The following is a 111,075-nucleotide window of genomic DNA, read 5'->3' as shown; positions in this document are numbered from 1 at the left end:
TCTCCGCCGACGACAAGGCGCACGGCGGTGCGTTCGATCCCGTCACCGAGGCGGACCGCGCGGCTGAACTTGCCATGCGCCGTCTGATCCAGACGACCTTCCCGAGCCACGGGATCATTGGCGAGGAATTCGGCTCGACGGACGAAGACGCCGAATATGTCTGGGTGCTCGATCCGATCGACGGCACCAAGAGTTTCATCTGCGGTTTTCCGACCTGGGGCACGCTCATCGGCCTCTCGCATCGCGGCCGGCCCTGCTATGGGCTCATGCACCAGCCCTTCACGCGCGAGCGCTTTCATGGCGACGGCGAGGCGGCTTTCTGGCGCGGTCCGGCGCGTAACGGCAAGGGCGGCGAGGAGCGGCGCAAGCTCTCCGTGCGCCCGTGCCCGAGGCTTTCGCAGGCGACGCTGATGACGACGTCGCCGCTCCTCATCGATCCGGCGCTGCGCGAGAATTTTCATCGCGTCGAGCGGGAGGTGAGACTGTCGCGCTACGGGGGCGACTGCTACGCCTATTGCGCTCTCGCGGCCGGGCATGTCGATCTTGTGATCGAGACGAATCTCAACCCCTACGACATTGTCGCGCTGATCCCGATCATCGAGGGCGCCGGCGGGATTGTCACCACATGGAGCGGGGGGAGCGCCGCGCAGGGCGGCTCGATCATCGCCGCCGGCGATCGGGCGTTGCATGACGCGGCGTTGAAGCTCCTCGCCGGTTAAGCCGCCCGTTCACCGGGAATGAACGCGTCGAATGCGCGCCAGAACTGGTCGCGCAATTCGTCGCGCTCCATCATGATCTCGTGCTTGGCGCCGGGGACCATCACCAGCGCGCCATTGTTGAGATTTTGCACGAAACGCTCGATGGCCGGGTTGGAGACGATGTCCTCGCGGCCGCAGGCGACGGTCAGGATCGGCGTGCGGATTCTGCGCGCATATTCGGGCGCCTCGAAGCGTTTCATCAGCCGGAAGGCGGCGTTGACCCAGCCGATTGTCGGATCGCCGATCGCGAGCCCCGGCGCCTTTCTGAGGATTTCGGCGTTGCGGGCGAAGCGAACCGGGTCCGTGGTCAGCAGATTGTTGTCGAAGGGCTTCTCGATGAAGGAGCGGCCCGTGCCGCCGGGGATGAACATGCCGCCCAGTCCGATCATGTCGAGCGTGTCGGCGAGCCAGCGCGCGCCGCGCGGGAAGCGCAGGTTCGCGAGGTCGATCATGGGCGCGGTCGTGACGAGGCGCTGGAATGGCGGCCGGCTTGAATGCGCGGCGTCGAGCAGGATCGCGCCGCCCATCGAATGCGCAAGAGCGTACCAGGGTTGGGGACGCGAACTGAGAACCTGAGTGACGAAGGCCTCGAGGTCGCGCTGATATTGCGAGAAGTCGTCGATGTGCCCCTTGCGCGGATCGTCAAGTTCACGTTGTGACCCCGCTTGACCGCGCCAGTCCATGGTGACGACGTCGAAGCCGCGTTTGCGAAGATCCTCGATCGTCTCGAAATATTTCTCGATGAATTCGTTATGCCCCTGAAACAGCGCGATCGTACCGCGCGGCTGCGTGGGGCAGGGGAAAATCGCTGCGCGCAGCAATCGACCGTCGCGCGTGCGCAGGCCAAGGACTTCAGCGCGCTCCGGGATGGGGTTGTCGGCGGTCGCGACGAGGTTCAGCATTTTGTCTCCGCGGCGCGAAGGCCGATTCTCTTCCGCCGAAGAATAGAGCATTTTTTCGCGCCGACCGAGAGCGCCGCAGCCAAATCGCTTATGGCGCGCAGAAGGCTGCGAGGCGCTGCGGCTCTGCGAAGTCCATCTTGCCGCTGACGATCGCCTGCACTTCCCCGGCAGGGGTCAGCAAATAGTGCTGCGGTGTGACGACGCCGCCCGAGGCGGTCAGGCCGTAGAAGGCGCGCGCGGCCTTCGCCTTCGCCACGTCGGTCTTTGTGGAGTCTCCCACGCGGTAGAATTTCCAGGGCAGGCCGAACGTCCTGAACTTTGCAAGATCCTTGGGAAAATCGCTCGCCCGCGCGGAAACGAAGACGACGTTCCAGCGATCGCGGCATTTGTCGGCGATGGCCTTGAAACCCGCGATTTCCGCGCGGCAATTGGTGCACCAATGCGCCCAGAGGGTCACGAGCGTGGGCTTGCCGTTCGACATCACCCCGCGAAGGTCGAGCGGCGCCCCTTTTTCGTCGACGAGGTCGATCTCTCTCAGCGAGGCTATCATCTGTTCTTCGGTCACGGCGCGCGGAGTCTGCACGCCGATGATCTCGGCCCGGGCCTGCGCCGTCCATATCGTCGAGAAAAAAAGAAGAGCGAGAAATCGTTTCATGCGTGGCCCCATGAAGAACGGCGGCCCAACGCCGCGCGGCCCTGTCATAGCATAGTCGGCGGCGGCGCGGGTGCGGGTTCCGTTCGTCGCCGGGACGAATCCTTCGCCGCGCCGTTTTCGGCGCCCTTGAACTCCGCCGCGGCGCTTCCCAAATCGGGTTTAGCGCGGGCCAAAACGGACGCGCAACAGGCGCGGCGCGGTCAGGCAAGCGCGCCGCATGTCGCTTCAGACGGAGGATATGTCATGCGTCATTTCGATCTTTCCCCTCTCTATCGCCAAACGGTGGGTTTCGACCGGCTGTTCAATCTGCTTGATCAGGCAAGCGGGATTGACAGCGCCTCCACCTATCCGCCCTACAACATCGAGCGCACGGGCGAAAACGCCTATCGCGTGACACTCGCCGTTGCGGGTTTCTCGCGGGAAGAACTGGCGATCGAAACCAAAGAGAACACGCTGTCGATCAAGGGCTCCAAAGAGCAGGGTCCGCCCGCGCAAGGTCGTGAGCTCCTGCATCAGGGCATCGCCGCCAGAGCGTTCGAGCGTCGCTTCCAGCTTGCCGACCATGTGGTCGTGACTGGCGCAAGCCTCGTGAACGGTCTGCTTCATGTAGACCTCGTGCGCGAGATTCCCGAGGCTCAGAAGCCGCGCCGCATCGAGATCGGCGCCGGCGCGCCGACCGCAACGGTCGTCGAGTCGAAGGCTGCGTAATAGCGAGACGACATCACCTGAAAACGGGAGGGGCGCCGGTTCGGCGCCCCCTTTTTTTATCCGCCCGACTTTGGCTTTGTCGCGCTCTCCGGAGTCTTCGCCGTCTCTGGCTGTTTTGCGGTCGCCGGCGTCGCCGCCGCGGGCGTCACGGCCGACGCTCCCGAGGCCGCGGCAGGGGGCACGATGGCGCGGCGGGAGGAGCCGCCGGTCGAACGTGCCGCAGTCGAGCTCCCTGCCGGCGCCGCAAGTCTTGCAGCCTCCGCGGCGTGCGGGGGCGCGGCCGCCTTGGAGGCTTCAGCGGCGCGAGGCGCGGCCGCCGTTTTGGCGGCTTCGGCCGACGCGGGGGCGGGAGCCGCGGCTTTCTGCGGCTCGGCCGCCACGGGCGCCGGCGGCTTCGTTTCCGCAGCCGGGGCAGGCGTTTGCGCGACCGGCTTGGCGGTTTCGACGGCTGCTGCGGGCTTTGCGGTTTCCGCGGGAGGCGCTTTTGCCGGGGCGGCGGCTGTCGGCGCCGGCGCCGGCGCGGCGCCCGATGGCGGCGTCGGAACAGGCTGCACCGGCGCAGGCTTGCTGCCGGGGCTGCCGTTGGGGGACGGAATATAGGGCGCCGGCCTCGCGGGCGAGGGCATGACAGGACTCGGCCGAGTGTGTTGTGGCCGCGCGTGAGAGGGCGCGACATGCATGGGCGCAACCGGATTCGGCCGCACCGGATTGGGCGCGGCGACCTCCTGCGATCCCGGCCTTTTCTTTTCGGTCGGAGTCGCGCCGCGCGGCTCGCCGCCATAATCGCGCACGACGGGGCGGGAGCCGCCGAGCGGCTCGATGACCCTTCCTCCGTCCGAAGGCTCGCGGCCGATTTGCGGCGGCGGGCCGATCCTCACGGCGCGGATGATCTGGCCCTCGAACGGATCGATGAAGAAGCGCATTTCGCCCTCGCGACGGTTGACGCCGGTCGCGACGACCTGATCGCCGCGCTGGCCGAGAGGCCCGACGAGCTGATAGCCCTCCCGCGCGAGGATGCGCGCAACCGAGCGACGCGAAGCGAAGCGCGGGGCCTCGTCATAGTCGTCCGGCGGAATGTCGTAACGATAGGTGTAGGCGAAGGGCCGGAAGAAGAACTGCGCATTCGCCGCTTGCGGTGTCGCCTCACAGGCCAAAACGACGCCGAGCGTGAGCGCCACGCGCCAGCTCTTCCATGAAAATGCGGTCATTGTGAGTAATCCCGTCGTCGCCCGGACGGTCGATCCGGGCGCCTCCATGCTCGGCCGCGAATGCGGCAAGCGTAGGACGCCGCGCTGTCCCTCTGCCGAATCCGGGAGCGGTTGCTTGTCACCCGTGCATAAATCTGGCAGAAATATGCGGCGTCGATATGTCAGCGCTACTGACCTTTCGGCGCGGTTCGCCCTCGCAAGTCGCTCATATTCCTGTCCGGTCGCCGATCCAATGCAGGCGCGGGGAAGGAGGGATCGACCTTCGAGCGGTTTGGCGCGCCTCTTGCCTTCAGGGCGCGGCGCTCGGATGGAAGCGCGAGGCGCACGGAATTTGGCCGGCGAAAAGTCGGCCGGGATCGGAGCGAGGACGGGACGGGCGCGCGGGCGCTTCTAACAGTCCTGGTCTTGCTCTAAGCAGTTTTGGATCGAGAGGAGAGACGGGACGACGGCGCGGGAGGACGCGTCGCGTAACGTCGAGGAGACGCCGCCATGACGAAGGTCGCGAAGACGAAGGCCGCAGAGCAAGTCGCCGCCGCGCAGGAAATCGCGATCGGGCGCGATCCTGCGCTGCCGCTGGCGCAGGGCATGTACGACCCCTCGCAGGAGCATGATTCCTGCGGCGTTGGCTTCGTCGCCAATATGCGCAACGAGAAATCGCACGCCATCGTCGAGATGGGTCTTCGCATCCTGCTCAACCTCGATCATCGCGGCGCCGTCGGCGCGGACCCGAAGCTCGGCGACGGCTGCGGCATCCTCGTCCAGATTCCGCACGACTTCTTCAAGGCGGAATGCGCGAAGCTCGGCTTCGATCTGCCGGCGGCCGGCGACTACGCCATCGGCCAGTTCTTCCTCCCGCGCGACCCGGACACTCGCGCCAAGGCGCGCGAAATCATCGACGCCTCGATCAAGGAAGAGGGGCTGACGGTTCTCGGCTGGCGCGATCTGCCGGTCGATTCGAGCGACCTCGGCGAGGCGGTGAAGGCCGTCGAGCCGCATCACGCGCAGATTTTCGTCGGCCACGGCCCAGACATCAAGGACGGCGACGAATTCGAGCGCCGCATCTATCTGGCGCGCAAGGCCGCCTCCAACGAAATCTACAAGCTCGGCAACGGCGGCCGCGAGTTCTATGCGGTATCGGTGTCGACGCGCACCATCGTCTACAAGGGCATGGTGCTCGTCTCGCAGCTCGGCGAATATTTCCTCGACCTCAAGGACGAGCGCTTCGTGTCGGCGTTGGCGCTGGTGCATCAGCGCTTCGCAACCAACACTTTCCCGTCCTGGCGCCTCGCTCACCCTTATCGCTTCGTTGCGCACAACGGCGAGATCAACACGCTGCGCGGCAATCTGAACTGGATGGCCGCGCGTCAGGCGTCGGTGGCGTCGCCGCTCTTCGGAGACGGCATCAGCAAGCTCTGGCCGATCTCCTATGAAGGCCAGTCGGACACGGCGTGCTTCGACAATGCGCTCGAATTCCTCGTGCGCGGCGGATATTCGCTCGCTCATGCGGTGATGATGCTGATACCGGAAGCCTGGGCCGGCAATCCCCTCATGGATGAAGACCGCAAGGCCTTCTATGAATATCACGCGGCCCTGATGGAGCCGTGGGATGGTCCCGCCGCCATGGCCTTCACCGACGGCCGCCAGATCGGCGCGACGCTCGACCGCAACGGCCTGCGCCCCGCGCGCTATCTCGTCACCGACGACGGGCTGGTGGTGATGGCGTCCGAAATGGGCGTGCTGCCGATCCCGGAAGAGAAGATCGTCACCAAATGGCGCCTGCAGCCGGGCAAGATGCTGCTCGTCGATCTGGAGCAGGGCCGCATCGTCTCCGACGACGAGATCAAGAAGGAGCTGTCGAACTCCCATCCCTACAAGGAATGGCTGGCTCGCACCCAGATTCAGCTCGAGGACCTCAAGCCCGTCGAGCCGCGTCCCGCGCGCGCCGATGTCTCGCTGCTCGATCGTCAGCAGGCCTTCGGCTACACTCAGGAAGACCTCGATCTCCTCGTCTTCCCGATGGCCGTCACGGGTCAGGAAGCCGTCGGCTCCATGGGCACCGACACGCCCGTGTCGCCGCTCTCCGACAAGGAGAAACTGCTCTACACCTATTTCAAGCAGAACTTCGCGCAGGTGACCAATCCACCGATCGACCCGATCCGCGAAGAACTGGTCATGAGCCTCGTCTCCTTCATCGGTCCGCGTCCGAACATTCTGGATCACGAGGGCTCGGCGAAGAAGAAGCGCCTCGAAGTTCGCCAGCCGATCCTGACGAGTGAAGACCTCGAAAAGATCCGCTGGATCGGGATGGTCGAGGACAGCTTCGACACCAAGACGATCGACATCACCTATGACGCCGCCAAGGGCGCGGAAGGTCTGCGCGGCGCGATCCAGCGTCTGTGCGACCGCGCCGAGGAGGCGGTCACGGGACGTTACAACATCATCATCCTGTCCGACCGCATGGTCGGGCCGGACCGCATTCCGATCCCCGCGCTGCTCGCGACGGCGGCGGTGCATCACCACCTGATCCGCAAGGGTCTGCGCACGTCTGTCGGCCTCGTCGTCGAGACCGGCGAAGCGCGGGAAGTGCATCACTTCGCGTGCCTTGCGGGTTACGGCGCCGAAGCGATCAACCCCTATCTCGCCTTCGAGACGCTCGCGGCCTCGGCCGACGATTTCCCGAAGGACGTTGATGCCGCGACCGCGATCAAGCGTTACATCAAGGCCGTCGACAAGGGGCTTCTGAAGGTGATGTCCAAGATGGGCATCTCCACCTATCAGTCCTATTGCGGCGCGCAGATTTTCGACGCGGTCGGTCTGGCGCAGGCGTTCGTCGACGAATATTTCACGGGCACCACGACGCGCGTCGAAGGCGTCGGGCTCGACGAGATCGCCAGGGAGACGGTGCGCCGTCATCGACTCGCCTTCGGCGACGCGCCAGTCTATCGCGACGCCCTGGACGTCGGCGGCGACTACGCCTTCCGCATCCGCGGCGAGGCGCATAGCTGGACGCCGCAAACGATATCGCTGCTTCAGCATGCGGTGCGCGGCAACGCCCGCGACCAGTATCGCGCCTTCGCCCGGGAGTTGAACGAGCAGGACGAGCGTCTGCTCAATCTGCGCGGCCTGTTCCGCATCAAGAACGCCGAGGAAGACGGCCGCAAGCCCGTGCCGCTCGATGAAGTCGAACCGGCGAGCGAAATCGTGAAGCGCTTCTCGACGGGCGCCATGTCGTTCGGCTCGATCTCGCGCGAGGCGCACACCACGCTCGCCATCGCGATGAACCGCATCGGCGGCAAGTCGAACACGGGTGAGGGCGGCGAGGAGCCGGATCGCTTCAAGCCGCTGGCCAATGGCGACTCGATGCGTTCCGCGATCAAGCAGGTCGCTTCCGGCCGCTTTGGCGTGACGACGGAATATCTCGTCAACGCCGACATGATCCAGATCAAGATGGCGCAGGGCGCGAAGCCCGGCGAGGGCGGCCAGTTGCCGGGCGACAAGGTCGATGCGGTCATCGCCAAGGTGCGTCATTCGACGCCGGGCGTGGGCCTCATCTCGCCGCCGCCGCATCACGACATCTACTCGATCGAGGATCTTGCGCAGCTCATCTTCGACCTGAAGAACGTCAATCCGAAAGCCAATGTCTCCGTGAAGCTCGTCTCCGAGGTCGGCGTCGGCACCGTGGCCGCCGGCGTCTCGAAGGGCCGGGCCGATCACGTGACTATTTCCGGTTACGACGGCGGAACGGGCGCGTCTCCGCTCACCTCGATCAAACATGCGGGATCGCCGTGGGAGATCGGCCTTGCCGAGACTCATCAGACGCTGGTGCTGAACAATCTGCGGTCGCGCATCGCCGTGCAGGTCGACGGCGGTCTGCGCACGGGCCGCGACGTCATCGTCGGCGCGCTGCTGGGCGCCGATGAATTCGGCTTCTCGACGGCGCCGCTCATCGCAGCGGGCTGCATCATGATGCGCAAGTGCCACCTCAACACTTGCCCGGTCGGCGTCGCGACTCAGGACCCGGTGCTGCGCAAGCGCTTCGTCGGCCAGCCGGAGCATGTCATCAACTACTTCTTCTTCGTGGCCGAGGAAGTGCGCGAGCTGATGGCGCAAATGGGCTACCGCAAGTTCGAGGATCTCGTCGGCCAGATGCAGATGCTCGACAAGCAGAAGGCGTTTGCGCATTGGAAGGCGCAGGGTCTCGACTTCTCGAAGCTGTTCCACAAGCCGACGGGCGAGGGTCCCGAGGTGCGCCACAGCGCGACGCAGGACCACGGTCTCGACAAGGTCCTCGATAACAAGCTTATCGAGCAGGCGCGTCCGGCGCTCGACCGCGGCGCAAAGGTCTCGATCGAGACGCCGATCCGAAACGTCAATCGCACGACGGGGGCGATGCTCTCGGGCGAAGTGGCGCGCATCTATGGACACGCCGGCCTGCCGGAAGACACGATCGACATTCGCGCCACCGGCACGGCGGGACAGAGTTTCGGCGCCTTCCTCGCGCGCGGCGTGACGCTGCGTCTCGAGGGCGAGGCCAACGACTATGTCGGCAAGGGCCTCTCGGGCGGCAAGGTGATCGTCTATCCGTCGCGCCAAGCGCAGAAGATAGAGCCGTCGAACTCGATCATCGTCGGCAATACGGTGCTCTACGGCGCCATCGCGGGCGAGTGCTATTTCCGCGGCGTCGCGGGCGAGCGCTTCGCGGTGCGCAACTCGGGCGCCATTGCGGTCGTCGAGGGCGTGGGCGACCACGGCTGCGAATATATGACCGGCGGCGTAGTGGTGGTGCTTGGCCAGACCGGCCGCAACTTCGCGGCGGGCATGTCCGGCGGCGTCGCCTATGTGCTCGACGAGGACGACACGTTCTCGACGCGCTGCAACCTGGCGATGGTCGACCTGGAGCCGGTGCGCGACGAAGAGACCGCCATGACCGACGCCTATCACCAGTCGGGCGATCTCGAGACGCATGGCCGCGTGGACATCATGGGCGACATGACGCGCTTCGACGCCGAACGCCTGCGCCAGCTCATCGCCAATCATCTACGCCATACGGGCTCGACCCGCGCGCGCCAGATCCTGGACGACTGGGCGGTCTACAAGGGGAAGTTCCGCAAGGTGATGCCGGTCGAGTATCGCCGTGCGCTGAATGAGATGGCTGCGAAAAAGCAGAAGCCGGAGCGACTTGCCGCCGCCGGAGAGTAAGCAATTTCCGCGATATGCGGCCAGCGCGGGGAACACCTCGACGCTGGCGCATATCGGGCGGCTTCGCCTAGCGGCACATCCAATGGCCGTGCTTGTTGCGGCAGGGGTGGTGGGGGTGAACATGATGGCCCCAGTCCCGGTGCATATAGCGGTGATGTCCGCCAATGTTCTGGTGGCGGCTCAGCTCACGTCTGTGATGCCGATGCGCGTCATGGTCGTGGTGATCGAAAGCGAGAGCCGGACCGGAAATGGCCAGCATGACCGCGCCGGCCGTGGCGAGAAACAGTGATCTACGCATGATATCCTCCCGGTAAAACAGCTCCTCCGGCCGCTTTTCACCGTAATGCGAACCTGGGAGCCACGACGTGAATTGTTCACGCTCAAGGCTCTTTGCAAGCCTGGCAGTTTCAATCGTTGGATCCGCTCATGCCAGGGGGGAGAGCAGGCCGTCTCAGGGATCGTCGACCCGTCGTCGACAGCGGCTAGCAGGAGAGACGCTGCGCTTTCGTGGTTTGGCGGGGCGTGGCGGGTAAGCGTAGCGATTGCGTGGCCTCACGTCGGGGCCTTGGAAAAGTGAGGGGTCGTTCGCGCCGGCTTGACGCGGCGCGAGCGAAAGCGTTTAGAACTTTTGCGAAATTGCGCAGTGGCGGCGGCTGTCGGCAAGCTGGCGGATTTCGCCTTTGTGTCCGGTCGCTCGGCCGGGGCAAACTAAAGCCCCGGTCGCGGCTGGAGCCCGATGCGAAAGGTTTGGAAGCAATATGGGCAAGGTCACGGGCTTTCTCGAAATCGATCGGCAGGATCGCAAATACAAGCCGGCGGCCGATCGCATTCGCCACTATGACGAATTCGTCATCCCGCTGTCGGAAGAGGCGACCCGCAATCAGGCGTCGCGCTGCATGGATTGCGGCATCCCGTTCTGCCACAACGGTTGCCCGGTCAATAACCAGATCCCCGACTGGAACGATCTCGTCTATCACGGCGAATGGAAGCGTGCGCTCGCGAACCTCCATTCCACCAACAACTTTCCGGAATTCACCGGCCGCATCTGCCCCGCGCCCTGCGAGGCCTCCTGCACGCTGAACCTTCAGGACCAGCCGGTCACGATCAAGACGATCGAATGCGCGATCATCGACCGCGGCTTCAAGGAAGGCTGGGTCGTTCCCGAACCGCCGAAGCGCAAGACCGGCAAGCGCATCGCCATCGTCGGCTCCGGGCCGGCGGGCCTCGCCGCCGCCCAGCAGCTGGCGCGCGCCGGCCATGAGGTCCATGTCTACGAGAAGTTCGCCAAAGCCGGCGGCCTGCTGCGCTACGGCATCCCGGACTTCAAGATGGAGAAGCACCTCATCGACCGTCGCATCGCGCAGATGGAGGCGGAAGGGGTGGTGTTCCACTACAACGTCAATGTCGGCTTCGACACGAAAGTGCAGGACCTCGTCGAACTGCATGACGCCGTGATTCTCGCCGGCGGCGCCGAGAAGCCGCGCGATCTGCCGATTCCGGGGCGCGAGCTGCGCGGCGTGCATTTCGCCATGGATTTTCTGCCGCAACAAAATCGCCGCGTCTCTGGAGAGCCGCTTACGACCAATGAGCCGATCCTCGCGACCGGCAAGCATGTGGTCGTCATCGGCGGCGGCGACACCGGCTCCGACTGCATCGGCACTTCGGTGCGTCACGGCGCGCTGTCGGTGACGCAGCTCGAAATCATGCCGGAGCCGCCGGCGAAGGAAAACAAGCTCCTTACCTGGCCCGACTGGCCCCTCAAGCTGCGCACGTCTTCCTCTCACGAAGAGGGGTCGAAACGTGAGTTCTCCGTTCTGACCAAGGAATTCGTCGGGGAAGGCGGCGCGGTGAAGGGCCTGCGTTGCGTCCATGTCGACGGCAAGATGCAGGAAGCGCCCGACAGCTCATTTATGCTGAAGGCCGATCTTGTGCTGCTCGCCATGGGTTTCGTCTCTCCCGTGCATGAGGGAATGCTGGAGCAACTTGGCGTCGATCTCGACAACCGCGGCAACGTCGTGGCGGATACGCGCGCCTATAAATCGTCGCGCGAGAAGGTTTTCGCGTGCGGAGACATGCGGCGCGGCCAATCTCTCGTCGTATGGGCAATCCGCGAGGGGCGCCAGTGCGCTCACGCAGTGGACGCCCATCTGATGGGCGAAACAAATCTGCCAAGGTGAGGAAACATGGTCAGCGAGAAATTGAATCTCTGGTATTGCGATACTTTCGTCAGCCAGCCATGGCAGTTCTTCTTCCTGCTGCTGCCGCTTGCGGGCGCGTTCCTTTACGGGCGCGAGCAGAAGAAGCTGGGCTGGACGCTGATCGGCATTTGGGTCGCGATCCAGGTGACCTTCTCCGCGCTGACCAATTTCGTCTTCAGCTGCAATCTTGAGTAAGAGCCGCGCAGCGCAATAAAAAAGCCCCGGCGAAAACCGGGGCTTTTCTTTTGCGGGGAGAGGTCTGTCAGAGCACCACGACGGCAGTGCCCACCTTCACGCGGCTGAAAAGATCCGTGACGTCATCATTCGTCATGCGGATGCAGCCCGAAGAGACGGCCTGACCGATCGTCCAGGGCTCGTTGGAGCCGTGAATACGGAACATCGTGTCGCGGTTGCCCGAGTAGAGATACATGGCGCGGGCGCCGAGTGGATTGTCTTCGCCGCCGGCCATGTGCCGGGGCAGGTCGGGGCGGCGCTTCAGCATTTCCTTCGGGGGCGTCCAGTCCGGCCAGCTTTCCTTGCGGCCGATGCGGACGCGGCCTTTCCAGGTGAAGCCTTCGCGGCCCACGCCGATGCCGTAACGCACCGCCTGTCCATTCGGCAGCGAGAGATAGAGATAGCGGTTCTGCGTGTCGACCGTGATCGTGCCGGGCTTTTCCTCGGTCGGATCTGGCATGATTTCGCGGGTCGAAGACGGATATTCCCGGCCGAGGCGTGTCTCGTCCTGACCGCGGTTATAAGCGGCGGCCGGTTGCTGCTGGTCGTTGTAATAGGCCGTCATTTCCTGTTGCGCCGGCGGCTCGTCCTCGAAGAGCGCCATGAAGCCGCGATCGTCAGCCTGTGCGCCGCTCGCGCCAAGGCCCGCCACCAAGGCGAACGCCGCGACGGAAAGAACACGCTGCGCCCTTGTTTTGATCTGCGACGACGGAACGAACGACATGACCCCTGCTCCTCAATTCCCCTGTGGCTTGGAGAATGCGCGAGGCGGGCAAATCGTTCCGTGCGCTGACGCACAATCGTAAATGAATTGCAAACGAAAATTGTAAACATGCGCCGATCCCCGGTTTGCTCCGGGATGTGCGCGGCGCGCTTACGGCTTCCAGGAATAATCGTCGGCGCGATTTGGCCGCGGCGCCTGGTCGCCGCCTTCCACGAACACATGTCGCGTCAGCGCCTGCGCCCCTGCGTCGGCGGCCGGCGCGGCCTGGGTCCGACGCGCGAGTTCGCCGCCGGCTGTCGCCGGGACCGCATTCAGCGGCTGCGTCGGACCAATAGCGGGGCGATCGGGAAGCGTTGGCGCGGAAGAAACAGGCGCCTCGACAGGGGAGCGGAAGACCACCGGCGCCCCATTCGGCGCGCCATGGCCCGCCGTCTGGGAGGCGGGCTGTCCGTCCTGTCCGGCGGGCGCCGTTGCTGTCGGCTGTCCCGACGCGGGCGCGGGCTCCGCCGGCTTGCGCGCGTCGTAGAGCTTCTTCACTTCGCTGGCGACGAAATGCGCGACGCTGCGCGCGCCGGCCTCGGTGAAATGCACGCCGTCGCCGGAGCGCAGCTTGACGATCTGGCCGTTGATGTCCGGACCGAAGGCGCTGTATTGGCCGCGCTCGTCCGCGAGCGCCTCCCACAGGTCGACGAAGACCGCGCCATTCGCGGAGGCGCGGTCGCGGAAGATTTCATTTAGCTTGGCCATGTCGGCCGAATAGCTTTCGTTTTTCATCACCGGCAGGCCCACCCAAACCACCGGGATTTTCTTTTCTTTGAAGGCGGCGATTATGGCGTCGACGCGGGCGGCGTAGATTTCTCGCCATTTCGGCGACAGCGGATCTAGGGCGTCCGCCCCCTGACGCAGCGTCTGGCGGTCGTTGCTGCCGATCATCATGACGGCGACGTCGATTTTCTGCGATCCGCCCGCCAGCTCTCGCGCGGCCTTGGGCCAATCGTAGAAGTCGTCGCGCACAAGGCCGGAGCTCTCCTTGCCCTTGCGCAGAACGGCGATGTCGGGCTTGTCGCTGAACGCTTCCTGAAGTCCGTTGGAAAGCAGAATGCCCAGCGTATCGCCCATCACGGCGACGAAATAGGACGGCGGGACCGCGGGCGCCGTAGTCGTCTGCTCCGCGCCCGGCGTCGCCGCGGAGCCCTCTGTCCGTTTGGCCGCGCGGCGGGGCGCGCGCGCTTCTCCGCCGCGCCAATAGGTGGGCGCGCGATTTTCCTGATGCGGCATCATGCGCCGCACACGCGGCTGGCTGGGCGGGCGTGAAGGGGCCGAACGCTGTCCGCCGCCGCCGCCGCCGAACAGACCGCCGAAGAAATCCGAGAACGGATCCTGCGCAAAAGACTCCGGCGCGCTCATCACCAGCGCGGCCATGACGAGTAGGAACGCCGCAAGCGCGCGGCGCGGGGAGAAGGATTTGCGGGTTCGTTCAGCGCTCATGAAGGGAATATAGGGACCGATCGTCGCCTCGTGCAAATGCGGCTTGACGCAGGAGGGGCTTTTCGCCTCAATCGCGCTGACTCATGCATCGCCGGGAGATAGGAATGCGACGCCGCGATCCAGCAATCGGAACCTTGTCGAGGGGACTGACCGCGGCGGCGCTCATGGCGTTGGGCGCGACGCCGGGTTTCGCCGGCCCCACGCTACGCGATCCCAATCCCCCCGCCGAGCAGCGCGTCCTGCCATATCCGGGCAATCTTCCGCCCTGCGCGGATTCACTGGTTTTCGGGGACATCGCGGCGACTTTCGCGCATCGCGAAAGCGAATATTGGGGCTCCACGCTCGCCATCGTCAGCTTCGATCGCGTGTCGGAGACCGGCTACCGCACGCATGGGCGGAGCTATATCCCGCGCCGCTACTGCGAGGGCGAGGCCCTGTTCAACGACGGCCAGCGCCGCCATGTCGTCTACAACATCGGCGAGTCGCTGGGCATGTTCGGCATCGGCTTCGGCGTGACCTGGTGCGTCGAGGGGCTTGACCGTAACCATGCGTTCAGTCCGAATTGCCGGGTCGCCGGCCCCTGACCGGCGGCTTCCGTTTCGTCCTTCCGAAAGTCGTTCGTCAAATGCCAGTCCGTAAAGCGTCTGTCTCCGCGCTGCGTGAATGCGCCGCGCAAGTCCTTTTTATGTCCGCTGTCGCCGTGTTTCTGGCGGCGCTCGGGAACGCCGCCGTCGCCCGCGACGATTGCATCCTCGACAATTGCGCCGATCAACGGCCGCCTGTCGAGCAGGCCCGCCCGCAGGGGGAGCGCTCGGGCGGCGGCGAATTCCGCAGCGGCGCGCCCTCGCGCGATTTCGATTTCTATGTTCTGGCGCTGAGCTGGTCGCCCGGCTTCTGCGAATATGTCGAAGGCGCGCGCGACCAGTGCGAGCCGGGGAAGGGCCTCGGCTTCGTCGTCCATGGCCTCTGGCCGCAATATGAGCGCGGTTTCCCGAGCGATTGCGCCGGGCCGCGCAGCCCCTCTCGCATCGCCCTGGAGCGCGCCAACGGCGTTTTTCCGGACGAGCGTCTGGCGCGTTACGAATGGCGAAAGCACGGGACATGCAGCGGCAAGAGCCCGAGCGATTATTTCGCCGACGTCGCCCGCGCGAGGGAAGCGGTGACGATTCCGCCGCTGTTCGTGAAGCCGAAACAGGCGCAGACCTTTACGCCGATCGACATCGAGCGCGCCTTCTACGACGCCAATCCGCGCCTCCGGCCCGGCATGATGGCGGTCGCCTGCCGGCGCGGCGTGTTCGAGGAAGTGCGCATCTGTCTCTCGAAAGACCTGCGCGAATTCCGCGCCTGTCCAGAGGTCGTGCAGCGCGGTTGCCACAATCGCGAGATCTCCGTCCCGGCGCCGATGTGATAGCTGGAGTAATTATTGGGCCGAGGGCCGCAAGGCTCGCGGCCCAAGACGGCGCCATCAACGGAATCCGTTTCGCATGAATTACCGCCATGCTTTCCACGCCGGCAATTTCGCCGACGTGTTCAAGCACGCGCTACTCGCTCGCTTGCTCGTTTATCTCACGCGCAAGGACGCGCCATTTCGCGTCATCGACACCCATGCGGGGGAGGGCGCCTACGACCTCGCCGCCGAGGAGGCCGAGCGCACGCTCGAATGGCGCGGCGGCGTCGGCCGGCTTGCGGACATGAGCGAGGCGAGCGACCAGACGCGCGCGCTGCTCGCGCCTTATCTCGATTGCGTAGGGCCGTTCGGCGAGGACGGGCGCCCTTTCGTCTATCCCGGCTCGCCAGCCATCGCCGCGCGGCTGATGCGCGCGCAGGACCGCGCCATCTTCTGTGAATTGCGCCCGGACGCTCATGAAGCGCTGCGCTATCGCTTCGGACGCGACGAGCGGATCAAGACGATCCACATCGACGGCTATACCGGGCTTGGCGCCTATGTGCCGCCAAAAGAGCGGCGCGGGCTCGTGCTCATCGATCCGCCTTTCGAGCGCACGGACGAGTTCGAGGCGATGTTTTCCGCCTTCCGTAGCGCCTACAGAAAATGGCCGACGGGCATATACGCCTTATGGCATCCGTCAAAAGACCCTTATGCGGAACGTAATTTCAACGACGCATTCGGGAAAAATGACATCAAGCGCGCGTTGCGCCTGTCGCTCGCGGTCGCGAAAGGCGGCGAAGGGCTACGCCGCACCGGGCTGGTTGTCATCAACCCGCCTTTCGTTTTCGAGGAGGAGGCGCGCGACATCCTCACATTTCTTGCCCCGCGCCTTGCGCAGGACGAAGGCGCGGGTTTCGAGATCGAGTGGCTGACGGGCGAATGAATCAGCCGCCCATCGCCGGATAATCGGTGTACCCTTCCGCGCCGGGCGTGTAGAAGGTCGCAGCTTTCGGCGCATTCAGCGTCGCCCCCGCCTTGATCCGCGCGGGGAGGTCGGGATTGGCGAGGAACGCTGCGCCGAAGGCCACGGCGTCGACCTTGCCGTCGCGGATCGCCGCGTCGGCCTCGTCGGCGCGATAGCCCATGTTCCCGATCAGCACGCCCTTGAACGCCTCCCGCGCGGGCGTCATCACGTCGCCCTGTTGCTTGCTGTAAAAGTCGCCGCGCATCACATGCAGATAGGCGAGGCCGAACTTGTCGAGCTCTTTCGCCAGCCACGCCGTCAGCCCGACGGGGTCGCTGTCCGACATGCCGTTGTAGCTGTTGAGCGGCGAGATGCGCAGGCCGACGCGATCCGCGCCCCAGACCGCGATCACCGCTTCCAGCGCCTCGAATATAAGCCGTGCGCGATTCTCGATCGGGCCGCCATACGGGCCGCTGCGCTTGTTGGCGCCGTCGCGCAGAAACTCGTCGAGGAGGTAGCCGTTGGCGCCATGCAACTCGACCATGTCGAAGCCGGCGGCTTTCGCGTTGCGCGCCGCCGCCTCGAAGCCCTTGACGATCCCCGGTATTTCGTCGTCGCGCAATTCGCGCGGCGTCACATAGGGCTGAGCGCCATGTGGCGTGTTGACCGCGCCATTGGCGATCGCAATGGCGGACGGCGCGACGGGCATGGCGCCGTCATTCAATAGCGGATGACAGGCGCGGCCGCCGTGCCAGATTTGCAGCGCGATCAACCCGCCCTTGTCGTGGACGGCGTCCGTCACGCGCCGCCATCCCTCGATCTGCGCTTGCGAATATATGCCGGGCTCGCGCCAGAAGGCGGAATTATTGGCCATGGCCATCGTCGCCTCGGCGATGACGAGGCCGGCGGAGGCGCGTTGCGCGTAATATTCCGCCATTAGCGCGCCGGGTATGTGATCGTCCTCCGCGCGGCAGCGGGTCAGCGGCGCCATCAAAATGCGATTGGGCAGGGTCAGCGCACCGACTTTCAAAGGCGCAAAAAGCGCGTCATGAGACATGATGATTTTCCCCGATGCGGCTCGATTCGCGCCGCGCTTCAGCTGTTTTATACAGGCCGCGAAGACGAAAGAAGACCGACATGATGATCCTCCGCTATTCCGCCGCCTCGCCTTATGCGCGCAAAATCCGCATCGCCGCCGATCTGCTGGGACTCTCCGACCGCATCGAAATCGTCGCCGCGAGCACCGCCGATCCCAACGACACTTTGCGGACGCAAAACCCCCTGGGGAAGATTCCGACGCTTATTCTGGAGGACGGCGTCGCGCTCTATGACAGTCGCGTAATCGCGGATTATCTCGATCATGTCGCTGGCGGCGGCAAACTCATCCCGGCGGAACCGTCGCGCCGTTTCGAGGCGTTGCGACTGCAAGCGCTGGGTGACGGAATCAACGACGCCGCGCTGCTCATCCGTTACGAGACGGCGACGCGCCCCGCGGCGTTGCGCGATCCCGCCGCGATCGAATTGCAACAGGGCAAGATCGACAGGGCGCTTGCTTCTCTCGAAGCCTCGCCGCTGTCCGGCGCGCCGGACATCGGTCACATCGCCGTGGCCTGCGCGCTCGGCTATCTCGATCTGCGGTTCGAGGGCGCGTGGCGCGCGACGCACCCACGACTCGTCGACTGGCTTGCCGAGTTCGCTAAGAAAGTGACCGCCTTCGACGCGACGAAGGCGTAAGGCCAATCGATAAAGTTGCCCGTCATTGCGAGGCGCCGGGCGCCAGAGCGGTCCGGACCCGAGGGGAGGCGTCAGGATCGTCCTTTCAAAATCGCAATGACGGGCGTCTCGTTATCCCTGCTTCACCTTCCCGGCGATTTCGGCCGGAGGCGCCCAGCCGCTCGCACTCGCGACTGCGACCTTGCCGCTCACGCCCGGAATGCGAAGGCGCTGACCCGGATAGATCTTGTCGGGATCCTTCAGCATGGGTTTGTTGGCTTCGAAAATCTCTTCATAACGCGCGCCCTGACCGGCGCCGTAATAGGTTTCCGCGATCTTCCAGAGCGTGTCGCCCGCCACGACCACATGCACGCCTGACGGCGCCTCGGGGTCCGCGTCGGGCGCAATGAGATTGTTCTCGACCTGCGCGACGCCCTTGGTGTTGCCGACCGCCAGGACGATCTTTTCCAGTTCCGCCCGCGAGTTCACCGCGCCATTGAGCGTGACTTTTCCGCCGTCGACCTCGATGTCGATTCCCGACGTGTCAAAGCCGTGGCTCGCGAGTTCCGCCATTAGCGCGTCGGCCGGCGCCGCGCTCGTGTCGGTCGCGCCCGCCGGAGCCGGCGCCGCCTTGCTCTTGCCCGTGAAAAAATCGAAAATTCCCATCGCAAAAATCTCCTGATCAAGACGCCCTCGGCGTGACGCTTCAGCCCGCCAAAGCCTAATCTAGCGCCTCGGTCGCCGGATGCGACATTCGCGCGGGCATAATCTCTCAGTTGCTCCCGATTTTTTAGAAATGGAAGTTCAGTCCGCCCTTGATCGACGAAGTATTCACCACGGAAGTCAGTGCGTTAGGCGAAAAATCGAAATAGCTGTCCGATCCCGTCGAGGTGAAAATATATTCGCCCTTCGCCGACAGATTTGAGGTGATCATATATTCGACGCCCGCGCCGAGGGCCCAGCCGGGCTGGAACGTCGCCTGATAGCCGTAAAAGCCCGTGAAGGGCGTCGTAAGGCCGATGGCGTTCTTGCTCGCCGCAAAGCCGCCGGTCACATAAAGCAGGGCGCGGTCGATCGAGTAGCCGGCGCGCCCGCGAAGCGTAAACATATCGTCGACTTCGCCGCGCGCGATGACGCCGAAAAAGGGCGCATTCGACTTGCTGACGCCCGTGAAGGCGAAATCGGCTTCCACGCCAAGCAGAAATTGCGGCGTGACCATATAGTTGTAACCGCCGGTGACGCCGATGAGACCGCCGTCCGCGCCGCCGATGAGAGTATTGGCGTCGTCTTCGAAAGAGCTGAAGGCGTATCCGCCATGCACGCCGACGTAGAAGCCGCTCCAGACAAAAGCCGGCGGCGGGGCGACATAGTCGCCTGGCGGTGGAGCGGCGCCGCGCGGCAGGTCTGCGGATAGGGCGGGGCCCGCCGCAAGGACGAAGGGGGCGAGCAGGGCGGCGACTTTGTTTTTCATAACAACGACTCCCACGGCCGCGCTGGATGAGCGGCGACGTATCGAGCTGCGGCGGATGTCTTGTGCGTGTAATTCCGCAGATCGAATGTTCTCAATTGCGAACATTCAGCTTAATGAATTATTGTTCCGCCCTGGCTTCCGATGATGGCAAAAGCATTCGTGCAAGAATTGTTTTTGTCAGAATTTGGATTGTTTGAGTTCAACATCATGTGAGCTTGCCGCAATCGTTAAAGGCGTTTCTAAAATTGTCTGGAGAGCCAGTCCATATTAGCTAATGTTTGGTGAATCGGTCCAAATTTACAAATGCGCGGACAGCGTTGACCTCGCGTCCGCGTCATGGGAAGCCCCGCCGGAAAGGGGGCGAGGCGACGATGAGCGAAGCAGGGAACAATGACGCCGGACCGGTTCTCGTGACTGGCGCGTCGCGGCGCATCGGCCTCGCGATCGCCGGAAGATTTGCGATCGAGGGGCGGTCGGTCGTGCTGCACGCGTCGCCCCGCTCGGAGAAAGACGCGGAGCTTGCCGCGCACGCTATCCGTGCACAGGGCGGCCGCGCGGCAGTCGCGGTCGCGGACTTTGCCGACGCCGCCTCGACCGGGCGCCTGATCGATGCCGCGGCGAACGCCTTCGGGCCGCTGACGCTTCTCGTCAACAACGCTTCGATCTTCGAGGTCGACTCCGCCGGGGATTTTTCGCTCGACCTTTATGAGCGGCACATGGCGATCAATCTACGCGCGCCGCTTTTGCTTGCGCGCGACTTCGCCGCAGCTTTGCCGCCCGGCGTCGGGGGCGTCATCGTCAACATCATCGATCAGCGCGTATGGCGCCTGACGCCGCGCTACTTCAGCTACACTTTGGCCAAGTCCGCGCTGTGGACGGCCACGCGCACCATGGCGCAGGCATATGCGCCGCGCATCCGAGTGAACGCCGTGGGGCCGGGGCCGGTTTTTCCCAATGAGGCGCTGGGCGAGAAGGAATTCGAGCTGGAATCGCGCGGCGTGCCGCTCGGCCATGCCGCGGATGTGACAGGCGTGGTCGACGCCGTCGTCTTTCTTGCCAAGGCGAAGAGCGTTACGGGCCAGATGATCGCGGTGGACAGCGGCCAGCATCTCGCATGGCGGACGCCCGACGTTGCGCCGGAGTGAGGGAATAGCTTGGAGCGGCGAGCCTGCCTTGACCGTGGCGAGAATGAAGGGAAATTTCCCCTGTTGTTTCGGTAAGTAGTTTCTGAAAATGTAATTTCGCGCATCAAATGTAATTTGGCGCCGTCACGCGAGGGCGGATGATGACTTCATTCATTTCAGCTTCACCAACGACGGGAAGTGGAAGTCTCGATGACTTCTCGCTGCTCGGCGGCCCCTTGCATCGGCTCGGCGCGCGCTTCGGCCTCGTGCGCGGACAAGACAACACGATAGCTTTGGGGTTGGCGCTCGGCTGGCTGCCATGGCTCGTCATGATCGCGCTGGCGATGGTCGAGGGCGTCGGCGACAAATTGTTTTCGCTCTCGGTGATTGCCGGCCATGTGCGCCTGCTGATCGTCATTCCGCTTTTCTTCCTTTGCGAAACCTCGGTCGATGCGAAGCTGCGGGAATTTATCGGCCTCATCGTGCGATCCGGCGTCGTGCCTGCGGACCAGTCGCCGTTGCTGGAAAATGAAATCGCGCGCACCGTCAGATGGAAGGACTCGTGGTTTTCCGACGCCGTTTGCGTGCTTGCCGCCGTGGCTTTGTCAATCTTTGCCGGGCAGCTTCATATTTCGGGTAGGACGTCATCCTTCGATCCGGGGCGCGTGATCGGCGACGCGCCGCTGGCGGGGCTTTGGTACTGGATCGTGTGTTTGCCGCTCTTTCGTTTCCTGATGTTTCGCTGGCTGTGGCGGATAGCCCTGTGGTGGGGCTTCGTCTGGCGCCTGTCACGGATGGACCTGCGCCTTGTCCCCGCGCATCCCGACGGCGCGGGCGGGCTCGGCTATCTTGAAGTCGTGCAAATGCATTTCGCGGCGCTGGTTTTTTCCATCTCGATCGTCGTCGCCGCGTCATTCGCCGAGGAAATCTCTACCGGCAGGACGGTGTTCGAGGTGATCTATCCGGCCCTGGCCATCACGATATTCGTGGATCTGGTTCTCTTTCTCGGCCCGCCCTGCCTCTTCGCCTTCAAGCTGCGGACGGCGCAGGAAAAGGCCCTGAGCGACTATTCGGAACTCGCGGCGCGATATGTGAATGCTTTCGAGAAGAAATGGTTGAACACGACGCCCGACGAGCCCTTGCTCGGAACGCCCGATTTACAATCGCTAGCGGATCTCGGGAACAGCATGGCGGTCGTACGCAATATGCGCTGGGCGCCGTTCAGCACGCGTCTGGTGATCTCGATCCTCGGCGCCTCGCTGGCGCCGATGCTTCCGCTCTTCCTGTTCAAATATCCGGCGGCGGCGCTGGTTGAGGCGCTCTTCAAGAAGCTCGCGGGGCTGTGAGGGCGATTGCGCTCAAATGTATACAGGGATTCAGTAGTTTCGCGTAAACCAATCGCAAACCATAATCTCCTAAAGTTGCGGCAATGCGGGGGTTGTCCGCACGGCGCGAGCCCTGGCTTTCGCCGGCGTCAAAAAGGCGTGTTTCGCGCCTAAGGAGTGTGCATGCGCGTTCTGGGCATCGAAACCACCTGTGACGAAACGGCGGTGGCCGTCGTGTCGGATCGTCTCGGCGGCGACGGCGGTGAAATTCTCTCCAACGAAGTTCTGAGCCAGATCGCCCAGCACGCGGCCTATGGCGGCGTCGTGCCGGAAATCGCCGCGCGCGCCCATATCGACGTGCTGGAAAGACTTATCGTCCGCGCGCTGGCCAACGCGAAGATCGAGCTTGCCGAGGTCGACGCCATTGCGGCGGCGGCGGGGCCGGGGCTGATCGGCGGCGTGCTGGTGGGGCTCACGGCGGCGAAGGCGCTCGCGCTCGCCTCCGGCAAGCCCTTCATTGCGGTCAATCACCTGGAAGCTCATGCGCTCACCGCGCGGCTGACGGACCATCTCGAATTTCCATTTCTCGCGCTGCTCGTCTCCGGCGGGCATACGCAACTCGTCGCCGTGAAGGGCGTCGGCGAATATCGCCGCCTTGGCTCGACCGTGGACGACGCGGCGGGCGAGGCCTTCGACAAGGTCGCGAAGATGCTCGGCCTGCCTTACCCGGGCGGACCGCAGATCGAGAAGCTGGCGCTCGAAGGCGATCCTCACCGCTTCGACCTGCCGCGCCCGATGCTCGGCCGCGGCGGCGCGGATTTCTCGCTGTCCGGCCTGAAAACCGCCGTGCGCCATGAAATCCTGAAAATTGGCTCGCCGAGCGAGACCGACGTGAAAGACCTGGCGGCGTCCTTTCAGGCGGCAATCGTCGACGTCATCGTCGATCGCGTGCGCGCCGGCATCCGCCTCTTCACGGAGAGCGAGGGGCGTCCGCATGGTCTCGTGATCGGAGGCGGAGTCGCCGCCAATGGCGCCATCCGCCGCGCGCTGACGCGGCTTTGCGCGGAAAGCGGCGTCCGCTTCGTCTCGCCGCCCGCCAATCTCTGTTCGGACAATGGCGCGATCATCGCTTGGGCGGGGCTCGAGCGCTTCAAGCGCGGCTTCACCGACGATCTCGCCTTTGCGCCGCGGCCGCGCTGGCCGCTCGACGCCGCCGCGAGCGAGGCGCACCACGGCAAGGCGTAGCGGGTGCGCGGATTGTTCATGCCGGCGTTGGCGGCCTTCCTGCTCGCGCCGGAGCCGCAACGGGCCGGACCCCTCTCACAGGAGCCGACATACGCCGGCGTGCGCGTGTTTTACGGACCCGGCGCGGATTTCGAGTCTGTGGACGCCCGGCTGATCGGCGGCGCGCGTCATTCAATCGACATGGCCGCCTATGTATTGACGGACCGTGCGCTGACCAGCGAACTTGGCCGCGCCGCCATGCGCGGCGTGAAAGTGCGCGTCTATCTCGACGGAGAGGAAATGGGCCGCAATGCGCCGATCGAAACCATCGCCGGCGCGCCCAATCTCGAGGTGCGGAAAAAGGGCCGCTCGCGCGACCTCATGCATCTGAAATCCTATCAGGTCGATGGTCGCGTGTTGCGCAGCGGTTCGGCGAATTTTTCCGTGTCCGGCGAAGTCTATCAGGACAACGACCTTATCGTTATAGACAGCCCGCAAGCGGCGGCGCGCTTCCGCGAGATGTTCGAGTCTCTCTGGGCGCGCCCCGACAATCAGCGGATCGGGATGAGATGACGCGGGAAACAGTCGCAGTTCTCGGCGCCGGCGCGTGGGGCGTCGCGCTCGCAAATGTCGCCGCGCAGGGACGCGAGCGGGCGCCATTGTGGGCGCGCGATCCCGCGCATGCGGAATCGCTCGCGCGCCATCGCGAGAACCGGCGTCATCTTCCCGGCCTGCCGCTTGCCGCAGCCGTTGCGCCCACCCCGGATCTTTCGTGCGTCAGGGAAGCGCAAATCGTTCTCGCCGTGGTTCCCGCGCAAGCCATGCGCGAAACAGCGCGCGCGGTTCGGACGCATCTGCGCGACGGCGCGGCTTTCGTGATCTGCGCAAAGGGCATTGAGCGCGACCGCCGCAAGTTCATGAGCGAGGTCGTCGCCGAGGAATTGCCGCGCGCGCGCATCGCCGTGCTGTCGGGGCCGAGTTTCGCCGCCGACGTCTGCAAGGGGTTGCCGACTGCGGTGACGCTCGCCGCCGGGGAAGACGCGTTGGCGCAGCGGCTTTGCGAGGAACTTTCCACCCGCATGTTCAGGCTGTATCGCTCGACTGACGTGCGAGGCGTCGAGATCGGCGGCGCGGCGAAGAATGTGCTCGCCATCGCCGCCGGCATGGCCGCTGGGCGCGCGCTCGGCGCCAGCGCCCATGCGGCGCTGATCGCGCGCGGCTTCGCGGAACTGACGCGGCTCGGGCGCGCGTTGGGCGCGAGGCAGGAAACGCTGATGGGCCTTTCGGGTCTCGGCGATCTCGTGCTGACCTGCGGTTCAGCGCAGTCGCGAAATTTCGCGCTCGGGCAGGCGTTGGGGCAGGGCGAGGCGCCGAAGGACGCTTCGCATGGCAAGCTAGCGGAAGGCGCCTTCACGGCGCATGTTCTCGTGGAACTTGCGCAGGCGGCGGGCGTCGAAATGCCGATCGCGGAAGCGGTGGACGCCATTCTCGTTTCGCGTCTCAGCGTCGATGCCGCGATCGAGTCCTTGCTGATGCGGCCGCTCAAGGCGGAGGGCGAGTCGTGAGACGCTTGCGCCTCCCCGTCAGACCGCGTCGATCGTCTCGCGAATCCTGCGCGCGATCTGCTCCAGCGTGAATGGCTTGGACAACAGATTGATGTCCTTGTTCAGCAGACCGTCATTCCCGAGTGTGTTGGGCATGTAGCCGGATATGTGGAGAACGCGAAGTTTCGGTCGGCGCTTGAGCGCTTCCTTTGCGAGAGCGACGCCATCCATCCCCGACATGGTGACGTCGGTGATCATCAGCGTCACATCCGGCCGCGTCTCGAGAATGTCCAGAGCCGCCTGGCCGCTGCCTGCTTCTATTGCCGTATAGCCGAGTTCGCGCATGCCCTCGACGGTGACGCGCCGCGCAGTCTCGTCGTCCTCGACGACGAGGATGACTTCCGACGGCTGACCGAGGAGGAAGTCGATCGGGTCGCCATTGACCTGCGCCGGGATCGCGGAAGGCCTCTCCGCTGCGGCGTCGCCAAGATGGCGCGGGAAATAGAGCTTGATCGTCGTGCCCCGTTCGGGCTCGGACACGATCTTGATGTGCCCGCCGGACTGCTTCACGAATCCATGCACCTGCGAAAGGCCGAGCCCTGTGCCCTTGCCAGGGGGCTTGGTCGTGAAGAAAGGGTCGAAGACTTTCGAAACGATCTCCGGCGACATGCCTTCGCCAGTGTCGGTCACGGACACGAGCACATAATCGCCGGTTTTCACGTCAACATTCTCGGCGGCGTAGGCGTCGTCGAGGGTGCGGTTGGCGGTCTCGATGGTGAGCGTTCCGCCGTTCGGCATGGCGTCGCGCGCGTTCACCGCGAGATTGAGCAGCGCGCTTTCCAGTTCATTGGCGTCGATACGGGTCGACCATAATCCGTCGGCGAGGACGGTTTCGAGCCTGATGTTCTCGCCGAGCGTACGCTTCAACATTTTCGACATGTCCGAGACGAATTTGTTGGCGTCGAGCGGCGTAGGCGCGAGTGGCTGGATGCGGGAAAACGCCAGCAGGCGCCGCACGAGACCGGCCGCGCTGTCGGCGCTCTGCAGCGCGGAATCGATCATCTGCTCGCCGCCATCCTCCTTGCGATCGAGCTTCCGGCGGAGAATATTCAGGCTCGCCACGATCACGGCGAGCATATTGTTGAAGTCGTGCGCGATGCCGCCCGTAAGTTGGCCCAGCGCCTCCAGTTTCTGAGACTGGCGCAATTGCGCTTCGAGCGTCTCCCGGCGCGTCGATTCCTCGAGCAGCCTGTTGTAGGCGGACTTCAGGGACTCGCTCGATGTGCGGAGGGCGTTCATCTGCTTGTGCGTGAGAAAGATCGCGAATCCCGCAACGGCCGCGACGCCGAAGGTCATGAACACGATTGCGTTCTGCAGTGTGTCATTCGCCCGCTTCAGAGCGTCGTCTCGCTCCCGATAGCGGGTTTCCTCATGCTTGATCATGGCTGCGATCAGGCCGTCGATCTGATCCATCAGCGCCTTGCCTCGCCCGCTTCGCACGATTTCCGCCGCTTCGTCGAATCGGCCGGCCTTCATCAGGTCGAGCTTTCTTTTCAGAAGCCCCAGACGGTCCTCGAGGATCGGCCGTATCTGATCGACTCGTCTGACCTGCTCGGGATTGTCCGAAACGAGGTGGGCGAGGCCGGTAAGTTCCTGCTCGGCGACTCGTGAAATGTCTCCATTGGCGTTGATGAATTTCTCGTCCCGCGTCAGCAGGTAGCCGCGCTCGTCGCTTTCCTCGCGAAGGATCGTCGCATAGAGGCGCTGCAGGGCGCTCTCGACGAACAGCGTATGGCGTACCAATGCGCCTGCATTGCGCCGGTATTCGTCGGTGCGGATGGTGACGAGCCCCGCCATCGCCAGAATGGCGAAGGCCATGATCAGGCTGACCATCTCGAGGGAAAGAAACTTTTTCAGCGCCGCCACAAGCAAACCAGTCCAAAAAAAGCGATTTCGGCGCAGTCTATGCGTCATCAATGCGTTAACGCTAGTTCTAAATCACCGATGTGGCGGCGCCGTGGCGTGGGTGGGTGGCGGTCCCGAATATGGAAGGCGTCTGTCCCGCCGGGGGATGCAATCGCCCCGGCGGACTTGCGTGACTGGCGGAGATTGGTCCGCGATTACGGCAGTTCGCGCACCGCGCCCCGAGACGCGCTTGTCGTCATTGCCGCATAGGCGCGCAGCGCCTTGGAGACCTTGCGCTGGCGGGGCTTGGCCGGCTGGAAGCCTTTGGCCGCCTGTGCGGCGCGGCGCGCGGCGAGCTCCGTATCGCTTACGGCAAGCGTAATTCTGCGTTCCGGAATGTCTATTTCGATACGGTCGCCGTCCTGCACGAGCGCGATGGTTCCGCCTTCCGCCGCCTCGGGCGAAACATGGCCGATCGACAGTCCCGAAGTGCCGCCCGAAAAACGGCCGTCGGTGATGAGCGCGCAGGCTTTGCCGAGGCCCTTCGATTTCAGATAGCTCGTCGGATAAAGCATTTCCTGCATGCCGGGCCCGCCGCGCGGCCCCTCGTAGCGGATCACCACCACGTCGCCAGCCTTTACGTCGCCCGTAAGAATGGCGGAAACCGCAGCGTCCTGACTTTCATAGACGCGGGCCGGGCCGGCGAATTTCAGGATTGATTCATCGACGCCGGCCGTCTTCACGATGCAGCCGTCCGCCGCCAGATTGCCGGTGAGCACCGCAAGGCCGCCATCCTTGGAGAAGGCGTGCGCCGCGTCGCGGATCGCGCCCTTTTCGCGATCCGTGTCGAGCGCGTCGAAACGGCGTTCCTGACTGAAGGCGACCTGCGTCGGCACGCCGCCGGGCGCGGCGCGGAAGAAGGTTCTGGCCGTTTCGCTCGTCGTTCGCGTCACGTCCCAGCGCGCGACGGCGTCCTTCACCGAGGTGCTGTGAACCGTCGGCAGGTCGCCATGCAGGAGGCCTGCGCGCATCAATTCACCCAGAATGGCGATGATGCCGCCGGCGCGATGCACGTCTTCGAGGTGCACGTCGGGAACGGAGGGCGCGACCTTGCACAGCACCGGCACGCGGCGCGACAGGCGGTCGATGTCCGCCATGGTGAAATTCACCTCGGCCTCATGCGCCGCCGCCAAAAGATGCAGGACGGTGTTGGTCGAGCCGCCCATGGCGATGTCGAGCATCATGGCGTTCTCGAACGCCTTGAAACTCGCAATGGAACGCGGCAGCACGCTCTCGTCGTTCTGCTCGTAGTAGCGGCGCGCGAGATCGACGATGAGGTGGCCGGCCTCGACGAAGAGCCGCTTGCGGTCGGCGTGGGTCGCCAGCGTGGTGCCGTTGCCGGGCAGCGAGAGGCCGAGCGCCTCGGTGAGGCAATTCATGCTGTTCGCCGTGAACATGCCGGAGCACGAGCCGCAGGTGGGGCAGGCCGAGCGCTCGATCGTCGCCACATCGGCGTCGGAGACCTTGTCGTCGCCGGCCGCGACCATGGCGTCGACGAGATCGAGCGCGTGCTCCTTGCCGCCGAGCACGACCTTTCCGGCCTCCATCGGGCCGCCGGAGACGAAGACCGTCGGGATGTTGAGGCGTAGCGACGCCATCAGCATGCCGGGGGTGATCTTGTCGCAGTTGGAAATGCACACGAGCGCGTCGGCGCAATGGGCGTTGACCATATATTCGACGCTGTCCGCAATCAGGTCGCGCGAGGGCAGGGAGTAGAGCATCCCGTCGTGGCCCATGGCGATGCCGTCGTCGATGGCGATCGTGTCGAATTCCTTGGCGACGCCGCCCGCCTTCTCGATCTCGCGCGCGACGAGCTGGCCGAGATCCTTCAGATGCACATGGCCGGGAACGAATTGCGTGAAGGAGTTCGCGACGGCGATGATCGGCTTGCCGAAATCCTCGTCCTTCATGCCCGTGGCGCGCCAGAGGCCGCGCGCGCCCGCCATGTTGCGGCCGTGGGTGGTGGTGCGGGAGCGATAGGGAGGCATGGCGATGTCTTTCTTTTTGCGGACTGCGGCCTTCAGGCTCGCGTCGGCGCTCGCGGGCCTCGAGACCCGCCGTCCTGCCCAGACGAACTATCGCAGCACGCGCCGCCCGGCAACCGGAACTCGGCCGATGTGAACGGATTCGACGAATGGCGGCAAGCGGACCGGACGTCCGTTCCTTCGCCATATCCCGGGCCGGCCCCGGCGCCCGAGGCTTCGGGGCAGGGCGTTACATTGCCGGGGATTTACCGGGCGGATCGAAGGCGCCAGAGCCAGCCTGTTTCGACGCCGCCGTCGCAAAATGACAAGCCCGAAAGCGCGGTCCATGACGAGGACCGGACACTTTCGGGCTGGCAGGATTGTCTGGCGCCACGCTGATGTCGCGGCGCTCATCTCCGAGGGTCAGGCTGCGCGGCGCGACTGATCCGCCGGCTTCAATTCGTTCAGACATTCGACGATCGCGTTGATCGAGGAAAAGGACTGCCGGCGCAGCATGGCCACCGGGAACTCCACGTCGAAGGCCTCTTCGATCGCCAGCATGGTGCGGATCGCCGCGAATGGGGTCAAGCCCGCCTGGTAAAGGTCCGCACTGTCGGAGAGCGACTCGACAGGGGTATGCAACCGACCGTTTTCTGCCAGAAGACGGCGAAGGGTCTCGATCATCAGTCCAACTCCACAAGCTCCGCGGGCGGATTGCGCGCGGGCCGCAAAATCTGCGTCATGTGATAATTCCGATTGTTTCAGGCAATCGTGAACATCAAGGAAAGAAATGGTGCTCCTTGCCTGAACTGAAAATGAATTTGGTAAAATTTGCTGCGAATTTTGGCTTACAAATAGTTAACTCGCCTGTGGTGCAAATAGTTGATCCGCCAGTGGTGCGATTACATGCCCGATAAGGCGGCGCCATTGGCGCTTCGTCAGATTTTGCTATAGAGTTAGGCGATGCGAAAGTTTAGCCGCGCCTCCTTGTTTGCATTCCCCATGGCGCTCGCGCTCGTCGCGGCGGGCGCAAGCGCGCAGGAGGATGAGCATCCCGCTCTCGAGCCATATGGCGGCGAGGGCGGCGGCAATTTCATTGTCATCCCCGGCATCGGCAAAATTCCGCTGCCGCCGGGGGCGAGGGGATTCGGTCCGGGCAATCCGCCGTTAGGCGCTCCGCCAGGTCTCGGACCTCGGGATTATGGTCCAAGGAGCGCGGCGCCCCGGCCGGAGCCGCCGAAAAGCCCCGAGCAGCGGCAGGCCGAGGAGATGAACAAGCTGTTCTCGCGCCTCGCAGAGGCCGAGGACGACCGCGAAGCGCAATCCGCCGCCGCGGCGATCCTGCGGCGGTGGGGGCGTTCCGGCTCGGACACGATCGATTTGCTCGCCGCGCGCGCTGCGGCGGCGGAAGCGGCCGGCGCGCCGCCGCTCGCCAAGGCGCTGCTGGATTACGTGGTCGCCTTGTCGCCGGACTGGCCCGAGGGCTTCGTGCGCCGCGCCCGGGTTCTCTCGGCGCAAGGGGACGAGGCGGGCGCTATCGCCGATCTGGAAACCGCCGCGCGTCTCGAGCCGAGGCGGTTCGACGCTTTGCAGGCGCTCGGCGCCCTTGCCGAAAAAACAGGCGACAAAAAACGCGCGCTCGACGCCTATCGCAAGGCGCTGGCCATCTCTCCGCGCAACGACGCCCTACATAAGGTCGAGGAGCGCCTCAAAATCGAGGTCGAGGGGCGCGACATCTGACGTAAACGGTAGGTCCGGTCGCAAGGCGGTAGTGCTTCTCCGTGAAAAGCGGCGGTGGCGCAAATCATGCAAAGCAATTGCAAGTAGTGGGTTCTGGTTTTGCGCTCCTCCGGCGGTCGCGGGCAGGATGAAGGCGCTTGAGGCGCCGGGGCCGGGCCAGAATGAATGAGCAACGAGTTGATCGCAGACGAATGGACCTCAACGCAGCGCCATGCGCGCCAGAAAACGAGGTAATGTCATGTCGGGACATGCATTGGATGACGTAAAAGACAAGGTCGCAGCTTTCGGTATGAAGCTTGTGGACATAATCTATAACGCGTCAGTTTTCACCGTGATCGGATATGGAGCGATCCTGCTGTTTTTGCTGGTCATCGGGATTGCAGTCGGGTTCAATATCGTCAACATTCCCGAATTTCACCCGAGGTGAGCGCCGGCTCTCGCCACCGGCGGCGATATCTCGGCGCCACCGCCAGAAGGTGAGGCCATCGACGGCGGGTGGCGCGATTTTAAGTCCGGGCGGACGTGTCGACTGATTCGCACAGGCACGGCCGAATATCTGTGAGACTTCGTCGGGAGCTTTCCGATCCGGCGCGGGTCGCTTATTTCAGCGATAGAGCCGACTCACCCACCACCCCAGGGCCCGCCGATGATGGAACGTAAACCGCTGCCGCCCGAGGCGATGGAGCAGCTTTTCACCGCCGCGCGCACGCACAATGGCTGGCAGGACAGGGAAGTTCCCGACGCGCTGCTGGAACACGCAGTCGATTACGCCAAATGGGGGCCGACGAGCGCCAATTGCTCGCCCATGCGCATCGTTTTCATTCGCTCGAAGGAGGCGAAAGCGCGGCTTACGCCGGCGATGTCTCCGAATAATCTCGCAAAGACCGTGGCGGCGCCGGCCACGGCGATCATGGCCTATGATCTCGATTTCGCCGAACATCTGCCGCATCTCTATCCGGCGACCGACGCGCGCGCCTGGTTCGCGGGCAATGAGCCGCTGATTCAGGAGACGGCCTTCCGCAACGGCACGCTTCAGGCGGGCTATTTTCTGCTCGCCCTGCGCGCGGTCGGGCTCGACGCCGGGCCGATGAGCGGTTTCGACAAAGAGAAAGTCGATGCGGAATTTTTCGCGGGAACGCGCATAAAGTCGAATTTCCTGATCAACATCGGCTACGGCGATCCAGCGAAGCTCTACCCGCGCGGCCCGCGCTTTGCGTTCGAGGAAATCGCCCGGATCATCTGACGGAGGCCGATCGTGACGTTGCGAATCATCCCCGAGCGCTTTCTGCCGCATGTGCAGGGCGTTCTCCGTATTGCGACGGCGCTGCTGTTTTTGCAGCACGGAACGGCGAAAATCTTCGGTTATCCCCATGTCGCGATGTTCGACGGGCTGAAGCTCATGTCGCTACTCGGCGTCGGCGGCCTGCTGGAGCTATTCGGCGGCCTGCTGATGCTCGTCGGCCTCTTCACGCGCCCCGTGGCCTTCGTCCTTTCAGGCGAAATGGCCGTCGCCTATTTCATGTTTCATGGCGGGGAGCAGTTCTGGCCGATTCTCAACAAGGGCGAACTGGCGGCGCTCTACTGCTTCGTCTTTCTGTTTTTCGCGGTCGCGGGACCGGGAAAATTCTCGCTCGACAAGGAGTAAGGCGTTGTGCGGCGCACTCGGAGGCGTTGCATGAGGCGAGAGTTCCCGGCGACTTGCGCCCTCTCTATTGACAATGGGGGCCGGCGACATATTCCCTAGCTGTCATGAGCGAAACGGCCGTCACCACGAAGCGACGTTCTCAGGCGCTGGCGCTTCCGAACCTTCTGACCTACGGGCGGTGTCTCGCCGTGCCGGTCGTGGCCGGCCTTTTGTTATCTTCCACCGACCATTGGGCGCGGTGGGCGGCGCTGGGCGTCTATACCGCCGCCGCGGTCACAGACTTTTTCGACGGCTATCTCGCGCGCGCCTGGCAGCAGCAGTCGCCGATCGGCCGGATGCTCGACCCTATCGCCGACAAGCTTCTCGTCGCGGCGACGCTTCTGGCCGTGGTCGCGGACCAGACGCTCGCCGGCTGGACGATCTGGGCCGCGATCATCATCCTTTGCCGGGAGATCCTCGTCTCCGGCCTGCGTGAATATCTGGCCGAGCTGAAAGTTCGCCTGCCGGTGTCGGCGATCGCCAAATGGAAGACAGTGGCGCAACTCATCGCGCTCGGTTTCTTCATCGCCGGGCCGGCCGGGGAGGCGGTTCTGCCCGGGACGATAAAGATCGGCTCGGCGCTGCTCTGGATCGCCGCCGTGCTGACGCTCTATACGGGCTTCGACTATCTCCAGTCAGCGTTCACGCATTTCGGGGACGACGACGCGTCATGAAGGCTGTCTATTTCGCATGGGTTCGCGAGCGGATCGGTCTGGCGGAGGAGGAAATCTCTCCGCCGCAGGACGTCAAGACCGTGCGCCAGCTCGTGGAGTGGCTCGCCGCCCGGGGCGAGGGCTATGCTCTCGCCTTCGCCAATCCCAAGACTGTCCGCGCCGCAATCGACAAGGCCCATGCCGCGCCCGACTCGCCGATCGGCGCCGCGCGCGAAGTAGCTTTTTTCCCCCCGATGACGGGCGGCTGAAATGGTTGCGCCCACGGTGCGCGTGCAGCGGGAAGACTTCGACGTTGCACGCGAGGAAGGCCTGCTGACGGAAGGGCGCCGCGATATCGGCGCGGTCGTCGCCTTCACGGGTCTGTGCCGCGACGAGAACGGTTCGCTCACGGCGCTGGAGCTTGAGCATTATCCGGGCATGGCGGAGGAAGAAATCGGCCGCGTCGCCAACGAGGCGCTGTCGCGCTGGCCGCTGGCCGGGCTGACGGTCATCCACCGTTACGGCGTCATCCGACCCGGAGAACGGATCGTGCTGGTCGTTTCGGCCGGCCGCCATCGCTCCGAGGCCTTCGCGGCTGCGGAGTTCATGATGGACTATCTCAAGACCCGCGCGCCCTTCTGGAAGAAGGAGCGCCGGGTGGATGGCGCCGACGGCGGCTGGGTCGAGGCCAGGACCGAGGACGACGCGGCCGCCGCGCGGTGGGAGAAGCCCTAGATCATCTGCGCCGGCGCGATGGCGTGGACGATCCAGGCGTGCAACGCCCCCGTCGCCACCGTGACGACCAGGGCGACCAGCGTGAAGACGTCCAGATTCTCCTTCGGCACCCGCATCATGCGCGAGAGACCCAGCGAGAACACGTAAATCCCGTAGAAGCCCAGCACATCGAGCCATCGCAGCCCCGGAACGAGGCCGAAAAGCGAGGCCAGCCAGGCGGGCGTGTAGGAATAGGCGGCAAGCGCCAGCGCGCGCTTGTCGTCGCTCTTGCCGTCGAAATGGGGTGCGGCCATCGAAATCACGAAGGCCACCAGAAACAGGGCCGGCAGGCTCAACGCATATTGGATGACCGCGCGAAACAGGCCGGCCGCGAAGGTCGGATGCAGCCCGTGCGAACCGAACAGCCATGCGCCGAGGAAGCTCGCAAAAGGCGGAAACGCGGCGAGAATCGCGATGTAGTTGCGATAGAGGTCGACGATCGAGCGGTCTTCAGCGTCGATTTCGTCCCACTCTTTCCGCGGTGTAAGGATCAGGCCTTTAATCCGTGAAATCAGCGACATCTGGCGTCCTCATGTGCTTCGAGCGCGGGCGGCGGCGGCGAATGGGGGGGTGGCACTTGCCCGCCGCCTGCCTACGTGCAAGGTAGTCGCGGGCCTTCTGCGGCCTCATTCGAAGATCGACGAATCTAGCGCGACGGGCCGCATGAGAAAACTGGCTGAATATTTCTGGCCGATCGTCGGCCTGGCCGCGGTTGTAGGCTCCTTCTACCTTCTCTACCACGAGTTCCAGGGCGAATCGGTCGGGACGGAGGTCTGGGCCAATCTCAAGGCGATTCCCCTCAGCGACTATCTGCTCGCCGCCCTCTCGACGCTGCTGGCTTACGCCGCGCTCGCCTGGTACGACCGGATTGCGCTGCTGCATCTTGGCGTGAAGCACATATCGTGGATTTTCATCTCGATGTGCTCCTTCACCACCTACGCGCTTTCGCACAACATCGGCGCGAGCGTCTTTTCGGGCGCCATGGTGCGTTACCGCGCCTATTCCTCCAAGGGGCTCACCGCCACGCAGGTGGCGGCGCTGGTTGTGCTGTGCTCCTATACTTTCGCTTTCGGCAATATTCTGCTCGGCGGCCTGCTGCTCACCTATGATCCCGCGATGTTGCAGCGCCTGTCCGGTTTTCTGCCGGATATTTTCACGCACCCGCATACAGCGCGCACCGTGGGCCTGATTTGCCTCGGCTTCGTCGCGCTCTACGTCGCCGGCTCGCTGATGCATATGAAGCCGTTCCGCTTCGGAAGCTTCACCATCATGTATCCGCGCCCGGACATCATGGTCCGCCAGCTTTTCGCGGCTCCCGCCGAGCTGATCGGCGCCGCCGGCATCATTTATTTCGCGCTGCCGGAGCAGGGGAACCCCGGCTACATCGTCGTGCTCGGAGCCTTCTTGCTTTCCTTCTCCGCAGCGCTGGTGTCGCATGCGCCGGGCGGCCTCGGCATTTTCGAGCTTCTCTTCATCAATCTGATGCCGGATGTCCCGCGCCTGCAGGTTCTGGCGGCGTTGCTCGTCTGGCGTCTCTTCTACCTCATTATCCCGCTGCTCGCGGCGCTGGTTGTCGTCGCCCTTTTCGAGCGCAAGAAGCTTATTGACCGACTGCGCGGCGAAACACGGGAAGCGCCAAAATGAAAAGGCCGGCGCAAAGGCCGGCCGTTTCCTGAAGGGCGCAGCGAGAGCGTCCCGTCACATGCGATATTGTTGAAGGCGAGTGGTGCGCAAGCCCGCGAGACCGTGCTGGTCGATCGACATCTGCCAGCTCAGGAACTCGTCAACCGTCAGCGTATAACGGCTACAGGCTTCATCGAGCGAAAGGAGCCCGCCGCGCACTGCGGCGACGACTTCCGCCTTGCGGCGGATGACCCATCGCTTGGTCGAAGGCGGGGGAAGGTCCGCTATTGTGAGCGGGCTGCCGTCAGGGCCGATGACATATTTGACACGCGGACGATGCGTCTCGGTCATATTGCTTACTCGCATACTCGTACGACCACACTGTGCCGAAAGATATAGACGCGAGCCGTTTAAGATTTACCTAAACGCGCTTGTCTCATAAGCAATTAAAAATATACCGTTTTTTAGGAGAAATTTCTGGATGCGGGTTTTTCGCGAATAATAACTTGGTCTTGGCCATATAAAAGATCGTCCAAAAAGTATTATTAGCGCGCGGCGGCGCTAGTTGTCGTTAATAACGTCTAAACAACAATCTAAGAATTGCTTAATTCTATGAGCCTGTCGGGGCGCGGCATTAAAACCTCGTCGTCAGTTGCGTCAGCCATTCGGGCGAGGCGGAGACGAGCCAGGCTTCGAGAGTCTTGTCGGCGCCGGTGACGATCATCACGCCCAACCCCAGCAGCAGCGCGCCGAGGGCCTGTTTCGCGCGCTTGCCGGCGGAGAGCAGACGGTCGCGCCATCGCGCCATCGTTTGCCGGGACAGCATGCCCAGGACCAGGAGCGGGAGGGCTGCGCCGACGCCAAACACTCCCATTGTGGCGGCCACGGCGCCGAGATCCTCGCCACGCGCGGCGAGCACGGAGGCGGCGCCGAGCGTGGGGCCAACGCAGGGACTCCAGACGGCGCCCAGCAGCAGCCCCAATCCGAATTGTCCGAACAGCCCGTTGGACGGACGGTCGCCGAAGGCGCTGTTGAGGCGGTCGCTAAGCGGTCCGCCGGCTGCCGCGATACGGATCTGCAACGCGGGCGCGAGCAGGACGGCGCCGAAAGCAATCATCAAAACCGCCGCGGCCTGACGAAAGGCGTCGCCGTCGAGGCCGATGCTGAAGCCGATTGTCGCCACGAAAAGCCCGATGACGACGAAGGACAAAGCGACGCCAAAGGCCAGAAGCGCCGGCGCAAGTCGATGCTCGGCCGCGGCGGCGCCGAGAACCAGGGGTAGCAGCGGCAGCACGCAGGGCGAGAGAACCGAGAGAAGTCCCGCGAGAAATGCGAGCCCGAGCGCGCCGGCGGCCATGGTCAGAGCGCCTTGTCGACGAGGGCGCCGATCGAGCCAGGGTCGGTCTCGCCGACCGAGCGGCCGATTTCCTTGACGCCCTTGAAGACGATGATCGTGCTCTGCTGCGTCGCCCTCAGCGCTCTTACGGCGTCCTTCTGTCCGTCGAAATCGACACGGAAGGCGGCGACATTGGAGAATTTCGGATCGCTTTCGAGCTTGCGAAGGATCGGCTCCTGCGCGCGGCAGGTGGGGCACCAGGGGGCGTAGACATGCACGACAATCGATTTGCCGGCCGCCTGCGCGGCGGCGAAGGTCTTGGCGTCGAACGCCTGCTCGGCGGCTGCGGCGATTCCCGGCGCGGCGAGAACAGCGAAAAGGGCAAGCAGGCTGCGGCGTGAGAACATGCTGGGCTCCGATTGAGAATTGGGGCTATCGACGACTTGTCGCCCCAATTAGATGGGGTCGTGATCAAACGATGCAAATTCGGAAGGCGCAATGACGCAATGTGTCGGAATTCTTCTCGCTGGAGGTCTCGCCCGGCGCATGGGCGGCGGCGACAAGCCGCTGGCGGAAATCGGGGGGCGGGCGATCCTCGCCCATGTCATCGAGCGGCTCGCGCCCCAATGCGCCGGCCTGGCGCTGAACGCCAATGGCGATCCCGCGCGCTTCGCCGCCTTCGGCCTGCCGGTCGTGGCCGATAGCGTCGAGGGTTTCGTCGGCCCGCTCGCCGGCGTCCTGGCGGGGATGGATTACGCAGCCGGACATTACCCGGAGGCGACGGACGTCATCAGCGCGCCGGCCGACACGCCCTTTCTGCCGGCAGACCTCGTCACGCGCCTCTCGGCCGAACGCCGGAGAGCAGGCGCGCAAATCGCCGTCGCCGCGTCAGGCGGGCGCGTGCATCATGCGGTGGCGCTCTGGCCGGTCGCGCTGCGCGAACCCCTGCGCCGCGCGCTGATCGAGGAGGGCGAGCGCAAGGTCTCGGCCTTCATCGCGCGCTATCCCGACGTGACGGTGGACTGGCCGGCCGAGCCTGTGGACCCGTTCTTCAATGTGAACCGTCCGGAGGATTTGGCGCTGGCGGCCTCTATGGCGGAAAAGGCGTAAGCTAGGACCGCCGGGAGGGCCATCCCGCCCCCTCAGACGAAACCCGGATCCATCTGCGTCTTCTTCTCCAGCCAGCCCGGCGTCGGCAGATGCTGGCTGCGCAGAAATTCGGGATTGAAAAGTTTGGACGCGTAGCGCGCTCCGCCGTCGCAGAGGATCGTCACGATCGTGTGTCCCGGCCCGAGTTCGCGGGCGAGGCGCATGGCGCCGGCGACATTGATTCCCGACGAGCCGCCGAGCAGCAGGCCCTCGTCCTGCGCCAGCGCGAAGACGATGTCGAGCGCCTCGGCGTCGGGGATGCGATAGGCGACGTCGATGGGCGCGCCCTCTAGATTGGCGGTGATGCGCCCCTGGCCGATGCCCTCGGTGATCGAGGAGCCCTCGGCCTTCAGTTCGCCGGTCGTATAGTAGGAGTAGAGAGCGGCCCCGTGCGGATCGGCGAGGCCGATGCGGATGTCCGGATTGCGCTCCTTGAGCGCCATGCCGACTCCCGCGAGCGTGCCGCCCGTGCCGCAGGCGCAGATGAAGGCGTCAACTTCGCCGCCGAGTTCGTCGTAAATCTCGGGTCCGGTTGTCCGTATATGCGCCTCGCGGTTGGCGACGTTGTCGAACTGGTTGGCCCAGACCGCGCCGTTCGGCTCCTCCTTCGCCAGCCGCTCCGCAAGACGGCCCGAGATCTTCACGTAATTGTTGGGGTTGGCGTAGGGAACGGCCGGCACCTCGACGAGCTGCGCGCCCTGAAGGCGCAGCATGTCCTTCTTCTCCTGGCTCTGTGTCTCGGGGATCACGATCACTGTGCGGAAGCCGAGCGCATTCGCGACCAGCGCGAGGCCAATGCCCGTATTTCCCGCCGTGCCCTCGACGATCACGCCGCCGGGCTTCAGCGCGCCGCGGGCGATGGCGTCCTTGACTATATAGAGAGCCGCGCGGTCCTTCACCGAGCCGCCGGGGTTCATGAACTCCGCCTTGCCGAGGATGCGGCAGCCGGTGGCTTTGGACGCGGCCCGCAATTCGATGAGCGGGGTGCGGCCAATGGCCTCGATGACGCTGGGGGCGATGGTCATGAATGTTTCCTGCAGGAGGGGAATGTTCCGTTCCTAGCCGACAGAGCCGTTTTGCTCAAAGGCAAAAGTCGCGCCGTGCCGCGCGCTGGCGCCGGGGGCGAGGATGCGCATCGATGGTTTTTCATAGAGTTCCCCATGAAAATCGTCGGGATCGCCATGGCCGGTCCATGGCTCGATGCAGAGATAGGGGGCGGGCGGCAGCGTCCAGAAACCGACATGTGGGAAGTCGTCGAGCGTCACGGACAGTCTCGCTCCGGCGCCATTGTCGAAGGCGAGGCTGCGGCTGGCGATGTCCAGAAAGCAGATTGCGTCGTGCGCGAAGATTTCCGGCGCGAGCGGAAGCCGGGCGCCGGTGAGTGGCGTTCTTTTCGTCAGCGTCGAGAAAAGACCGCCGGGGGCGATGATCGGAACGTCCGCGCGCTCCTCCTTCTCGAAGACGATGGCGTGTTCCGCGGCCGATCGGGCCAGCGGCCAGCGGAAGGCCGGATGTAGGCCGCAGGCATAGGGCAGCGGCCGGTCCCCCGTGTTCGTCACGATGAGATTATTGTCGAGCGCGCCGGCGCGCAGCCGGAACTCGACCTCGAAACGGAAGGCGAAGGGATAAAGCGCGCGGGTCTCCGCGTCATCGACGAGGGCGAGGCGGAGATAATCCTCGCGCCTTTCGGCGATCTCGAAGCGCTTCTTCCACGCGAAGCCATGCAGCGCGAGGGGATAGGTCTGACCGTCAACCCTGACGCTACCGTCGCGGGTCCAGCCGACCACGGGGAACAATACCGGCGCGGTCTGGTCCCAGATTTCCGGATCCTTCGCCCAGATCAGATCGACGCCGCCGGCGCGCCAGGCGGCGAGTTCCGCGCCGAAGGTCAGGATTTCGGCCGTGTCGCCGTTCGCATGGGTGAGGAGAATCTTGTCGCTCATGCTTTAACTTATACATCCACTTGAACTTGTCGCGCGCCACGACGGGAGCACATCTGCAAATGGTTGAAGTTAAAACGGCTTTTCTTGGCGTCGAACGATCCGTCCTCGGCCGGCCATGGCGGGCGCGGCTGGACGCGTCCGGCGAGGCGCTGGCTTTGGCGCTCGCCCAGACCCACGGGCTCGACGACATGCTGGCCCGCGTCCTCGCGGGGCGGGGCGTGAGCGTGGCCGAGGTTGAGCGCTATCTCGACCCGACGATCCGGACGCTGATGCCCGACCCGTCGACCGTGCGGGACATGGACGCCGCCGTGGACCGGCTCGCGAGAGCGATCGAGACCGGAGAGCAGATCGCCATTTTCGGCGACTACGACGTCGATGGCGCCTGCTCCTCGGCCCTGCTGATCGACTATTGGCGGGTGGCCGGGGCGCCGGAGCCCTTGCTGCATATCCCCGACCGGATCTTCGAGGGCTATGGGCCAAACGCCGAAGCGATCCGCAATCTTGCCGGGCGGGGAGCCACGCTCCTCGTGACCGTCGACTGCGGGACGACAAGCCATGAGCCTTTCGCCGTGGCGCGGGAGCTGGGCCTCGACGTTATCGTGCTCGACCACCATCAGGCGCCCGAGCATCTTCCCCACGCGATTGTCGTGAACCCGAACCGGCAGGACGACCTCTCGGGGCAGGGCGGGCTTTGCGCCGCCGGGGTCGTTTTTTTGGCGCTCGTGGGGCTGTCGCGGATGCTGCGGACCCGGGACTGGTGGGGCGACCATCGCCCGGCGCCCGACCTGCTTTCCTCCCTCGACCTCGTTGCGCTGGCCACGGTGGCGGATGTCGCGCCCCTCTCAGGGCTCAATCGCGCCTTCGTCGCCAAGGGACTCTCGGTAATGCGCAACCGGTCACGCACCGGTCTGGCGGCTCTGATGGACGCTGCCCGAATGGATGGGCCTCCGCGCGCCTACCATCTTGGCTTCGCGCTCGGTCCCAGAATCAACGCGGGCGGCCGGATCGGCGACGCGGGCCTGGGAGCGCGCCTGTTGACCCTCTCCGATCCGGTCGAAGCCAGCCGGATCGCGCGTGAGCTGGATCGCCTGAACGCCGAGCGTCAGGTGATCGAACGGGAGGCGCTGGAAGCCGCGGTTGCGCTGGCCGAGGAGCAATTCGTTAAAACGAACAGGCTATCCTGTCTCGTGGTCGAAGGCTCGGACTGGCATCCCGGCGTTGTCGGCCTGATCGCCGCGAGGTTGAAAGAGAAGTTTAACTTACCATCGTTTGCTATTGCTTTTAATGGAGAAACTGGTTCAGGTTCAGGTAGAAGTTTAAGTGGAGTCGATATCGGAAAGACCGTGCGTCGGGCGGTTGAACTTGGGCTGGCGGTAAAAGGCGGCGGTCACGCCATGGCGGCCGGGATCACGGTCCTCGCCGACCGCGTCGCCGCCCTGCGCGAATTTCTCAACGACGCCCTCGCCGAACAGGTGGAGGCCGCCCGAGGCGCAGACGCCCTGGTCATTGACGCCGCGCTCAGCGGTCGCGGCGTGAATCTGGATCTTCTTCGCCGGGTGGAGAAGGCTGGGCCATTCGGGCAGGGCAACCCGGAGCCGCTTTTCGTTCTGCCGGAGCAGCGGATCGTCGACGCCGCGGTCGTCGGAACGGGTCATGTCCGCGCCCGGCTGCGTTCCGGGGACGGCGCCTCGGTGGACGCCATCGCCTTCCGGGCTGGCGGCTCGCCGCTCGGCGAGGCGTTGCTCGGCGGGCGGGGGGAGCGCTTTCATGTGGCGGCGCGATTGTCGGCCAATCAGTTCCGTGGCGTCGAGCGGGTCGAGACCCGGATCGCCGATCTGGCGCGGGCCGACTGAAGCCGGTGTGGCCGCAGCGCCACAGCTCGTCGAAATCGCGCCGGCCGCAGCCTCGACAATGCGCATTGCCGCATTTCTGACCAAATCGAGCCGCCTTTTCGCCTCGGCGACATCCTGTCGTTAACGACAAGTTTGCAATTCGGCGAGAAACTCCAAGGCCCAAGGTGAGCGCAAGACAAATCAGGGTCATGCGCGGAGCCCGGCGCTCTTCCCGAGCGGGCATCGAGGTTTTGGCCGGTTAGGACGGGCTTCAGCGCTTCGGGCTGAAGCCTCTTTCTCGACAAGGACGATCTCGATGCGATCTGTCGTGTCCCGGAACCAGATGTGCTTGTTAATGAAGAATTTTGCGCCGGATATCGGTCGTCTACGCGGATCGCTCCTTATCCTTTCCCTCGGCGCTCTGGCCGGATGTTCCTCGACGACGCAATACCCCCGCTATGCCAGCCTTGGCGGAAGCGGAGCCATTGACCCGCGTTATGGCGTTCGGGCGAGCCCTCGCGTCATCGCCGACGGCGAGGAAGTGCCGAAGGGCGGCGGCTCCTTCATGGTCGGCAAGCCCTACAAGATTGCGGGCCGCACCTATTATCCCAGCGAGAAGCCCTACGCCGCGACCGGGACCGCGTCATGGTACGGCGCGGATTTTCATGGCCGCCGCACGGCCAATGGCGAGATTTTCGATCGCCAGTCGATCAGCGCCGCTCATCCGACGATGCCGCTTCCGAGCTACGCGCGCGTCACCAATCTGAACAACGCGCGTTCGATGGTCGTGCGCGTCAATGATCGCGGCCCCTACCACGGCGGCCGGGTCATGGACGTTTCCCAGCGCGTCGCAGAAGCCCTCGACTTCCACAGGGCGGGAACCGCCAAGGTGCGGGTCGAGTGGATCGGCCGCGCCGATCTCGCCGGCGACGACGACGCGAAGCTTCTGGCCACGCTTCGCGACGACGGTCCCGCGACTCTCGACAGCGGCGCCTCGATCATGACCGCGGCCCGGCAGGGCGCGCCAGCCGCCATACGGGCCGCGACGGCCGAACTGCGTGAGGCGCAGCCGGTCGCTGGCGCTTCGACGGAAGAGGTGGTCCGTCCGAACGAAAGCGAGATGATGGCCTACGCGGGCGACAACGCCCGAGCCGACCCGCAGGGCGGAGAGACGATCGCGGACAAGGCGGGCGCCGCCGTCTCCAATGTCGATAATGTCGACGCCGAGCCCGTCGCTTCACACCGCCACAAGGAGGCGAAGGAGGCCGCCGTGCCTCTGCCGCCGACGCGTCCGGCGTCCTTCGGCCGTCAGGCCTCGGGCAAGCCCGCGATCCGTCAGGCGATGAATTGAGGGGCATGTTGTAAACACGCGGTTCTGCATTGCAATTTCCGGCGCCGCGGGTCATCTTCCGAGGCGCGTCGCCAATGGCGCGGCGCGGCCAAGCGGAGCGCGCCCCTTGTCCATGCTTTCTTTTCGCTACCTTATCGCGGCGGTTTTCGTCGCTGTCTCGTCGCTGTTTTCCGGTTCCGCGCTGGCGCAGGCATTCCAGACCAGCGTTCCCAACGCCATTCTGATCGACGCCGGCACCAACACGGTTCTCTTCGAGAAGGGCGCCGACGATCTCGTCACGCCGGCTTCGACCGTGAAGATCCTCACGGCCGAAATGATCTTTCGCGAATTGACGGAAGGCCGCCTGAAGCTCGGGGACGTGTTCACCGTCTCCGAATACGCCTGGCGCAATGGCGGCGCGCCTGCGGGCGGCTCGGCGATGTTCCTGAAGGTGAACAGTCAGGCGACGGTCGAGGATTTGTTGCGTGGCCTCCTGATCGACTCGGGCAACGACGCCGCGCTCGTGCTTGCGGAGGGCGTCGCCGGGTCGGAAGAGGCCTTCGTCATGCGCATGAACAAGCGCGCCTCCGAGCTCGGCCTCGTCAAGTCGCGCTTCGGCAATCCCTGGGGCAAGGCGAGCGACGACCAGAAGGTGACGCCACGCGAGATGGCGAAGCTCGCCCTGCATGTCATCCGGACCTATCCGGATTTCTATAAATATTTCGGGGAGAAGGAATTCACCTGGAACAACATCCGGCAGCAGAACCGTAATCCGCTGTTGACGATGAGCATCGGCGCGGACGGGCTAAAGACCGGCAATATCGAGAAGGGCGACTTCGGCATCGTCGGCTCGGCGAACCAGGAGGGACGTCGGCTGATCGTCGCCGTTTACGGGGCTAAGACGGCCAAGGAGCGGGCCGAGGAAGCGCGCAAGCTTCTCCAATGGGGGTTCCGTAACTTCGAGGAAAAGGATCTGTTCAAGGTGGGCGAGCCGATCGGCCCGGCGCAGATTTATGGAGGGGTGCAGGGCTCGGTCGATCTCGTCTCGAAGACCGACGTCAAGGTGCTGCTCCCTCGGGGCGGGACGGAGAAGCTCACGGGCAAGATCGTCTATGAGGGGCCGGTGATTGCGCCGGTCGAGGCGGGCGCGGGCATCGGGCGTCTGGAGGTGAAGCGCGGAAACGCCGTCGTGCTGGAGCAGCCGCTCGAGGCGGCCGAATCCGTCGCCGAGGGTTCGCTGTCGAGCCGCGCTTTCGACGCCGTTTACGAATACGCCGCCGCGAAGATCCACGAAAAGCTCAACAAGAAGAAATGAACGCGGCCGCGCCGGCTGAAAGAGGCCGGTTCATCACTTTCGAGGGCGGCGAGGGCGCCGGGAAGTCGACGCAGCTAGCGAGGCTCGCGGAACATTTGCGCCGGCGGGGGATCGAAGTGGTGGCGACGCGCGAGCCCGGCGGCACGCCCAAGGCCGAAAAGCTGCGCGAGGTTCTCCTCTCGGGCCGCATTGCTCCGCTCGGGCCGCTCGCCGAGGCCGCGCTTTTCGCCGCCGCGCGGATCGACCATGTAGAAAGCCTGATCGCGCCGGCGCTGGCGCGCGGGGCCTGGGTGCTCAGCGATCGTTTCGCGGACTCGACCCGCGCCTATCAGGGGGCGCGCGGCGGCGTGGACGATGCGTCGATCTCGCTGCTGGAGCGGGCGGCGATCGGAAATGTCCGGCCGGATCTCACCATCATCCTCGATCTGCCGCCTCAGGAGGGTCTCGCGCGGGCCGCCAGCCGAAGGGCGGCGGGCGTGGCGCCCGACCGTTTCGAGGCGGAGGAGGAGCTTTTCCACGAAGAGCTGCGGCGCGCCTTTCTCGATATCGCCGAGCAGGAGCCCGAGCGCTGCTGCGTCGTGAACGGCGCGCTGGCGGCGGATGAAGTCGCTCAGGCGATCCGCCAGCTCGTCGACGCCCGCTTTCTCTCGCGCCTCGGCGAAGCAGCCGCCGAATGAGCAAGGAAGTCTCCGGACCACCCGAGAGCGATCGCTATGACGACGCGCCGCATCCGCGCGAGACGCTGGCATTTTTCGGCAATGCGGCGGCCGAGCGCGAATTGCTGGACGCCTACCGCCGCAACCGGATGGCGCAGGCCTGGATCATCGGCGGGCCGGAGGGGATCGGAAAGGCGACGCTCGCCTGGCGCCTCGCGCGCTTCCTCCTCGCGCATCCCGAGCCCCACGCGCCGGCGGTGCAGGGGGCGGAGAGCCTCGCTGTGCCGGCGGATCATCCGGCCGCGCGCCGCATCTCGACCATGGCGCTGGCCGACATCTTCCTGCTGCGTCGCGAGTGGAACGAAAAGACCAAAAAGCACTTCACCGAGATTCGCGTGGACGATGTGCGCGAGATCGCCCGCTCTTTCCATCAGGGCTCGGGGACGGGCGGCTGGCGCATCGCCATCGTCGATTGCGCCGATGATCTCAACCGCAGCGCGGCGAATGCTCTGTTGAAGCTGGTCGAGGAGCCACCAGAGCGTTCCCTCTTCCTTTTCATCGCGCATCAGCCGGGGCGAATCCTTCCGACGATCCGCTCACGCTGCCGCAAGCTCATGCTCGGCGCCTTGACCGAAGCGGAGACCGTTGCGGCCGTCGAGGCGCTGGGCGCGCCATGGTCGGATCGATCGAAAAGTGAGATCGAGGCCGCAGCCGCGCGCGCCGAAGGCTCTGTGCGCGAGACACTGCGCCTTTTGAGCGGCGACGCCATGGCTTTCGACGCCGGCGTCGCGCGGCTGTTCGACCGCCTGCCGCAAGTAGACTGGCTCGGGGTGCACATGCTCGCCGACAAGATCACCGGCCGCGACAATGAGGACGCTTACGAGACATTCATGCGCGCATTGCAACGGCACCTCGACTCGCGCGTCCGCGCGCTGGCGCAGGCCGGAGCGGCGCCTGCCCGGCTCGTCGGCTATGCGCGCGCATGGGAAGAGATCCGCGAAATCGCCCGCGAAACAGAAGTCTTCAACTTCGACAAGCGCGCGATGGTGCTGGGCGTATTCGAGCGATTAATGCGTCTGTAAACATATCTGAAAAATAAGGTTCAAGATAACTTTAGCTTGAGCATTGCCTGCCAATTTCAGCTCCGACCAGATCGGGGCTGCATAATGAAGCGACCAGTCAACGAATTCGTTTCCGACCATCGCGGCAATGTCGTGATGCTCTTCGGGCTGTCGGTCATCCCTGTCATGATGATGGCCGGCGCAGCCGTCGACTATGCGCGCGGCGTCACGACGCACAAGGTTCTCCAACAGGGAGCCGACACGGCCGCGCTCGCGGTCGCGTCGAGAATCACCGCCGCCACTTCAACCGCAGACGCCATCAAGCAGGCCCAGAACGTCTTGCGCTCCGCCAGCCAACGCCTCGCCGCCGCGACGATCAGCAACGCCACGATCTCGGCGGACAGAAAGACGTTTTGCATCGACGCGCAGGTCAGCATTCCGACCATGATCATGAAGATTGCGCGCATCGACTCGATGTCGCCTGCCGTGACGTCCTGCGCCGAAATCGGCGGCGGCTCGACCAATTACGAGATTGCGCTCGCGCTCGACAATTCCGGCTCGATGAATGAAAGCGCCGGAGGAGCGACGAAAATTCAATCCCTGAAAACGGCCGCGACGAATTTCGTCAACTCGATGTTCGCGAAGTCGCCCGGAAAGGTGAAGATCGCGATCACGCCCTTCGCGGGTCTCGTCATTCCGGTAGACCCGACCGTTGCGGCGAACAGGGCGCTGCCGTGGATCGACGTCAATGGGCTGTCCTCCCAGCACTGGATCACTTTCGGCGGCAAGGCGAACGCCAACGCCGCGGGCTTCACGAGCCGTTTCAATGTGTTCTCTAATCTGAAATCCCAGCGCGCCGACTGGGATTTCGGCGGCTGCTACGAGCCGCAGCCCTATCCGATGAATGTTACCGAGACGGCGCCGACGGCCGGCAATGCGGAAACGCTCTTCGTGCCCTATCTGGCCCCGGACGAGCCGGACTCATCGGCCTATGAAAACAATTACCTGAACGACGACGGCGGGGGCTGCAGCCTGTGGACCTTCGGCGGCTGGACTGATCTGACTCGCACATGCAAATACAAACCCGCGACCGGCTGGACCAGCGGGATCTGGAGCTGGTTCGGCGCCACCGCCGGGAATGGCTGGACCGGCGGCGTCTTCGCTTCGAGAGGCGGCGCCTTCAACGGGCCGAACGGGATGTGTCCCAACGCCGCGACACAAACGGCGCTCCAGCTCACGCCAACGCAATCGACCATAACGGCAAAAATCGCGCAACTCACTGCCGCGGGCGACACAAATCTGCATGAAGGGGTAATGTGGGCGTGGCGCTCGATTTCGCCAAATCCGCCATTCAGCGCGGGCAGCGCCTACAACACCGCGGGCGTCCGAAAAATTCTCGTGCTGATGACCGACGGCTACAACAACTGGACCAGCAACACCAACACGGTCGGCGGCTCCTATTACGAAGCGCTTGGCTATTACAGCTACAATGGCGCAAAGAACAGACGGCTCCCCGACGGCACGCAGGGAAATGGCGTCGACTATCAGTCGCAATTAGACGGGGCGGCGAATAGCTGGACGGATTACAAGTCCGTGTCCCGGCAGGCGCAGGACGAGCTGACGCGCCAATCGTGCGAGAACGCCAAGGCGAAGGGGATCGAAATCTATTCGATCGCCTTCTCGGTCTCGACCAACCCGATCGACGCCGCCGGCATCAATCTGCTCAAGAGTTGCGCCACGAATGCGGATCATTATTTGCTGGCGACCGACTCCACGCAGATCGACCGCGCCTTTTCGCAGATAGCCATGAATCTCTCGAAACTGCGGCTGTCGCGTTGAGTCGAGGCGAAGGCGCTATTTGCACGCCTTCGGCTTCTCGTGGGATAGGATGAAGGTCTTGTGCGCGGCGTCGGAGAACGACTTCCGATCCAGATCGCCGTTCTTCGCATCCGCTTCGAAGCCGATGTAGTCGATAACCTCCAGCCGAAGCTTGTCGCCGTCAGGGGTCGCGCGAACATGCCCGCTGTCGCCGTCGAGGTCACAACGTAGGGAGGCGCCCTCCGGTTTACAGGGGCCTCCGGCGTCCCATGGACGCTTGTCGCTCTTGAGATGGACACGGACCCCGTACTGCGGGGGATCGTAATCGCCTTCCATCCGCTCGAACTGGATTCGCCGGATGATCTGGCGCGGGTTTTTCGCCAGATGGTCGGCGTCGTAGACGCGGACGTAGCATCCTTGCAATTGCGCGGCCTCCGCCCGCGCCGCCAGGGCGGCGGTAATGGCAAGAATCGCGACGGCCAGTTTCTTCCGCGTCATTCCTTGATCCCCACCGCCTCTTCCAGCAGTTGCATCACTGCCTGCGGGTCGCGGGGAAATCCTGCGCGAATCCATTGAGCCTGCAAAGACTTCAGCACCGCGCCAAGCTCGCGTCCCGGCGCCACGCCCCGCGCGATGAGATCCGCGCCCCGGATCGGGAAGGCGGGGGCAGGGGTCTCGTCGAGATATTTTGCCGCCTCGAGCCACTGCGGATCATCCGGCGCGGCTGCGCTCTCGGCGAAAGCCAGCGCCAGAGCGTCGGCCGCGGCGCGCGCGCCGCAGATGAACAGCATCTCCCGCAGATGCGAGACCGGCGGCGGGCGCTCGATCCCATGAAGGGCCGCAAGCGTGCGTGCGGCGGAGGAAAGCCGCGACCATTCGTCGTTGGAAAGGCGCAGCCGATCCCGCAGCCGCTCCGCGTCCTCGACCGTCAGCACGGCGAAGGCGGCAAGGCGCAGGACCGCGTCGGGTTTCTTTCCCTGCGCGGCCTCGAAAGCGGCGAGCCGCTCAAGTCGCGCCGGATAGCCCATGCCGAGAATGACCTCGATCACCCCGGCCTGCGACATGGCCCGCATCACCTCCGGCGCGCGGCGGGCCGGGAGCAGTTTCACCAGTTCGGCCCGAACGCGCTCGCGCGACAGCCGGGCGAGATTCTCGCGCGCGATGATCGATTCGTGCAACCCTTCGCGGTCGAAGGCGCCTTCGCCGTGGGAGGCGTTGAAGCGGAAGAAACGCAGGACGCGCAGATAATCCTCGCGGATTCGCGTCGCCGCGTCGCCGATGAAGCGGATGCGCCGGGCTTCCAGATCCGCAATCCCGCCCGTGGGGTCGTGCAGTTCGCCGTCGGGCGTCAGCGACAGGGCGTTGACCGTAAAGTCGCGGCGCCTTGCGTCCTGGTCGAAATCGCCGCCGAAGCGGACCTTGGCGAAGCGGCCGTCGGTCTCGACGTCTTCCCGCAATGTCGTGACTTCGAAGGGCGTTCCGGCGACGACGATCGTCACCGTGCCATGCTCGATGCCCGTCGGGACGCCCTTCAGTCCCGCATCCCGCGCCGCCGCGAGCACGTCCTCGGGCAGGGCGGTCGTCGCCAGATCGATCTCATGCGGCGGAAGCCCGAAAAGGGCGTCCCGCACGGCCCCGCCGACGACGCGGGTCTCGCCGCCCGTTTTCGCCAGAGCGGCGAAAAGCGTCGCGAGGCGCGGATCATCGAGCAGCCTTTGCGCGAGGTTCATTGAAAGCGGCCCGGCACAAGCTTGCCGTTCTCGACATGGGCGGGGACATAGACGCCCTGATTGCGCTCGGTCAGGCCGAGCGCCAGCATCCCCCCGATGGCGACGACGAGCCCCGCGATCGTGAGCAGCGAAACGATCCTGCCGTGCCAGAGTTCGCGCACGAATGGCCAGCGCCGCTGCAGCAGATGAAACAGCGCATAGGCGACGAAGGGAGTCAGAAAGAGAAGGGCGGTTTCGACAACTGCGCGCCACATGGGCGATGGGGCCTTTCCGGCGATTGAAACGACGGTCCTCTTATACATGTTTGGCGCGCATGGCGGCCATCAATCGCGCCGCCGCCACAATTCGCGCGCCTTCGCTGTTAAGTATGGCCGCCGAAGCTGAAGGCGCGTTCGCTTTCCTGATCGACAAAGCTCCCCGGCGAACTAAGTTGGAAACGACTGCGGCCCGCCGCGACTTAGCAGAGAATCCCCGACACATGACCTCACCCGAACTTGCGCCGACCTCGCTCGAGACCGCCGTCGTCGAATCCGCCGAACGCGCGCTGGACCATATCGGCCGCGCCCGGGCCGCCATCGGCGCCGTCATCTTCGGACAGGACGAGGTGGTGGAGCAGGCGCTGGTGACGATCCTCGCTGGCGGCCACGGCCTGCTCGTCGGCGTGCCGGGTCTCGCCAAGACCAAGCTTGTCGAGACGCTCGGCAAGGTCCTGGGGCTCGCCGAGCAGCGCGTGCAGTTCACGCCCGACCTTTTGCCCGCCGACATCATCGGCTCGGAAGTGCTGGAGGAGGGCGCCGATCGCTCGCGCGCCTTCCGCTTCATCAAGGGGCCGATCTTCGCGCAGCTCCTGATGGCGGACGAAATCAACCGCGCCTCGCCGCGCACGCAGTCCGCCCTGTTGCAGGCGATGCAGGAGCACCATGTCAGCGTCGCCGGCAAGCGCTACGACCTGCCGCGCCCCTTTCATGTGCTCGCGACGCAAAATCCGCTGGAGCAGGAAGGCACCTATCCGCTGCCGGAGGCGCAGCTCGACCGCTTCCTGATGCAGATCGACGTGCATTATCCCGACCGGGCCAGCGAGCGCCGCGTGCTTCTGGAGACGACCGGCGAGAAATCCGTCGATCCGGCTCAGGCTCTCGACGCCGAGGAGTTGATGGCGACGCAGCGCCTCGTGCGGCGGCTGCCGGTCGGCGACAAGGTGGTGGACGCGATCCTTGATCTCGTGCGCGCCGCCCGTCCCGACGACGGCGATCCGGCCATCGCTCCGCATGTCGCCTGGGGGCCGGGGCCGCGCGCCGCACAGGCGCTGATGCTCGCCACCCGCGCCCGCGCGCTCGCCACGGGTCGCCTCGCGCCTTCGCTCGACGACGTGGCCGCGCTCGCCGCGCCGGTGCTGCGTCACCGCATGGCCCTGAATTTCGCCGCCCGGCGCGAGATGAGCGTCTCCGACCTCATCGACAAGCTCGTCGCGCGGATCGGGTGACATGAGCCTTTTCGGCAGTGTCGAGACGCGCTCGTACGACTCTGCGACGCGCGGGGTGGCGGACGCAGCCGCGGCGGCGGATCTCGCCGCGCGCCTTCCGCGCCTCGTCGCCCGCGCGCATGAGATCGCGGCGAGCGTCGCCTATGGCGTTCACGGCCGCAAGCGCGCCGGGGTTGGCGAGACCTTCTGGCAATATCGCCCCTTCATGTCCGGCGAGGCGGCCCATCGCATCGACTGGCGCCGCTCCGCGCGCGGCGACCAGCTTTACGTGCGCGAGCGTGAATGGGAGGCTGCGCATGACTATTTCATCTGGATGGACTGCTCGCCTTCCATGGCCTTCGCCTCGTCGCTCGCATCAGACGACAAGCTGGCGAGAGGCGTGACGCTCGGGCTGGCGCTCGCCGATGTTCTTGTCCGTGGGGGCGAGCGGGTCGCTGCGCTCGGCCTCACCGCGCCTGTTTCTGCGCGCGACGTGATCGACCGGCTGGCCCGCGCTCTCTATGAGCGCGCTGGAGAGACGGCGCGGGACGAACTGCCGCCGCAGGCGCCGCTGCGGCCCCGCGCCCGTGTGGTGTTGATTTCGGACTTTCTCACCGAGCCGGAAGCGCTCGCCGTGAGGCTGCGCCAGTTTGCGGACGCCGGCGCCTCCGGCGCGCTGCTGATGATCATCGACCCGAGCGAGGAAAGCTTCCCCTTCGCCGGAGAAACCATGTTCCTCGACACGGACGGCGGCCCGACTTTCCACGCCGGCGACGCCCGGAGCCTGCGAGTGGCCTATGCTCAACGGTTCGACGCCCATCGTGAGGCGGTTCGCGCCGCGGCGCGGGGGGCAGGTTTCCTTTGCCTTCAGCATCATACCGACCGGCCGGCTGCGGAAGCGGCGCTGACGCTCGCCATGGGCCTGCTTGGAGCGGGCTCCTCCGGTCTGGAGGAGCGGCGCTGATGGGCGGCCTTTCCTTTGCCGCGCCGCTGGCGCTGGTCGGGCTTGCGAGCCTGCCGCTGATCTACTGGCTGCTGCGGATTACGCCGCCACGCCCGCGGGAGATCATCTTTCCGCCGACGAAAATCCTGCGCGAGCTGAAGCCGGACGAAGAAACCCCCTCCAGGACGCCGTGGTGGCTCACGGCCCTGCGACTCGCGCTCGCCGCCGCGCTGATTCTCGCCATGTCCGGCCCGGTGTGGAGCCCCACCGGAGCGATGGTCATATCCTCCGCGCCGACACTCGTCGTGCTCGACGATGGGTGGCCCGCGGCGCCGACATGGGATCGGCGGATCAGCGCCGCCGCCGCCATCATCGAGAGCGCGGCGAGATCGGGCGCGCCCGTCGCTATTGCGGCCGTCTCCGAACCCGCGGCGCTGACGCTTACAGACGGCGCGCGCGCGCTGGAGAAGTTACGGTCGGCGCGCCCAAAGCCCTTTCTCGCGGATCGTCGCGCGGCGGCGGCGCAGGTTTCGGCGTTCGCAAAGTCACATGCAGGCGTGCGAATCGTGTGGCTCAGCGATGGACTCGCGCAGGGCGAGGCGGGGGCCTTCGCGAAAGCGTTGAAAGACGCCGCCGACGCCGGCGCGCGCGTAGAGGCGCTGACGGATGAACATGTTCCGAAGGCTCTCGCGGCGCCATCCAATGACGCGAGCGCGCTCAGCGTAGATGTGCTTCGCGCCAGCGTCTCGGACGGCGGCGCTTCCGTCATCGCCATTGACGCCAAGAGTCAGACTATTGGTCGGGCCGCCGTCGACTTCGGCTCGTCGCTGCGCGCCAAGGCGCAGCTCGATCTGCCGGTCGAGCTGCGCAACGACGTGAGCCAGCTACGCATCGAAGGTGAAAACTCCGCCGGCGCCGTGGCGCTTCTCGACGCGCGCTCGAAAGTCAAACGCATCGCACTCGTCGGCGGCGCAGGTCTCGACGAGGCGCAGCCCCTGCTTTCGCCACTCTACTATCTCGAAAAGGCGCTCGCGCCCTTCGCGCAATTGCGCCAAGCCCGTCCGGGCGCGGTCGAGCCGGTGCAGACGCTGCTCGCCGAGCGGCCAAATGTGATGGTTCTGGCCGACGTGGGCCTTGCGCCCGGGGAGACCTATGACGCGCTCGCGAAATTCGTCGACGACGGCGGGACGCTGGTGCGCTTCGCCGGTCCGCGTCTCGCCAACGCCGCCGATGATCTGCTGCCCGTGCGACTGCGCCGCAACGGCCGCGTGCTCGGCGGCGCCATGTCGTGGGAGACGCCAAAGGCGCTGAGCGATTTCGATGCGACGAGCCCCTTCGTCGGCCTGCCGGCGTCGAAGGACGTCAGCGTGCAGCGGCAGGTGCTGGCTGAGCCGGACCCCGGTCTTGTCCAGAAGACATGGGCGCGCCTTTCCGACGGAACGCCGCTCGTCACGGCCGAAAAACGCGGCAAGGGGCTCATCGTGCTCTTCCACGTCAACGCCGACACGAGTTGGTCGAACCTGCCGATTTCCGGCCTTTTCGTCGACATGCTGAAGCGCATCTCCGCGATGGCGGGCGAGTCGACCCGGCTTTCCGATGAAGACGAGTCCGCGCCGATGGAAGACCGTCGGATGCTGCCGCCGCTACGCGCGCTCGACGGTTTCGGCGCGCTCGGCGCTCCCGGGCCGGCCGCGCGGCCGATCCCGGCCGATTTCGCCGGCCCCGCCAGCGCCGAACACCCGCCGGGTCTTTACGGCGCCGGCGACGCCTTTGTGGCCGTGCAGGCGCTGAGGGCGGGAGATGAGTTGCAGCAATTCGACTTTGCCGGCGCCGGCCTGACGACCAGCGCTTTGAAATCGGGAGCGCCGGTCGATTTCCGCGGGCCACTCCTTGCCGGCGCGCTCGCCGCCTTCGTCGCCGACGCGCTGATCGTGCTCGTTCTCTCCGGAAAGTTGCGACTGCGGTCTCTCGCGACGGCCGCGGGGGCCGTGTTTATGCTCTCCGTATCGGCTCATATGGATTACGTAAGAGCGGAGACGCCGGCGAAGCCGGTCGTTACGCAGCGCGACAGGGAGGCGGCGCTGAACGCGCGTCTCGCCTATGTCGTCTCGGGCGACGCACGGGTCGATGAAGTCTCGCATCTGGGGCTCGAAGCGCTGTCGAAGGCGTTGTCGCTTCGCACCTCCTTCTCGCCGGGCGATCCGGTGGGTGTCGATCCGGCGAAGGATGAGCTGGCTTTTTATCCCATGCTCTACTGGCCGATCGTCGCCTCGGCCCCGCAGCCTGCGGCCCGGACCGTGGCGAAGATCGCGGCCTACATGCGACAGGGCGGCACCGTCATATTCGATACGCGCGACGCGCTCGCGCAACGTCCCGGCGACGCGGCGACGCCGGAAACGTTGTGGCTGCGCGAACTGACCAAGGGGCTCGACGTCCCCGAACTGGAAGTCGTGCCGCGTGACCATGTGATCACCAAGACATTCTATCTGCTCGACGGCTTCGTGGGTCGTTACGCCAACGGCGAGACATGGGTCGAGGCGCTTCCTCCCGAGCCCAAAGACTCGGCCGCGCGGCCGGTACGCGCCACCGACAGCGTCTCGGCGATCGTCATCACCTCGAACGACCTTGCGGGCGCCTGGGCGCAGGACAAGCGTGGCCAGCCGCTCTTTCCACTCACGCCGGGCGGCGCCCGCCAGCGCGAGATGGCGCTGCGCGGCGGCGTGAATCTCGTGATGTACACGCTCACCGGCAACTATAAATCCGACCAGGTGCATGTGCGCGACCTGCTGGAGAGGCTGGGGCAGTGACCGACCTCACTTTCGCCTTTTCGCCGCTTCTGCCGTGGCCCGCGCTCGCGGCCGCGGGCGTCATCGGCGCTCTCGTTCTCATTTTCGCCGCCGCCAAAGGGCAGCGCGGAGCGGCTTTGCGCGCGCTCGCGCTGGCGCTGATCCTCACGGCCCTTGCGGACCCTTCGCTCGTGCGAGAAAAGCGCGATCCGCAGAAGACCGTTGTCGCCGTGGCGCTCGACAAGAGCGAGAGCCAGAACTTTGGCGGGCGGACAGCGCAGACGGAGGAGGCGCGCAAGGCGCTCGACGCGGCGCTCGCCAAATTCGGCGACGTTGAAACGCGCGTCATAACCGCGACCAATGACGCCAGCGGAAATGACGGCACAAAGCTTTTCGGCGCCCTTTCCGAGGCGCTGAAGGATGTGCCCCCCGAGCGCGTCGGCGCCGCGATACTCGTTACGGATGGCGTCATCCACGACATCCCGGCAAAAGCTGAGGCGCTCGGGTTCAAGGCGCCGGTGCATGCGCTCATTACCGGCAGGGAGGGCGAGCGCGACAGGCGCATCGAACTCGTCGAGGCGCCGCGCTTCGGCATCGTCGGCAAGGACCAGACGATCCGCGTCCGCGTGATCGACACTGGCGGAGACGGCGCGCGCGCGCCGATCACTGTGCGCCGCGACGGCGAGTTGCTGCCGACCTACAGCCCCGTGCCGGGCGACATCGTCAACATTCCCGTGCGCATCGCCCACGGCGGGCCGAACATCGTGGAGCTGGAAGTTCCGGCCGCGCCGGGCGAACTGACGCTCGTCGACAACAAGGCGGTTGTCGCGATCGAGGGCGTGCGCGACCGGCTGAAGGTCTTGCTCGTGTCCGGTGAGCCGCATCCGGGCGAGCGAAGCTGGCGCAACCTGCTGCGCGCCGACGCCAATGTCGAGCTGGTGCATTTCACCATTTTACGCCCGCCGGAAAAGCTCGACATCACGCCGGCGAGCGAACTGTCGCTGATCGCTTTTCCGACGGCCGATCTCTTCGGGCGCAAGATCAACGAGTTCGATCTCATCATCTTCGACCGCTACTCGAACCAGACATTGCTGCCCTCGATCTATTTCGAGAATATCGCGCGCTATGTCGAGAAGGGCGGCGCCTTCCTCGCCGCTGTGGGGCCGGATTACGCGACGCTGCGCGGCCTCTATTACTCGCCGCTCGAAAACATCCTGCCCGCCCGCCCGGACGGCGCGCTGTTCGAACAGGCGTTCAAGGCGCGCGTCAGCAAGGACGGCGAGAAACATCCCGTTACGCGCGGGCTTGCAGGCGCCAGATCCGATCCTCCGGCCTGGGGCGAGTGGTTCCGGCAGGTCGACGCCAATGTGCTGAAGGGAACGTCGATTCTCTCGGGCGCGCGCGACAAACCGCTGCTGGTGCTGTCACACGAGGGCAAGGGCCGCGTCGCTCTCCTGCTGTCGGATCAGATCTGGCTGTGGGCGAGGGGTTATGACGGCGGCGGACCGAACGCCGATCTCACGCGCCGCCTCGCGCATTGGCTGATGAAGGAGCCCGATCTCGAGGAGGAGGCGCTGCGCGCGAGCGCCCGCGGCCGCGAGGTGACCGTGGAGCGCCAGAGCCTGAAGGACGTGGCTGCGCCCGTCATGGCGACGGCGCCTTCCGGCGCCCGGGAGGAGATTGCGGTGACGCAGAGCGAGCCGGGCCTGTGGCGCGCGCATTTCGACGCGAAGGAAATGGGCCTGTGGCGCTTCGAGAGCGACGGCCTTACGGCCCTCGTAAATGTCGGGCCGGCGAACCCGCGCGAATTCCGCGAGGTCGCGTCCACCACCGAGAAGCTGCAGCCCCTCGCCGAAGCGACGGGCGGCACGGTGCGGCGCCTGAGCAAGAACAGCGACGCCGTGACCATGCCCCGCGTCGTCGAGATGCGCGACGCCAACCGCTATGGCGGCGCGGACTGGATCGGCGTTCGCCAGACGGGCGCCTCGACGCTCGTTGGCGTGGAAGTGACGCCGCTGGGCCTCGGGCTGTGGGCGATGCTGGCGCTGCTGGGCGTGGTCGTGGCGGCGTGGGGCTGGGAGGGGAGGAGGGGGTGATCCCTTCCTGTTTTGCGTTCGGAAAAAAGTGGCGGCTCCCGGAAATTGAAGCCGGTGAGGGCCATGATAAGGTGCTCCCATGACTCAGACCGCCGCTTCCTTCATTCCCGACCCGGGAGAACTGGTTGGAACCTTTCGCCGGTTCGGCTCCTTCGGCCCGGCTTATGAAATCATCGGCGTTGGCGCGGAAGAGCCGCTCGGCGACCGCTGGATGAAGGTTCGCGTCGTCGAGTCGGGCGAAGTTCTCGATTACAAATTCAGCGACATTCTGGACGACCCGAAGGAGCGCTGATGTTCGCCATTGCGTTCGATCTGGTTGTCGCCGAGACTCAACTGCGCCATCCGAAAGGCGTCGCTCAGGCCTATTCGGATATTCGAGACACCCTCTCCGAATATGAATTCGATTGGGTGCAAGGCAGCCTCTATGTCAGCAAGAATGAGGACATGGCGAAGTTGTTCTCGGCAATTATGGCATTGCGGACCCTGCCGTGGTTCCCGCACTCCGTACGGGACATTCGCGCTTTCCGCGTCGAGCAATGGTCCGACTTCACGCAACTGGTGAAGGCGAGCAAGAGGTGACCTCGACGCCGGAAGCCGCCCGCTCAACGGCCGTCGTTGAAATAGCCGTTGGCGTAGCCCTGACGGAAAAGCATTTCATTGCGGCCGTCGAATTCGCCCTGATGGCGCCGGTATTCGGCGCTCTGACCCGCGGCCTTGTCGGCCTTTCCCGCGGCGATTCCCGCCTTGTAGGAATCGCACCCGCCCTGGTCCGCGGCTCCCGGACAGCCTGAGAGGTTGCCGGAAGGGGGCATGGCGGCGGGCGTAGCGAGCGGCTGTCGCGCAGGCTGATTGCAGGCGGCGAGGGCGAGCAGGGCGGCGCAAATGAGGAAATAACGCGTCAAGTCAGAACTCCATTGCCGTGGTTTTTTCCCAATGACGCGCTGATTTGGCCAAAATTTGATCGCCGGGGGCGTCGGCGTCGCTCGCGGTTGGGCAAATCGCGTAATCTGTTGCGGTCGCACTGGGAGATTCGCCTTTGCCCCTCTACCGCTCAATCGGCCTCATGTCCGGCACTTCCATGGACGGCGTCGACGTCGCGCTCATCGAGACGGACGGCGACGCGGCCATAACGCTCGGGCCGACGGGGCATTATCCCTATACCGATCCCGACCGCGCGCTGTTGCGCAATGCGCTGGCCGAGGCTGCGACCCTGGAGGACCGCGACGCGCGGCCGGGCGTGCTGGCTTTCGCGGAAAAGATGGTGACAGACCGCCATGCGGAGGCGGTCGAGACCTTCCTGCGCGATAATGCGATCGAGGCCGGCGGCGTCAATATCGTCGGCTTCCACGGCCAGACCGTGCTGCATCGGCCCAAGCAGACGCTCACCATCCAGATCGGCGACGGGCAGGCGCTCGCGAACCGCCTCGGCATTGACGTGGCTTACGATTTCCGCGCCGCCGACATCGCCGCAGGCGGGGAGGGCGCGCCGATCGTGCCGGTGTTTCACCGGGCGCTCGTCATGGCCGGCGGCATGAAGGGCGAGGTGGCGCTGCTCAATATCGGCGGCGTCGCCAATGTGACCTATGTGGCCGACGGCGAGGAGCCCATCGCCTGCGACACCGGCCCCGGCAATGCGCTGATCGACGATCTGATGCTCCAGCGCACCGGCGCGCCGATCGACCGCCATGGCCATATGGCGGCGCGGGGGCGGGTGAACGAGGCGGCGCTGTTGCGCATGCTCGCGCATCCGTTCTTCGACCAGCCGCCGCCGAAGTCTCTGGACCGCAACGCCTTTGCGCTTGACGCCGTGAGCAAGCTCTCGACCGAGGACGCCGCCGCGACGCTCACCGCCTTCACGGCGGCTTCCGTGCTGAGGCTTTTTCCGCATTTGCCGAACCAGCCGCAACTGCTCATCGTCTGCGGCGGCGGCGCGCGCAATCCGATACTCGTGCGCGAACTGGTGATGCGCCTGCCATGCAAGGTCACGACGGCCGACGCCGTCGGCTGGTCCGCCGACTCCATGGAGGCGCAAGCCTTCGCCTATCTCGCCGCGCGGGTTCTGGAGGGATTGCCGCTCACATTCCCGACAACGACCGGCGCGCCATCGGCCTTGCCCGGCGGCGTGCTGGCGCGGGCGCCGGACGACTGATGGAAAAGCTGCGCGTCTGAGATTTCGCCAACGATAAATTCATCATTCTCGGCAATGAGTGATCGAAGCGGAGCCGGAGCCGTTTCGATGCCGACGCATAGCCCACCGCAGAACCGCCCCCGCGAATGGTTCGCCACGCGACGCAGCCTCTTGCTCGGCGCGATGGGCGTCGCGGGTCTGGGCGCCGGCGGCGCGGTCGTCGAGCATGTCTGGAAGAAGAAGGATATTTCGGCGCGGCTCTTCAATCCCTTCTCGATCGGGAAGTTCGAGCTTGCGGCCGTACCGGGCCTGCTCGACGCCGAGGGCAAGCCCGTGCCGGGTTTCTCCAGCGCCGATCTCGCGGGGAAGCGCTCGCTTTTGAATGTCTGGGCGTCCTGGTGCCCGAGCTGCCGGGCGGAGCATCCGCTGTTGATGGCGCTGGCGAAGCGCAATCTCGCGCCGATTTACGGCGCGGATGTAAAGGATCCGCCCGAGCGCGCCAGATATTTTCTGGCGAGGCATGGAAATCCCTTCGTCGCCGTCGGAGCCGACGAGCGGACCTATCTGCAGCGCGCGCTCGGCGCCCGGGGTGTGCCGGCGACTTTTGTCGTGGGACCGGGACCCGTCGTCGAGTGGTCGACCTATGACCCGCTCGACGAGGAAACGATCGAGAAAGAGATCGTTCCGAGGCTTCTGGCGAAGGTGGGGTGATCGCGAGCCCGAAGGCTCGCGACATCTTCAGTCGCCGCGCGCGGGAATGGCGATGCGCGGCGGATTGCCCAGCCGCTTGTCGAGATAGGCGTCGACATGGGCGATCAGCGGCTCGACCTTGTTCTCGAAGAAGTGGTTGGCGCCCTCGACCACCGCGTGCTCGATGACGATGCCCTTCTGGGTCTTGAGCTTCTCGATCAGCCCCGTCACTTCCTTCAGAGGCGCCACGCGGTCCTGGTCGCCGTGGATGAAGAGGCCCGAGGACGGGCAGGGCGCGAGGAAGGAGAAATCGAATCTGTTCGCCGGCGGGGCGACCGAGACGAAACCCTCGATCTCCGGCCGGCGCATGAGCAACTGCATGCCGATCCATGACCCGAAAGAGACGCCGGCGATCCAGCAGGCGCGCGCCTCGGGGTTGACGGCTTGCGCCCAGTCAAGCGCGGCGGCGGCGTCGGAGAGTTCGCCCGAGCCGTGGTCGAAAGAGCCCTGCGAGCGGCCAACGCCCCGGAAATTGAACCGCAGCACGGAAAAGCCTCGTTCCGCGAAGGCGTAATAGAGATGGTAGACGATCTGGTTGTTCATCGTCCCGCCGAACTGGGGATGCGGATGCAGCACGATCGCGATCGGCGCCCCGCGGGTGGCGGACTGATGGAACCGGCCTTCCAGCCGGCCGGCCGGACCGGTGAAGATGACTTCGGGCATTTGGAAATCCCTGTGGAAAAAGGGCAGGCGCGCGTTCTAGCACGCGGGGGCGTGTGAATTGCAAGGAATTTCGTCATCGGCAGATCAGTAAGCGAGCCGCATCGGGGGCCACTTTAAAGCGTAGCTGGGGTGTGGCAGACTCCGGGAGCGCGTGGGCCTTGGGACCGAGCCGAGTCGGCTTTTTCCGCTTTTGGGCCCCGCCTTGGTGACCGCAACAGAAATATTTTCAAATTGAGGGGGCTTGTGATGAAAATGCGCTTTGTCGTCGTGTCTGGCTTGCTGCTGATGACCTGCGCCGCGCAGGCGGCAGGCGTGAGAAAGACGAAACTCTTTGCCGCAAATGACTCGGCGCTTGCAGGTTACGTCGCCACTCCGCCTGCCGGCTGGGCTCTGAACTACACTTTTGGCCCCGCGTCACCAGCGACGGCCGCAACGCAGCAATTTTATGCGATAACCAACGCTTCTTCCCTGACTTCCCCGACAACGCTCCCGCCAAAGGCCGCGATAACAATCCTGGGCCCCACGGGCGCCATCGTTTCGAAAGAGTTGCTCCCGGCTGCCGGGCAGACGGTCCTCGCTGACTGCAAGATTTTGAATCCGGCCACCGGGCTAAACAATGTTTGCCCGGCGCCGACCGTCGCAATGGTGGGCCTTCCGCAGTCGCTTCCCGGAAGAATGCTGGTTTCAATGATGAAAACGACATACACGATGAATTTCCCCACTGGGTTCAAGGTATGGACGTTTGCGTTCGACCCGGCTGCGCCGATCGGGAGCGTCGACCGCTGGACACAGATCGACCTCCGGACGATTTCGACCGCGAATGTCGCCTCGCTGGGGTCCGGCTTTGCGAATGTGTTTCTGAACTATCTGTCGGTAAACACGAATGTTTATGTGTTTACGAGAGAAAACGCGACGTCTACGAGCGTGTTTAGGGTGACGAACAAGTAAAGCGCTCGGGCCGCCTGCGTAACAGCCGAAACAGGACAGCCGTCGCCTGACGTGAGCAGGCGGCGGCTTTTTTCGGGACGCCGGCCAATGATGGCTGAACTGACCTTTCAATCGAACGCCTGTCCGACCGGATCTGTCGGGGGACTACCGCGGCTCCCGCGCGGCCCCCACATCTTACGCATGGCCCGGAAACTCATCCTCGTTTCGTTGAGCTTTCTCACCGTCGCGCTCCTTGTGCTGACGACGATCAATTTCAGCCCCGCCCTTGATGGCTGGCGGATGATTCGTTCGGCCGACGATCCCGCGGCCCTGACTGACGCGCAGCTCGACAAGTCCCTGACGCCCGCACGCTTTTCCGAGGAACTCGATGCGGCGCTTGCATCGCGAGACGAGGATCTGGCGGCGAGTTTCATCGATCTCGGCTCCGAGCGCGGGCTTGCCCCAAGCCCTGCCCAAAAAGCGCGGCTCGAGGAATTGCGCGCGGGCGCCGGCGACAAAGCTCTCGAGGAATTTGCAGAGGGCTTCGTCCATGGCGATCGCGACAGCGGCGCCGCTTTCGCCGGCGCGCTGGCGGGTGATCTTACAGGCTACGGCGACGCCCGCGACCTTTGGAACGAGGCGGCGAAGCTCGCGCGGGGCGAGAAGGCGGACGAGCTGGTGATCGGCCTCGCCGCCACGGGTCTCGTGCTAAGCGCGGCCGCCTGGAGCAGCATCGGCGCGGTGTTGCCGGCGCGTGGGGGATTGACCCTGGTCAAGACCGCTCAGAAGACGGGGCGCCTGACGCGCCCTTTGGCGTTGGCCCTGACCCGAACGGCCGCCAGGGCGATCGACCGCGAAGCGCTCACAGCCGGGCTTGCCGCTGCGGCGAAGCTCGATCTTGCCGCAAGCCGCGCTGCGGCTGCGCGCGTCGTGCGGCCGGGCGCTCTGGCGACGTTCCGCGCGCTTGGCGAAGACGCGGCGGTTCTCTACCGTCAGGCCGGGGCGCGTGGCGCAAAGCAGGTTCTCGCCCTCGCGGAAGACGGCGCGCAAGTGCGGAAGGCGGCCCGCCTCGCGGCCGTGAAGGGGGGCAAGACCCGCGCCATCCTCGCTACGCTCGGGCGTTCGGCGCTCGGGCTGGGAGCGCTCGCCGTCACGGCGGCCAATGCGATTTTCGCCTCGCTGGCCGGCCTGCTCGGGCTCGCGATGCTGGCGCAGCGCCTCGGGTTCTGGCTGGGGCGGCGCCTGCGTTTTTCCTGATGGGGCGAGGGCGGCCTCTCCCATATTGCGGCGCCAGCGGCTAAATCTCCCGCATGATGCGCATCTATCTCGACCACAACGCCACATCACCCCTTCGTCCCGAGGCGCGGGAGGCGGCGCTTGCGGCGATGGAGACGCTCGGCAATCCGTCCTCTGTCCACGCCGAGGGTCGGGCGGCCAAGGCGCTGCTGGAGAGCGCCCGGAGCCGAATCGCGCAGGGAATCGGGACGGCGCCGCGCAATGTCACCTTCACCAGCGGCGCGACCGAGGCCGCCAATCTGGCGCTGACGCCAATGCTCCAGCGGGGGAAGGAGACCGCGCCGTTCGACCTGTTGCTCGTGGGCGCGGGTGAGCACGTGGCGGTGCTGCAGGGCCATCGTTTCCCCTCCTCGGCGGTGGAATCGGTCCCACTCACGCCCCGGGGTCAGCTTTCGCTGGACGCACTCGACGCCGCGCTCGCCCGCCACTCCGGCAAGCGCCTGATGCTTGCGTTGCAACTCGTCAATAATGAAACCGGAGTCATCCAGCCGGTCCGGGAGGCGGCCGAGCGTGTCCATGCGGCGGGCGGCGTGCTGATTTGCGATGCGACGCAGGCGATCAGTCGGATCGAGACGACATTTGCGACAACTGGCGCTGATCTTTTGTTCTTTTCCTCTCACAAGCTCGGCGGGCCTGCGGGGGCCGGGGCGCTTGCCGTCGCGCGCGACGAACTCCACATATCCGACAAGCTCTTACGCGGCGGCGGGCAGGAGTTCGGCCGCCGTGCAGGAACAGAGAATGTCGCCGCGATCGCCGGCTTTGCGGCGGCTTTCGAGGCGGCGCTCTCGGCGACGGGCAAGGAAAATCCGCGACTCGGCGAATTGCGCGGCCTGATCGAATCGCAGATCGCGCAAATCGCGCCGGAAACGCGGTTTTTCGGGGCGGAAGCCCCCCGGACGGCGAACACGAGCGCTTTCGCGATTCCCGGCCTCAGCGCCCAGACGCTGCTGATGTCGCTGGATCTCGAAGGGGTTGCGGTGTCGAGCGGTTCGGCCTGTTCGTCGGGGAAAGTGCGGGAATCCCACGTCCTTGCGGCGATGGGGGCGACAGAAAAAGTAGCTTTGCGCGTCAGTCTGGGTTGGTCTTCGCGCAAAGAGGATGTAGAACAGTTTGGAATGGTTCTTGCGAAAGTCGTGCACCGATTGAGGTCGCGGCGATCCATCGCCTAGAACGGCGGACCGATCGGCCGGCGGGCCTTGAACCCGTCGTGACGAGGAGAAAGAGAAATGGCGGCTCGTCAGGAGACCGTTGCGCGCGTCGAGTCCATCGACGTCGACGCCTATAAGTACGGGTTTACGACCGACATCGAGTCGGAGAAGGCCCCAAAAGGCCTCAGCGAAGACATCGTTCGCTTCATCTCCGCCAAGAAAAACGAACCGGAATGGCTGACCGAATGGCGGCTTGAAGCCTATCGCCGCTGGCTCACCATGAGCGAGCCGAACTGGGCGCGGGTTCATTACCCATCGATCGACTATCAGGACCTCTATTACTACTCGGCGCCGAAATCGACGCCGGGGCCGAAGTCGCTCGACGAGGTCGATCCCGAACTGCTGCGCACCTATGAGAAGCTCGGCATTCCGCTGCGCGAGCAGGAAATTCTCGCCGGCGTCGAGACGCGCAAGGTCGCCGTGGACGCCGTGTTCGATTCGGTCTCCGTCGCGACGACCTTCAAGGAAGAGCTGGCCAAGGCCGGCGTGATCTTCTGCCCGATCTCCGAGGCCGTGCAGACTCATCCCGAACTGGTGCGAAAATATCTCGGCTCCGTCGTGCCGGTGACGGACAATTTCTACGCGACGCTGAACAGCGCCGTCTTCTCGGACGGCTCCTTCGTCTATGTGCCGAAGGGCGTGCGCTGCCCGATGGAGCTTTCCACCTATTTCCGCATCAACGAGCAGAAGACGGGGCAGTTCGAGCGCACGCTGATCATTGCGGACGAGGGCTCATACGTGAGCTATCTCGAAGGCTGCACGGCGCCCAAGCGCGACGAAAACCAGCTTCATGCGGCGGTGGTGGAGCTGATCGCGCTGGATGACGCGGAGATCAAATATTCCACCGTGCAGAACTGGTATCCCGGCGACAGCGAGGGCAGGGGCGGCATTTACAATTTCGTAACCAAGCGCGGCGATTGCCGCGGCCGCAACTCGCACATCTCGTGGACGCAGGTGGAGACCGGTTCGGCGATCACCTGGAAATATCCGTCCTGCATCCTGCGCGGCGACAATTCGCAAGGCGAGTTCTATTCGATCGCCGTGTCGAATGGTCATCAACAGGTCGACAGCGGCACGAAGATGATCCATCTCGGCAAGAACACGAAGAGCCGCATCGTCTCGAAGGGCATTTCCGCCGGCAAGTCGCAGAACACCTATCGTGGGCAAGTCTCCGCGCATCGCAAGGCGGAAGGGGCGCGCAATTTCACCCAATGCGACAGTCTGCTGATCGGCCATGACTGCGGCGCGCATACGGTTCCCTACATCGAGTCGAAAAACCCGAGCGCGCAATTCGAGCACGAGGCGACGACGTCGAAGATTTCGGATGATCAGCTTTTCTACGCCATGCAACGCGGCCTCTCGGCGGAGGAAGCGACGGCGCTGATCGTCAACGGCTTCGTGCGCGAGGTGCTGCAGCAGTTGCCGATGGAATTCGCTGTCGAGGCCCAGAAACTGATCTCGATTTCGCTCGAGGGGAGCGTGGGGTGATGACAAGCGGCGCGGCTATGAAAGGCTACTGGTTCGATAGAACCGTCACGATGCGGAGCACGCAATGAGCGGGCATCTGGTTCAACTTTCTCTCCCGGACGACCTTGCGGCGGAAGTATCGGCCGCCGTTGAACGCGGCGAATACGCGACTGAAAGTGATGCGCTTCTCGGCGCCGTCGAGCAGTGGCGGGCCCAGAGACAGGCCGATGCGATCGGCGTGGAAGAGTTGCGGCGCCTCGTCAAAGAAGGGATCGAAAGCGGTCCCGGACGTTTCGAGAGTTTCGAAGACATTCGCGCGGAGGCGCGCCGTCGTTTTCATGGCGCGTAAGCGGTGATGCAGCTTCGCCGCTCCGCGCGCGCCGAGCAGGACCTGATCGAGATATGGAACTTCATCGCAAAGGACAACGAGACTGCCGCGGATCGGATCTTCGATCTGCTCGTGGCAAAATCGGAACTTGTGGCCAGGAGCCCCGCGATCGGGCGTCTACGAAAGGAGCTCGGAGACGACGTTCGCAGCACTCTGGCGGGCTCTTGGGCGGTCTTCTATCGCGTGCATCCCGACTACGTGGAAATTCTTCGCTACCTGCATACGCGTCGCCGCATACCGGAAGTTCTCTAGCGCGCCTGCGCCCATCTCCCATCTGGCTAGGACTCGCATAATGCTCGAAATCAAGAATCTCCACGTCTCGGTCGGCGACAGGAAAATCCTGAAGGGTCTTACGCTGACCATAAAATCCGGCGAGGTCGCGGCCGTCATGGGGCCGAACGGCACCGGCAAGTCGACGCTCTCCTATGTGATCGCGGGCCGCGAAGGCTATGAAATCACCGAGGGCGAGGTGTTGCTCAACGGCGAGAACATTCTCGAACTCGAGCCGCATGAGCGCGCCGCGCGCGGCCTGTTTCTCGCCTTCCAATATCCGGTCGAAATTCCCGGCGTCGCGACCATGACCTTTCTCAAGGCGGCGATGAACGCCCAGCGCCGGTCGCGCGGCGAGCCGGAATTGCAGACGCCCGACTTCATGAAGCGCGTGCGCGAGGCTTCCGCCAGGCTCGGCGTCTCTCAGGAAATGCTTCGCCGTCCGTTGAACTCCGGCTTCTCTGGCGGCGAGAAGAAGCGCATGGAAGTGTTGCAGATGGCCCTGCTCGAACCGCGCGTCGGCATCCTCGACGAGACCGACTCGGGGCTCGACATCGACGCGCTTCGCGTCGTGTCGGAGGGCGTCAACGCGCTGCGCTCGCCGGAGCGCTCCTTCCTCGTCATCACGCATTATCAGCGGCTGCTCGATTACATCAAGCCGGATACGGTGCATGTGATGGCGCAAGGCCGCATCCAGCGCAGCGGCGGGCCGGAGCTGGCGCTCGAACTCGAAGAGCGCGGCTATCAGGACTACATTGCGGAAGAGGCGGCGTAGCCCGATGGTGAAGCTCGCGACAGAAGCCGAGGCGGCGCTCTCCTCCTTCTACGAGGAAATGCGCGAAAAGGGCGCGCCGCGTCTGCGCGAAGCGGCGTGGGACGACTTCTCGCGCAAAGGCCTGCCGAACCGCCGCGTAGAGGCGTGGCATTACACCGATATCAAGGCCGCGTTGGCGAAGCCCGCGCCCATCGCCGCCGCCTCCCGCGCCGCGCCGTCGCTGGAGCGGGCGCACGACTCGCTGCGTCTGGTAATCCTCGACGGCGTGTTTCGTCCCGATCTTTCCGACGTCGCCCGCCTGCCGGAAGGCGTCGTCGCCCAGTCGCTGCGCGACGCGCTCGCGCAAAGCGATCCACAGGTCATGGACGCGCTGGCGAGCGCCGACGTCGGCGCCGACGACGCGATGGTGTCGCTCAACGCTGCCCTGATGCAGGACGGCGTGGTGCTGCGCATTGCGCCCGGCGCCGTGATCGAGCGTGCGATCGAGCTCGCAAGTTTCGTCTCTACGGACGCTGCGCAATCGACATTTTCGCGTTCGCTCGCGCTCGTCGGCAAGGGCGCGCGCGCGACGCTCATCGAGACAGTCGGGGCGCTCGCAAATGCGCCCGCGCAGGACAATCAAACATTGATCTTGCGGCTGGCGGCCGGCGCCGCGCTCGATCTCGTCAGCCACGTCTCGGGGGCCGCCGAGCAGGCCGTGCGCGTGCTGAGCCTCCTCGCGCATCTCGACGAAGGCGCGACAGTAAAATCTTACGCGCTCATCGAGGGCGCCGGGCTGCTGCGTCGCCAAATTTTCGCGCGGCTCGACGGAGAACGGGCGCATATCGCGTTGAATGGCGCGACGCTCGCACGGGGCCGGCAACATGCGGACACGACTCTCGTCGTCGATCACGCCAAACCGAATGGCGAGAGCCGCGAGCGCTTCCGCAACATTCTCGACGAACAGAGCGTCGGCGTGTTTCAGGGCAGGATCGTCGTGCGTCCCGGCGCGCAGAAGACCGACGGCGCCATGCAGTCGAAGGGCTTGCTCCTCTCCGACGGCTCGACGATGAACAACAAGCCCGAGCTGGAAATCTTTGCGGACGACGTGCAATGCAGCCATGGCGCGACGTGCGGCCGGCTCGACAAGGATCAGCTGTTCTATCTCATGGCGCGCGGGCTGCCTCGCCGCGAGGCCGAGGCGCTCCTGATCGAGGCCTTCGCCAATGAGGCGATGGAGGGACTCGACGACGACGCGCTGCAAGCGTTTTTCGCGGAGAGAATATCGGCGTGGCTGTCGCGGAGGATTACGCGATGAACCAGATCGCTCACGCAGTGCGTCCTCCCGAAACAGCCTATGACGTGGAGGCGATCCGCCCGGATTTCCCAATTCTCGCGGAGCATCCCTATGGCAAGCCGCTCGCCTATCTCGACAATGCCGCCTCGGCGCAGAAGCCGCGCGCGGTGATCGAGCGGCTGACGCATTTCTACGAGCACGAATACGCCAACGTCCATCGCGGCCTGCATTACCTCGCCAACGCGGCGACGGACGCCTATGAGGGCGCGCGCGAGACCATGCGGCGCTTTCTCAACGCCGAGTCGACGGACGAGATCATCTTCACGCGCGGCGCCACCGAGGCGCTGAATCTCGTCGCCGCATCCTACGGGCTCGCGCACATAGGCGAGGGCGACGAGATCATCCTCTCGCTCACGGAGCATCACTCAAACATCGTTCCCTGGCATTTCCTGCGCGAACGCAAGGGCGCCGTGCTGAAATGGATCGAGGTGGACGAGGACGGGCGCTTCGATCTCGACGCCTTCCGGAACATGTTCACCGAGCGAACGAAGATCGTCACGATGACGCATATGTCCAATGTGGTTGCGTGGCCGACGCCGATTGCGGAGGTCGCGCGCATCGCCCATGCGCATGGCGTTCCGCTGGTCGTCGACGGTTCGCAGGGCGCGGTGCATCTCGATGTCGACGTTCGCGCGCTGGATGTCGATTTCTACATCGTCACGGGACACAAGCTTTACGGGCCCACGGGCATTGGCGCGCTTTACGGCAAACGGAAGTGGCTCGAAAATCTGCCGCCCTTTGCCGGCGGCGGCGAGATGATCGAGACCGTCACGCGCGACACCGTGACCTACAACGCGCCGCCGCATCGCTTCGAGGCCGGCACGCCCCCGATCGCGCAGGCGGTCGGACTGGCTGCGGCGCTGGATTATATGGAAAGAATCGGCCGCGGCGCGATCCGCGCCTATGAGGCGGGCCTCACGGCCTATGCGCATCAGCGTCTCTCGGAGATCGAGGGGCTCCGCATTTTCGGCCGCGCGCCGGACAAGGGGCCGATCCTTTCTTTCGACATGGCGGCTGCGCACGCGCACGACATTGCGACGATCATCGACCGTTCGGGCGTCGCGGTGCGCGCCGGCACGCATTGCGCCATGCCGCTGCTGTCGCATTTCGGCGTGACCTCGACCTGCCGCGCCTCCTTTGCGCTTTACAACACGCGCGAGGAGGTCGATCGGCTGGCCGAGGCTTTGCTTAAGGCTCAGAAACTTTTCTCGTGAGGAGACTGGCGTGCTCATGATGGAAGAGGCTCTCAACACCGGCGAGACCGCTACGGCGACGGCGGCGCCGGCCGTTTCCGAAGACTCCGAGCGCCTGACGGCCGACATCGTCAAGGCGCTCAAGACGGTCTACGACCCGGAGATTCCCGCCGACATCTACGAACTCGGACTCATCTACCGGGTCGATATTTCCGATGACGGCGTGGTTGAAATCGACATGACGCTGACCGCTCCGGGCTGTCCTGTCGCGGGCGAAATGCCCATATGGGTCAAGAACGCGGTGAGCGCCGTCCCCGGCGTCAGCGACGTGAAAGTCAATATGGTGTTCGATCCCCCGTGGGATCAAAGCCGGATGTCGGACGAGGCGAGAGTCGCGCTCGACATGTGGTGAGAGGAGGGCGCGATGACCGCGCCGCGACTGAAGCCGAAAGGCGTGCTGGAAACGTCACTCTACGTCGAGGACATGGCGCGAGCGGGGCGCTTCTACGCCGAGACGCTCGGCCTCGCGCCGATGGTGCAGGACAAGCGCATGTGGGCGCTAGATTGTGGGCCGGGAAGCGTGCTGCTTCTCTTTCAGCGCGGCGAGACGCTGGAGACGATCGATCTCCCCGGCGGGCGAATACCGTCGCATGACGGGAACGGGCGCTTGCATGTCGCCTTTGCGATCGGCGCGGATGAGCTTGCCGCGTGGGAGGCGCGTTTGTCGGCCGCAGGCGTCGAGATCGAAGCGCGGATGAAATGGCCGGCGGGCGGAGAGAGCATCTATTTCCGCGATCCCGACGCCAACCTGGTCGAACTGGCGACGCCGGGCTTGTGGGCGAATTACTGAGAGAGAGGCCAAAATGGCTTTGCCGAAACTGAGCGTTATGACCGTGAGCCCCGCCGCCGCCGAGCGCGTGCGCGGATTATTGGCGAATGCGGCCGCCGGCGCCGGTCTGCGCGTGTCGGTGGAAAAGGGGGGCTGCGCCGGCATGTCCTACAAGATGGAGATCGCCGAGCCGCAGAAGGGCGACGAGGTCATAGAGACCGACGGCGCCCGCGTCATCGTCGATGCGAAGGCGGTGCTTTATCTTCTCGGCACGACAATGGATGTGAAGACGACGCAGTTCTCCTCGACCTTCGTCTTCGAGAACCCGAACCAGACCTCAGCTTGCGGCTGCGGCGAAAGCGTCGAGTTGAAGCCGGCGGACCCCAGTCGCGTCGGGCTCGCGAGCGTCTGACCAAAATCTCGACTTAAAAAGAAATCCCCCCGCGGGCGGGGGGACCGTTTAGCGATATTTGCTTACCCGAGGTAAATCCCGGTCATTATTTCCAGTGCACGCAACGACGGTGGCCAAACCCGTGAGACGGATTGAAGCGACGGGTCCACTTCAGGCACTTCTTTCCACCCGGCGGATTGTAATGAGCAACCTTCTGGATCAGCGACGACGATAACCCCTCGTCCTGCGGATTGGCGACGCTCAAGGGACCGGCCGAACTCGCCGATGTCGCAGCAAACAAAAATCCTCCGGTAAGCGCGGCTAACAAAGCGGACTTCATGAATTTCGACATGACAAACGTCCTCCCGTCTCAGTCTTGACAATTGCGTGCCCGTTCCCCGCACCTCCGTGCGAGCAACACGCGCAAAGTATGTAAATGTCACCAAGGGTTGTAAAGTAAAGACCGCGTCCGTTTCCGTCCGCGATTTGCGCCCGCGACACGATAACGCAAGCCAGGCGGCGACGCGTAAAGCCGGCGTTAACCCTGATGATTGGTTTCATCAGCCAAACCGTCGCCATATAGCTTTTTCTTCAACATCAATAGTCAAGCTTCCGGCGAGCGTTGGTTCATGCGCCGTGGAGTCGTTCGATGTTGTTTCCAAAACCGCCCGTTGCCGCGTCGAGTCTCGCCTTGATTGCAGCTCTTTCCCTTGTCCCATCCGAAGGGTGGACGCGGGATGGCAGGCGCGTCCGTGGAGAGGTGGTTCAGGAGATCACGCCGCCGTCCCAGGAGGAGACGCAAGAGATCATCTACGAAATGCCGCCGATGCGGCCGGTGAAAAAGAGCGTTTACCTTACGGAACCCGGCGTGTCGCCGGGCGCCGACGTCGTCAGGGGCGGCGAGCCGGCGAGGCGGGTCGGTCCTGTAAAGGTCGTGGAGCCCGCCAAGATGTCGGCGCCCGTCAAAATGCGGGAAGCCGCAAAGACGGTCGAGCCTCCCAAGACCGTGGAGCCGGTCCGGCCGGCGGCGACAACGCCTATGGCGGCGCCGGCTCCGTCGCCGGAGCAACCCATCGCGCAGGCCGCGCCCGAGCCCGAGGCGGAGACGGCCCCAGGCGGGCAGCCTTTGACCGACGCCCCGCCGCCCGCCGAAGCGGCAGTCGCGAGCGAGACGCCCATCAACCCGCCGGCTCCCGAGAACAAGGAAGCGTCCAAGGCAGGAGGCGAGACGCCCGAGCCCCTGCAGGCGCAGGCGGAGGCGGAGGCCGCGGCTCCCGAGCCCATTGCGGCGACCATGCGGCCGCCATTGATGACCGAGCACCCGACACAGAAATCGCTCGTCGGCGCCGGGCAGCCTTCGGCGAAGCTTCAGTTGCAGAGCGCGTCAACCGAGGACCCCGCTCTGGTTCCCGGTCTGAAGCCGGCCCTGCAAGCTGGCGCGACGCCGGTCGCGAGCGCTGCGCAGGCCTCTGAGCAGCCGCCCGCGGCTGAATCTCCGACGTCCGCCGCCGAACAGGCCACGATCGAGCCGAAAGTCGCGCCGCCCGCTGCGAACGACAATGCGACGGCGGCTCAGGCGCCAGCGCCGGGCGAGCCCGCGCAGGATCAGACTGCCGCGGCGGAAGCCCGTATTGCCGCGCTGTTCGCGGAAGGAGTCAAGGGGCCGGCCGAAGTCCGTATCGCCGATCGCGCCACCATGTGGTTGCCTGCGGGCCGTGTCTTCATCCCGCTGGAGCCGGCGCGCAAGATCGCCAGGGAGGCGGGGCTCGACCTGCGTTCGGGCGCGCAGGGGCTTGTTGCGCCGGGTGTGGACAAGCTGGATTGGCTCGCGACCGTCGAGCTTCTCGATGACGGCTACATCAAGGCAAGCGAGCCCGAGGCGTTGCAGCCCGAGAAGCTCCTCGCCGCCTTCGAAGCGAGCCTCCCGGAAGTGAATGCGCAGCGCGGCGGCGTGGGTCAGCCGCCAGTGACGCTCGGCGGCTGGCTGACTCCGCCGGCGCTCGACGCCCGCAAGCGGCTCTCGGCCTGCGTGAGCATCGAGACGCAGACCGAGCCGGGCGGCGCCGATCGCTTCTTCAATTGCGAGGCTTGGGCGCTAGGCCGGCAGGGCGCGATCAAGGTCAGTCTCGCCGATGGCGGGGAGCAGGCCGAACGCCTGAAGGGCGAAGCCGCCGCGCTCGTCGAGACAATCGTATACGACCGCGGCAAGGCCTATGAGGAGGTCGATCTCGCTGCCGACAAGGTTGCGCCTTACGCCGCCGCCGATCTCCTGACTCGCGACGTCTCCGCAAAATCGATCGCGCCCATCGCCCCGGTAGAGGCGGAGGCCCCGAAAGCGCCAGTCGCGGTGACGATTCTGATCCTCATCGCCAAGCTCTGGAAGGTGGGCCTGTTTGCGGTCGCCGCGATCGGCAGCGTCCTGGTCTGGATGAGACGCAAGCGGTCCGCGGCCGAGGCGGCGTCTGCTCCGGCGAAAACCGCCCGGGTCGAGACGCCTGCGCCGGAGAAGGAAGCGCCCGCGATGTCCGCGGAAGCGAGGCCTTCGCTCTTCGCCCGCCTGCTGCCGACGCTGCACGCGCGGTTCGCCGCCAAAGAGGATAAATCGGTTGCCGCGCCGACGCAGGCGGCCGGAGATTTGGCGGCGTCCAAGGTCGAGTCGGGCGTCACACCGAAATCGAGGGCGCCTCGGGAAAAATCGGCGGTCAGCGTCCTGCTCGGCAAGTTCACCAGCCTGCGGTCGGCGGGCAAGGGCTCAGACGATAAGGCGTCGCCCGCGCCGATCGTCAAAAAGGTCGAGGGCAAACCGGCCGCCGTGGAGGGCGCCGACGAACCGGTTTCCGCTCTCAAGAAGCTCGCGATGAAGATGCGTCGTTCGGGTCCCGAGCCGGAAACGCCGTCGGTCGACCTGTCGAGGGCGATGCGCACGACGCGCACCCTGCCGGGCGCCGCTTCCGAAGGGGTCGCGGCGGGGGAACCGAAGGCCGAAATGGGCGAGCCCGGCGTTGAAAACGCGCCGCCGGCGCCGGTAAATGAAGCGACTGCCGAAGCTGACGTCTTTGGCCTCATCGAGCCGGGCGACGAAGCGGCGACCTCCGCCGCGATCAACGCCGGCAGGGCGCTGCGCGCAGCCGGAGGCTGATCAAATGGACCGCGACCGGATCGAGGAGCTTTTCGCGCCCCTTGGTCCGGTCAAGGTCAAACGCATGTTCGGCGGCCACGGAATTTACGCCGACGGGCTTTTCTTCGCGATCGAAACCGACGGCGAAATTTATTTGAAGGCGGACAAGGAAACGACGCCGCAATTCGAGGCGGCCGGCTCCAGTCCTTTCGTCTATCAGGGCAAAAACGGGCCCGTGACAATTTCCTACTGGCGCCTGCCGCACGAGGCGCTGGAGGACGAACGCGAGTTTCGCCGCTGGGCGGCGCTGGCGCTCGACGCCGCGCGAGTGGCGGACGCGAAGAAATCCCGGACGAAAAGGAAGTAGGCGCGCATTGTGCTCATGCGCACAAGCTCGCAGAGGCGTACGCGCCTACAATCGCCCAGTTTCGTTCAGTTCGAAGGGCAGGCGAATGAAGAAGGCGGCAACGATTCTTTTTCTGGCGAACTGCTGTCTCGCCAATTCTGGCGAGGCCTGGAGCGCTCCTTTCGACGACGCCTTCACGCCGCTAAAGGGCGAGGCGCCCTGTTACGCTCGCGCCTATGACAGCGCGCATCTGAAGGCGCATCCCGCCCAGCAGATCACGCGCATGACTTTGGCGATGTCCAAGACCGGCGAAGACGGCAAGCCGGCCAGCGCCAGCCGCTTCGAGCTGGGCGTGGGCGTAAAGCGCAAGGCTTCGCAGGAGTGGTACGGCGGTCACGCCTATTGCGAAGAGCGGGCGGGCGGATTCCACTGCTTTCTCGAAGCCGACGGCGGAGAACTCGAACTGACGCCGCTCCCCGACGGACGGCTCAAAGTCGAGGCGAAACGCCTGGTTTTCGAAGGCGAGAAAGATTTTTTCAGCGTGGAAGACGGCGCCTTCGCGATCGAAAAAGAGGGCAAAGTCGTCCAGGGCAAAAGCGACGACAGCGTCTTTCTGCTGGACCGCGCGCCGCTGGCGAAATGCAGGGAATCAGACCGCTGAAGCGAAATCGCGCGGGTCTTTGGCGCATCTATCCCCAGAATTGCGTAAACAGCGGCATAAATATCTGTTTTTAAATAGTGATCATATGCCAGTCTTGCTGGCGCGGGCGGGCCGAATCGCCTATACCCCTGTGAGGTAAAAAAGCTCCTTTCGGATTGGCGCGCCCTTGGCCGAAGACGACACGAAAAAAGACGACCCCGAGAAGCACGGTTCGGACATCAGGCCGGTCTCGATCGCCGATGAAATGAAGCGCAGCTATCTCGATTACGCCATGAGCGTAATCGTGAGCCGCGCGCTTCCCGATGTGCGCGATGGCCTGAAGCCGGTGCACCGGCGCATCCTTTTTTCGATGAACGAAAACGGGCACACGCCCGACAAGCCCTACGTGAAGTCGGCGCGCATCGTCGGCGACGTGATGGGTAAATATCACCCGCATGGCGACGCGGCGATTTACGATGCGCTCGTGCGCATGGCGCAGCTCTTCTCGATGCGGCTCATGCTCGTCGACGGGCAGGGCAACTTCGGCTCGGTGGACAACGACCCGCCGGCGGCGATGCGCTACACCGAGTCGCGTCTCGCCAAGCCGGCGCTGGCGCTGCTCGAGGACATCGACGAAGGCACGGTCGACTTCCAGCCCAACTATGACGGAAAGGAAAGCGAGCCGACGGTCCTCCCGGCGCGCTTCCCGAACCTCCTCGTCAACGGCGCCGGCGGTATCGCCGTCGGCATGGCGACGAATATTCCGCCGCACAATCTCGGCGAGGTGATCGACGCCGCCATCGCGCTGATCGACAAGCCGGACATGACCGTCGCGGAGCTGATGGAGATCGTGCCGGGGCCGGACTTCCCGACCGCGGCGACGATCCTCGGCCGCGGGGGCATCCGCAACGCCTACGCCACCGGCCGCGGTTCGATCATCATGCGCGCGAAAGCCGAGATCGAGACGCTGCGCAAGGAGCGCGAGGCGATCATCTTCACCGAAATTCCCTATCAGGTGAACAAGGCCGCGCTGATCGAGCGCATCGCCGAACTTGTGAAGGAAAAGCGGGTCGAGGGCATCGCGGATCTGCGCGACGAGTCCGACCGCGACGGCATGCGCATCGTTGTCGAGCTGAAGCGCGAGGCGGTGGCCGATGTCGTGCTGAACCAGCTCTGGCGCCATACTGCGCTACAGTCGAGCTTCGCGGTCAACATGATCGCGCTGAACGGCGGCCGGCCGGAACTGATGACACTCCATGACGTGCTGCGCGCTTTCGTCGATTTCCGCGAGACGGTGGTCACGCGGCGCACCAAGTTCCGCCTGGCCAAGGCGCGGGACAACGCGCATCTGCAGGTCGGCCTTGCGATCGCCGTCGCCAATATCGACGAGGTGATCCGCCTCATCCGCAATTCGCCCGACGCCGCCGCCGCGCGCGAAGCCCTGATGGCCCGCGACTGGCCGGCGAAGGACATGGCGCCGCTCGTCGAGCTCATCGCCGACCCGCGCCACAAGCTCAGTCACGATGGCACGATCCGCCTGTCGGAAGCGCAGGCCCGCGCCATTCTCGACCTGCGCCTGCAGCGCCTCACCGCGCTGGGCCGCGAGGAAATCGCCGAGGCCCTGAACAAGCTCGCCGCCGAGATCGCGGAATATCTCGAAATCCTGCGCTCGCGGGAAAAGCTGTTCGGCATCATTAAGGACGAGATGCTGGCGGTGAAGGAGGCCTACGCCACCCCGCGCCGCACGCAGATCAGCGACGCGGAAGGCGATGTCGAGGACGAAGACCTCATCGCCCGCGAGGACATGGTCGTCACGGTCTCGCACGCGGGATACATCAAGCGCGTGCCGCTCTCGACCTATCGGGCGCAGCGGCGCGGCGGCAAGGGCCGCTCCGGCATGCAGATGAAGGAGGAGGATTTCGTCCACCGCCTCTTCGTCGCCAATACGCATACGCCGGTATTGTTTTTCTCCTCGCGCGGCAAGGCGTATAAAGAGAAGGTCTGGCGGCTGCCGCTCGCGGCGCCGCAGGCTCGGGGCAAGGCGCTCGTCAACATGCTGCCGCTGGAGCCCGGCGAGCGGATCACCACGATCATGCCGCTGCCCGAGGACGAGTCGAGCTGGGCCACGCTCGACGTGATCTTCGCCACGACCGGCGGCACGGTGAGGCGCAACAAGCTCTCCGATTTCGTCGATGTGCGCCGCAATGGCCTCATCGCCATGAAGCTCGACGACGGCGAAGCGATCGTCGACGTCGCCACGGCGACCGAGCATGACGACATTCTGCTGACGACGAGCGACGGCCAGTGCATCCGCTTCGCCGTGCCGGAGGTTCGCGTGTTCCAGGGCCGCACGTCCATGGGCGTGCGCGGCGTGTCGCTGGGGCAGGGCGACCGGGTGATCTCGCTCTCGATCCTCAATCATTTCGAGGCGACGGGCGAAGAGCGCACGGCCTACCTGAAGCGCGCCAACGCGCTTCGCCGCCGCATGGGCGAGGACGTGTCGCCCGACGCGGGCGCCGAGGCCGAGGAGGCGGCGACGGGCGCCGTGGAGCTCACTGACGAGCGTTTCGCAGCCATGCAGGTCGCGGAGCAGATCATCCTGACCGTCTCCGAAAACGGCTACGGCAAGCGCACGTCATCTTATGAATACCGCACGACCGGACGCGGCGGCAAAGGCATCGTCGCCATGGCGGTCAACGCCCGCAACGGCAAGCTCGTCGCCTCATTCCCGGTGGGGCAGGGCGACGAGATCATGCTCGTCACCAATGGCGGCCAGCTCATCCGTTGCCCGGTCGACGGCATCCGCATCGCCGGCCGCAGCACGCAGGGCGTGATCGTGTTCAACACCGCCGAGGACGAGCGCGTCGTGTCGGTCGAGCATATTGGCGATGTGGGCGAGGGTGAGGAGGGGGCTGCGGAGGAATAGGCGGCCGGCCCCCGCGCGTGCCCCCACTTTTGCCGCGTGCGGGGAGAGGGGGCGAGCGTCTCGCGCAACCTTCCAAAATCCCCTATACCGCTCTGATGACCGCGCACACCGCCCTCTATTCCGGCACTTTCGATCCGCTGACCTACGGGCATCTCGACGTGATTCGGCAGGGCGCTGCGATGTTCGACCGGATCGTCGTCGCCATCGGGGTGCATCCGGGCAAGGCGCCGTGGCTGACCTTCGAGGAGCGCGCGGCGGTCATCGCCGAGGCTTGCGAGGATTTCGAGCTTTCGCGGCCCTGCGCGATAGAGGTGACGAGCTTCGACGGCCTCGTGGTCGAAGCCGCCCGCGCCTGCGGGGCCTGCGCCATCCTGCGCGGCCTGCGCGATGGAACGGATTTCGATTACGAAATGCAGATGGCCGGGACGAACGGAACGCTCGCGCCGGAGGTTCACACGCTTTTCCTGCCCGCCGCGCCGGGGCTGCGCCACATCAGCGGCACGCTCGTGCGCCAGATCGCGTCGCTTGGCGGCGACGTCTCGGCCTTCGCGCCGCCCGCGTCGGTCGAGGCCCTCAAACGCGCCCTTGCGCGGCGCGGCTGAAGGGGCCGATCGGCAACATTCCGCCCGCCGAGTTGGAAAGCGCGCTGCTTTGCTTGAGACGAGGAACGCCCCACTGACGGCGCGCCTCAAATGAAATCGCCGCCGGCAAGCCGGCGGCGTTTCAACAGTCCATCCAGTGCGGGAAATTACCCTAAGTAATTTCCGGCGCCGAACCCGAAGATTACGCCTTCGGGTTCGGGTCCGTCTTTACGGGACGCAGGTGATCACGTTGACGGCGCTCGAAGGGTCCCCAAGAACATTGGACGCGTTAGAGCATCTCGGAAATGGCCTAGCGTCGCTCGTAGCGGCTTGTACGGTTCCAACTCCCCCGACCGTTCCACAGGCGGGAGGCTGTACATTCTGAGTACACGAACTCCACCCGGCGACAGAAGCGATATTCCATCCGGTGTGGCCGGAGGTAATCGCATTATCGATGGTGCCGGTTGGCTTCGTCACGGTAACAGTGCACTCCGGCGAGGAACCTGTGAAAGTTTGATTTCCGCCAACCCAGTTCTGCAGCGTGGCGCTAACAGTGATGCCAACGCTCGGGTTGAACGTCGCTCGAGCGCATCCACCGCCCGTTCCGCCTTGGCAAATGGGTTCGCCGGCGGCGCTAAACCCGACAATCGGATTGGGCGAGCAAGTTTTACCGGCCAGAGCGAGGTTCCCCGCGATGCCCTGCGGGCCCTGATCACCTTTCGGGCCTTGTGCGCCGGTGGCGCCGGGAGCGCCGGGAGTGCCAGGAACGCCCTGCGCTCCGGGATCGCCCTTGTCACCCTTGTCACCCTTTTCACCCTTGGCGCCGGTGTCACCCTTCGGACCCGGAGGCCCCTGAAGGCCGATCGGGCCTTGCTTGCCGGGAGGACCGGGAGGACCAGCGACACATCCGTCGTCATACTGGGTCATTCCGCGTTCCTTGTCGCGACGACCTTTATCCCGGCAAGGAACCGTCACCTCGAAGACAGTCTCCTTAACCCCGGTCCTGACGACAAGACGGTAATCGCCGGCGGCAAGCCCCGGATTCTTCAAGGAGCATGTAATGAACGTCGTACCTTTGAATCGACACGCTTTTGTAATGTCCGAGCCAGCGATAAAAACTCTGCTCATGGGGCTGAAGCCAGTGCCCCACAGATCCATAACCTGAAAGTCCTGATCTTCCCCATGTTTGACTTTTTGAACGATTACCGGTGTGACGACAGGCGTAGCCACGGAAGCCGATTGCTCGGCGCTTTCTTGAGCCGAAGCCGAAAAAGCCGACGCGACAAGCGAAGCGCATAGGGTTGTTAACAGTTTTGGAAGATGTCTTTTCATAGCATTCCCCGCCCGGAGAGTTGAAAAAGAACGACACGATATTACATAATACGTGTAATTGTTACATAGTATGGACGCGCTTGCGGAGTCAAGCGCGCCGGAAGCTTGTTTTAAGGGTACGGTTAAGATTTTCGGGGGGCGACGCCGCGACAGTCGCAATCATCCGGATTTGCGCGCGCAGGCGAAAGACATCGAGGTCGGTCTGTCCGGCAACGCGCGGCTATGAGGCCGAAAAAAAACCTCCGCTCAGACGGGCGTCTGAGCGGAGGCTAGTGATGAGTCAGTTGCAGTGACTAGGCTATCTGAGGCGCGGCGGAGAGGGTGTCCTCAGCCGCCGCGCAACGTGTCAGAAAGCGTCAGTCAGCAGCAGGGAAAGCACAGAACACATGCACAACCATTGTATTCTGGCCAAGACCGGTTCCCTGCCCCGCCCATCCATTAAACGTGGCCCCGTTTGCTACGTTGGGGTTAGGCCGCGACAATTTGACATCGCCCCCGGGGACGTCTGTCCACGGTTGTGTTGGGCATCCACCACCCGTAGGCATTGCCTGACCAATTATAGTTACATTGCCGCCGACGGCCACTTGGCCAGTCGGACACTCAGCAACAACGGTCGTATTGTTTGCGCCCGAGCACACAAAATAGTCCCGAGCGCCTCCACTGGCCGGACCGGGCAGACCCGTCGGACCGGTATCACCCTTGTCACCCTTGTCACCCTTGTCACCCTTGTCACCCTTCGCCCCAGGTTCCCCATCCTTGCCGGGCTTCCCCATAGGGCCCATAGGACCCATGGGGCCGCGAGGGCCGGGAGGACCAGCGACGCACCCGTCGTCATACTGGGTCATTCCGCGTTCCTTGTAGTGATGCCCTTTATCCCGGCAAGGAACGGTCACCTCGAAGACAGTCTCCTTGACCCCGGTCCTGACGACAAGACGGTAATCGCCGGCGGCAAGCCCCGGATTCTTCAACGAACATGTAATGAACGTCGTACCTCTGAATCGACAGGCTTTCGTAATGTCCGCGCCAGCGATAAAGACTTTGCTCATGGGGCTGAAGCCAGTGCCCCACAGATCCATGACTTGAAAGTCCTGATCTTCCCCATGTTTAACTTTTTGAACGATTACAGGTGTGACGACAGGCGTAGCCACGGAAGCCGATTGCTCGGCGCTCTCTTGAGCTGAAACCGAAACAGTCGACGCGACAAGCGAAGCGCCTAACATTGCCAGTAGAGTTGGATTCATTCTTTTCATCATATTCCCCGCCCTGAGGAGACCACTAAGATTAACACGCATTACACATCACATGTAATTCGTTCATAAGGCGAATCTGTTCACGCCGTCAAGAGCGCAAGGAGCCTGTTTTTCAGGGGGATACAGTCAAGGTTTTCGGGGCGACGCGACCTGCGAGAAAGGCGCCGATTCAATCGACGGTCGTTCAATTGATACGCCGGAATTACTTGCCCGGCGTCTCTCGTATCAGATTGCTGTCAATACAAATGGGCGGCGCGAAATTCGCGCCGCCCGCGTCGGTCGAGGCCCTCAAACGCGCACCGCGCGCCTGAAGGACGGGGGTAACGGCGTTTCTTACGGCGCCAACAGCACTCCCCACATGAAATCAAATGTTTTGGAGCCTGCAAGAACCGCGGGGATCGGGGTTCCGGTCGGATTATAGGGAAGCATCGCCTCCGCGCGCGCCGTCGTCGCGCCGTCACGTCCGAAGGACGCATAGGCGTGGCAACCGATGCAGGAGGAGGCCGCAATGGCTCCATTCGCCACGAGCCGCTCCGTCACCGAATTGCCGAGAACGGTGGGCGTTCCGTCAGCGGTGGTGAAAGTCACCTGGCTCGATTTCAGGCAATAGTTTCCCCAGACCGGCGACAGACGGGCGTGCAACATCATAGATGTCAGTCGCGGCGTCTTGACGCATTCGCCATATTGCGTGTTCGGCGCAGACTTGTTTGGCAGGACGACGGGGGTCGCGCTCCCGAAGCTGTCGTAGCAGCCCATGGTGTCGCAGCGGCCCGGATTGAATTCATGCTCGAAAGTTCCCCAGACCCAGAGGGGATTCTGCTTGCTGGCGACATGAATCGCCACGAGCGCATATTCGACCGAATCGGAAACCGTCGTGAAATAGAGACGCCGGATGTTTTCAACGCTTCCGAGCCGGGGAATCCATCGCAGCATCGTGCGCACGGGAACCCAGTCGCCCTTCATCGAGATCGACGACCTCGGCATGTTCACGACGAAGTTCCGGGAGAATGCGGCGGCCAATCCCGCCTTGGTGTTCAGCCCGTTGTTGACGATGTAGTCGAACTCCGGCCGATTGCGCAAAACCTCCTCCGCAACGCAGGGCTTCGGGTTGCCGGCGATCGGAAAGCCCGCGACCGGCGCGTTGCCGGGCGGCGAACAGGGAACATCCAGCTCGAAGCCATGCGCGCTCTTTGTCGCCGCGAGGACGCTGCCGTGGAATTTCCGCGGTTCGTTCGGGCCGGGCCAATGCGGCGTGGCGGTGAAAGTGTCGGCGTCCGACGCCCAGGTTTCGAAAACGACCGGCCGCGGCTGGCCAAGGGTGACAGGGGCGGCCATCTGGGTGAGCAGCCGCCAGATGAACTGATCGGAGTTTTCCGGAACGCCAAGCACGGCGCCGGCTCTGGCCGGCTCCGTTATCGCGGCCGGGTCCGTGGCGAAAGCAGACGTTGACCCAGACAGGACCAACATCATCGCGCCGACGGCGCTGATGATCGACTTTTTCAATGGAAGCCCCCCTTTTTAAAGTTTCCGCAGTCAGGATAGGTTCGAATGATGAATTCGGCTAGACAAAAATCAAATTTAGAAGCTGAAGATCTTTGTGTGCTTGTAGAGAAGCAAGCAAGTTTACCTTCAACTGAGCCTCTTCAGGAAAGTCTTTGTCTAAATTTGGTTACATTATTACATATTTGATGTTTATTTTCTTTGTTCATTACTGGAGACGGCTCGGGAAAGGCGAAGACACGGCGACCCATATCGGACCCGCCTCCCGCCGAAACGTCGTGGCGCTCATGCGCCCGGCGGCGTATAAGGCCGGGGCGATTTTTCGCCGCAAGGATAAAATCGCCCACCGAAGACCGGATCGACGCAATTTTGTTCTCGTCTCAACGCATTGAAAACGAGAAATAAAATTCGGCCGGGCAAGCAAAGAACAACCGTTAGGGAGGCTATATGAAACTCAGCCGCCGTCTGCTTCTCGCCGCCGTCGCCATGGCTGCGCTCGGAAGCGCCCACATTGCTCGCGCGGCCGACGAGCACACCCTTTACCTCGACACCAAGGACGGGCGCGTCACCATAAAGCTGCGGCCCGATCTTGCGCCGAAACATGTCGAGCGGATCGAGAAGCTCGCCAAGGAGCATTTCTACGACGGCATCGTCTTCCATCGCGTGATCGACGGCTTCATGGCGCAGGCGGGCGATCCCACCGGCACCGGACTGAGCGGCTCCCGCTATCTCGACCTGAAGGCCGAGTTCAGCCAGGAGCCTTTCAAGCGCGGCACGCTTGGCATGGCGCGCCAGCCGGGCGATCCGGATTCCGCCAATTCCCAGTTCTTCATCTGCTTCGCCGATGCGCCGCAGCTCAACGGCAAATATACGGTGTTCGGCGAGGTCGTGTCGGGCATGGATGTCGTCGACAAGATCAAGAAGGGATCGAAGTCCGACAACGGCATGGTCACGGACCCGGACAAGATCATCAAGCTGCGCCTCGCCGGCGACGAAAGCTGAGAAAAAAGGCGCGCTCCAGCTCTCCATTGAACGGCAGCCGGAGCGCGCGCGCTATTTCACACAGGAGCAAAAATGACCGAAACCGCCGACACCATGACCCTCGAGACGACCAAGGGACCCGTCGTCATCAAGTTCCGCCCCGATCTCGCTCCCAACCATGTCGCGCATATCAAAAAGCTCGTTTCCGAGGGCTTCTATGACGGCATCGTCTTTCACCGCGTGATCGACGGCTTCATGGCGCAGACCGGCTGCCCGCGCGGCACCGGCACCGGCGGCTCGAAATATCCGAATCTGAAGCAGGAGTTCAACGACGCGCCGCATGTGCGCGGCACTTGCTCCATGGCGCGCGCGCAGGATCCGGACAGCGCGAACTCGCAGTTCTTCATCTGCTTCGACGACGCCCGCTTCCTCGACAAGCAGTATACGGTTTGGGGCGAGGTCGTCTCGGGCATGGAGAACGTCGACAAGATCAAGCGCGGCGAACCGGTGCGCGATCCCGACAAGATCATCAAGGCGACGCTTGGCTGAGCGGTCCGCATTTGTGAAATGCGTCATGGCCGGGCTTGTCCCGGCCATCTTTATGTAGAGCGTAAATGCGCGTCGATCTCTTCGATTTTGAACTACCGCAGGATCGCATCGCTCTGCGACCGGCGAACCCGCGCGACAGCGCGCGCATGCTCGTCGTGCCCGGCAAGGGCGCCTTCGAGGACAAGTCGGTGCGGGATCTTCCCGCCTGTCTTCGCGAAGGCGACGCGCTCGTCGTCAACGATACGCGCGTCATACATGCGCGGCTTTCCGGCAGACGCCTTCGGGGCGAATTGAGCGCGGGCGTCGAGGCGACGCTGATCGAGCGGCTCGACGCCTCGCGCTGGCGCGCGCTGATGCGCCCCGCGAAGAAACTCGCGATTGGCGATCTCATCCGTTTCGGCCGTGAAAGCGGAGGGGCGTGTCTTCAGGGCGCTCTCGACGCCCGTGTCGAAGGCAGGGGCGACGCCGGCGAGGTCACGCTCGCCTTCGATCTCTCGGGCCCGTCGCTCGATGAGGCGATCGAGATCGCCGGCAAGATGCCGCTGCCGCCCTATATCGCCGGAAAGCGCGCCGCCGACGCCAGCGACGAAACAGATTATCAGACCGTCTTCGCCCGGGAGGCGGGCGCTGTCGCGGCGCCGACGGCGGGACTGCATTTCACGCCGAACCTTCTCGCCGCCGTCGAAGCGCGCGGCGTGCAGCTCCATCGCGTGACGCTGCATGTAGGCGCAGGCACATTCCTGCCGGTGAAGGCCGACGACACCGGATCACACAGGATGCATGAGGAGTTCGCGCGAATCGACTCCGAGACCGCCGCCGAGCTGAACGAGGCGCGTGCGCGGGGAGGCCGCATCGTCGCCGTCGGCACGACGGCGCTGCGCGTGCTGGAAAGCGCCGCCGCGCCGGATGGTAGGCTCGCTCCTTACGCGCAACGTACGGGCATCTTCATCACGCCCGGTTACCGTTTCCGTGCGACGGACATGCTGCTCACCAATTTCCATCTGCCGCGCTCGACGCTGTTCATGCTCGTCTCCGCCTTTTCCGGTCTCGAACGCATGAAGGCGGCCTATGCGCACGCCATTGAAGACGGCTATCGCTTCTACTCATATGGCGACGCCTGTCTGCTGCATCGCGCAGAGCCATGAGCAATTCGCGTGACGTTAGACTGGTTGCGCTGTGGCGCGACGATCCGACCGAGGCGCCGATGACGGTCGATTTGCGCATGGAAGAAACGCGTCTCGTATCCACATGGGACGTCTTCGGCGCGTTCGATCTCGATGGCGAGGCTCCGCGTCCTTTCATCCTGCGCCGGGATGGCCGCATCGACTTCGGCGCCGCCGAGACAGCGATCTGGAGAACGGATTTACGCAACGCAGAACTGAAGGTCGGCTCGACTTTCACCGTATGTTTCAACGAGACCGACAGCGGTCAATATAAAATCGTGAAGATCGCCGCGCTCGGCGCCAAGGACAGGAAATGAACCAAGGCTTCTCCTTCACTCTCCACGCGACTGACGGCGCGGCGCGCAGGGGCGAGATATTTACGCCGCGCGGAACGATCCGCACGCCGGCCTTCATGCCGGTCGGAACAGCGGCGACGGTGAAGGCGATGTTTGTGAAGGACGTGCGCGCGGCGGGCGCCGACATCGTGCTCGGCAACGTCTACCACCTGATGCTGCGTCCGGGCGCCGAGCGGGTCGCGCGGCTCGGCGGCCTGCATCGTTTCATGAACTGGCCTTATCCGATCCTGACCGACTCCGGTGGTTTTCAGGTCATGTCACTTGCCAAGCTTCGCAAGCTCGACGAGAGCGGCGTCACCTTTCAGTCGCATATCGACGGTTCGCGCCACCATTTGTCGCCCGAGCGCTCGATGGAGATCCAACATCTGCTGGGCTCCGACATCCAGATGCAGTTCGACGAATGCGTGCGCCTCCCATGCTCCGACGCCGAGGCCGAGCGCGCGATGCGGCTTTCGCTGCGCTGGGCGGAGCGCTCACGCAAGGCCTTCAGGGAGGAAGCGGGCAGGGCGGTATTCGGGATCGTGCAGGGCGGCGCCTGCAAGCCGCTACGCATCGAGAGCGCGAAAGCGCTCGCGGAGATGGACTTCCATGGCCTCGCTGTTGGCGGCCTCGCCGTTGGCGAGCCGCAGGAGGTCATGCTGGACATGCTGGAGACGACTTTACCGCATCTTCCTGTGGAAAAGCCCCGCTATCTGATGGGCGTTGGCACGCCCGACGATATCATTCAGGCGGTCGCCCGCGGCGTCGACATGTTCGACTGCGTGATGCCGACCCGCGCCGGGCGTCACGGCCTCGCCTATACGCGCTTCGGAAAGGTCAATCTGCGCAACTCCCGCCACGCGGAGGACATGCGCCCGCTCGACCCGGAATCCACATGCCCGGCGACGCGGGATTACTCGCGCGCCTATCTGCATCATCTCGTAAAAGCAGGGGAAATCCTGGGAATGATGCTGCTGACACAGGCCAATGTGGCTTACTATCAGGACCTGATGGCCGGCCTGCGGACGGCAATTTCGGAGGGCCGCCTCAACGACTTCATCGCCGAGACGCGCGAGGGCTGGACGAGGGGCGAGGGGATGAATTCAACCCTTGGTTAGCATTTACGGAAAGCATAATATGGTTTACGTATTTCATCTTGAGCGGAGCCTTTCATGGGCGCTTATCGCGAGGCGCTCACGCGTCTTTTCCTGAAGGGCGAATTTCCGCATGCGTCCGCGCCGGCCGCAAAGCCGGCGCGGCGGGAAGCCGCCTTGCGCAAGGACGCGCCCAGGCGCGCCCCACGCAAGGACGGATCGAAAAAGGCCTCGGCGCCCGTGGAGAAGGGTATGACGCATCCGGGAGAAATTCTTTCGCGCTATTTGAGTGAATTGGGACTGACCGCGTCCGATCTCGCCCGCGACATCGATGTGCCCGTAAATCGGGTGACCGCCATCATCAATGGCCAGCGTGGCGTCACCGCCGACACCGCCTTGCGGCTTGGCCACTGGTTCGGCGTCGATCCCGAGGATTGGCTGAACCTGCAGCTGCAATACGAACTCGCGTCGGCGCGGCGAGCGATGGGCGCGAAAATCAGGAAATTGGCGTGTCTCGCGGATCGAACCGACTGATGCTCCCGGAGCGCCGGCGGCCAAACGACGCATTCCTCGAAGATCTGCGCGCCTTCGACCAATTCGGGGCGCCGACGCAGGTCGTCGTCGAAGACGGCGTTACGTATTACGTAAATGAGTTCTGGACCGCGGGCCAGCGCCAGGGCCATTCCCTGCATGAAGTGAGCTACCGCGCCTGCTTCAAACCGCAGCTGCCGGCCTTTTTCATCGACCGGTTCACGCAGCCCGGCGACAGCGTTTGCGATCCCTTCATGGGTCGCGGCACGACGCCGCTGCAGGCGGCGCTTCAGGGCCGGCGCGCGTTCGGTTCGGACGCCAATCCCCTGTCGGTCTTGCTGGCGCGCCCGCGCTTGCGGCCGCCCTCGCTTGAGGCCATCGCCGCGCGACTCGCCGAGGCGCCTTTAACAGACGAGGCGACCGAATTCGACCGCGACGATCTGCTCGCATTCTATCATCCGGACACGCTGCGCCAGATTTGCGCCCTGCGCGCCTGGCTTATCTCACGCGCCCATCCGGACGAGGCGCCCGATCCCGTCGATGACTGGATCAGGATGGTCGCGCTCAACCGCCTTACCGGTCATTCGCCGGGTTTCTTCTCCGTCTATACGCTGCCGCCAAATCAGGCCGTGACGGTGAAGGCGCAATTGAAGATCAACGAGCGACGCAGCCAGTCGCCGCCGCCGCGCGACGTCGCGGCGATCATCCTGAAGAAATCTCGGGCGCTGCTGGCCGATGGCGCGCCGCCACCGGTTTCCGGCGCCCGTCTGACCGTCGCCGACGCCGCGCGCCTCGTTCATCTGGGCGACGCCAGCGTAGATCTCGTGGTTACGTCGCCGCCCTTCCTCGATGTCGTGAACTATCGCGCCGATAACTGGCTGCGAAACTGGTTTGCGGGCGTAGATGCGGAGAAGATCGACATTTCCCAGCTTCGTGACATCGGCGCATGGACGCGGATGACCCGCGCCGTGTTCGAGGAGCTTGCCCGCGTCGTGCGGCCCGGCGGCCATGTGGCCTATGAAGTCGGTGAGGTCAGACGCGGCGGCGTGCTGCTCGAACGTCTGGTCTGGAAGGCGATGGAAGGATTGCCGTTCGAGCGTATGTGCGTGATGATCAACCGCCAGCGCTTTACGAAAACCAGCAATTGCTGGGGAGTAGCCAACAATGCGAAAGGCGTCAACAGCAATCGTGTGGTCATCGCACGCCGGCTGAAATAGAAAGGATAGCGTTTACATTATTTTTACGCTATATTGTTGACGAAGCATTCCTACACCAATGATTCATAACGACAAAATAGAAGCAACGAGGCGCGCTTTTCGACAGGCGCGCAAAATCACGATTAGACGAATTGAGGACCGACGTCATGAAGGCGAGCGCTGACCAGAATTGTGATCTCGACGAGATTTTCGCGTCGAGGCTCGTGGAATCCCATGAATTTCGGTCCTGGTTGCTCAGCCGCACCAAGTTCGCCCGCCTGTGGCCTCTCGCACGCCTGCTTCACAAGGAGCAGGAGGAGGCGCGGCCGGGGCTTCCGTGGTGGCGCAACTGGCGTTCCGATGTCGAGGGCGGGCTCGCGACCAAAATGCTGCTGATCTTCGAGGTCGAGCAGACGAAATTGCGCTTCGCGCTGCACGTCGAAAGCGTGACGCGGGGTGAAGCGCTCGAAGCTTCCGAAAACGCCTCATACAGGACGCTTGCTCAGGCCCTGATGAACCAGGATTACTTCCACAATTACATGGATTTCGAGACGGTGCTGCTTGCGCCACAGGCGTTGATCGTGAGCGACGCGCGCACGCTGAATTTCGACCGGCGCATTCCCTTCGAGACCGTCGCCGGTTTTGTCCCGCAGTTCGGGCAGTCGCGGGCTCAGGCGGCGTAACGCTCAACCTGCGCGCAAGAGCCGTATCGCCTCGTCGCGCTCGAAGAGATAGAGCAGGACACGCAACGCCTTGCCGCGTTCGCTGGAAAGTTCGGGATCACGGCGCAGGATCAGCTCTGCGTCATCCCGAGCGATGGCGAGCAGGCGGGCATGGGCCGTCAGATCCGCGAGGCGGAAGCCGGGCATGCCAGCCTGCCGCGTGCCGAGGATCTCACCCTCTCCGCGTAGACGCAGGTCTTCTTCCGCGATACGGAAGCCGTCTTCCGTCTGGCGTATGATCGTCAGGCGGGCTTTGGCCGTCTCGCTGAGCGGACCCTTGTAAAGCAGCAGGCAACTCGACTGGCCGGTCCCGCGCCCGACGCGTCCGCGCAGCTGGTGAAGCTGGGCAAGGCCGAAGCGCTCGGCATGCTCGATCACCATGATCGTCGCCTCCGGCACGTCGACGCCGACCTCGATCACCGTGGTCGCGACGAGGAGGCGAGCATCGCCGCGTTGAAAGGCTTCCATCACCGCGTCCTTCTCGGAACCCTTCATGCGGCCGTGGAGAAGTCCGACGGCGTCTCCGAAATAGCGCCTCAGATCGGCGGCGCGCTCCTCCGCCGCGGCGAGGTCGAGGTCCTCGTTCTCCTCCACCAGCGGACAGACCCAATAGGCGCGCGCGCCCTGCGCCAGTGCGCGTTGCAGACCGGCCACGACCTCCCCGATGCGAGAGGCGGGCAGCGCGCGGGTGGAGATCGGCGTGCGTCCCGGCGGCTTCTCGTCGAGCGCGGACGAGTCCATGTCGCCGAAGGCCGTGAGCGCGAGCGTGCGCGGAATAGGCGTCGCTGTCATGACGAGCACATCGACCGCCTCGCCCTTGGAGCCGAGCGCAAGGCGCTGCTGCACGCCGAAACGATGTTGCTCGTCGACGACGGCGAGGCCCAGGTCGTGAAAGGCGAGATCGGTCTGCACCAGCGCATGAGTGCCGACGACAACGTCAATTTCCCCGGCGCCGATCGCGGCGTGGAGCGCAGCGCGCTCGCTCGCTTTCAGGCGCCCCGTGAGCAGCGCGACGCGCAGGCCGACGGGCTCGAGCAAGGGCGCGAGACGTTCATAATGCTGGCGCGCAAGGATTTCGGTCGGCGCCATCAGCGCAGACTGGCGGCCGCACTCCGCAACGCTCGCCATCGCCAGAGCGGCGACGATCGTCTTGCCGGAGCCGACGTCGCCCTGCACGAGACGCAGCATGCGCTTGTCCGATCCGAGATCGGCGCGGATGTCGGCAAGCGCGCGCTGCTGCGCGCTGGTCAGGCTGTATGGCAGCGCGGACTCGATCGCGTGCGACAGGCGGCCGTCGCCCCTGTTTTCCCGGCCCGGCAGACGGCGCATCTTCGCGCGCACGAGACGCAAGGCGAGCTGGCTCGCCAGCAATTCGTCGAGCGCGAGCCGCTGCCGCGCGGGGTGTTGCGGAGAAAGCGCGCTCGCGCTCTCGGGACGATGCGCACCGCGCAGCGCCTCGGCGAAAGCCGGGAGCTTGTTGGCTGCGAGCACGCTCGGCTCCTGCCACTCGGGGAGGGCGGGCAGTCGCGTCATCGCCTCTTCCGTCGCGCGTAAAACGTAACGGGTTTGCAGACCCTCGGTTAGACCGTACACCGCCTCGAAGGGCGGCAATCTGGCGAGCCCCGCCTCGTCGAGGACGCGGTCCGGATGCACCATTTGACGGCGGCCGTCGTAAAGCTCGATACGCCCTGAAATCCAGCGCGTGCCGCCGATCGGCAGGCTGCGCTCGATCCAGTCGGGGTTGGCGAGGAAAAAGACGAGTTCAATGTCGCCCGTCTCGTCCTCCACCAGCACGCGGAAGGGCGCTCTGGCGAAGCGGCCCTGGGGACGGCGATGTTCAACGACCGTGGCTTTGATCACCACCATCGTGTCCATCGGCGCTTCGGCGATTTTTGGGCGCTGGCTGCGATCGACGACATTGGTCGGCAGATGAAAGAGCAGGTCGACGACGCGCGCCTCGGCGCCGGGGCGGGCGAGCAGCCGGTCGAAAAGTTTGGCGGTCTTCGGGCCGACGCCGGGCAGGGCGGCGACGCGACCGAACAGGGGAGCGAGTATGTCGGGGCGCATGTCGTCGGCAGTTTAGCCATGCGCGGCCGTTTGTCATGTTGCACAGGACGGTTAACAGTTATAACATAAGTTATAACTGTTAAGGTTAATACAGGTGTAATAACAGATGATGGATGAACCCGAAACCGGCGACGCCTTCGGCTCCCTCAAGATCACGCGCATCGGCAATTCGCTCGGCGTGGTGCTGCCGCGCGAAATCATCGCCGACCTCAATGTCGAGAAGGGCGACCGGCTCTACCTCACGAAATCCCCCGAGGGTTATCGCATCACCAAGAGCGATCCCGATTTCGAACGGCGCATGGCGCTCGCCCGCCGGATCATGAGTCGGCGGCACAATGCGCTGCGCGAATTGTCCAAATGACGCGCTGGCGTTTCCTCGATCGCGCCATCGTGCTGGCGATCCATGAAGAAGCGCTTGCCGCGCATGGCGGCGCGGTAGGCGTCATTGGCGAGCCGGCGCTCGAAGCTGCAATTTTGCGCCCCCGGGAAGTCGCGAAAGCCGAACCGCGCGCCGACGCGGCGCGTCTTGCGGCTGCCTGCGCCATGGGATTCCTGCGCAGCCATCCCTTCGTCAATGGCAAGAAGCGCGTCGCGCTCATCGCCATGGAGCTGTTTCTCGCCGACAATGGTTATGAGCTCATGGCGAATGACGTGGATTGCGTCATCCAGATCGATTTGCTCGCGTCGCGCGAAATTGACGATGCAGGGCTCGCCGAGTGGTTACGGGCCAACATCATTCCGCGCGGTCAATCGACTTCGACGTCGTAACCCTGCGCGTCGCCCGCGCCCTTGAAAGTGTAGTGCCACCACTCGCGCGGATAGTTCTCGAATCCATGACGTCGCATCAAGGCGACGAGCGTGTCGCGATGGGCGCGCGCGTCGCCACGGGCCTCCGAATTCGTCCAGGAGCGCTTGTCGAAAAAATCGAAGGGCGTGCCGAAATTCCAGCCTTGCACGCCGAGATCGACCGCGAGGCCGGTGGAGTGGGTGGAGCGCTCGGCAATATAGCCGCGCGCGAACAGCGTGCTCTTGTCGAGGCGCGGATAATATTCGGCCTTGGTCGCCTGATCCGCGTTGCGTGACCACTCGACGAAAGCCGAAACAGCGCGGCGCGGGCGGTAACAGTCATAGACGACGAGCGAGAAGCCGTGCGCTCGTGCATCCGCCTGCGCCGCGGCGAGCGCCCGGGCGGCGTCTGCGCGCAGCCAGCATTGCGGCGAGCGATAGCCGGGAACCGGGCGGCCGGTGAAATTGTTCGGCCCGGCATAACGCATGTCCTGCGCAACATCCGGCGCGACGTCGGAAAGGCGCGCGAAGCCCGGCGGCGGCTCTGCGAGGGCATGCGTCGGCAGAAGCATGAGAAGGGCCAAAAGGGAGCGTGCGTTCATGTCGCAATCTCGTGTGCGTCGGCGTACATTCTTTGCGTGACGAGCAATTTATAAACGATCCTACATTGCAGGGAGGCAATCATGTCGCAGAAACTTTCGCCTTTAACAGGTTTGACGCTCGCCGCTTTCGCCGCCGTATTGGCTTGGGGCGCCCCCGCGCTCGCCGGCGACCGCTGCAAGGTCACTGACCCGACTGGCACGCCACTCAACATTCGCGACATCCATAAAAACATCATCGGCAAAATCGAGAATGGCCGCATCGTGATGGTGCAGCGTTACGGCGAAGATGACGCCGGAAAGCCCTGGGCCTATGTGACGACGCAGGGCGGCAAGCGACTGGGCTGGGTCTATCGCGAATTCATAAGCTGTTATTGAAGAAAGACCCCGGCCAGAATCGATTGCCGCTATAGAAAGCGTTCGCCCAGTTCTTCCGAACGCGACCGGGAAAACTTACATCTGGCAATTAGGAATCCTGGGGAAAATCCCCTTGTTTCTTCTTCGAGGAATTTGCGGTGCAACGAAATTGCTCCGGCGGCGATCACCGCCGGAGCCTCATTGTGACAATTCCGGGATTGGTCGCCCGCACGCGGAATGCGCGGTTTAACGCCTGACTCAGCTCTTCGCCCTGTCCGCGCCGCCATGGGCCGCCGACCACGCTATCGGGTCGGCGATGAAGGCTTCGACCTCGTTCAACGCATCGTCCGGAAAATAGCGGTGGGCGCGGGCGACGGTCAGCACGTCGCGCCATGTCGCGAGATAGTGCATGTTTATGCCAAGCTTCGCGAGGTCGTCGCGGGCGCCTGCAAAGATGTCATAGAAAAAGAACACGAACACGTCGTCGCAGCGCTGGCCGGAGTCGCGCAGCGCCTGCACGAAGTCCTTTTTGGAACCGCCGTCGGTCGCGAGATCCTCGACGAGCAGCGCGCGGCCGTTCTCGATCAGCTGACCCTCGATGCGCGCATTGCGGCCGAAGCCCTTCGGCTTTTTCCGCACATATTGCATCGGCAGCATCAGGCTGTCGGAAATCCACGCCGCGAAGGGAATGCCCGCGGTCTCGCCGCCGGCCACCACGTCCAGCGATTCATAGCCGATGTCGCGTTCGATCATGCGCGTGGCGAAATCGATCAGCCGGCGGCGCAGGCGCGGGAAGCTGATGATCTTGCGCATGTCGATGTAGACCGGCGACGCCCAGCCCGCCGTGGTGATGAATGGCTTTTGCGTATTGACGAGCACCGCCTCGACTTCGATCAGAGCCTTGGCTGTTTCCTGCGCGGCGAATAGACGGTCGTTGGACATGGATGGGGCATACCTTTCCGGGCGTTTCTCCGCGCAGCCATAGCCTATTTTTCGCCGCCGCGCGCGGCCGTCTGGCCGAAGAGGATTTCCCGCTCCAGCGCCGTGAAATCCAGCCGCTTTCGCTCATAGGGAGCGCCGGCGGCATAGGCGCGCGTCACCGCTGGGCGAGACCTGATCGACTCGAACCAGCGCTTCAGATGGGGGAAATCGTCGAGGTCCTGGCCCTGGTCCTCGTGCGGCACGATCCAGGGGTAGCAGGCGATGTCGGCGATCGAATAATCGCCGGCAATATAGGGCGATTTGGCCAGTTCGCGGTCGAGCACGCCATAGAGTCGGTTCGTCTCGTTACGGTAGCGCTCGATGGCGTAAGGGATGCGGGCAGGGGCGTATTTGGCGAAATGGTGGTTCTGCCCGGCCATCGGTCCGAGTCCTCCGACCTGCCAGAACAACCATTCGATGACACGCGCGCGGCCGCGCAGATCGGCCGGCAACAGGCGCCCGGTCTTTTCGGCGAGATAGAGGAGGATGGCGCCGGATTCGAAAATCGAGACCTCTGCGCCGCCGTCGGCCGGCGCCTTGTCGACAATCGCCGGCATGCGATTGTTGGGCGAAATCGCGAGAAATTCGGGTTTGAACTGGTCGCCGCGGCTGATGTCCACCGGCTTGATGCGATAGGCGAGCCCGGTCTCCTCGAGGAAGATCGTGATCTTGTGGCCATTGGGCGTGGGCCAGTAATAGAGGTCGATCATTTCAAACGCCTTCCCGCTGTCCACATTTTATTTCCCATTTTCCTCCTACCATGTCAGCCGACTGGAGTTGCGTAGATTGTAAACATGAACAGCTTTCTTACCAAATGGCCGTCGGGAGAGGCGCGGGAATTTGGCCAGCGCCCGTTGCGGTTGCGCCATGGCGTGGCTGAGGACGAGCTGTTCTCCGACTCCGCGCTGGAGCGTCTGATCGAAGCGACGCCTCGCGAAAGGCTTCACGTCAACACGATCCCGCGTGACGAGACAGATCCGCGCAAATGGCGCGAGGGCGACATGACCGGGGTGAGCGGCCGCGACGTCATGGCGGCGGTGGCGCGCGGAAATCTCTGGGTTCATCTGCAGCGCGTGCATGAGACCTCCGGCGTCTATCAGGCGCTTCTCGACGCGCTTTTTGCGGATATCGAACGCAACGTGCCTGGCTTCCGCAGCTACCGGCGCTCAATGAGCGTGCTGATTTCTTCCCCGAACATGAATGTGGCGTTGCACGCGGATGTTCCGGGCCAAAGTCTTTGGCAGGTGCGGGGACGCAAGCGTGTCTGGGTTTATCCGCCGCGCCCGCCCTATCTCCCGCAACGCACGATCGAGAACATCGTGCTCCAGCGCAGTTACGACACCGAACTTCCCTATGACGCGTCCTACGACGCGGCGGCCGAGAGTTTCGAGATGACGCCGGGCGACTGGGCGACCTGGCCGCGCAATGCGCCGCATCGCGTCCGCAATGCCGACTGTGTTAACGTCTCGTTCACCACCGAACATTGGACGGACGAACTTCGCGCAGGATATGCGGTCGACTACGCGAACGGCCTTCTGCGGCCGCTATATGGCTGCCGTGATCTGTCGCGCGAAACTCAGGGACCGGCCTTCTGGGCCAAATTCGCCGTAGCCGCCGCGCACAAAAGCTGGCGCAAGCTCAAGGCTCAGCGGTTGGCGCTGACGATCGACTTTCGCGTCGATCCCAATACGGCCGAGGGCTTCAGCGACGTCGCGCCTTATCAGATCATGAAGTAAAGTGACTTCGGAACGCGCCGCCTGTCGGGTTGAACGGGTCGAGACGATCGCCGCCATCGAAGCGCTTGCGGCCGAATGGACCGCTCTGGAGCGGCTGACGCGCGAGGCGACTGGCTTTCAGAGCTATCGCTGGTGCCGCGCGTGGCTTTCGACGGCGCGCGAGAACGGCGCGTCGCTCCGCCCCCGTATCCTCTGTATCCGGGAGGACGAGCGCCTTGTCATGCTGTGGCCGTTGCAGATCGAACATCGCTTCGGCGTGGGCGTCGCTCGTTGGATCGGCGAGCCAATGACGCAATATGGCGATGCGCTCGCCGCGCCGGGCGAGGGCAGCGAGCGATGGCACAAAACCGCCGAGGATGAAATGTCCCGTTGGCGGGACGTGGATCTCTTTGCCTTTACGCGACTGCGCGCCGACAGCGTTGTCGCAGCTAGCAACGCGCGGACGCCGGCTGCCGGCGAATGTCTCGCCGCTCCCTTCGTCGATTTGCGCGCCATGCAAAGGCGCCGTCGCAAGAGTCTGGAGCGGCGCGCGCGACGTCTCGCCGAATTGGGGCCCACGACCCTTGCTGAGGCGCAAACGCCGGCCGAGCGCGAAGAACTGACGCGCCGCGCCTTGACGCTCAAGCGCGAATGGCTTCGGCGCAACGGTCTCGTCAGCGCCGGCCTTTCCAGCCCGATAACCGAGGAATTCCTGTCCGCGCTCGCGCGCGAAGGCTTTATGCGAGTTTTTTCTCTGCGGGTCGCGAAGGACGTGGCCGCGCTCGAACTCGGCTTCGTCTCCAGTGACGCCTATCGCTCGCTGCTCGGCTGTTACGACCCACGTTTCGCCGAGGGATCGCCGGGCCAGGCGCTGACTGGCAGCTTGATCGAGCGCTGTGCGGAGGAGGGGCTTGCGACCTATGATCTGCTTCTGCCGGCCGACGCCTACAAGTTGACATGGGCGACGGGCGAGACGCCGGTGCGGGCGCAGTTTCGCGCCATGACGTTCAAGGGACGCCTCGCCGCCTTCGCGCTGGCGCGGTTGCGGCCCATGGCGAAGCGCGCGCTCCGCAGGATGGCGGATCTTCGCGCGCGGTTGAATTCAGGCAAGTTCTCATTTGCGGCGGCATCCGCTAGTGTGACGACATCGACGCGGAAGGAGAAAATTTCATGATGGCCCGTATCGCCAAGATCGCGCTCGTCGCCTCGACCGGCCTTCTGGTCCTTTTGGTCGCGATCAACAATGTCTTTGACTACGAGACGAATTTCGACGTCGTGAAACATATTCTGTCGATGGACATGATCCCGCCGAGTCCTCTCGCGTGGCGGGCGATCACCAGTCCGGCGCTGCATCATCTCTGCTACGGCTTCATCATCGTCGCGGAGTTCGTCAGCGCACTGCTGACGCTCTACGGCGCATGGCTGCTGTGGCGAGCGCAGGCGGAGGAGGCGACGCGCTTCAACGCCGCAAAGGAAATCGCCGTGGCGGGGCTTGCCGTCGGCTTTTTGCTCTACTTCTTTGGCTTTATGGCGATTGGCGGCGAGTGGTTCCAGATGTGGCGCGCGGGCGTCTACAACATGCAGGAGCCGGCGTTCCGTTTCATCGGCAGCGTGGGGCTGGTGATGATATTTCTGGGTCAGCGCGACGTGGATTAGACCCGAGGCGCGCTCTAGTTGAGTTGATGGCGCGATGACGCTGCGCCGGCGACGCGGCAGTGAGGCGAAACGCCATGAGCGACGCGAGAACGGCTTTTGTGCTTGCGGGCGGCGGAAGTCTGGGGGCCGTGCAGGTCGGAATGTTGCGGGCGCTGCTGGCCTCCGGCGTTCGTCCCGATTTCATCGTCGGTTCGTCCGTGGGCGCAATGAACGCTTGCTATTTCGCCGGGCGGCCAGATGCGGATGGCGTTGAAACCCTCGCCGGGATATGGAACGGCTTGCGGCGCAGCGACGTGTTTCCTTTCACCTTCTCGACGGCTCTCGCATTGTTGCGCCGGTCGGATTACCTCGTCGATCCATCCGCGCTGCGGCGCCTGATCGAGACATGGCTTCCCTTCGATCGTCTGGAGGAAGCGACGATTCCCGTTTATCTCGTCGCGACGGACATGCAGGGAATAGCGGCGCAACTGTCGCAGGGGCCTGCGGCCGAAGCAATCCTCGCCAGCGCCGCCGTTCCGGGGATTTTTCCGACTGTCGAAATCGATGGCGTTGCGCTCATGGATGGCGCAGTCGCCGCGAATACGCCACTCTCGCTCGCGACCAAACTCGGCGCGACGCGGGTTATCATCCTTCCGACGGGTTACGCCTGCGCGCTGGAAAAGCCGCCGTCGGGCGCCGTCGCGCGAGGGCTGCATGCGATCACGCTGCTCATCGCGTGGCAATTGATCCGCGATCTCGAACATTTGCCGGAGACGGTGAACGCGCATCTGGCGCCCGCGCTCTGTCCGTTGAATGTGTCGCCCTACGATTTTACTCAATCTCGTTTGCTTATTTCGCGTGCGACGGCGGCGACGCAGAAGTGGATCGAGAGCGGCGGACTCACCCGGCGCGCCTCGCCGCTCGATCTGAGGCCGCATCGCCATCACTGACACCGGCGCGGGTGGTCTGAGAACCAGATGGTTAACCGGAAGCGACTTGAAATTTGGTCCCGTAGTTATGATCCGGTCGGCCAATTTACAGTTTTTGGCGATGTGACAGTAAGTTACATAATAGTAAATGCGCGCGCCCCTTTGGTCGACAACAGGGTGTCGCCGAGTTGTAAACTTCACGCTTCGATTGTCGACCAAATCCAGTTTGCCATGGCAGGCTAAAAGGGCTTATTCCAGCTTAGCTTAGAAGCGAACCCCGAGCGGTTCGCGGCCTCGATTCTTCTATAGGAAGACAAGTGAGATCGCGCATGGACAGCGCCGAGCTGCGCCTCTTCATCGAATTTACGCCCATCGCGGCGGCGATGTTCGACCGCGAGATGCGTTATCTCGCTGTCAGTCCGCGCTGGATGACCGATTTCGGCCTCGAAGGGTCGATTTTGGGCCGGTCGGATTACGATGTATTTCCCGGTCTCCCGGAACAATGGAAGCAATTGCATCAGCGCGCGCTCGCGGGCGAGATCGAGCATCCTTCCGAAGATAAATTTACATGCTCCGATGGAACCATCCGATGGAAGCGGTGGGAACGGCGTCCGTGGCGCCATGGCGATGGCGAGATCGGGGGAATAATCATTTTCGCGGAAGACATCACGGAACGGAAGGAGGCGGAAGAGGAGGCGCGCCGAACGGCAGAGCGACTGAGTCTGGCGCAGTCGGCGGCGCAAGTCGGAATCTTCGAGTGGGATTTCACCTCAAACCGAACCACTGTCGACAAGCAGTATTGCGACATCTTCGGCCTGCCGCCGGGAACGCCGCTCACTTACGCCGGTTATCTGTCGATGGTGCACCCGGAGGACCGCGCTTGCATCGACGCGCAAAATGTCGCGGCTTTTGTTGCTGGCGGACACATCGAGAATGAATGCCGGATCATCCGCGCGAACGACGGGGCCGTGTGCTGGATTGTCGCCAAGGGTGAGGTCACACTCGACGAAGGAGGTCGCCCGACGCGCCTCCTGGGCGCCGTTTGGGACATAACCGAGCGCAAGCGGAACGAGGCGGCGGCGCGGGAAACCGCCGAGCGACTGAGCCTCGTTCAATCAGCGGCCAGGATCGGCGTTTGGGAATGGAATATGAAGACGGGCGAATCCGTCGCCAGCGAGGTTCTGCTCGATTTGTATGGCTTGCCGCGTGATGCGTCGTTCTCGCACGCCGATTTCATGGCGGTTGTCCATCCGGAAGATCGACATATTGTCGAGGAGAGCGCCCGGGCGGCCATGAGTGGCAAAGATGTGGCCATCGCCGATCAATACCGCATTGTGCGCGCGAACGACGGCGCAATTCGATGGATGACTGCGAGCGGCGGTTTTCAATTCGACAAAGACGGCCGCCCGATATTCGCGATGGGCGTCGTCTACGACATTACGGAACGAAAGCAGGTTGAAATAGCGCTGCGGGAAACGTCCGAGCGACTGAGGCTCGCGCAGTCAGCGGCGCATATCGGCACCTGGAATTGGGACGTTTAGGCGGACATCGCGTGGTTCGACGATGTGGGTATGGAATATCTCGGGTTGCCGCAGGGCGTTCCAATCCATTACTCGGATTATGTGGGGCGCGTGCCCGAGGAGGAGCGCCATATTGTCAATTCTGCGGTGCAGGCGGCTTTCGCAGGAGACGGCCGCGTCCTGCTGGAGCATCGGCTGGTGAACGCGCAGACCGGCGTCGCCCGCTGGGTTTCGTGCCGCGGTGTGTTCACATTCGATGACGAGAGCCGTCCCGTCTATGGAGCGGGCGCGGTTTACGACATCACGGAACGGAAGTTGGCGGAGGAGGCGTTAAGACAAAGCGAGTTCGACGCGCGCCAGCAACGCGACGAACTGGACCGGATCTATCGGAACGCGCCGATCGGACTGGCGTATCTCGACCTCGATTTGCGGTATCGCCGCATAAATGACTGGCTTGCGAATCTCAGTCAGCAGCCAGTCGAGGATCATATCGGCCGCAGCGTGTTCGATGTCGTCCCGCAATTCGCCCGCGGCGCGAAGATGATCAAGGATTGGATACTTGCGACCGGCGAACCGGTGAGAAACCTCGAGTTTTCGGGAGAAATGCCGCCGAAATCCGGCGTTGTCCGTCACATCAATAGCAGCTGGTATCCGGCATTCAGCGAAGAGGGAGCGCTTGCCGGTTTCAGTGTGGTCGTGGAGGAGATCACCGAGCGCAAAAGGGCGGAAGAAGCCTTGCGGCGAAGCGAAGCCAAGACGCGTAAACAGCGCGACGAACTGAAGTGGATCTACGAGAATTCGCCGATCGGATTGGCGTCTCTCGACAAGAATTTGCGTTTTCATAGCATCAATCGTCAGCTTGCCGAAATGAACGGCCTGCCGATCGAGGCGCATATCGGCCGGACGGTGCATGAAGTCGTTCCCGCTCTGTCGTCGAAGGTCGAGCAATTAGCCAAGAGGATCATCGCTACTGGCGAACCTGTCAGAAACATCGAGCTCGAGGGTGAGACGGCCGCAAACCCCGGCGTCGCGCGATATTGGGATGAAAGCTGGTATCCGACGTTCGACTCCAATGGCGAGATTGCCGGCTTCAGCGTCGTGGTGGAGGAAATCACCGAGAGCAAGCATTTGCAGGCGCTTCGTGAGGCCGATCGCCGCAAGGACGAGTTTCTTGCGACGCTGGCGCATGAGCTGCGCAATCCGCTTGCGCCGATCAAGAACGCGATCCATCTGCTGCAGATGCTGAATCATGACGATCCGACCGCCGACCAGAAAAGACGCGTGGCGCTCTCGCGCGCGGAGCGGCAGGTCACTCATCTCGTGAGACTGGTCGACGACCTGCTGGAGGTCACGCGCATCAACCACGGCAAGATCGAGCTGAGAAAGGAACCCGTCGAACTCGCGGCGATCCTGTCGCAGGCGATCGATCTCAGCCATTCGCAGATCGAAGCCGGTCCCCACCAGCTTATTGTAGAGCTTCGTTCACATTCCTTGCCGGTCGAAGCCGATCCCGTCCGGCTCGCGCAGGTCTTCGCGAATCTTCTCAATAACGCCGCAAAGTTTACGGAGGCTGGCGGTCGTATCGATGTGATTGCGGACCGGGAAGAGGGGGAGGCGATCGTCAGGGTGCGCGACAATGGCGTAGGCATCCCGCCCGAGATGGCGTCGTCCATCTTCGATATGTTCACGCAAATCAAAACCGGAGTGCGAAGCGGGAGAGGCGGCATCGGCATCGGCCTTGCGCTCGCTCGCGGCATCGTTCAACTGCACGGCGGCCGCATCGAGGCGCGCAGCGCGGGTCTCGGCCATGGCAGCGAATTCATCGTCCGTCTGCCTTTGGTGGTGCGCCAATGAGCGGCCAAAAGGATAATGTGAATTTCATGCAATCTCCCGCAACGTCCCTTCCGCGCGTCCTCGTCGTCGACGACGATCAGGATTGCGCCGACAGCCTCGCCGAGCTGTTGCAATGTCTCGGGGCCGAGACCCGCGTGGTATACGGCGGCGCGCAGGCGCTGGACGAATTGGCGGGCTTCCAGCCCCGGCTGGTGTTGCTGGATATCGGCATGCCGGGCATGGATGGTTTTGAAGCGGCGCGGCGGATTCGCGAGCGCCCGGAGGGACGCGATGCCTTTCTTGTGGCCTTGACCGGCTGGGGGCGGGCAGGGGATCGACAGCGCGGCCGCGACGCCGGCTTCGACCTTCACATGGTGAAGCCCGGAGAAATAGAGGCGCTGAAAAAGCTGCTCGCTGATTTGCCGCGTTGAGGCTGCGCCTGTCAGGGCCTAATCCGTAAGGGACCAGCTTTGCAGCAGCGTCTCCGTCGGCGTTTCGCCGAACATGCGGAAATAGCAGTGTGCGAAGCTGAAAGGCGTTGAAAAGCCGAGGTCGCGGGAGAGTTGCCGGAGATCGATTTCTCCGCCGCTTTTCATGAGGGTCCGGCGCGCGGCCTGAAGCTTCTCGCGTTGCTGCCAATCCATCGGCGAGCAGCCAAACCTTTTCTGAAAGGCGTAATGAAGGCTGCGAGCGGACAGGCCGCTGATCTGCTCCATCTGCGTGTACGTAAGCCGACGTGCGCTATTGTCTTGTATAGCCGAGCACACGGCGTCAATCGCGTTTGCCGACGCGGGCCGAACCTTCTGCCCCGGCGCGTCGGCGCTCAGCAATTCAGGTTTCAGCAGGCATACTACGTGGCGATAAAACATGTCGTCGACGGCCAGCCTTTCGAGGGCCGTGCGGTTCAGATACAGATTGTCGATCTGCTGGCAGATTTGGCTGAATAATGCCGCGAAGTCGACGCCGCCTAGCTTCAGGTCGATGAGCCGCATCACCCCGTCCTCAAGGCGAAGTTGCTGATTTTGGTCCTCGCCCAGCATCGCGTGCGCCGTTGCGATCAGTCGCTCGCGCGAAAGTCGCGCGAGCAGACAGGAACGAATTTCCGCCTCACCCGCCCGGTGCGTGTGCCTCGTGTAAAGCACAGCCTGAGCGCCTGGATTCCATTCAATTGTCTTTCCACCGACGACTACTTGCATCCTGCCGCGGAAGGAAAAGCAAAAATGGAGCTCTTCGTTTGACCCCGCGTCCATCCTGACGGGAGTCATCGCATTCGCTTGCAGGACGAGCCCGTTGATATCGATCGTGGCGACCTTTTGATGAAACTTTTCCTCGCCCGCGATCGGCGCGAGGTAATTGAATGAGGAAATCATTCGCGCGGTTCGATCCGCCGCCTCTTTTACGCTGGTCGTGTGGATGGCCTGCGCTTCGCCGAAGGCCAGTCGCGGGAGCCCATCCTGCCTCTTTTGGGTCATCTGCATCTTACGACGGGCTCCAGCAGCGTCTGCCGTCACGCCAAGCTTGATTCGAAACTCGTCTTTTTTCAACCGATCAACGTCCCGACGGAAAAACGGTTCCGCGCCATCCACTTCAGTTGCATTTTACGCAATTTGCTGCACCACAGCAACATTTTAGATGTTATCAGCTCGTGGAGCCGGCGCCGTCGCGGACGGGGGCGTTCGGATCGCAAGCCGGTCATTTCTCACGCTGCGCGCGGGAGAGCGTGGCTGTCGGCGTCTCGCCGAACATGCGGCGATAATAGGCCGTGAAAGCGGAAGGCGAGGAAAAGCCCAGCTCATAGGCGAGTTGCGTGACTGTCAGCGCCTCGGCGCCCCTGATGAGCCTTTCGCGCGCGAGATGCAGCCGTTCCTGTTGCTGCCAGGCCATCGGGGAGCAACCGAATCTTTTCCGGAAGGCGTATTGCAGGCTGCGGCGGGAAAGGCCGCTGATCTGCTCCATTTCCGTCAGCGTCAGCGGCCGATGGCCTCTGGTCCTGACTGCGTCGCAAACGGCGTCCACCGGGCTGCGAGACGGCCACCCGGCAATATCGCGATCACGCTGTCGGCCCAGGATCAACCCGGGTTCGAGGAGGCAGGCCGCGTGGCGATAGACCCAATCGTCCACGCCGAGCAGCTCCAGCGCTGATTTCCTGTCATAAAGAGCATCGATATGGACGCAAATCTGCCGGAAGACGTTTGTGAAACTCACAGGGCCATATTGTAGCGGCAGCGTGCGCGTAAATTCGACGCCGAGCGAGAACTCCTGCCGGAAATCTTCTCCCAGCATGGCGCAGGCTGTGTCGATCAGCCTTGCCTTGTCGAGCTCGGCGACGAAAAGCGACCGCGTTTCGGATAACCCCTGTCTCGGCCCGCATTCGGTGAAAAATGCGGCGTTCTCGTTTGCGTTCCATTCAAACTGGCGTTGCCCCACCGTGGTGCTGCATCTGCCGAAAAAGGGGATGAAGAGGTGAAAGTCGGTGGAGGACTTCACGCCGAGTCGCAGGGAGGTTGAAGCGGTCGCCGTCAGGTTGAGGCCGTTTATGGAGACCGCCGCAACCTTGTGATGCAATTGCTCGCGTTTGTCGGCCGCCTCGTAAAATTCGAGGGCGTTAACCGTCCGCGCCGCGCGCGCGGCCGCGACCTTCGTGTTCGTTGTCGATAACGCATGCGCCTCGCCGAAGGCGAGCGGCGGCAGGAGGGGCGACCTTTTTGCCGAGGGCATTCAACAACGAGCTCCATCCAGCATTTCTGCGACAGGCGCGGCGTCAGACCGCCGTCGGGCGGTCAATTACCCGTAAAGACCGGGCCCGCGCCATCGAAATCTGCCTCATTGCTGCTTCGAGGAGGCGCGCGACCGCAATATGGTCTCCGACGGCCGTTCTCCGAACATGCGGCGATAGAAGGACGCGAAGCTGGAAGGGTTGGAAAAGCCCAGCTCATAGGCCAATCCGGTGACATTTACGCCCTCGGCGCCAGCGGCGAGCCTTTCGCGCGCGATGTGCAGCCGTTCCTGCTGCTGCCAAGCCATGGGGGAGCAACCGAACCGCTTCTGGAACGCATATTGAAGGCTGCGGCGTGAAAGCCCGCTGATCTGCTCCATCTCCGTCAGCCTTAGCGGTCGATGACGCCTGTTCCGGACCGCTTCGCAAACGGCGTCGAGCGGATTGTTGGAGCCCGGCTGAAGAGTCCTCTTATCGCCCCCGTCGCCGAGGAACAATTCGGGCTTCAGCAGGCAAACGGCGTGGCGATAGAACATGTCGTCCAGACCGAGCCGCTCCATCGCCGCCTCATCGAGCATGAGGCTGTCGATGTGCAGGCAGAGCTGACGAAAGACAGACGTAAAGCTGACGCGCCCGAAATTGAGAGGCGGCGTTCGCGTTTCGTCAGTGGCCAGCGACACTTTCTCCGGATCGTCCACCCCGAGCATCGCGGAAGCGGTGGCGATCAGCCTCTTTCGGTCCAGTTCCGCGAACAACACCGACCTCGTCCCTGAAATGGCGCGTCGGGGTCCGGACTCGGTGGCGAGGATCGCGTTTTCATTCGCGTTCCACTGCACATGGCGCCCGCCGCTTTCGGTTTCGGTCTGGCCGAAGAAAGGAACGAGCAGGTGAAATCCGTCTGTCGGCCCCACGCTCAACCGAATGGGGCTGGATGCGCTCGCCTCGAGCCTCAATCCGTTGATGCTGACAGCCGCGCTCTTGAATCTGAAGGCGTCTTCGCTGCATGCGGGCGCGATATACTCGAGCGTCTGTATCGCCTTGGCCGCCTGGTCTTCGGCGATTCTCGCGTCGGTCGTGGTCACGGCCTGCGCTTCGCCGAAAGCGAGCGGCGGAAGGATATCGGCCCTGACCGCGGTTTTCATCTAATAGCGAACTCCTCAAAAATCGGGCGCCACATGTCCTTGCTGTAGTCGAAAGAGAAGCCGCAGGTCGATCAGCGGCGCATTTTGATTATACGGGTTTTATCACGAGCCCAGACTATCTCCGGGCGACGCGCGACGCGATCGCAAAATCGTCGCAGTCGGCGTTTCGCCGAAAATGCGACCGTAATAGGCCGTGAAGTTGGAGGGCGTCGAAAAGCCCATCTCATACGACAATTGCGTAATGTTGAAGTCCTCCGCGCCCTTCAGTAGTCGCTCGCGCGCGACATGCAGCCGCTCCTGCTGCTGCCATGCCATCGGCGAGAGCCCGAACCGCTTCTGAAACGCATATTGGAGGCTGCGGCGCGACAGGCCGCTGATCTGTTCCATCTCCGTCAGCGTCAACGCACGGTGGCGACTGTTCCTGACCGCCTCGCAAACGGAGTCGATCGGTCCCCCGCCTCGCTCGACCACATTCTCGTTTTGCGCGTCGCCGACAAGCAACTGCGGCTTCAGGAGAAAGACCGCCTGACGATAGAACATATCATCGAGGCCAAGCGCTTCGAGCGCCGCCTGGTTTCCGCCAAGGCTGTCGATGTGTTGACAGGTCTGTCGGAAGATCGTGGTGAAATTTATGGGTCCGTGATTGAGCGCGAGAGTGCGCGTCTGGTCCACATCGAGCGACAATTTTTGCGCGGCGTCGTCTCCAAGCATAGCGCAGGCCGTGTCGATCAATCTCTGCCTGTCGAGATGCGCAAACAGCGCAGACCGCCTCTCGGAAAAACCGAGCCGTCGTTCGCATTCCGTGAAGAGAACGGCCCGGTCGTTTTGACCCCAGTCGTATCGGCGCCCCCCCGTGATCGCGTGACTTCTGCCGAAGAAATTGACAATCAGGTGGAAGTCCCTGGTCGCTCCGAGCTCGAGTTTGACTGGTTCCACCGCATTCGCGACGAGGTCGAGGCCATTGATTCTGATCGTTGAGACCTTGCTTTGAAAAGTCTCCGGGCGATCCGCTGGCTCCATGGCGTTCAGGGAAGTCAACGCTTTGGCGGTGTGCTCGGCCAGCACCTTTACGTTCGCGGTCGTGGTCGCCCGCGCCTCGCCGAAGGGGAGGGGCGGCAGCGGGTTGGCTTTCCTTAGTGGCGGCATTCGTTCAGAACTCAGCACTGTGAATGTTGCAATTCATAATATCTGTAATGCCGAATTTGATGAAGGAAAATCCGTACTTATACGGTTTCGCCCAAGAATCCCGCATTATCGGGTTTTGCGCGCGGATGGCGTGTCACAATTTTCGATCCCATGTGCATCGAGCTGTTGCGGAATGGGCTGGAATGTCGAGTTCGTCGACATTGCTGATGTTCACAATGGGCGGCGCAGAATGTGCGTCGGGCGAGTGAAGACGCCGGAACTTATAAAAAAACCGGCGCGAGGAGACCTCGCGCCGGAGCTTTGCGCCAATTCTGGCGGCGGCTTTAGTTGCAGTATCCGGCCTGAGCGTAGGTCACGCCGCCGGGCGTGACGCGCAGATTGCAAACCTGCTGCAGCAGCGCGCCGATATTGCCCGCGCCATAAACGCCGTAGGCGGCGTTCGGATATTGCGGGTTCTGTCCAAAGCGCGAGGAATAATTGTCCTTGATCGCGTTGGGATCGGCCGAACCCCAGGAGGTGACGCCGACCACGGCCCTGTTTGGCGCCGCGCCGATCGCAGCGCCGCCCGAGAGCACGGGGTTGAAGGACACAAAGTTCACGATCCACGGACCGCCGCTGGAGCCGCCGGTGAAATTGTTGCCCTGCCAGATCTGCGCCGCAGCGCCGACCGTCGTCAGATAGGATGGGCCGTCCGCACGCTGCATGATCTGACCGAAGTCCATCAGGCCCGGATAGCCAAGCGTCGATGTCGCGGCGACCTTGAGATTTCCCGTCTTCGGCGAGGAGACGAAGGAATAGTTGTTCCAGCCATAGCCGAGCCAGCCCGTGAGATCACCGATGAACTGGTTCGAGGCGTTCTTGTTGAGAATGATGACTGCGACGTCGTTGTTGCGCGCCGCGCCCGAGCCCGGATCAGTGCCGTTCATCCAGGTGACGGGGCGATTGAGCGCGCGCCAGGTCCAGCGGCCGTAGGGCTCGCGCTGCGGCAAGGTCGCGCCGGCGGGGCCGTAATGGCCCGGAACGAACACCCAGCCGCCGAAGAGGCCGCCGGTCCCGGAGCCGAAATTCTGAATGCAATGCGCAGCCGTCACGATCACGCTTCGGCGAATTAGGCTCGCCGAGCAATGGCCGCCGTTGATGAACAGCTTGCCGATGGCGCGATAGGGGTAGGTCGAGCTCAGATAGCTGGCGCCGACAGCTGAAGTCTGATTCGAGCCGCCGAGTTGTACGCGCGTTGACGTGTAGGGAATTCCGAAGCTGCCGAAAGCGCGCGTATTGACGCCGCTCGCGACAGGGTCGGAGCCGGGCGAGAAGCCGGGCGTCACATTGCTGACGGCGTTCGACGTCTGGGCCTGTACCCGCGTCGTGTCGGGCGCGGGGAGGGGATTGACGATCTCCCGGGTGTTGGCCTTCACGGAATCGTAGTTCGCGTGAGCGCTGGTGTTTTGCACGACGCCGGTGGCGGATTGCGCCCATGTGGGGGAGGTCAGCCCCGCCGCCGCCATGGCGAGCGAGAGCGCCGCATAACGCTGTCGTTTCATGAATTGCCCCTCGATAAAAGTCAGCCGGAACCCTGTTGCTCCGCCCAAGCGAGATGGACCCATGGCGGGGCGTTGCAATCTCTCCTCGCACCGTCGAATGAAGTCCACCAACCGGAGGTTGCGCCTTAGCTCCTACCATGCGCTAAGGTATTGGCAAAGCTAAAACTATTGGCAACGAATGGCGACAGGCCGCTCGTGTCTGTCGACAAGCCGTCCGACGATTGTATGTCGCGACGCGCAGGAATGTCGCCCGCGGGCGAAAGGTGAGCAGATTTTCGGCGATGGTGCCCCTGGCCGGAGTCGAACCAGCACTCCTTGCGGAACTCGATTTTGAGTCGAGCGCGTCTACCAATTCCGCCACAGGGGCTTGCGCCGGCGGGATGTCCGGCGAGCGGCGCGGATATTAGCGACGCGCGGGGCGCCGTCAACCCGCCGTCCGCCATCTTTAGGTTAATCTTTTCGTGCTAAGCGCCTAAATTGGGAAACGCCCAGGCGCCGGAATGATCGACGAGGCACGATGAAAAAGCTCTATGACTGGACCATGTCGCTCGCGCAGAGCCGCCACGCGCCCTTCGCGCTCGGCGCCATCGCCTTCGCGGAGAGCTCTTTCTTCCCCGTGCCGCCGGACGTGATTCTCGTGCCGATGACGCTCGCCGAACCGAAAAAGGCCTGGTATTTCGCGGCGCTCTGCACCATTGCGTCGGTCGCGGGCGGGGCGCTCGGCTATGCTTTCGGCGCGCTGTTCTACGACACGATCGGCCTCTGGCTGATCAATCTTTACGGCTACGCCGAGAAAATGGACGCGCTCCGCGCCTTCTATGCGCAATGGGGCGCGATCTTCATTCTGGTGAAGGGCCTCACGCCCATTCCCTACAAGCTCGTCACTATCGTCTCGGGACTGCTCGCCTATAATTTTCCGCTGTTCATCGCGCTCTCGCTCATCACGCGGGGCGCGCGATTCTTCCTGCTCGCGGCGGCGATCAATCATTTCGGCGACACGATCCGCCTGAAGCTCGAGCGCCATTTCGGCCTGTTCATCGGGTCGCTGGCGGTGATCGTCGTCGCGGGCTTCGCTTTCGCGGCGAAGATGTTCTGAGATGGCGGCGGCGCTCTTGCGGTTTGCAACTCCGCGCAATCTCGCGCTGCTGATTTCGGCCGTCTCGCTGGCGGCTATTGGCGGCGCGTGGACCTACGAGTCGCTGGGCTATCTGCCCTGCGAGCTCTGCTACAAGGAGCGGGTTCCCTATTACGCCGCCTTCGCGCTGGCGCCGCTAGCCGCGTTTGCCGCGCAGACCGGGAGAGAGGGGCTGGCGCGCGGCGCCTTCCTGCTGATGGCGCTGCTCTTCGCCGGCAACGCCGCGCTGTCGATCTATCATTCGGGCGTCGAGTGGAAGATCTTCGCGGGGCCTTCCGACTGCTCCGGCCCGCTGACCACGGCCGGGTCGGTCGCGGACTTCATGAAGCAGCTTCAGACCGTGAAGGTCGTGCGCTGCGACGAGCCGACGCTATGGGTGCTCGGGCTGACGCTCGCGAACTGGAATGTCGTGGTTGCGGCGGTTCTGGCTGGGGTGGCCTTCGCCGGAGCGAGACGAGCGAGGCTCTAGCGACGCTCGTCTCCGAGACATTCATCGGACCAGTTTCGGAAAGCCTTCGTACCATTCCGAATGGTCGCCCGAGTGGTTTTGCATGCCGGGTTTTGTGAGACAGCCGGCCGGTTTTATGTAGCTATCGATCCGTCTTTCGGGCTCTTCGCGCCAGCAGATATTGAACGCGCATAGCTTTGGAAAAAAGTAGAGTGTCGAGTATGGGAGATGGTCGTGAATCCACCACGCCAGCGAGCGCCAATCGGCGCCCGCCTCAAAGCGATCCATAAACCACGGAACAACTATGCATGCGGTGGCGCCCATGCGGCCATTACTGTCGAGACGATCCCATATATGTCCGGCGTAATTGGCCTCGTTTTTTGCGCAGTTCAATCTGTTCTCGTTCCCAAACGAGTTCACCGCGCAGGATCGAAACGCCGAACGGATCGCTATGCGTCCAAACGTCGCCTGAAGCGGCTCGAGCAATTCCTCGCATAGCCGCGAGCCCGCCTTGATGGCGAGGTCTGGATTGTCCGGGATATTGGAGATGCCGCTTATCGCGGAAATTTCCGAATAGAGAAAATCCCGCATGAAAAAATTGCGCGACAGACGCGCTCGTCCAAACTGCTCGAGCGCGCCCACCGATTCAGGTTTGCGCATGAAGTCCCACCGTAAAACGTCGTGACCATGCGCTGAATAACAGTGAATGATTACCGTTTAGCTTATGCTATCGGCTCACCCCGCCGCCAGCCGCGCCCGCGCGCGCAGTTTCTCCGTCTCGCTCTTCAACTGTCCGCAGGCGGCGAGGATGTCTCGGCCGCGCGGTGTGCGCACCGGGCTGGCGTAGCCTGCGTTGAAGACGATGTCCGAGAAGCGCTCGATCGTCTCCCAATCCGAACATTCGTAAGGGGCGCCGGGCCACGGGTTGAACGGGATCAGATTGATCTTGGCCGGCACGCCCTTGAGCAGCCGCACGAGTTCGCGGGCCTCGGCGGGGCTGTCGTTGACGCCCTTCAGCATCACATATTCGAAGGTGATGCGCCGGGCGTTGCTCGCGCCCGGATAGTCACGGCAGGCCTGCAGCAGCTCCTTGATCGGGTATTTCCTGTTGAGCGGCACGAGCTCGTTGCGCAGATCGTCGCGCACGGCGTGAAGCGAAATAGCGAGGGCAGGGCCGCATTCGGCGCCCAGCCGCTCGATCTGCGGCACGACGCCGGAGGTCGAGACGGTGATGCGGCGCTTGCTGAGGGAGAGGCCGTCGCCGTCGGCCATGACCTCGATCGCGGCCATTACGTTGTCGATGTTGTAGAGCGGCTCGCCCATGCCCATGAACACGATGTTGGACACGGCGCGCACGCCTTCGCCCGACGGCACGAGCCCGTCGGTTGGCCGCTCGCGGTCCGGGAAGTCGCCGAGTCTCTGGCGCGCGACGAGCAACTGCCCGATGATTTCCGCGCTCGTGAGATTGCGCACGAGCTTCTGCGTCCCCGTGTGGCAGAAGCTGCAATTCAGCGTGCAGCCGACCTGCGAGGAGACGCAAAGCGTGCCGCGGTCGCTTTCCGGAATATAGACGCACTCGACTTCCGCGCCCTTGTCTTGCGCATCGACAGGCGCGAGGCGCAGCAGCCATTTACGCGTTCCGTCAACCGAAACCTGCTCCTCGACGATTTCCGGAAGGCGTAAACCGAAAGCCCCGTCGAGCGTAAGACGCAGCGATTTGGAGATGTTCAGCATCTCGCCGAAATCGCGCGCTCCGCGGAAATAGATCCAATGCCAGAGTTGCGATACGCGCATGCGGATTTCGCGCTCGGGGAGTCCGAACGCGCGCAGCGTGTCTGCAATCTCGGCGCGGGTCATTCCGGCGAGAGAGGGCTTTTCGGCGAGCGCGGGGCGCTCCATTTCAGTCGCAGTCATCATCAACCTCTGGACAAGGCCCGGATTATAGCACATGCCG

Annotated in this window: 111 protein-coding genes and 1 tRNA gene (1 of these 112 cut by a window edge); 73 read left to right on the top strand and 39 right to left on the bottom strand. The window is 64.0% G+C overall.

Annotated elements, in window-relative coordinates; translation table 11 throughout:
- Window positions 1–719, top strand: the 3' portion of a protein-coding gene (gene hisN, locus LG047_RS01975; RefSeq protein ID WP_227964986.1) for a histidinol-phosphatase. The gene continues 85 nt to the left of window position 1, outside the view; 719 of the gene's 804 nt are visible here — the last part of the coding sequence; the start codon falls outside the window, past its left edge; its stop codon occupies window positions 717–719.
- On the opposite strand, the gene LG047_RS01970 is transcribed toward hisN, so the two are convergent.
- Window positions 716–1,660 (bottom strand): alpha/beta fold hydrolase, encoded by a 945-nt coding sequence (locus LG047_RS01970; RefSeq protein ID WP_227964985.1) that lies wholly within the window; start codon window positions 1,658–1,660, stop codon window positions 716–718. The two genes, hisN and LG047_RS01970, sit on opposite strands and share 4 nt — an antisense overlap.
- An 88-nt stretch (window positions 1,661–1,748) precedes the next feature.
- Complete coding sequence (locus tag LG047_RS01965) at window positions 1,749–2,315, bottom strand: TlpA disulfide reductase family protein (protein WP_227964984.1); 567 nt, start codon at window positions 2,313–2,315, stop codon at window positions 1,749–1,751.
- A 243-nt stretch (window positions 2,316–2,558) separates the two neighbouring features.
- Here LG047_RS01965 and LG047_RS01960 point away from each other — a divergent pair, with 243 nt between their 5' ends.
- Window positions 2,559–3,023: an Hsp20 family protein gene (locus tag LG047_RS01960; protein ID WP_036287186.1), complete on the top strand. Its 465-nt coding sequence runs from the start codon at window positions 2,559–2,561 to the stop codon at window positions 3,021–3,023.
- A 56-nt stretch (window positions 3,024–3,079) separates the two neighbouring features.
- On the opposite strand, the gene LG047_RS01955 is transcribed toward LG047_RS01960, so the two are convergent.
- Window positions 3,080–4,231 (bottom strand): hypothetical protein, encoded by a 1,152-nt coding sequence (locus tag LG047_RS01955; RefSeq protein ID WP_227964983.1) that lies wholly within the window; start codon window positions 4,229–4,231, stop codon window positions 3,080–3,082.
- Between the two features lie 489 nt (window positions 4,232–4,720).
- On the opposite strand from LG047_RS01955, the gene gltB reads away from it, so the two are divergent.
- Window positions 4,721–9,430, top strand: coding sequence for a glutamate synthase large subunit (gene gltB, locus LG047_RS01950; RefSeq protein ID WP_370634969.1), 4,710 nt, complete (start codon window positions 4,721–4,723; stop codon window positions 9,428–9,430).
- Window positions 9,431–9,497: 67 nt separating this feature from the next.
- Here the strand turns inward: gltB and LG047_RS01945 are convergent, their stop codons facing one another.
- Window positions 9,498–9,728: a hypothetical protein gene (locus LG047_RS01945; protein ID WP_227964982.1), complete on the bottom strand. Its 231-nt coding sequence runs from the start codon at window positions 9,726–9,728 to the stop codon at window positions 9,498–9,500.
- 460 nt (window positions 9,729–10,188) lie between these two features.
- On the opposite strand from LG047_RS01945, the gene LG047_RS01940 reads away from it, so the two are divergent.
- Together LG047_RS01940 and LG047_RS01935 are read left to right on the top strand one after the other, a co-directional pair.
- Window positions 10,189–11,607 carry a glutamate synthase subunit beta gene (locus LG047_RS01940; protein ID WP_227964981.1) on the top strand — a complete coding sequence of 473 codons (1,419 nt, stop codon included), beginning with the start codon at window positions 10,189–10,191 and terminating at the stop codon, window positions 11,605–11,607.
- Between the two features lie 6 nt (window positions 11,608–11,613).
- On the top strand, window positions 11,614–11,823 hold the full coding sequence (locus tag LG047_RS01935) for a hypothetical protein (RefSeq protein WP_036281644.1): 210 nt from the start codon (window positions 11,614–11,616) through the stop codon (window positions 11,821–11,823).
- Window positions 11,824–11,890: 67 nt separating this feature from the next.
- Here LG047_RS01935 and LG047_RS01930 read toward each other — a convergent pair whose 3' ends face one another.
- Complete coding sequence (locus tag LG047_RS01930) at window positions 11,891–12,586, bottom strand: L,D-transpeptidase (RefSeq protein ID WP_227964979.1); 696 nt, start codon at window positions 12,584–12,586, stop codon at window positions 11,891–11,893.
- Between the two features lie 150 nt (window positions 12,587–12,736).
- Window positions 12,737–14,110, bottom strand: coding sequence for an SGNH family hydrolase (locus LG047_RS01925; RefSeq protein ID WP_227964977.1), 1,374 nt, complete (start codon window positions 14,108–14,110; stop codon window positions 12,737–12,739).
- Between the two features lie 68 nt (window positions 14,111–14,178).
- Here LG047_RS01925 and LG047_RS01920 point away from each other — a divergent pair, with 68 nt between their 5' ends.
- From LG047_RS01920 to LG047_RS01910, 3 genes are all read left to right on the top strand, one after another.
- Window positions 14,179–14,658, top strand: coding sequence for a hypothetical protein (locus LG047_RS01920; protein WP_036281639.1), 480 nt, complete (start codon window positions 14,179–14,181; stop codon window positions 14,656–14,658).
- Window positions 14,659–14,759: 101 nt separating this feature from the next.
- The gene (locus LG047_RS01915; protein WP_227964975.1) at window positions 14,760–15,482 is read left to right on the top strand and encodes a ribonuclease T2; all 723 of its coding nucleotides are present in this window, start codon (window positions 14,760–14,762) and stop codon (window positions 15,480–15,482) included.
- 76 nt (window positions 15,483–15,558) lie between these two features.
- The gene (locus LG047_RS01910) at window positions 15,559–16,404 is read left to right on the top strand and encodes a 23S rRNA (adenine(2030)-N(6))-methyltransferase RlmJ (RefSeq protein ID WP_227964973.1); all 846 of its coding nucleotides are present in this window, start codon (window positions 15,559–15,561) and stop codon (window positions 16,402–16,404) included.
- Window position 16,405: 1 nt separating this feature from the next.
- On the opposite strand, the gene LG047_RS01905 is transcribed toward LG047_RS01910, so the two are convergent.
- Window positions 16,406–17,482 (bottom strand): alkene reductase, encoded by a 1,077-nt coding sequence (locus tag LG047_RS01905; protein WP_227964972.1) that lies wholly within the window; start codon window positions 17,480–17,482, stop codon window positions 16,406–16,408.
- Window positions 17,483–17,562: 80 nt separating this feature from the next.
- Between LG047_RS01905 and LG047_RS01900 the strand changes: the two genes are divergently transcribed.
- Window positions 17,563–18,159 carry a glutathione S-transferase gene (locus LG047_RS01900; protein WP_227964971.1) on the top strand — a complete coding sequence of 199 codons (597 nt, stop codon included), beginning with the start codon at window positions 17,563–17,565 and terminating at the stop codon, window positions 18,157–18,159.
- A gap of 111 nt (window positions 18,160–18,270) precedes the next feature.
- Here the strand turns inward: LG047_RS01900 and lysM are convergent, their stop codons facing one another.
- Together lysM and LG047_RS01890 are read right to left on the bottom strand one after the other, a co-directional pair.
- Entirely contained in the window at window positions 18,271–18,804 is a 534-nt protein-coding gene (gene lysM, locus LG047_RS01895; RefSeq protein WP_036281630.1) for a peptidoglycan-binding protein LysM, read from the bottom strand.
- A gap of 124 nt (window positions 18,805–18,928) precedes the next feature.
- Entirely contained in the window at window positions 18,929–19,609 is a 681-nt protein-coding gene (locus tag LG047_RS01890; protein WP_227964970.1) for an outer membrane protein, read from the bottom strand.
- A 371-nt stretch (window positions 19,610–19,980) separates the two neighbouring features.
- Between LG047_RS01890 and LG047_RS01885 the strand changes: the two genes are divergently transcribed.
- The 5 genes from LG047_RS01885 to LG047_RS01865 all read left to right on the top strand — a co-directional run bounded on the left by LG047_RS01885 (window position 19,981) and on the right by LG047_RS01865 (window position 24,847).
- Complete coding sequence (locus LG047_RS01885; RefSeq protein ID WP_227964969.1) at window positions 19,981–20,754, top strand: SDR family oxidoreductase; 774 nt, start codon at window positions 19,981–19,983, stop codon at window positions 20,752–20,754.
- 137 nt (window positions 20,755–20,891) lie between these two features.
- A complete protein-coding gene (locus LG047_RS01880) occupies window positions 20,892–22,079 on the top strand; it encodes a hypothetical protein (protein ID WP_227964968.1) in 1,188 nt (395 codons plus the stop codon).
- Between the two features lie 162 nt (window positions 22,080–22,241).
- Window positions 22,242–23,303 carry a tRNA (adenosine(37)-N6)-threonylcarbamoyltransferase complex transferase subunit TsaD gene (tsaD, locus tag LG047_RS01875; RefSeq protein ID WP_227964966.1) on the top strand — a complete coding sequence of 354 codons (1,062 nt, stop codon included), beginning with the start codon at window positions 22,242–22,244 and terminating at the stop codon, window positions 23,301–23,303.
- A gap of 3 nt (window positions 23,304–23,306) precedes the next feature.
- Window positions 23,307–23,855, top strand: a complete 549-nt coding sequence (locus LG047_RS01870) for a phospholipase D-like domain-containing protein (protein WP_227964963.1) — start codon at window positions 23,307–23,309, stop codon at window positions 23,853–23,855.
- Window positions 23,852–24,847, top strand: a complete 996-nt coding sequence (locus LG047_RS01865; protein WP_036281620.1) for an NAD(P)H-dependent glycerol-3-phosphate dehydrogenase — start codon at window positions 23,852–23,854, stop codon at window positions 24,845–24,847. The genes LG047_RS01870 and LG047_RS01865 overlap by 4 nt, the downstream gene beginning before the upstream one ends.
- Before the next feature lie 18 nt (window positions 24,848–24,865).
- Here LG047_RS01865 and LG047_RS01860 read toward each other — a convergent pair whose 3' ends face one another.
- The 3 genes from LG047_RS01860 to LG047_RS01850 form a co-directional block, all read right to left on the bottom strand.
- Window positions 24,866–26,752 carry a CHASE3 domain-containing protein gene (locus LG047_RS01860; RefSeq protein ID WP_227964960.1) on the bottom strand — a complete coding sequence of 629 codons (1,887 nt, stop codon included), beginning with the start codon at window positions 26,750–26,752 and terminating at the stop codon, window positions 24,866–24,868.
- A gap of 194 nt (window positions 26,753–26,946) precedes the next feature.
- Complete coding sequence (ilvD, locus tag LG047_RS01855; RefSeq protein WP_227964957.1) at window positions 26,947–28,779, bottom strand: dihydroxy-acid dehydratase; 1,833 nt, start codon at window positions 28,777–28,779, stop codon at window positions 26,947–26,949.
- Between the two features lie 399 nt (window positions 28,780–29,178).
- Window positions 29,179–29,439, bottom strand: coding sequence for an acyl carrier protein (locus tag LG047_RS01850; RefSeq protein WP_036281617.1), 261 nt, complete (start codon window positions 29,437–29,439; stop codon window positions 29,179–29,181).
- 279 nt (window positions 29,440–29,718) lie between these two features.
- On the opposite strand from LG047_RS01850, the gene LG047_RS01845 reads away from it, so the two are divergent.
- The 7 genes from LG047_RS01845 to LG047_RS01815 all read left to right on the top strand — a co-directional run bounded on the left by LG047_RS01845 (window position 29,719) and on the right by LG047_RS01815 (window position 33,567).
- Window positions 29,719–30,495, top strand: coding sequence for a tetratricopeptide repeat protein (locus LG047_RS01845; protein ID WP_227964955.1), 777 nt, complete (start codon window positions 29,719–29,721; stop codon window positions 30,493–30,495).
- Between the two features lie 238 nt (window positions 30,496–30,733).
- Window positions 30,734–30,922, top strand: coding sequence for a hypothetical protein (locus LG047_RS01840; protein ID WP_227964953.1), 189 nt, complete (start codon window positions 30,734–30,736; stop codon window positions 30,920–30,922).
- A gap of 219 nt (window positions 30,923–31,141) precedes the next feature.
- Window positions 31,142–31,738, top strand: a complete 597-nt coding sequence (locus LG047_RS01835) for a malonic semialdehyde reductase (RefSeq protein ID WP_227964950.1) — start codon at window positions 31,142–31,144, stop codon at window positions 31,736–31,738.
- A 12-nt stretch (window positions 31,739–31,750) separates the two neighbouring features.
- On the top strand, window positions 31,751–32,140 hold the full coding sequence (locus LG047_RS01830) for a DoxX family protein (protein ID WP_227964948.1): 390 nt from the start codon (window positions 31,751–31,753) through the stop codon (window positions 32,138–32,140).
- Between the two features lie 104 nt (window positions 32,141–32,244).
- Window positions 32,245–32,853: a CDP-diacylglycerol--glycerol-3-phosphate 3-phosphatidyltransferase gene (pgsA, locus tag LG047_RS01825; RefSeq protein ID WP_036281608.1), complete on the top strand. Its 609-nt coding sequence runs from the start codon at window positions 32,245–32,247 to the stop codon at window positions 32,851–32,853.
- A complete protein-coding gene (moaD, locus tag LG047_RS01820) occupies window positions 32,850–33,101 on the top strand; it encodes a molybdopterin converting factor subunit 1 (protein ID WP_036281606.1) in 252 nt (83 codons plus the stop codon). The genes pgsA and moaD overlap by 4 nt, the downstream gene beginning before the upstream one ends.
- Window position 33,102: 1 nt before the next feature.
- Window positions 33,103–33,567 (top strand): molybdenum cofactor biosynthesis protein MoaE, encoded by a 465-nt coding sequence (locus LG047_RS01815; RefSeq protein WP_036281603.1) that lies wholly within the window; start codon window positions 33,103–33,105, stop codon window positions 33,565–33,567.
- On the opposite strand, the gene LG047_RS01810 is transcribed toward LG047_RS01815, so the two are convergent.
- Window positions 33,564–34,127 carry a Yip1 family protein gene (locus tag LG047_RS01810; protein ID WP_227964946.1) on the bottom strand — a complete coding sequence of 188 codons (564 nt, stop codon included), beginning with the start codon at window positions 34,125–34,127 and terminating at the stop codon, window positions 33,564–33,566. The two genes, LG047_RS01815 and LG047_RS01810, sit on opposite strands and share 4 nt — an antisense overlap.
- 142 nt (window positions 34,128–34,269) lie before the next feature.
- Between LG047_RS01810 and LG047_RS01805 the strand changes: the two genes are divergently transcribed.
- Complete coding sequence (locus tag LG047_RS01805) at window positions 34,270–35,250, top strand: YbhN family protein (RefSeq protein ID WP_036281600.1); 981 nt, start codon at window positions 34,270–34,272, stop codon at window positions 35,248–35,250.
- A 54-nt stretch (window positions 35,251–35,304) separates the two neighbouring features.
- Here LG047_RS01805 and LG047_RS01800 read toward each other — a convergent pair whose 3' ends face one another.
- The 3 genes from LG047_RS01800 to LG047_RS01790 form a co-directional block, all read right to left on the bottom strand.
- Entirely contained in the window at window positions 35,305–35,580 is a 276-nt protein-coding gene (locus LG047_RS01800; RefSeq protein WP_036281596.1) for a DUF1153 domain-containing protein, read from the bottom strand.
- Window positions 35,581–35,863: 283 nt separating this feature from the next.
- Complete coding sequence (locus tag LG047_RS01795; protein ID WP_227964945.1) at window positions 35,864–36,586, bottom strand: cytochrome c biogenesis CcdA family protein; 723 nt, start codon at window positions 36,584–36,586, stop codon at window positions 35,864–35,866.
- 2 nt (window positions 36,587–36,588) lie between these two features.
- On the bottom strand, window positions 36,589–36,972 hold the full coding sequence (locus tag LG047_RS01790) for a thioredoxin family protein (protein WP_227964927.1): 384 nt from the start codon (window positions 36,970–36,972) through the stop codon (window positions 36,589–36,591).
- Window positions 36,973–37,063: 91 nt separating this feature from the next.
- Here LG047_RS01790 and mobA point away from each other — a divergent pair, with 91 nt between their 5' ends.
- Complete coding sequence (gene mobA / locus LG047_RS01785; protein ID WP_227964926.1) at window positions 37,064–37,675, top strand: molybdenum cofactor guanylyltransferase MobA; 612 nt, start codon at window positions 37,064–37,066, stop codon at window positions 37,673–37,675.
- A gap of 32 nt (window positions 37,676–37,707) precedes the next feature.
- On the opposite strand, the gene LG047_RS01780 is transcribed toward mobA, so the two are convergent.
- Window positions 37,708–38,739: a cysteine synthase A gene (locus LG047_RS01780; protein WP_227964924.1), complete on the bottom strand. Its 1,032-nt coding sequence runs from the start codon at window positions 38,737–38,739 to the stop codon at window positions 37,708–37,710.
- Between the two features lie 33 nt (window positions 38,740–38,772).
- On the bottom strand, window positions 38,773–39,657 hold the full coding sequence (locus tag LG047_RS01775; RefSeq protein ID WP_227964922.1) for an aldose 1-epimerase family protein: 885 nt from the start codon (window positions 39,655–39,657) through the stop codon (window positions 38,773–38,775).
- A gap of 59 nt (window positions 39,658–39,716) precedes the next feature.
- On the opposite strand from LG047_RS01775, the gene recJ reads away from it, so the two are divergent.
- The 6 genes from recJ (at window position 39,717) to LG047_RS01745 (ending at window position 47,690) form a co-directional block, all read left to right on the top strand.
- Window positions 39,717–41,510, top strand: a complete 1,794-nt coding sequence (gene recJ / locus LG047_RS01770; protein ID WP_227964921.1) for a single-stranded-DNA-specific exonuclease RecJ — start codon at window positions 39,717–39,719, stop codon at window positions 41,508–41,510.
- A gap of 334 nt (window positions 41,511–41,844) precedes the next feature.
- Window positions 41,845–42,840, top strand: a complete 996-nt coding sequence (locus LG047_RS01765) for a septal ring lytic transglycosylase RlpA family protein (protein ID WP_036281583.1) — start codon at window positions 41,845–41,847, stop codon at window positions 42,838–42,840.
- Window positions 42,841–42,952: 112 nt separating this feature from the next.
- Window positions 42,953–44,134 carry a D-alanyl-D-alanine carboxypeptidase family protein gene (locus LG047_RS01760; protein ID WP_227968407.1) on the top strand — a complete coding sequence of 394 codons (1,182 nt, stop codon included), beginning with the start codon at window positions 42,953–42,955 and terminating at the stop codon, window positions 44,132–44,134.
- Window positions 44,131–44,811, top strand: a complete 681-nt coding sequence (gene tmk / locus LG047_RS01755; RefSeq protein WP_227964920.1) for a dTMP kinase — start codon at window positions 44,131–44,133, stop codon at window positions 44,809–44,811. Before LG047_RS01760 ends, tmk begins: the two co-directional genes overlap by 4 nt.
- Window positions 44,808–45,872, top strand: a complete 1,065-nt coding sequence (locus tag LG047_RS01750) for a DNA polymerase III subunit delta' (RefSeq protein WP_227964919.1) — start codon at window positions 44,808–44,810, stop codon at window positions 45,870–45,872. The genes tmk and LG047_RS01750 overlap by 4 nt, the downstream gene beginning before the upstream one ends.
- Window positions 45,873–45,956: 84 nt before the next feature.
- A complete protein-coding gene (locus LG047_RS01745) occupies window positions 45,957–47,690 on the top strand; it encodes a TadE/TadG family type IV pilus assembly protein (RefSeq protein ID WP_227964918.1) in 1,734 nt (577 codons plus the stop codon).
- A 15-nt stretch (window positions 47,691–47,705) separates the two neighbouring features.
- On the opposite strand, the gene LG047_RS01740 is transcribed toward LG047_RS01745, so the two are convergent.
- The 3 genes from LG047_RS01740 to LG047_RS01730 are packed head-to-tail and all read right to left on the bottom strand — an operon-like array spanning window position 47,706 to window position 49,653.
- Window positions 47,706–48,167, bottom strand: a complete 462-nt coding sequence (locus tag LG047_RS01740) for a hypothetical protein (protein ID WP_227964917.1) — start codon at window positions 48,165–48,167, stop codon at window positions 47,706–47,708.
- The gene (locus tag LG047_RS01735; protein WP_227964916.1) at window positions 48,164–49,399 is read right to left on the bottom strand and encodes a CCA tRNA nucleotidyltransferase; all 1,236 of its coding nucleotides are present in this window, start codon (window positions 49,397–49,399) and stop codon (window positions 48,164–48,166) included. Before LG047_RS01735 ends, LG047_RS01740 begins: the two co-directional genes overlap by 4 nt.
- On the bottom strand, window positions 49,396–49,653 hold the full coding sequence (locus LG047_RS01730) for a DUF6111 family protein (RefSeq protein WP_036287162.1): 258 nt from the start codon (window positions 49,651–49,653) through the stop codon (window positions 49,396–49,398). The genes LG047_RS01735 and LG047_RS01730 overlap by 4 nt, the downstream gene beginning before the upstream one ends.
- A gap of 224 nt (window positions 49,654–49,877) precedes the next feature.
- On the opposite strand from LG047_RS01730, the gene LG047_RS01725 reads away from it, so the two are divergent.
- The 6 genes from LG047_RS01725 to LG047_RS01700 all read left to right on the top strand — a co-directional run bounded on the left by LG047_RS01725 (window position 49,878) and on the right by LG047_RS01700 (window position 57,265).
- Complete coding sequence (locus LG047_RS01725; RefSeq protein WP_227964915.1) at window positions 49,878–50,882, top strand: MoxR family ATPase; 1,005 nt, start codon at window positions 49,878–49,880, stop codon at window positions 50,880–50,882.
- A gap of 1 nt (window position 50,883) precedes the next feature.
- The gene (locus tag LG047_RS01720) at window positions 50,884–51,825 is read left to right on the top strand and encodes a DUF58 domain-containing protein (RefSeq protein ID WP_227964913.1); all 942 of its coding nucleotides are present in this window, start codon (window positions 50,884–50,886) and stop codon (window positions 51,823–51,825) included.
- Entirely contained in the window at window positions 51,825–54,611 is a 2,787-nt protein-coding gene (locus tag LG047_RS01715) for a DUF4159 domain-containing protein (RefSeq protein ID WP_227964912.1), read from the top strand. The genes LG047_RS01720 and LG047_RS01715 overlap by 1 nt, the downstream gene beginning before the upstream one ends.
- The gene (locus LG047_RS01710; protein WP_227964901.1) at window positions 54,608–56,686 is read left to right on the top strand and encodes a hypothetical protein; all 2,079 of its coding nucleotides are present in this window, start codon (window positions 54,608–54,610) and stop codon (window positions 56,684–56,686) included. Before LG047_RS01715 ends, LG047_RS01710 begins: the two co-directional genes overlap by 4 nt.
- 79 nt (window positions 56,687–56,765) lie before the next feature.
- Window positions 56,766–56,978, top strand: a complete 213-nt coding sequence (locus LG047_RS01705; protein ID WP_227964898.1) for a DUF5397 family protein — start codon at window positions 56,766–56,768, stop codon at window positions 56,976–56,978.
- Window positions 56,978–57,265, top strand: a complete 288-nt coding sequence (locus LG047_RS01700; protein WP_227964897.1) for a virulence factor — start codon at window positions 56,978–56,980, stop codon at window positions 57,263–57,265. Before LG047_RS01705 ends, LG047_RS01700 begins: the two co-directional genes overlap by 1 nt.
- Window positions 57,266–57,288: 23 nt before the next feature.
- On the opposite strand, the gene LG047_RS01695 is transcribed toward LG047_RS01700, so the two are convergent.
- Window positions 57,289–57,588 (bottom strand): hypothetical protein, encoded by a 300-nt coding sequence (locus tag LG047_RS01695; protein WP_227964894.1) that lies wholly within the window; start codon window positions 57,586–57,588, stop codon window positions 57,289–57,291.
- Window positions 57,589–57,722: 134 nt separating this feature from the next.
- On the opposite strand from LG047_RS01695, the gene LG047_RS01690 reads away from it, so the two are divergent.
- Both LG047_RS01690 and LG047_RS01685 read left to right on the top strand, forming a co-directional pair.
- Complete coding sequence (locus tag LG047_RS01690; protein WP_227964891.1) at window positions 57,723–58,835, top strand: anhydro-N-acetylmuramic acid kinase; 1,113 nt, start codon at window positions 57,723–57,725, stop codon at window positions 58,833–58,835.
- An 87-nt stretch (window positions 58,836–58,922) separates the two neighbouring features.
- Window positions 58,923–59,525 (top strand): redoxin family protein, encoded by a 603-nt coding sequence (locus tag LG047_RS01685; RefSeq protein WP_227964888.1) that lies wholly within the window; start codon window positions 58,923–58,925, stop codon window positions 59,523–59,525.
- A 27-nt stretch (window positions 59,526–59,552) separates the two neighbouring features.
- Here the strand turns inward: LG047_RS01685 and LG047_RS01680 are convergent, their stop codons facing one another.
- On the bottom strand, window positions 59,553–60,227 hold the full coding sequence (locus tag LG047_RS01680) for an alpha/beta hydrolase (protein ID WP_227964885.1): 675 nt from the start codon (window positions 60,225–60,227) through the stop codon (window positions 59,553–59,555).
- Window positions 60,228–60,473: 246 nt separating this feature from the next.
- Between LG047_RS01680 and LG047_RS01675 the strand changes: the two genes are divergently transcribed.
- The 4 genes from LG047_RS01675 (at window position 60,474) to sufB (ending at window position 65,146) form a co-directional block, all read left to right on the top strand.
- A complete protein-coding gene (locus tag LG047_RS01675) occupies window positions 60,474–61,175 on the top strand; it encodes a hypothetical protein (protein WP_227964881.1) in 702 nt (233 codons plus the stop codon).
- A gap of 87 nt (window positions 61,176–61,262) precedes the next feature.
- Entirely contained in the window at window positions 61,263–62,411 is a 1,149-nt protein-coding gene (locus LG047_RS01670; RefSeq protein ID WP_227964879.1) for a hypothetical protein, read from the top strand.
- Between the two features lie 56 nt (window positions 62,412–62,467).
- Window positions 62,468–63,619 carry a cysteine desulfurase family protein gene (locus tag LG047_RS01665; RefSeq protein ID WP_227968403.1) on the top strand — a complete coding sequence of 384 codons (1,152 nt, stop codon included), beginning with the start codon at window positions 62,468–62,470 and terminating at the stop codon, window positions 63,617–63,619.
- Window positions 63,620–63,676: 57 nt separating this feature from the next.
- Window positions 63,677–65,146: a Fe-S cluster assembly protein SufB gene (sufB, locus tag LG047_RS01660; RefSeq protein ID WP_227964877.1), complete on the top strand. Its 1,470-nt coding sequence runs from the start codon at window positions 63,677–63,679 to the stop codon at window positions 65,144–65,146.
- A 25-nt stretch (window positions 65,147–65,171) separates the two neighbouring features.
- Here the strand turns inward: sufB and LG047_RS01655 are convergent, their stop codons facing one another.
- Window positions 65,172–65,465, bottom strand: a complete 294-nt coding sequence (locus tag LG047_RS01655) for a hypothetical protein (RefSeq protein ID WP_227964874.1) — start codon at window positions 65,463–65,465, stop codon at window positions 65,172–65,174.
- A gap of 15 nt (window positions 65,466–65,480) precedes the next feature.
- Here LG047_RS01655 and LG047_RS01650 point away from each other — a divergent pair, with 15 nt between their 5' ends.
- Genes LG047_RS01650 through LG047_RS01620 form a run of 7 tightly spaced genes read left to right on the top strand, consistent with a single transcriptional unit; the run spans window position 65,481 to window position 70,328 of the window.
- The gene (locus tag LG047_RS01650) at window positions 65,481–65,765 is read left to right on the top strand and encodes a type II toxin-antitoxin system RelE/ParE family toxin (RefSeq protein WP_227968400.1); all 285 of its coding nucleotides are present in this window, start codon (window positions 65,481–65,483) and stop codon (window positions 65,763–65,765) included.
- A gap of 40 nt (window positions 65,766–65,805) precedes the next feature.
- Complete coding sequence (gene sufC, locus LG047_RS01645) at window positions 65,806–66,558, top strand: Fe-S cluster assembly ATPase SufC (protein WP_036281547.1); 753 nt, start codon at window positions 65,806–65,808, stop codon at window positions 66,556–66,558.
- A 4-nt stretch (window positions 66,559–66,562) separates the two neighbouring features.
- Window positions 66,563–67,855 (top strand): Fe-S cluster assembly protein SufD, encoded by a 1,293-nt coding sequence (gene sufD, locus LG047_RS01640; RefSeq protein ID WP_227964871.1) that lies wholly within the window; start codon window positions 66,563–66,565, stop codon window positions 67,853–67,855.
- Window positions 67,852–69,108 carry a cysteine desulfurase gene (locus tag LG047_RS01635; RefSeq protein WP_227964869.1) on the top strand — a complete coding sequence of 419 codons (1,257 nt, stop codon included), beginning with the start codon at window positions 67,852–67,854 and terminating at the stop codon, window positions 69,106–69,108. The genes sufD and LG047_RS01635 overlap by 4 nt, the downstream gene beginning before the upstream one ends.
- Window positions 69,109–69,127: 19 nt before the next feature.
- The gene (locus LG047_RS01630) at window positions 69,128–69,499 is read left to right on the top strand and encodes an SUF system Fe-S cluster assembly protein (protein WP_227968397.1); all 372 of its coding nucleotides are present in this window, start codon (window positions 69,128–69,130) and stop codon (window positions 69,497–69,499) included.
- 12 nt (window positions 69,500–69,511) lie between these two features.
- Window positions 69,512–69,937, top strand: a complete 426-nt coding sequence (locus LG047_RS01625; protein WP_227964867.1) for a VOC family protein — start codon at window positions 69,512–69,514, stop codon at window positions 69,935–69,937.
- A 13-nt stretch (window positions 69,938–69,950) separates the two neighbouring features.
- A complete protein-coding gene (locus LG047_RS01620) occupies window positions 69,951–70,328 on the top strand; it encodes an iron-sulfur cluster assembly accessory protein (RefSeq protein ID WP_227964865.1) in 378 nt (125 codons plus the stop codon).
- 85 nt (window positions 70,329–70,413) lie between these two features.
- Here the strand turns inward: LG047_RS01620 and LG047_RS01615 are convergent, their stop codons facing one another.
- Window positions 70,414–70,659 (bottom strand): hypothetical protein, encoded by a 246-nt coding sequence (locus LG047_RS01615; protein WP_144259491.1) that lies wholly within the window; start codon window positions 70,657–70,659, stop codon window positions 70,414–70,416.
- Window positions 70,660–71,067: 408 nt separating this feature from the next.
- Here LG047_RS01615 and LG047_RS01610 point away from each other — a divergent pair, with 408 nt between their 5' ends.
- The 5 genes from LG047_RS01610 (at window position 71,068) to coaD (ending at window position 77,939) form a co-directional block, all read left to right on the top strand.
- A complete protein-coding gene (locus tag LG047_RS01610; protein WP_227964862.1) occupies window positions 71,068–73,446 on the top strand; it encodes a DUF2167 domain-containing protein in 2,379 nt (792 codons plus the stop codon).
- Between the two features lie 4 nt (window positions 73,447–73,450).
- Window positions 73,451–73,792, top strand: a complete 342-nt coding sequence (locus tag LG047_RS01605; RefSeq protein ID WP_227964859.1) for a TfoX/Sxy family protein — start codon at window positions 73,451–73,453, stop codon at window positions 73,790–73,792.
- 85 nt (window positions 73,793–73,877) lie between these two features.
- The gene (locus LG047_RS01600; RefSeq protein WP_227964855.1) at window positions 73,878–74,432 is read left to right on the top strand and encodes a hypothetical protein; all 555 of its coding nucleotides are present in this window, start codon (window positions 73,878–73,880) and stop codon (window positions 74,430–74,432) included.
- 166 nt (window positions 74,433–74,598) lie between these two features.
- The gene (gyrA, locus tag LG047_RS01595) at window positions 74,599–77,337 is read left to right on the top strand and encodes a DNA gyrase subunit A (RefSeq protein WP_227964853.1); all 2,739 of its coding nucleotides are present in this window, start codon (window positions 74,599–74,601) and stop codon (window positions 77,335–77,337) included.
- 95 nt (window positions 77,338–77,432) lie between these two features.
- Window positions 77,433–77,939: a pantetheine-phosphate adenylyltransferase gene (gene coaD, locus LG047_RS01590; protein WP_227964850.1), complete on the top strand. Its 507-nt coding sequence runs from the start codon at window positions 77,433–77,435 to the stop codon at window positions 77,937–77,939.
- A 207-nt stretch (window positions 77,940–78,146) separates the two neighbouring features.
- On the opposite strand, the gene LG047_RS01585 is transcribed toward coaD, so the two are convergent.
- On the bottom strand, window positions 78,147–79,250 hold the full coding sequence (locus LG047_RS01585) for a collagen-like protein (RefSeq protein WP_227964847.1): 1,104 nt from the start codon (window positions 79,248–79,250) through the stop codon (window positions 78,147–78,149).
- A gap of 1,583 nt (window positions 79,251–80,833) precedes the next feature.
- On the bottom strand, window positions 80,834–82,003 hold the full coding sequence (locus LG047_RS01575; protein ID WP_227964843.1) for a hypothetical protein: 1,170 nt from the start codon (window positions 82,001–82,003) through the stop codon (window positions 80,834–80,836).
- A gap of 444 nt (window positions 82,004–82,447) precedes the next feature.
- On the opposite strand from LG047_RS01575, the gene LG047_RS01570 reads away from it, so the two are divergent.
- The 8 genes from LG047_RS01570 to LG047_RS01535 all read left to right on the top strand — a co-directional run bounded on the left by LG047_RS01570 (window position 82,448) and on the right by LG047_RS01535 (window position 88,532).
- Window positions 82,448–83,002, top strand: coding sequence for a peptidylprolyl isomerase (locus LG047_RS01570; protein WP_227964842.1), 555 nt, complete (start codon window positions 82,448–82,450; stop codon window positions 83,000–83,002).
- A gap of 72 nt (window positions 83,003–83,074) precedes the next feature.
- Window positions 83,075–83,530 (top strand): peptidylprolyl isomerase, encoded by a 456-nt coding sequence (locus tag LG047_RS01565; RefSeq protein WP_036281518.1) that lies wholly within the window; start codon window positions 83,075–83,077, stop codon window positions 83,528–83,530.
- Between the two features lie 65 nt (window positions 83,531–83,595).
- Window positions 83,596–84,675 carry a tRNA preQ1(34) S-adenosylmethionine ribosyltransferase-isomerase QueA gene (gene queA, locus LG047_RS01560; RefSeq protein WP_227964840.1) on the top strand — a complete coding sequence of 360 codons (1,080 nt, stop codon included), beginning with the start codon at window positions 83,596–83,598 and terminating at the stop codon, window positions 84,673–84,675.
- Window positions 84,672–85,010 carry a hypothetical protein gene (locus tag LG047_RS01555; protein ID WP_227964838.1) on the top strand — a complete coding sequence of 113 codons (339 nt, stop codon included), beginning with the start codon at window positions 84,672–84,674 and terminating at the stop codon, window positions 85,008–85,010. Before queA ends, LG047_RS01555 begins: the two co-directional genes overlap by 4 nt.
- Window positions 85,007–86,146 carry a tRNA guanosine(34) transglycosylase Tgt gene (tgt, locus tag LG047_RS01550; RefSeq protein WP_227964836.1) on the top strand — a complete coding sequence of 380 codons (1,140 nt, stop codon included), beginning with the start codon at window positions 85,007–85,009 and terminating at the stop codon, window positions 86,144–86,146. The genes LG047_RS01555 and tgt overlap by 4 nt, the downstream gene beginning before the upstream one ends.
- Window positions 86,147–86,200: 54 nt before the next feature.
- Window positions 86,201–86,656, top strand: coding sequence for a HigA family addiction module antitoxin (locus tag LG047_RS01545; RefSeq protein WP_227964834.1), 456 nt, complete (start codon window positions 86,201–86,203; stop codon window positions 86,654–86,656).
- The gene (locus LG047_RS01540) at window positions 86,632–87,870 is read left to right on the top strand and encodes a DNA methyltransferase (protein WP_227964823.1); all 1,239 of its coding nucleotides are present in this window, start codon (window positions 86,632–86,634) and stop codon (window positions 87,868–87,870) included. Before LG047_RS01545 ends, LG047_RS01540 begins: the two co-directional genes overlap by 25 nt.
- A 146-nt stretch (window positions 87,871–88,016) precedes the next feature.
- Window positions 88,017–88,532 (top strand): hypothetical protein, encoded by a 516-nt coding sequence (locus LG047_RS01535; protein ID WP_227964820.1) that lies wholly within the window; start codon window positions 88,017–88,019, stop codon window positions 88,530–88,532.
- A 3-nt stretch (window positions 88,533–88,535) separates the two neighbouring features.
- Here LG047_RS01535 and recG read toward each other — a convergent pair whose 3' ends face one another.
- On the bottom strand, window positions 88,536–90,638 hold the full coding sequence (gene recG / locus LG047_RS01530) for an ATP-dependent DNA helicase RecG (RefSeq protein ID WP_227964817.1): 2,103 nt from the start codon (window positions 90,636–90,638) through the stop codon (window positions 88,536–88,538).
- A gap of 106 nt (window positions 90,639–90,744) precedes the next feature.
- On the opposite strand from recG, the gene LG047_RS01525 reads away from it, so the two are divergent.
- The gene (locus tag LG047_RS01525) at window positions 90,745–90,999 is read left to right on the top strand and encodes an AbrB/MazE/SpoVT family DNA-binding domain-containing protein (RefSeq protein WP_227964814.1); all 255 of its coding nucleotides are present in this window, start codon (window positions 90,745–90,747) and stop codon (window positions 90,997–90,999) included.
- Window positions 90,996–91,406, top strand: a complete 411-nt coding sequence (locus tag LG047_RS01520; RefSeq protein WP_036281499.1) for a type II toxin-antitoxin system death-on-curing family toxin — start codon at window positions 90,996–90,998, stop codon at window positions 91,404–91,406. Before LG047_RS01525 ends, LG047_RS01520 begins: the two co-directional genes overlap by 4 nt.
- On the opposite strand, the gene LG047_RS01515 is transcribed toward LG047_RS01520, so the two are convergent.
- The gene (locus LG047_RS01515) at window positions 91,385–92,026 is read right to left on the bottom strand and encodes a M15 family metallopeptidase (RefSeq protein WP_036281497.1); all 642 of its coding nucleotides are present in this window, start codon (window positions 92,024–92,026) and stop codon (window positions 91,385–91,387) included. The two genes, LG047_RS01520 and LG047_RS01515, sit on opposite strands and share 22 nt — an antisense overlap.
- Before the next feature lie 81 nt (window positions 92,027–92,107).
- Between LG047_RS01515 and LG047_RS01510 the strand changes: the two genes are divergently transcribed.
- Window positions 92,108–92,401, top strand: coding sequence for a peptide-binding protein (locus LG047_RS01510; RefSeq protein WP_227964811.1), 294 nt, complete (start codon window positions 92,108–92,110; stop codon window positions 92,399–92,401).
- Between the two features lie 237 nt (window positions 92,402–92,638).
- Here the strand turns inward: LG047_RS01510 and LG047_RS01505 are convergent, their stop codons facing one another.
- A complete protein-coding gene (locus tag LG047_RS01505; protein ID WP_036281492.1) occupies window positions 92,639–93,322 on the bottom strand; it encodes an orotate phosphoribosyltransferase in 684 nt (227 codons plus the stop codon).
- Window positions 93,323–93,366: 44 nt separating this feature from the next.
- Complete coding sequence (locus tag LG047_RS01500; protein WP_227964807.1) at window positions 93,367–94,071, bottom strand: glutathione S-transferase N-terminal domain-containing protein; 705 nt, start codon at window positions 94,069–94,071, stop codon at window positions 93,367–93,369.
- An 84-nt stretch (window positions 94,072–94,155) separates the two neighbouring features.
- Between LG047_RS01500 and LG047_RS01495 the strand changes: the two genes are divergently transcribed.
- The 7 genes from LG047_RS01495 to LG047_RS01465 all read left to right on the top strand — a co-directional run bounded on the left by LG047_RS01495 (window position 94,156) and on the right by LG047_RS01465 (window position 101,424).
- The gene (locus LG047_RS01495) at window positions 94,156–95,097 is read left to right on the top strand and encodes a hypothetical protein (protein ID WP_227964804.1); all 942 of its coding nucleotides are present in this window, start codon (window positions 94,156–94,158) and stop codon (window positions 95,095–95,097) included.
- A gap of 1 nt (window position 95,098) precedes the next feature.
- Entirely contained in the window at window positions 95,099–96,250 is a 1,152-nt protein-coding gene (locus LG047_RS19690) for a GNAT family N-acetyltransferase (RefSeq protein WP_227964802.1), read from the top strand.
- Complete coding sequence (locus tag LG047_RS01485) at window positions 96,247–96,732, top strand: DUF2165 family protein (protein WP_227964799.1); 486 nt, start codon at window positions 96,247–96,249, stop codon at window positions 96,730–96,732. Before LG047_RS19690 ends, LG047_RS01485 begins: the two co-directional genes overlap by 4 nt.
- Before the next feature lie 74 nt (window positions 96,733–96,806).
- Window positions 96,807–97,661, top strand: coding sequence for a patatin-like phospholipase family protein (locus tag LG047_RS01480; RefSeq protein ID WP_227964797.1), 855 nt, complete (start codon window positions 96,807–96,809; stop codon window positions 97,659–97,661).
- Between the two features lie 308 nt (window positions 97,662–97,969).
- Window positions 97,970–99,181: a PAS domain-containing protein gene (locus LG047_RS01475; RefSeq protein WP_227964794.1), complete on the top strand. Its 1,212-nt coding sequence runs from the start codon at window positions 97,970–97,972 to the stop codon at window positions 99,179–99,181.
- 30 nt (window positions 99,182–99,211) lie between these two features.
- Window positions 99,212–101,014, top strand: coding sequence for a PAS domain-containing protein (locus LG047_RS01470; RefSeq protein WP_227964789.1), 1,803 nt, complete (start codon window positions 99,212–99,214; stop codon window positions 101,012–101,014).
- A 26-nt stretch (window positions 101,015–101,040) separates the two neighbouring features.
- Entirely contained in the window at window positions 101,041–101,424 is a 384-nt protein-coding gene (locus LG047_RS01465; protein WP_227964788.1) for a response regulator, read from the top strand.
- Between the two features lie 18 nt (window positions 101,425–101,442).
- On the opposite strand, the gene LG047_RS01460 is transcribed toward LG047_RS01465, so the two are convergent.
- From LG047_RS01460 to LG047_RS01435, 6 genes are all read right to left on the bottom strand, one after another.
- Window positions 101,443–102,537, bottom strand: coding sequence for an AraC family transcriptional regulator (locus LG047_RS01460; protein WP_227964786.1), 1,095 nt, complete (start codon window positions 102,535–102,537; stop codon window positions 101,443–101,445).
- A gap of 148 nt (window positions 102,538–102,685) precedes the next feature.
- Entirely contained in the window at window positions 102,686–103,711 is a 1,026-nt protein-coding gene (locus LG047_RS01455) for an AraC family transcriptional regulator (RefSeq protein WP_227964783.1), read from the bottom strand.
- Window positions 103,712–103,816: 105 nt separating this feature from the next.
- Complete coding sequence (locus LG047_RS01450) at window positions 103,817–104,851, bottom strand: helix-turn-helix domain-containing protein (RefSeq protein ID WP_227964781.1); 1,035 nt, start codon at window positions 104,849–104,851, stop codon at window positions 103,817–103,819.
- A gap of 102 nt (window positions 104,852–104,953) precedes the next feature.
- Complete coding sequence (locus tag LG047_RS01445; protein ID WP_227964776.1) at window positions 104,954–105,997, bottom strand: helix-turn-helix domain-containing protein; 1,044 nt, start codon at window positions 105,995–105,997, stop codon at window positions 104,954–104,956.
- A 323-nt stretch (window positions 105,998–106,320) separates the two neighbouring features.
- Window positions 106,321–107,538 carry a serine protease gene (locus LG047_RS01440; RefSeq protein ID WP_227964774.1) on the bottom strand — a complete coding sequence of 406 codons (1,218 nt, stop codon included), beginning with the start codon at window positions 107,536–107,538 and terminating at the stop codon, window positions 106,321–106,323.
- 282 nt (window positions 107,539–107,820) lie between these two features.
- Window positions 107,821–107,905, bottom strand: a tRNA-Leu gene (locus LG047_RS01435).
- 150 nt (window positions 107,906–108,055) lie between these two features.
- On the opposite strand from LG047_RS01435, the gene LG047_RS01430 reads away from it, so the two are divergent.
- On the top strand, window positions 108,056–108,634 hold the full coding sequence (locus LG047_RS01430) for a YqaA family protein (RefSeq protein ID WP_227964771.1): 579 nt from the start codon (window positions 108,056–108,058) through the stop codon (window positions 108,632–108,634).
- Between the two features lies 1 nt (window position 108,635).
- The gene (locus LG047_RS01425; RefSeq protein ID WP_227964769.1) at window positions 108,636–109,142 is read left to right on the top strand and encodes a disulfide bond formation protein B; all 507 of its coding nucleotides are present in this window, start codon (window positions 108,636–108,638) and stop codon (window positions 109,140–109,142) included.
- 21 nt (window positions 109,143–109,163) lie between these two features.
- On the opposite strand, the gene LG047_RS01420 is transcribed toward LG047_RS01425, so the two are convergent.
- Entirely contained in the window at window positions 109,164–109,781 is a 618-nt protein-coding gene (locus LG047_RS01420) for a hypothetical protein (RefSeq protein ID WP_227964766.1), read from the bottom strand.
- A 75-nt stretch (window positions 109,782–109,856) separates the two neighbouring features.
- Entirely contained in the window at window positions 109,857–111,035 is a 1,179-nt protein-coding gene (rlmN, locus tag LG047_RS01415; RefSeq protein ID WP_227964763.1) for a 23S rRNA (adenine(2503)-C(2))-methyltransferase RlmN, read from the bottom strand.
- Window positions 111,036–111,075 lie beyond the last annotated feature (40 nt).

Origin of the sequence: Methylocystis sp. WRRC1, from assembly GCF_020733155.1 — a bacterium.
Lineage (GTDB): Bacteria > Pseudomonadota > Alphaproteobacteria > Rhizobiales > Beijerinckiaceae > Methylocystis.
This window is presented reverse-complemented; position numbering and strand designations above follow the sequence as displayed.

Bases quoted from the DNA above. Each gene is read 5' to 3' on its own strand.
- moaD (WP_036281606.1), top strand. From the start codon at position 32,850: ATGAAGGCTGTCTATTTCGCATGGGTTCGCGAGCGGATCGGTCTGGCG.
- LG047_RS01545 (WP_227964834.1), top strand. From the start codon at position 86,201: ATGGGCGCTTATCGCGAGGCGCTCACGCGTCTTTTCCTGAAGGGCGAA.
- LG047_RS01470 (WP_227964789.1), top strand. From the start codon at position 99,212: ATGGAATATCTCGGGTTGCCGCAGGGCGTTCCAATCCATTACTCGGAT.
- LG047_RS01465 (WP_227964788.1), top strand. From the start codon at position 101,041: ATGCAATCTCCCGCAACGTCCCTTCCGCGCGTCCTCGTCGTCGACGAC.
- LG047_RS01720 (WP_227964913.1), top strand. From the start codon at position 50,884: ATGAGCCTTTTCGGCAGTGTCGAGACGCGCTCGTACGACTCTGCGACG.
- LG047_RS01955 (WP_227964983.1), bottom strand. From the start codon at position 4,231: ATGACCGCATTTTCATGGAAGAGCTGGCGCGTGGCGCTCACGCTCGGC.
- LG047_RS01745 (WP_227964918.1), top strand. From the start codon at position 45,957: ATGAAGCGACCAGTCAACGAATTCGTTTCCGACCATCGCGGCAATGTC.
- tmk (WP_227964920.1), top strand. From the start codon at position 44,131: ATGAACGCGGCCGCGCCGGCTGAAAGAGGCCGGTTCATCACTTTCGAG.
- LG047_RS01915 (WP_227964975.1), top strand. From the start codon at position 14,760: ATGTCCGCTGTCGCCGTGTTTCTGGCGGCGCTCGGGAACGCCGCCGTC.
- LG047_RS01520 (WP_036281499.1), top strand. From the start codon at position 90,996: ATGACGCGCTGGCGTTTCCTCGATCGCGCCATCGTGCTGGCGATCCAT.
- LG047_RS01840 (WP_227964953.1), top strand. From the start codon at position 30,734: ATGTCGGGACATGCATTGGATGACGTAAAAGACAAGGTCGCAGCTTTC.
- LG047_RS01495 (WP_227964804.1), top strand. From the start codon at position 94,156: ATGAACAGCTTTCTTACCAAATGGCCGTCGGGAGAGGCGCGGGAATTT.
- LG047_RS01505 (WP_036281492.1), bottom strand. From the start codon at position 93,322: ATGTCCAACGACCGTCTATTCGCCGCGCAGGAAACAGCCAAGGCTCTG.
- LG047_RS01625 (WP_227964867.1), top strand. From the start codon at position 69,512: ATGACCGCGCCGCGACTGAAGCCGAAAGGCGTGCTGGAAACGTCACTC.
- LG047_RS01555 (WP_227964838.1), top strand. From the start codon at position 84,672: ATGAGCAATTCGCGTGACGTTAGACTGGTTGCGCTGTGGCGCGACGAT.
- LG047_RS01515 (WP_036281497.1), bottom strand. From the start codon at position 92,026: ATGAACGCACGCTCCCTTTTGGCCCTTCTCATGCTTCTGCCGACGCAT.
- LG047_RS01615 (WP_144259491.1), bottom strand. From the start codon at position 70,659: ATGTCGAAATTCATGAAGTCCGCTTTGTTAGCCGCGCTTACCGGAGGA.
- LG047_RS01705 (WP_227964898.1), top strand. From the start codon at position 56,766: ATGACTCAGACCGCCGCTTCCTTCATTCCCGACCCGGGAGAACTGGTT.
- LG047_RS01900 (WP_227964971.1), top strand. From the start codon at position 17,563: ATGATGATCCTCCGCTATTCCGCCGCCTCGCCTTATGCGCGCAAAATC.
- LG047_RS01905 (WP_227964972.1), bottom strand. From the start codon at position 17,482: ATGTCTCATGACGCGCTTTTTGCGCCTTTGAAAGTCGGTGCGCTGACC.
- LG047_RS01650 (WP_227968400.1), top strand. From the start codon at position 65,481: ATGCAGCTTCGCCGCTCCGCGCGCGCCGAGCAGGACCTGATCGAGATA.
- LG047_RS01455 (WP_227964783.1), bottom strand. From the start codon at position 103,711: ATGCCCTCGGCAAAAAGGTCGCCCCTCCTGCCGCCGCTCGCCTTCGGC.
- LG047_RS01585 (WP_227964847.1), bottom strand. From the start codon at position 79,250: ATGAAAAGACATCTTCCAAAACTGTTAACAACCCTATGCGCTTCGCTT.
- LG047_RS01930 (WP_227964979.1), bottom strand. From the start codon at position 12,586: ATGTCGTTCGTTCCGTCGTCGCAGATCAAAACAAGGGCGCAGCGTGTT.
- LG047_RS01815 (WP_036281603.1), top strand. From the start codon at position 33,103: ATGGTTGCGCCCACGGTGCGCGTGCAGCGGGAAGACTTCGACGTTGCA.
- LG047_RS01675 (WP_227964881.1), top strand. From the start codon at position 60,474: ATGAAAATGCGCTTTGTCGTCGTGTCTGGCTTGCTGCTGATGACCTGC.
- LG047_RS01535 (WP_227964820.1), top strand. From the start codon at position 88,017: ATGAAGGCGAGCGCTGACCAGAATTGTGATCTCGACGAGATTTTCGCG.
- LG047_RS01920 (WP_036281639.1), top strand. From the start codon at position 14,179: ATGCGACGCCGCGATCCAGCAATCGGAACCTTGTCGAGGGGACTGACC.
- lysM (WP_036281630.1), bottom strand. From the start codon at position 18,804: ATGGGAATTTTCGATTTTTTCACGGGCAAGAGCAAGGCGGCGCCGGCT.
- LG047_RS01795 (WP_227964945.1), bottom strand. From the start codon at position 36,586: ATGGCCGCCGGCGCGCTCGGGCTCGCATTTCTCGCGGGACTTCTCTCG.
- LG047_RS01715 (WP_227964912.1), top strand. From the start codon at position 51,825: ATGGGCGGCCTTTCCTTTGCCGCGCCGCTGGCGCTGGTCGGGCTTGCG.
- LG047_RS01475 (WP_227964794.1), top strand. From the start codon at position 97,970: ATGGACAGCGCCGAGCTGCGCCTCTTCATCGAATTTACGCCCATCGCG.
- LG047_RS01480 (WP_227964797.1), top strand. From the start codon at position 96,807: ATGAGCGACGCGAGAACGGCTTTTGTGCTTGCGGGCGGCGGAAGTCTG.
- LG047_RS01810 (WP_227964946.1), bottom strand. From the start codon at position 34,127: ATGTCGCTGATTTCACGGATTAAAGGCCTGATCCTTACACCGCGGAAA.
- LG047_RS01565 (WP_036281518.1), top strand. From the start codon at position 83,075: ATGACCGAAACCGCCGACACCATGACCCTCGAGACGACCAAGGGACCC.
- queA (WP_227964840.1), top strand. From the start codon at position 83,596: ATGCGCGTCGATCTCTTCGATTTTGAACTACCGCAGGATCGCATCGCT.
- LG047_RS01525 (WP_227964814.1), top strand. From the start codon at position 90,745: ATGATGGATGAACCCGAAACCGGCGACGCCTTCGGCTCCCTCAAGATC.
- LG047_RS01935 (WP_036281644.1), top strand. From the start codon at position 11,614: ATGGTCAGCGAGAAATTGAATCTCTGGTATTGCGATACTTTCGTCAGC.
- LG047_RS01450 (WP_227964781.1), bottom strand. From the start codon at position 104,851: ATGAAAACCGCGGTCAGGGCCGATATCCTTCCGCCGCTCGCTTTCGGC.
- LG047_RS01600 (WP_227964855.1), top strand. From the start codon at position 73,878: ATGAAGAAGGCGGCAACGATTCTTTTTCTGGCGAACTGCTGTCTCGCC.
- LG047_RS01880 (WP_227964968.1), top strand. From the start codon at position 20,892: ATGATGACTTCATTCATTTCAGCTTCACCAACGACGGGAAGTGGAAGT.
- LG047_RS01940 (WP_227964981.1), top strand. From the start codon at position 10,189: ATGGGCAAGGTCACGGGCTTTCTCGAAATCGATCGGCAGGATCGCAAA.
- LG047_RS01775 (WP_227964922.1), bottom strand. From the start codon at position 39,657: ATGAGCGACAAGATTCTCCTCACCCATGCGAACGGCGACACGGCCGAA.
- LG047_RS01730 (WP_036287162.1), bottom strand. From the start codon at position 49,653: ATGTGGCGCGCAGTTGTCGAAACCGCCCTTCTCTTTCTGACTCCCTTC.
- LG047_RS01680 (WP_227964885.1), bottom strand. From the start codon at position 60,227: ATGCCCGAAGTCATCTTCACCGGTCCGGCCGGCCGGCTGGAAGGCCGG.
- LG047_RS01570 (WP_227964842.1), top strand. From the start codon at position 82,448: ATGAAACTCAGCCGCCGTCTGCTTCTCGCCGCCGTCGCCATGGCTGCG.
- LG047_RS01945 (WP_227964982.1), bottom strand. From the start codon at position 9,728: ATGCGTAGATCACTGTTTCTCGCCACGGCCGGCGCGGTCATGCTGGCC.
- LG047_RS01805 (WP_036281600.1), top strand. From the start codon at position 34,270: ATGAGAAAACTGGCTGAATATTTCTGGCCGATCGTCGGCCTGGCCGCG.
- LG047_RS01960 (WP_036287186.1), top strand. From the start codon at position 2,559: ATGCGTCATTTCGATCTTTCCCCTCTCTATCGCCAAACGGTGGGTTTC.
- LG047_RS01760 (WP_227968407.1), top strand. From the start codon at position 42,953: ATGCTTTCTTTTCGCTACCTTATCGCGGCGGTTTTCGTCGCTGTCTCG.
- LG047_RS01700 (WP_227964897.1), top strand. From the start codon at position 56,978: ATGTTCGCCATTGCGTTCGATCTGGTTGTCGCCGAGACTCAACTGCGC.
- LG047_RS01635 (WP_227964869.1), top strand. From the start codon at position 67,852: ATGAACCAGATCGCTCACGCAGTGCGTCCTCCCGAAACAGCCTATGAC.
- gltB (WP_370634969.1), top strand. From the start codon at position 4,721: ATGACGAAGGTCGCGAAGACGAAGGCCGCAGAGCAAGTCGCCGCCGCG.
- LG047_RS01665 (WP_227968403.1), top strand. From the start codon at position 62,468: ATGCGCATCTATCTCGACCACAACGCCACATCACCCCTTCGTCCCGAG.
- LG047_RS01735 (WP_227964916.1), bottom strand. From the start codon at position 49,399: ATGAACCTCGCGCAAAGGCTGCTCGATGATCCGCGCCTCGCGACGCTT.
- LG047_RS01655 (WP_227964874.1), bottom strand. From the start codon at position 65,465: ATGAAAACGACGGCGCGCCTCCGCGCGAATGTCTTCGAAACTCTCGAA.
- LG047_RS01445 (WP_227964776.1), bottom strand. From the start codon at position 105,997: ATGCCGCCACTAAGGAAAGCCAACCCGCTGCCGCCCCTCCCCTTCGGC.
- LG047_RS01440 (WP_227964774.1), bottom strand. From the start codon at position 107,538: ATGAAACGACAGCGTTATGCGGCGCTCTCGCTCGCCATGGCGGCGGCG.
- LG047_RS01500 (WP_227964807.1), bottom strand. From the start codon at position 94,071: ATGATCGACCTCTATTACTGGCCCACGCCCAATGGCCACAAGATCACG.
- LG047_RS01485 (WP_227964799.1), top strand. From the start codon at position 96,247: ATGATGGCCCGTATCGCCAAGATCGCGCTCGTCGCCTCGACCGGCCTT.
- LG047_RS01605 (WP_227964859.1), top strand. From the start codon at position 73,451: ATGGACCGCGACCGGATCGAGGAGCTTTTCGCGCCCCTTGGTCCGGTC.
- LG047_RS01620 (WP_227964865.1), top strand. From the start codon at position 69,951: ATGGCTTTGCCGAAACTGAGCGTTATGACCGTGAGCCCCGCCGCCGCC.
- LG047_RS01910 (WP_227964973.1), top strand. From the start codon at position 15,559: ATGAATTACCGCCATGCTTTCCACGCCGGCAATTTCGCCGACGTGTTC.
- tsaD (WP_227964966.1), top strand. From the start codon at position 22,242: ATGCGCGTTCTGGGCATCGAAACCACCTGTGACGAAACGGCGGTGGCC.
- sufD (WP_227964871.1), top strand. From the start codon at position 66,563: ATGGTGAAGCTCGCGACAGAAGCCGAGGCGGCGCTCTCCTCCTTCTAC.
- LG047_RS01510 (WP_227964811.1), top strand. From the start codon at position 92,108: ATGTCGCAGAAACTTTCGCCTTTAACAGGTTTGACGCTCGCCGCTTTC.
- recJ (WP_227964921.1), top strand. From the start codon at position 39,717: ATGGTTGAAGTTAAAACGGCTTTTCTTGGCGTCGAACGATCCGTCCTC.
- LG047_RS01425 (WP_227964769.1), top strand. From the start codon at position 108,636: ATGGCGGCGGCGCTCTTGCGGTTTGCAACTCCGCGCAATCTCGCGCTG.
- pgsA (WP_036281608.1), top strand. From the start codon at position 32,245: ATGAGCGAAACGGCCGTCACCACGAAGCGACGTTCTCAGGCGCTGGCG.
- LG047_RS01845 (WP_227964955.1), top strand. From the start codon at position 29,719: ATGCGAAAGTTTAGCCGCGCCTCCTTGTTTGCATTCCCCATGGCGCTC.
- ilvD (WP_227964957.1), bottom strand. From the start codon at position 28,779: ATGCCTCCCTATCGCTCCCGCACCACCACCCACGGCCGCAACATGGCG.
- LG047_RS01865 (WP_036281620.1), top strand. From the start codon at position 23,852: ATGACGCGGGAAACAGTCGCAGTTCTCGGCGCCGGCGCGTGGGGCGTC.
- LG047_RS01670 (WP_227964879.1), top strand. From the start codon at position 61,263: ATGATGGCTGAACTGACCTTTCAATCGAACGCCTGTCCGACCGGATCT.
- LG047_RS01780 (WP_227964924.1), bottom strand. From the start codon at position 38,739: ATGACCATCGCCCCCAGCGTCATCGAGGCCATTGGCCGCACCCCGCTC.
- sufC (WP_036281547.1), top strand. From the start codon at position 65,806: ATGCTCGAAATCAAGAATCTCCACGTCTCGGTCGGCGACAGGAAAATC.
- tgt (WP_227964836.1), top strand. From the start codon at position 85,007: ATGAACCAAGGCTTCTCCTTCACTCTCCACGCGACTGACGGCGCGGCG.
- LG047_RS01965 (WP_227964984.1), bottom strand. From the start codon at position 2,315: ATGAAACGATTTCTCGCTCTTCTTTTTTTCTCGACGATATGGACGGCG.
- LG047_RS01725 (WP_227964915.1), top strand. From the start codon at position 49,878: ATGACCTCACCCGAACTTGCGCCGACCTCGCTCGAGACCGCCGTCGTC.
- LG047_RS01750 (WP_227964919.1), top strand. From the start codon at position 44,808: ATGAGCAAGGAAGTCTCCGGACCACCCGAGAGCGATCGCTATGACGAC.
- LG047_RS01970 (WP_227964985.1), bottom strand. From the start codon at position 1,660: ATGCTGAACCTCGTCGCGACCGCCGACAACCCCATCCCGGAGCGCGCT.
- LG047_RS01630 (WP_227968397.1), top strand. From the start codon at position 69,128: ATGGAAGAGGCTCTCAACACCGGCGAGACCGCTACGGCGACGGCGGCG.
- LG047_RS01885 (WP_227964969.1), top strand. From the start codon at position 19,981: ATGAGCGAAGCAGGGAACAATGACGCCGGACCGGTTCTCGTGACTGGC.
- LG047_RS01835 (WP_227964950.1), top strand. From the start codon at position 31,142: ATGATGGAACGTAAACCGCTGCCGCCCGAGGCGATGGAGCAGCTTTTC.
- mobA (WP_227964926.1), top strand. From the start codon at position 37,064: ATGACGCAATGTGTCGGAATTCTTCTCGCTGGAGGTCTCGCCCGGCGC.
- LG047_RS01800 (WP_036281596.1), bottom strand. From the start codon at position 35,580: ATGACCGAGACGCATCGTCCGCGTGTCAAATATGTCATCGGCCCTGAC.
- LG047_RS01765 (WP_036281583.1), top strand. From the start codon at position 41,845: ATGAAGAATTTTGCGCCGGATATCGGTCGTCTACGCGGATCGCTCCTT.
- LG047_RS01685 (WP_227964888.1), top strand. From the start codon at position 58,923: ATGCCGACGCATAGCCCACCGCAGAACCGCCCCCGCGAATGGTTCGCC.
- sufB (WP_227964877.1), top strand. From the start codon at position 63,677: ATGGCGGCTCGTCAGGAGACCGTTGCGCGCGTCGAGTCCATCGACGTC.
- LG047_RS01890 (WP_227964970.1), bottom strand. From the start codon at position 19,609: ATGAAAAACAAAGTCGCCGCCCTGCTCGCCCCCTTCGTCCTTGCGGCG.
- coaD (WP_227964850.1), top strand. From the start codon at position 77,433: ATGACCGCGCACACCGCCCTCTATTCCGGCACTTTCGATCCGCTGACC.
- LG047_RS01790 (WP_227964927.1), bottom strand. From the start codon at position 36,972: ATGTTCTCACGCCGCAGCCTGCTTGCCCTTTTCGCTGTTCTCGCCGCG.
- LG047_RS01850 (WP_036281617.1), bottom strand. From the start codon at position 29,439: ATGATCGAGACCCTTCGCCGTCTTCTGGCAGAAAACGGTCGGTTGCAT.
- LG047_RS01420 (WP_227964766.1), bottom strand. From the start codon at position 109,781: ATGCGCAAACCTGAATCGGTGGGCGCGCTCGAGCAGTTTGGACGAGCG.
- LG047_RS01430 (WP_227964771.1), top strand. From the start codon at position 108,056: ATGAAAAAGCTCTATGACTGGACCATGTCGCTCGCGCAGAGCCGCCAC.
- rlmN (WP_227964763.1), bottom strand. From the start codon at position 111,035: ATGACTGCGACTGAAATGGAGCGCCCCGCGCTCGCCGAAAAGCCCTCT.
- LG047_RS01740 (WP_227964917.1), bottom strand. From the start codon at position 48,167: ATGACGCGGAAGAAACTGGCCGTCGCGATTCTTGCCATTACCGCCGCC.
- recG (WP_227964817.1), bottom strand. From the start codon at position 90,638: ATGCGCCCCGACATACTCGCTCCCCTGTTCGGTCGCGTCGCCGCCCTG.